Below are 114881 nucleotides of genomic sequence, written 5' to 3'. Positions count from 1 at the left end.
CCTCGGTCAGCTTCGCCGCCCGGTCGGACAGCTCGTTCATCTGCTTCTGGAGGAAGCGGAGCTCCTTGCGCTCCTGGTCGGAGTTGAGCGCTTCGGCGCGCTCGAAACCGGCGGTGGCGAGGATCTCGCCGTCCTCGGAGACGACCGCCATGCTGCGGAACGGGCCGAGGTGGACGGCGGGCGCGGACAGCCCGCTGGACGCGATCAGCAGCTGCTGGGGACGGTCCTTCCAGTCCAGGACCGCCATGGTCATCAGCCGGACGTCACCGGTCTCCAGCCGCACCATGCGGGGGGTCAGGGCCCGCTCCCCGGTGAGGACGTCCTTGTCCAGCCAGCCGAGGGGGACGTGCTCCCCGCGCGCGGCGAGGACGTCGCCGCTCTCCAGGTCGACCAGGGTGGTCCCGGTCCACTTCTGGTAGGCCCGCCCCAGGTCCGCCAGGACCCGCTCGGGCTTCTCCGGGGCGCCGGCGCTCAGCGCCCTGGCGGTGCGGTCGAGGTCCGTGACGCGCTCGTCGATCGCGGCGCGCAGGGCGATGGCGCTGTCCTCGGTGAAGTGCTGCTGCGAGGTCAGCACCGCCTTGGGGGCGACCGCCCCCTCGCCGGGGGTGAGCACCTTGGCCGTCAGCGCGGCCAGGGCGAGGATCAGCGCGCACAGCACCGCGATCGGCGGGCGGATGCCGCCGAGGAGGGGCATGTCCGCGCGTCTTCGGCTCCGTCGTCGCCAACCGCCGGCGGAGCGCGTGGCATGGTTCGGTGTCACTGGTGGTTCTTTCCTGGGTTCCTACGCCCCGTGCGGGCAGGAGGGGGCCGCGCCGTCGCGACCCCCGGGTGCACGGGGAAAGAGCTGGTGGGACCGGAGGAGGACCGTCGGGGGCGGGGTTCCCGGGGCCACGGCGCCACGGTGCGCCGGGCCGGTCTCCGGAGGTCGGGGGCCGGAGCTAGTCCTTCAAGGACAGTTCGGCCAGTCCGTCGGCGCCCGGAGCGCCCCGGTTGTAGAGGTAGCCGTGGGTCCGGTCCAGGGCGAGGCGGTAGCGGGCGAGCCGTTCCTCGGAGAGCCCGCCCGGGTCGTCGAGCACCTGGCGGACGTCGACCAGCCGGTGGTCCCGGACGGCCCCTTCCGGAGCCTTCTCGCCCTCCTCGACCTCGGGCGGGATGTCGACCAGCGTGGTGCGGTGCCGGGCGGAGACGTCCCAGCCGGAGTCCGTCTCACGGAACTCGAACCAGCCGATCACCCCCTCCTCGGTGAGTCCGGTGGGCGAGGAGTGCCGGGCGACCTGGTTGCCGAGGCTGTACGCGACCCAGGTGCCGTTCACCTTCTCGATCGGCTGCACCACGTGCGCGTGGTGGCCGATGATCAGGTTGATCCCGGTCTCCGTGGTGATCCGTTCGGCGAGCTTGAGCTGGGGGACGCTGGGCTCGTTGTAGTGCTCCAGGCCCCAGTGGACCGAGAGGATCACCACTTCGGCGCCCTGCTGCCGGGCCCGGGCCTCCGCCTTCTTGATCTTCTCGGTGCTGATCCGGTTGAACGCCCAGCGTTCCTTCCCCGGCGTCGGGTTGAGGAAGGACTCCCACGAGTACGAGAGGTGGGCGACCTTCACGCCCTTGACCGTGCGGATGTTGACGTCGTCCGCCTCCGCCCGGGTGCGGGCCGAGCCGGTGTAGCCGAGGCCGACCCGGTCCATGGTGTCCAGGGTGTGGCGGATGGCCTTGAGGCCGTGGTCGAAGGTGTGGTTCGAGGCGGTCGAGCAGGTGTCGTAGCCCACGCCCTTCAGGGATGTCAGGATCTGGGGCGGAACCAAGAATTCCGGATACCCCTCGAAGGGGCCCTCCGGCTTCCCGACGGGAGTCTCCATGTGGCAGATGGCCAGGTCGGCCTTGCTGACGACCGGCTTCACCCCGGCGAGCAGCGGGTCGAAGTCCAGTCCGGCGACCCCTTTGCCGGACTTCTCGGCGTCCTCGGCCGCCTGCTCGGTCAGCTCGGGGTGGACCAGTACGTCGCCCGCGGCGGCGACGGTGAAGGAGCGTCCGCCCGGCTCACTCCGCGACTCCGAAGAGGTCGACGCGCAGCCGGTGGCGAGTACGGCGAAGGCCGCCGTCGCTGTCAGTGCGCGACTCGGAAGGGAATAATCACGGAATGTCACTGAAAGATTCTCGCATGACCCAAAAGGTCCATTTTTCATCTGATGTAACAAGGGCATCACTTTTGGTGAAAACTCTTGCCGTTTTCGCCCTGATGGCGACACTGGTCGGCTGCGCGCGGACTTCGGGCGAGGGCGGAGAACAAGATCGTCCGCAGCTCAGGGAGCTGGTGGACGTCGAAGATCGAATCACTCGGTACGCGGAAGAAGCCAAAGCTCAGAAGCCGTATCGAGCTCCCGGCGAAGCTCAGCGCGAACACCTCGCCCGTGGCGTCGGACACCTCCTGGACGGTGACTTCGCGGCAGCCGAACAGGCCCTCGGCGAGGTCGACTTCATTGTGACCAGACTCACGGACACCGCCACCGGCGAGCGCTACGACGAAGTCGCGTCCCGTGGACCCGGCCGGGGCGCCCGCTGGGGGCGGCTCTACCTCGACGCCGACGCCGGGGTCCGGTGGAGCGTCCAGGTGCCGCACCCGGTGGCCGACCGTGACACCGAGTCCCTCGGGGCGGAACTCCTGACCGGCACCCCCGGTGGCGCGTTGGTCGTCGCCGGAGCCCATCGCGACGCGGGCCGCGGCGACTCGGCGGACGTGGCGCACCGTACGGACAGCGCCTTCCACGCGATCGTCTCCGTGCTGCAGGAACGCGGTATCCCGGGCGCGCAGCTGCACGGCTTCGCGAAGGGCCCGCGCCGCCCCTACGACGCCGTGCTCTCCACCGGCGCCGCGCGCACCGCGCCCACGGAGGCGACGGCGCTGGCCGACCGCATGGCGGACGGCGGGCTCCGCGTCTGCCGGGGGTGGGCCGACCGGTGCCCCCTGGAGGGGATCACCAACGTCCAGGGGGAGTCGGCGCGACGGCACCAGGTGGCCTTCCTCCACGTCGAACTCGCCCCCGGGGCCCGGCGGGAGGGCACGGAGGCCGCGGCGGTGGCCCGCTCGGCCCTGTCCCGGCTCCTCGAAACCTGGGAGGGGACGGGGCGGCGGTAGGCCGTGGGGTCCGTCGCCCGCCCGTCCCCCTTCCCTTCCTGTCCTCCCGTCCGTCCGCCTCCCGTCGCGTCCACCCGCCTCCGTCCACTCGCCTCCACTCCGCACCCGCCTCGTCCGCGCCCGGCGTCCTTCCGCCCCGCCTCCGTCCGCCCGGCGCCCCTCCGCTCCCCGTCCGTCCGTTCGGGCGGTGCGGTGCGGTCACTCGCGGTCCCGCAGGAAGGCGGATATCCCCTCTCGGGTCGGATGGTTCGGCAGGGGCGCGGGCTCGTCCCGGAGGAACGCGGTGATGACGTCGGCGGCCCGGTCGTCGTTGTCGTCCAGTCCGTTCCACATGCGGTGTCCGACGCCCGGCAGGTACTGGACGCGCCGGACGGCGGGGGCGGCGGTGAGGACGGCGGTCGCCCACTGGCGGACCTGGGAGGAGCACTCGGCGATCATCAGCATCGCGGGGGTCCGGGACCGCCCCAGCGACGGGGCGATGGAGGGCGATTCCCTGACCGTCCGCTGGACGCGGAGGCTGGCGGCGGCGCTGAACGAGAAGTTCCGTGCGGTGTCCTCGACCGGGACGCGGTGCGCGTCGCGCGCGCAGTAGGCGGAGGCGGTGTCGTCGCCGAGGTCGGCGGCGGTGAGGGCGTTGACGCCTTCGGCCTGCCCGATCAGTCCGGTTTCTGGGGTGAGGAGGCCGAGCCGCATGAGGCCGAACGCCACGGCGTACCGGGGGACGCGGGTCGATTTCGGTCCGGTCGGGGCCGGGGCCAGACCTCGCGCGGTGGCCCGGCCCCGGTGCCCGCCGGCGCGTGCGGTGGGGCCGTCCATGGGGCCGGGCTCCGCGATGACCGCCCGGCGCAGACGCGGAGCCGTGCGGGGGTCGGCCAGGGCCCGGGTGAGCGTGACGCCGCCCGCGGAGAACCCCAGGACGTCCGCCTTCCCCCGGTCCAGACGGTCGAGGAAGGCGACGAGGTCACGGACCGACCTAGTGACCGTGTACTGGTCCATGGGGAGCAGCTCGCTGCGTCCTCCACCGGCCTGTTCGTAGGCGTAGACGTCGTGCCCCCGGCGCGCCAGCTGCCGCAGGAACCGGTGGTCGATCTCCGAGATGCCGCGCACCGGCCCGCCGTTGAGGTACACCAGCGGGGCGGGGTGCCTGGTGGGGGAGTCCGCGGCCGGATAGTGGTACACGGCGACCCGGCTGCCCGTCGACAGGGTCCAGTGCCGCGTCGCCACGAACGCCGGGTCGGGCGGGTACTGACGGTCCGTCGGAACGGTCGGGACGCAGACCGACCCGGTGAGCAGTGCCGCCAGGGTCACCGGGAGGAACGGCGCGAGCCGTCCGCGGCGGCCCCGGCTCCGGCCCCGCCACGCGGCGAAGGCGGCTCCGGCGCCCAAGGCCGCCGACCACGCGACGAGCCCCGAACCCGCTCCGTCCGTCAGGACGATCAGCGCGAGGAAGACGGCGACGAGCGCCGTGGTGGCGGCCAGGACCAGCGATAAGCGTCCGAGGGTGCGGACGGAACGTCGGGCGGGGGTGGGCATGGCGGACTCCCGTTCTCATGCGGAACCATTGCGGAACGTCGTTTCGGAACGTCGTTCTGAAACGACGTTACCAAAGGGGATAGGCTGCTGGGCATGGGAAGGCCGAGAACCAATGACGAGGCCGTCGGAGAACGGCTCGTGGCGTGCGCGACCGAGATGCTCGCGACCCGTCCCCGGGAGTCGGTCACGGTCCGCTCCGTGGCCGTCGCCGCCGAGGCGTCCACGACGGCGGTGTACTCGCTGTTCGGAGGCAAGGACGGACTGATCGACGCGGTCCGCGACCGTGCCGTCGCCGGACTGTTCCGGGACCTGTCGGAGGTGCCGGCCTCCGGTGCCCCCCTCGACGACCTCTACGCGCTGGCCGCCGCCTACCGCCGTTGGGGGCGCGGCCACCGGCACCTGTACACGGTGCTGTTCGGCGGGGTGCGCTCCTTCGACCCCTCGGGAACGGTCGGTGCCGGTGACCCGATCCGTCCGCTCCTCGCCGCGATCGACCGCGCCTCGGCCGCCTCCGTCCTCGCGGGGGAGACGACGCCGATCGCCCTGTCGCTCTGGGCGACCCTGCACGGGCTCGTGACCCTCGAACTGGCCGGGGCCCTCGACGACGCCACGGCCGAGGCCGCGTTCGGTCCGGCGGTGCGTGCCGCGGTGCGCGGTTGGGCGACCCCCGAGGTGTTCCAGGACCTCCGCCGGGCCGGAACCGCTCCCTGACGGGGCCGGAACGCTCCCCGCCGGGGTCGGGCCCGCTCCCCGCCGGGGCCGAACCGCTCCTCGCCGGGGTCGGGCCCGCTCCTCGCCGGGCCGGAACCGGGCCCCGGCCCGCGAGCCGGCCCCCTTCTCCCCGTGAAGGCGTCCCCCCGGAGAAGAGGGGGGCTGGACCCCGTGCGCCGCCGGGGGACCACGGGTGAGGATCGCTCCGTGCTTCCAGGGTTCCGGGCTCCCGGGTTCCCGGAGCGGACCGAAGGAGTTCACCCGTATGACCAGCCACCACCCCCGGCGCGTCGGCCGCAGGACCCTGTTCGCCACGGCGGCCGCCGTGGCGGGAACGGCCCTGACCCCCCAGGTGGCGAGGGCCGCCCCGGGCGCGCGGCGGGACCCCGCCCCGGCCGGGCCGTCGCCCGCCGCCGTCCGCTCCCAGGACCCCGTCGTCCGGGGACTGGACCGGATCGCCCGTCCGCTGCGCTCCACCCGCCCCGGCGGCGGGAACGCCGATCTGCGGGCCCTCGGCGCGATGATCGGCGCCGCCCGGGTCGTCGGCCTGGGCGAGGCCACCCACGGCTCCCACGAGTTCTTCACCATGAAGGAACGTCTCTTCCGCTACCTCGTCGAGGAGAAGGGGTTCCGCGCCTTCTCCCTGGAACTCAGCTGGGGCGCCGGACTGCGCGTCGACGACCACCTCCGGACCGGCGAGGGCGACGCCCGGCTGATCGCCGGGGAGACCCTCGCGGGCACCCCCTGGGACCGCGAGGAGTTCGTGCACCTCATCGAATGGATGCGTGAGCACAACCGCCGCAACCCCACCCGCACCGTCCACTTCGTCGGCAACGACCTGGCCGCCCCCTCGATCACCGAGGACTTCTTCGCCCGGATCACCGGCCACGTCCACCGCCACCACCCCGCCCTGGCGCCCCGGATCGACGAGCTCTACACCGGGCTGCGTCCCGTCGACGACGTCTTCGTCTACTGGCGCAAGCCGTCCGCCGAGCGACGGCGCTTCGCCGACCGGGCCCGACTGGCCTTCGACCTGATCCGCGCGGCCGACGGCCCGGACCGGGAGGCCCACGCCTGGGCCGTCCAGAACGCCCGCTTCCTCGCCGACAGCGTCGAGTTCCTGGCCGCCGACCCGGACGACTCCGCCGCCCACCCCGCGCTCATGCGCTTCCGTGACCGGGCCATGGCCCGCAACGTCCTCTGGTGGCACGAGCGCACCGGACACAAGACGCTGGTCTCCGCGCACAACGACCACCTCGGGCTCGTCGCCGCCCACGACGCCCTGTACACCGAGACCCAGGGCTCCTTCCTCCGCGCGGCCCTGGGCCGCAAGTACCTCCCCGTCGGCATGAGCTTCGACCGGGGCTCGTTCCTCTCCAAGGACACCGCCGTCGGCGGTGACTGGAAGCCGTTCGCCGTCGGCGCCGCCGCTCCCGGCACCAACGAGCACGTCCTCGACCAGGTCCGGCACCGTGACTTCTACGCCGATCTACGTACCGCCACGCCCCCCGTCCGGGCCTGGTTGGACACCGCCCGCCCCACCCGTTCCATCGGCACCCAGTTCAGCGACGACTACCCCCTCTACGACCATGCCCTCGGCCGCGCCTACGACGTCCTGGTTCACCTCCACGAGGTGCGGGCGGCCGAACCCCGCCGACCGCACCGTTCCTGACGGTGCCCCCGACGACCGGGTGGCGCCGCCGCGACGGTCCGGGCGCGGGCCCGTGCCGTCGCGACGGCGGTGACGGGCACCGGCGGCGGATGTCAGTGCGAGGTGATTGCATGCCGCCATGTCAGAACAGATGAACGGTGTCGGTGGTGGGGTCGGTTCCGGGACGGAACCGGAGCGCCCCGGTGCGGTACCCGCGACGGCGGAGTACATCGAGGGGTGGCGGCTCTTCTCCGGCGCCCCCGAGCGGCCCGTCTGGGGCGCAGGGGAGCGGAACGGCACCGCGCTGACCGGCCGGTGGCGGGTGTGGCGCCCCGACGGAACCCTCTTGGAGGAGGGCGACTGGCGCGACGGCGAGCGCCACGGGACGCTGCTGCGCTACCACGGGGACGGCACCCTGGCGGTCCGCGCCGAACACCGCGACGGCACTCCGGTCACCGTCACGGGCCACCGCTGCGACAACCCGAGCGACGACCCGTTCTCGTTCGACGGCTGGGCACCCGTCATCCGCACCATCGTCCACGACTTCGACGAGCGGGGCACCAAGGTCCGCTGGGCCTCCTACACCGCCGACGGCACCGAGGCGACCTTCGAGGGAGTGCCCTCCCCCGAACGCCCGCCCGGCGTCCCGGAGATCGCCACCTTCTGGCCCGACGGCCGCTGGTCGGCGCCCCGTTGGCGCGACGACCAGCTCAACGGCGTCACCCGGCACTGGACCACGGACGGCGTGCTGGAGCGGATCGTCCACAACCGCGCGGGCAAGGAGGTCGCCAGCTTCCCCAGTGGTTCGGCCGGGGCCGGTCCGCTGATCGAGGCCGCCCTCGACGGGGACACCGCCTCGGTCGAGCTGTGCCTGGCGGCCGGACTCGGGGCCTCGCCGGGCGCGGCCCGGCACGCCGCCCACGCCGGACTGCCGGAACTGGCGCTGCGACTGCTGCGCTCCGCCCCGCCCGCCACCGTGGCCCCGCCCGAGGTGCGCCTGCCGCCCGAGGTGCCCTCCACCGGGGTCCCCGAGGACGCGGTGTGGGTGGCGGGCCTGCTCGCGTTCGTCGTCGGCGACCTCGACACGGCGACCGGGGCGGCGCTCGGGACCTGGCGGCTGTGGAAGCAGTCCTGGCACAGCACCTCCCCCACCGAGGGACCGAGCTACCACGCCCCCGACAGCTACTACCACGGCTACGAGGAGACCGACTTCGCCGAGGGCAAGCCGGTGGAGAACCGGACGTACCTTAGTGGCCGTCAGCCCTACCGGGTGAAGCGGTACCGGCCGGACGGCGGGCTGTCGCTGGAGCGCGCGTACGAGTACGGGGCGCCCGCGTGGGAGCGCGAGTGGCCCGTCGACGGCACCACGGTCCACCGGCGGTTCCACGGCGACGGCGCGCTCCGCGTCGAACGCGTCGAGCGGAACGGCACCCTGGAGACCGAGCACTGGTACGCCACCGACGGCACCCGCACCGCCGACGTCACCGCCGTGGACGGGACGGCCGGAGACGGCACGGCCGAACGCTGGCGCGCCCTGGACCCCGACGGCGCGGTCATCGCCGAGGGCCACGTCGGGCCCGGCGTCAGAGGCGGACCGGTGGGGGAGTGGCGGCTGTTCGACGCCGACGGCGGGGACCGGGGCACGGTGTCCTTCGAGGGCCTCGACCTCGCCCGCCACCAGGACCTCGGCCGCTCCGCGCACGCCGTGCGGACCTGGCGGGACGCGCCCGTGTCCCCCCTGCTCGCCGGGGTGGCGGAGGTGGCCTGGGACGGGCTCAGCACCTTCTACCGGTCCGCCGACGAGGTGCCGTTCCTGCTCAAAGGCCTGGCCGTCGGCGACCCGGAGGCGTTCTGCCTGGCCCTGAGCGACCTCGCGGTCCTGCTGCACCACCAGCACACCATCACGGCGGCCACCGGCCCGGCGTTCCGGTTCATGACCGCGCTGGCCGGTCCCGACGGCGTCCGGGACGAGGACGAGCTGACGGAGCTGCTGCGGTTCCTGGCCGCCGTCGCGACCCGGGACGGCGACCTCGCCTCCGTCCACCACCTCCACGAGGTCCACGCCGCCCTCCCCGCCGACGGCACCGCACCGGCCGAGCACTACGCCGACCACGGCGTCGAACCCGCCTACCACGAGGTCCACACCGCCCTCACCGGTGCCGTGCCGACCTGGACGGCCCTGGCGGCCCACCCCAACGCCGCGATCCGGCACCGGGCCGTCGTCCTGCTCGCCGCCGCGCCCGGGGAGGCGGCCGCCCGGACCCTGCGCGAGCGCCTCACCGCCGAACCCGAACACGGGATCCGCGCGGAGGTCCTGCTCGGCCTGTCCCCGCACCCGGCCGACGACGACACCCGTCGCGCGGTGGAACGCCACCTCGCCGACGACGATCCGCTGATCCGTTTCTGCGCCGCCCTGACCTGGGTGCGCCAGGGCTGGTCCCCCGCGGGCCCGGGCGTCAGGACCCTCCTCGAAGCGCTCCGGGGCGATCTCGACACCGAGGGGTTCCACGTCCCGTACCTCGCCGAGGACGCCCCCACCGACGCCACCACCACCCTGGCGCTCCTCCCGCCCGAGGAGGCCGGACCCCTGCTGCCGGAGCTGTGCGCCACCCTCGACCGGGTCGACTCGGTCGACGCCGTGGCCGTGGCGAACGCCCTGCTCGACATCGTCTTCCCGACCGAGGCGTACCAGGAGGGCGCGCCGCTCACCGACGCCCAGCGCACCGTGGTCCGCGCGATCGCCGACTCCCCCGGCAGCTGGGAGTTCAGCGTCAACCTGAACGAGGTGCTGCGCCGCAACGGACTGCCCTGCGACCCGGAGGAGATACGGACCCTCGCCCGGACCGCGCCCGCCGCCTGACCGGCCGGGAGCGGTAGCGGAGACCGACCGCGCACCGGCCGGTGCGGCTCCCGTCCCGGCCGGTACGGCGGCGCCCCGGTCCGCGTGGCCGGGGTGGGGCGCCCCACCCCGGCGGGGTCGGCGTTGGCCCCGTCTCCGCCGGGACCGGGACCGTCCCGCCCCGATCTCCCCGCACCCGTTCCCGACCGGTGGGGCCTTCCACGGGTGGGCTCCGACCGGCCGCGTGTGCCACCACCCTGGACGGGGGAGCACACCGTGGGATCACCGGTCCCGGTTCCGTGGCGAACGGGTTCCCGGCGGGACGCTCCACCGCGAGCGCTCCCGTGACCGTCTCCGCGCGCCGGACGCGTGACCCGTGTGGACCGTCCCCCTGACCGACGCCGACGACCGGCTGCGCACGGGCGACCTCGCCACCCCGTGACGAGCACGGCTGCGTACGGATCCTCGACCGGGGCGACGACCTGATCCACACGGCGGGTACCTGGTGCGTCCTCCCGTCGGGGGCGGTCCGCTGCCCGTGACGGGACCGAACCGTCCGTGTGCCGTGTGCCGTGTGTCAGCCGAAGGTGAGGGCGTAGGCGCGGAGCCCTTCCCCGAGCCGGAGTTCGAGACGGGCGGTACGTGCCTCCGCGTCGTCGACCAGCCGGTGGAGGGCGGGGGGTCCGGAGACGCTGAGGGTACGGAGCGGTTTCCCGTTCACGACCACGGTCACCTCACCGGTCCCGGCGAGGACGAGGTTGACGTTCCTGGCGCGGTAGGTGAGGGCCAGCCGGGCGCGGGGCCCTGCGGTGAAGTGTTCGTACCCGGCGGTCCAGGTGCCGTCGAGGGAGAGGCGGTTCAGGGGCAGCGGCCGGTCGGGGAACCGGTACCCGACGGGCCGGTCCGCCACGAGGGGGGTGCCGGTGTAGCCACGGACGCGCTGGGTGCTCAGATAGGTCTCCGGAGTGCGGTCCCCGGTGAGGTCCTCGGCGGTCCGGCCGGTGGGGTCGGGGAGGACGACGGTGGGGTCGGCCTGCTGGAGCAGCTCCCGGATCAGCCGTTCCGTCCGCTCGTACCCTCCTTCGCCGAACGCGAAGTGGCGGACGGTGCCGTCCGCGTCGACGAGGTACTTGGCGGGCCAGAAGCGGTTGCGGTAGTTGTCCCAGGTGGTGAGGTCGTTGTCGAGGGCCACGGGCCAGGTGACGCCGAGCTTCCGGGCCCCCGCGACGACGTTGTCGCGTTCCTTCTCGAAGGCGAACTCGGGGGAGTGCACGCCGATGACGCGCAGGCCCGCGTCCCGGTAGGCGCGGTCCCAGTCCCGCAGGTGCGGTGCGGCGCGCTGGCAGTTGACGCAGGAGTAGGTCCAGAAGTCGATCAGGACGACCTTTCCGCGCAGTTCCTTCAGGCCGAGGGGGCGGTCGCCGGGGGTGTTGAGCCAGGAGTCGATGCCTTCGAGGGGCGGCGCCTGCCCGCACGAGAGCAACTCGTCGGCGCCGTCCTCGCAGCGGGAGAGTTCCTTGTTGGAGTCGTCGTAGAGACCGGACAGCTTCCGCCGCGCGGTGTCGTTGTCCTCGGCCTTCCGCTGGGCGGCGGCGGTGTAGTCGGGCAGCGCCCGTTGGAGCGCGGTGGTGAGGTCGAAGGCGAGCGCGAAGGCCAGCGCGGTCATCAGCACTCCGGCGGCGATCCGCAGCCCCCGGGCGCGGGTGCGGAAGGCGGCGACGCGTTCGGCCACCCGGCGTCCCGCGAGGGCGAACGCGAGCAGGGGGATCGCGGTGCCCGTGGCGAAGGAGAGCGTGAGGACGACGATGTCGGCGTCGATCTCGCCACGGGCTCCGGCGACGGTGATCGCCGCGAGGACCGGTCCGGCGCAGGGCACGTAGAGCAGCCCGAGGCCCAGACCGAGGACGAGCGCGCTGCCGTCCTTGTTCACCCGGCGCCGCGGAATCCGCGCGAACGGCCTCTCCAACAGCCTTTCGACGGGCGGGAAGACGAGACCGAGGCCGATCAGGACCAGCAGCACCAGACCGGTGTGGCGCAGCACGTCCGGGGGCAGTCCCAGTGCCGAGACGATGGTGACCCCGAGCAGGGTGAAGAAGCCGAAGCTCAGGACCAGCCCGGCGACCACCGCGTAGGGGCGGCGGTTCCTCGGCGGACGTGGTGGTTCCTCCGACGGGCCTCCGGAGCCGCCCCCGACGTCGGAGCCGCTGCCGGTGTCCGGCCGCCCGGCGGGGGCCGGTACCGGCTCGCCGCCGGTGCCGCTGGCGAGGAACACCACCGGCAGCACGGGGAGGATGCACGGCGAGACCGCGGTGATGAGACCGCCGAGCAGGCCGATCAGGACGAGGGTGGACATGGGTGGGGCCGCCTCTGCCGTTGGAACGCCGTACGCGTTCCCTCGACGGATGATTCGGACTCCTCACCCGACTGGATGGCGTGCGGGCCGTTCCGCCGCGCGATCCCCGCTGCTCCGCCGTCCCGGCCCGCCCCGGCGCCCCCGTCCCGCCTCGTCCCGTACCGCCTCACCCTGACCCGTCCCGTCTAGGACCTGTTCCGCCGCTGGCAGCGGGACGGGACGCGGCACCAGATCCTCACCGGCCTCAAGGCACCGCGCCGTGGCCGCGAGGTACGACGAGCTCGGGGTCCGCTACGAGGTGACCGTCCTCGTCGCGGCCATCGACGAATGGCTCTGACCGGAGCCGTCGAGAGTGATCCAGTAACGGCGTTTGACCCCGGCCTCGGTGCTGCGCACGTCTTCGAGGACGCCGCCGTTGCTTTCGATGGTGCGCGTCGAGCCGACGTTGCCGTCGTCGCAGGTGAGGAGGACCCGGTCCAGGCCGAGCGCCGGCGCCTTGAGCAGAACCGCTCCCAGCGCCCACGAGGCCAGCCCACGTCTCCTGGCGGAAGGCCGAACGCTGTAGCCGATGTGTCCGCCGCCTTCCCACAGCACGGCGTTCAGGTAGTGCCGAAGGTCGATGGCCCCGAGGTACGTCTCACCGTCCGCGATCCACCAGTGGGTGGCGTGGACGCGCCCTTCCCCGACGGGTAGCGACCGGTCCGATTGCCGCCGCAGTCGCTCAACCCATGAGGCGAACCCTTCCGGGCGGTCGAGGTCGTCGTCACCAGCCAGACGCAGACCAGTTCCGTCCTGGTGAGCACCAGGCTGCCACTCGTCACGCGCCGCGAGCCACGAGGAGTGCAACTCCCTTGTGGGAGCGATCAGTTCAGGCATGCGAGGGACGATAACACCCGCATCTCCCACGTGATCAGGCACTTCGCTTCAGATCGAGAGCGTGGTCCGCCGGATGGGGTGCTGCAGGTAGCCGGATCGAGGCGCGATCGCCTCATTCCGCCGCGATCGCTCAACCACTGCCTCGATCCGCTTCCAGTCGGTTCGTCACCGGAGCGTCGTCGGTAGGGCGAGGCGGGCTGCCGCCTGGTGTCGTCGCCGCCGGTCGAACCAGCGCAGAGCGGCTTGGCCGCTGACATGGTCGGTGGGTTCGCCAGCGGTGCGGCTGCGTCGGATCAGCAGGTGGCGGTGGCTGCTGTTGCCGATGCGAACCCATGCCCAGTCGTAGGAGCGCGGGCCTTTCGCACCAGCTCCGGCTCTGCGCCGTTGCCGGGCGGTGGCCGCGCGTGACTGGCCTGTCCGGCCAACTGCCAGTAGTTCTTCCGCCGCTCAACGCGGGACAGCGGCCCGAGCAGATGGGAGCGGGTTCGCTCGCCCTCGGCTCAACTCGGTCGAACCGGACCGTGATCCGGGCCTGGTGTGGCCGGACATCACCTGTCAGTGGACGGGGTCTGCGCCATGGCCCGTGGCCACCGCACGATCTTCGTTTGTCCACACACCAACCGATGATCACGCGGTGGCCGCACCCGTTCCCGGCCGGGTCCTGGGCAGTGCCGAACTCCTTGCATCGGTCCGACGGCCTCGGACCGTCAGAATGCGCATATGGACAGCGAACCTCTGCGGATCCCGCTTGATCAGCTCCGGCACGCCTTCGAGCTGGCACTGAAACACATCGAGGCGTCAGTCGGCAGCGGGGTAGCGCTCGAACACGATTACTTCTGGTCTGTTCCAGGTGACGAACTCTACGACGTCCTCAATGAACCGAGAACGATCACAGTCGGGCAGCTTTCCGAGTCGTGGCAGCATCTTGAGGGCCTCCTCGCCGAGCCGGAGCAGGCCGTGGGCCACCACTTGGTCTGGCTCGCTGATGTCCTCCGCGCGATCGGGCAGAACACCACCGGGTAGCCACTGCATGCTCGATGTGACGTGGAACTACGAAGTCGCACTGGAGTGCTGACAGGTCGTTTCAGAATGAGTTGAGTCGCGCGTCTTGTGCTCGACGATCGATGATCGCTCGACGCGGTGTCGCCCACGGTTCCGGACTCGGCAAGGTGCGCTGGGCCGTCGGGCGCACCTTCGCCTGACTTCACCACTTGAAGCGTCTGTGAATCCGCTACGAGCGCCGGGCTGACATTCATCTCGGCCTGCTCCAACTCGCGTGCGGCATCATCTGCCCGCGTCGGCTCCGCACCTCATGATGAAGAAGGAGCCAGGACGACAGGGTTCGATGGCCAGGTGAGAACGGTCAGCTCAGGCCACTGCTTTTGCCAGCGGGCTGCCTTGGCCTCATACACCTCGCGCGGGGCAAGCACCGGATTGGGACGTACGACGAGGTTGAACACGTCGGAGAGCCCGTGCGGAGCGTAGACGCGCCACCGACCGCCCGGCTCCAGGCGCACGCCCAAGCAACAGGTGGTCGCAGCGAAGCTGTCGATGGCCGCCTCAGTGGAAGCATGAGGAGCGCACGCGACGCCGAACTTCTGCTCGTACCAGAGGTGGACACGAGCCTCGTTGCGGACCTCGACCTCCGCCGGAAGCCCTGCGAACGCTTCCCCGGCGGTCTTGATCACCGTGTCCTCCGCCTCCCATGACAAGTCACGGTCGTCGAAGTAGGAAACGTCGTAGTCCTTGATCCCGCTGGTGGGATGCCTGTCCGTGACCACGTTCCAGACAGTCTGGAACAGGCAGCCCGCCGTCACATACCAGTTGGACAACCCCAACCCTGCCGTGCGGTTCAGCACCTCCACCAGCACCTCATTGCGGGCCAGCGCAGACTTCAGGGCGGAAAGCTGTTCGTCGAGCGAGAGGTGACCAATCATTGCCCATGCCTACCACGCGATGGGCCTGCAGCCCCCGTAGCCCCTACTGCGAAGCCCTCACGGAGAATCTGATTCTGAAAGGAGAGTAAGCGCTGTCCCGTAAAAGACCTCCGGAGCTCTGTGTGGGCTACCCCATCGCTGCGCGGGCCGTGTCGAGAAACGCCGACCGGTTGCCCTCCAGGTAGTCCCGTACGCTCTCGCCGTCGGGCAAGCCTTCCCACACGGCTCGGTTGAGGTCGAGGAAGTGCGCGTGCGCGGCGTCGTACACGGGTGGGGGGAACTGGACGCGGATGAGCCGGTCCGCGACCCAGAAGCGGTACATCACGTCGCGGGCCGTGAGGTACCAGGCGTCGGTGTCCTCCCACTCGGAAGGCCGGCTGTACGCGGCGCGTTCCGCTTCCGCCGACACCTCGATGAACCGCTCCAGCAGCGCCAGCCGTTCCGCGCGCCGGGCCTCCGACAGGGCGCTCTGCTGCCGTTGCTGTTCAGTGCGCTCCGCGGAGAGTTGAGTCCTGTGCTGGACGAGGTAGGACAGCACGCCGCCGAGGACAACGCCGCCCAACGATATGAGTGACACCCAGACTTGACCCGACATGGTGGTCATCGTGCCATGCCGTCGATCTTCGAGAACGACCTGTTCTGCGGCTGCTGTGATCATGGCGTAGGAGCCGCCCCTGGACAGCTCGTCGGAGCCGCCCTGGACAGCACCCGTTCACCGGGCTGAACCCGAGGTCGTCATCCCGCATGTCCCGCCAGGCCGTCCCGGTGTGGAACTACGCGCGATCCGTTGAAGGCGCCGCCCGGGGCGGAACGCCGCGCCGGACGCGGCGGACGGCCGGTGGTCCGGGTCCCTTCGCCAGGGGAGGGGACCCGGACCAGCGGCCGTCGTGGGCGTGCACCGCTGTGGCGGACCGCTATCCGGGCATCAGCACGGTGTCGACGATGTACACGGTGGCGTTGGAGGTGCCGATGTTGCCGCAGACCACCTCCGCGCTGTCGTTGACCCGGTAGGAACCGTCCGAGCCGCTGGTGGTGAGCTTCCCCTTCTGGAGGGTCGCGAAGGAGCCGCCCTCCAACTGGCGGGGCGTCAGGTTCCGGCCGACCACGTGGTAGGTCAGGATGTCGGTCAGCCGCTTCTGGTCCGCGAGGACCTCGTCGAGGTCGGCCTTCGGGATCTTCGCGAAGGCGTCGTTCGTCGGGGCGAACACGGTGATGCCCTCGGCCTTGTTGAGGGTGTCCACCAGCCCCGCCCGCTTGACGGCGGCGACCAGCGTGGACAGGGCCGGGTTGTTGGAGGCGGCGGTGGCGACCGGGTCCTTGGCCATGCCGTCGAAGGAACCCGCGCCCTCCTCGGGCACACCGGCGCAGGCGGGGCCGAAGGGCCGGTCGGAGGCCATTGAACCGTCGGCCTTCGCGGCGTCCGTCTTCGCCGCGTCATCGGCCGCCGCTGTGGCGGTGGCCTTGGTGTCCCCGCCGGATTCGGAGCAGGCGACCAGCGCGAAGGGCAGCAGGACGGCCGCGGCCACGGCGGTCGCGGTACGACGGGCAGGCGTGCGGTTCATATCGGTTCTCCTGTTGACGGGGTGGTGGGGACGGGAGCGACGGGACGCCGCCCCGGCGGAGTCGGGCAAGAGGGACGGGGACACGGAACGTCCAGCCCAGGGACGGGTACGGCACGCGGTGGACCCCGGAGGGCCGCGCGGGGCGGCGCCTATGGGTCCGGTACCGCCGACCCGCCCCGGGACGCTCGGGTCCGGACGCGGGGCCGGACGTGGACGCCGCCGCAGGCGACCCCGCCCCCGACCCCGACGGCGGCCGGGAGCGCGGACCGACGGCACGGATGCCGGCGGGGTCCGGGACGGCGGGCGTGCGGTGTTCGGGCTGTGTCACACGGCGTATTCGCGGACGCGCGGCCGTCGGATGGGTAGGTCACCCCTTCCGGTGAATCCCCGCGTCGCCTTCACCGGTCCGGTCCGGTCCGATCCCTGCCCTGCCCTGCCCTGCCCGGCCCAGGCCCGGGACCGGAGTGGCTCGGCCCGGGACCGGAGCAGGCCGACGGCCGGAGCGCCCAACGACCCGAACGGAGCCGGGAGTGGCCCTGCCCTGCCCGGACCGGCCGGAGGGACCGCTGCCCACCTGGACCAGGAGCAGGCCGGAACCGTCCCGTCCATGGGGGGCGGAACCGCCCCCGCCTCATGGACGGCCGGGTGCGCGAGAGCGCGGAGCCGACGTTCCGCAGAGCGGCCGACTCCGCTCGGGCGGGCGGAACCGACGGGTGCGGGTGACGACGACGGACCCGCCCATCCATGGTCGCGTCCGCTACGAAGACCGGTCAGGAGACCACCGCGCCGGACCGTCGGTGGCCCTCCGCCAGGACGGAGCCCGTCGGCCCGTCCCGCCCAGCGAAGGAAACCCATGCGAGCCATCTCGACCCGAGGGACACCACCACGGCCCGGGGCCGCCGACGACGACGGCGCTCGCCCCGCGCGGCCGCCACGACCGGAGCCGACCCGGTGAACCGACCGCTCCCCACCCGTGTCACCGACCGCGCCGACCGCACCGACCTCGCGGCGGTCATGCGCGAGGTCGCCCGAGGCGACAAGGAGGCGTTCGCCACCCTCTACGACGCACTGACCCCGATGGTCTTCGGCATCGTGCTCAAGGTCGTGCGCGACCGGGCGCAATCCGAGGAGGTCGCCCAGGAAGTGATGATCGACCTCTGGCGGCGGGCCGCCCACTACCAGCCCGCCTCGGGTGCCGTCACCACCTGGGCGGCGACCATCGCCCACCGCCGCGCCGTCGACCGGGTCCGTTCCGCCCAGGCGACCGCCGACCGGGAGCGGGCCCAGGCCGCCCGTGCGCACCGGACCGCGTTCGACGAGGTCGCCGAGCAGGTCGAGACCCGACTGGAGCGGGAACAGGTGCGCCGCTGTCTGCGCCGTCTCACCGAGCTCCAGTCCCAGGCGCTGACCCTGGCCTACTACCAGGGGCTGACCTACCGGGAAGTCGCCGAAACGCTCCGCACACCGCTTCCCACCGTCAAGACACGCATGCGGGACGGCCTCATCCGGCTCCGCGACTGCATGGGGGTGACCACATGAGACGATCCGCGTCCGACATCCACACACTCGCCGCCGCGTACGCCCTCGACGCGCTGGACGGCGACGACCGCGAGGCGTTCGCACACCATCTGCGCCGGTGCGAGGCGTGCCATCAGGACGTCACGGAGTTCGGGGCCACCGCCGCGCGGCTCGCCGCCGCCGTCTCCCAGTCGCCGCCCCCGGAGCTGAGGCGGCGCACCCTGACGGCCATCGCCGAGGTGCGGCAGCAACCCCCGCGCGTGGCCGTGCCGAAGAGGGGCTCCGGCTCCTGGCGGCACGCCCTCACGCCCCTGGCGCTGGCGGCCAGCCTCGTCGCGGCGGCCTCGTTCGCCGGGCTCGCCGCCTGGCAGTACCGGACGGGCGAGGAGCACCAACGGCGGATCAGCCAGAGCCAGCAGCGGCTCGACGACATCAGCGCCGTCCTGGCGGCGCCCGACGCCCGGACCGTCCGTGGGGAGGCCGACAACGGGGCCCGCACCGCGCTCGTGGTCTCCCGACGGGCGGAAAGGGCCGTCTTCACCGCCGTCGACCTGCCCGCCCCCGCCTCCGGCACCACCTACCAACTGTGGCTCGACCACCGGGGCACCATGCATCCCGCCGGATTCATCCGCCGGGACGGCACCGTCCTCGTCGAGGGCGACCCCTCCGGCGCCACCGCCGTCGGGCTCACCCTCGAACCCGTCGGCGGCTCGTCCTCACCCACCACGCCGCCCCTGCTCCTGATGCCCTTGACCGCCTGACCGCCTGACCGCCTGACCGCGCCCGCCTCCGGAGGACGGGTCCGGCGACGATCGCCTACCCCGGCGGACCGCGCGCCGCGCGTCACGTCGAGGACGGTGTCCACCGCCTTCCTCGACGTGTTCGCGGCGCGTCCGGTGGGACATCACCCACAGCCGCAGGACCCGGGCGCTGGACAGCCGGTCCGCCCCCGCCCGTTGATCCGGCGGAGCGCCTCCAGGCGCCCGGCGTCGTCCAGCCCGCGCAGCCGGAAGGCGACCGTCGGCAACTCCCGTGGGAACACCTCTCCGACCAGCCGGTCCGCGCACAGCCGGGAGTCCGCGTCCCCGGGCGAGCCGTACCGCCCCTGCCCGCCCCGTCCCTGTCTGTCGTCGTCCTGACCCGGGTGCGCGTCACGGGCCCGAGCCTCGACGCCCCGAGCCGCGCGGTGAGCGGATGACCGTCACCGCCCCCCACCGGCGGCGCGCCCGGCCGTCCATGACCACCGTCCGCACGCGGCCGGGCACCCACCGGCGCCCCACCAGGGTGTGCGGGACGGAACCGCGCCGCCCTGCGCCGACCCGGGCCGGGTCACATAATGGGTGTCAGGACCGGCTCCGGCCCCTGCCCGGCACCCATCGGCCCCGAGCGGCCGAGCGGCCCGAGGAGCCCGAGAGCCGGAGGAGTCCGAGAAGCCCGAGGAGCCCGTATGGGAGACAGGAGCGGCTGGGCGGCGGAGCTCGATCCGGTGGACCTCGGGGCGGTCGACGAGGCGCTCGACTTCGTCCGGCGGACCGCTCCCCCCGACGCCCTCCGCGCGCTCCTGGGCTCCCTGGGTGCCCTCGACCCCCTCGACGGCGCGCGCCTGGCCGCCGTGGCGGCCCACTGCGTCCCCGCCCACGTCGCCGAACTGGTCTTCCCGCGTTCGCTCGACCGGTTCGTCGCGGCGCTGCGCGCCTCGGGGCTGCGGGTCACCGACCCGGTGCCCAGCGTGGTGGTGAGGGACCGGCTGGCCCACCGCCACCGGGTCCCGGCCGGACGGCTGGACGTGTCCATCGTGCACCTCGCCCTCCCCGGAGACGTCCCCGGCCGCATGGGCGTCGAACTCTTCGTCCTGCCGGTGCCCCCCGGCTCGCCCCTGACCCCGATCGCCGCCCGGGAACGCGCCGAACCCGCCGAACGCCACGCGGCGCTCGGGGTCCTCGGCCGGGACGAGGTCGTCCTGGCCGGGCTGCGCGCCCTCCTCACCGACCGGACCGGCCTGCTCCCCGACGGCGGCGGCTACAACCCCGGCGAGGACTGCACCGTCCTCTACTACCGCCGCAGCGGCGGCCCCCGCTCCGGTCCGCCGGCACACGACCGGCTGGAACTCAGGGCGCCCGGCGCCCGTCCGGCGGCGCTCGCCGTGCACCTTGCGGACGGTCCCGACGACGAATACACCCACGAACGGGCGCTGCTGACCCTGCTGACGGGTGCCTGGACCACCCGGGCCCTCGCGGTCGCCGCCGAACTGGGCATCCCCGACCGGCTGCCCGCCACCGCCGCCGAACTCGCCGACCGGCTCGCCGCCGACCCCGACGCGGTCGCCAGGCTGCTGCGCTACCTGGAATCCGTCGGCGTGGTCGCCCGACACGGCGACCGGTACGCGCTGACCCCCCTCGGCGGACCCCTGCGGCGCACGGCGGAACACTCGCTGCGCCCCGTCGCCCTGCTGTACGGCGGACTGTTCTACCGGTCCTACGGCGCCCTGGCCCACGCCGTGCGCACCGGGGAGGACGGCTTCACCGCCTGGTACGGCCGGGGCCTCTTCGACCACCTCGCCGAACACCCCGACCAGGCCGCGCTGTTCGACGCCGCGATGGCCGCCAACGCCCCGATGTTCCTGCCCGTGCCCGACCTGGTCGACCTGAGCGACGTCCAGGTGGTGGTCGACGTCGCCGGGGGCGAGGGGGAACTCCTCGGACGGTTCCTGCGCCACGCCCCCCAGCTGACCGGAGTCCTGCTGGAGCAGGCACCTGTCCTCGACCGGGCCCGCGCCCGTCTCGCCGCCTCGGGCCACGCGGACCGCTGCGCCTTCGTCGCGGGCGACTTCACCCGGGACGTGCCGACCGGGGGCGACCTCTACGTGCTCTCCCGGATCCTGCACGACTGGGACGACGAACGCTGCCTGGCCATCCTGCGCCACTGCGCGGACCGCATGGCACCCGGCCGCGCCCTCCTGCTGATCGAGCGGCTGCTGCCCACCGACGGCCGCCCGTCCCTGGCGGTCCCCTGGGACCTCCACATGCTGTGCAACACGGGCGGCCGGGAACGCACCGGGGACCACTACGCGCGACTGCTGGACACGGCCGGGTTCGACCTCGTCTCCGTGGACCGCCTCCCTCTGGACGGCGGCCTCCTGAGGGCCGTGCGGCGACCGGACCGGACCCCCACCGGGTCCCGGACCACCACGGGCGGCTGACCGCCCCGCCTTCCACTTGGGAGACCGTCATGTCCACCACCGCCGCGCGGCCCGGGGAACCGTTCCCCGACCCGCCCGAAACCACCCTGGACGGTCTGCTGCTGCGTCCCGGGCCGGAGACCGGGCGCCGCACCGCCCTGATCGACGCGGCCACCGGGGAGCGCTGGACCCACCGGGAACTGTCGGACCGGGCCCTGACCGCCGCCTCCGCCTTCCGCCGCGCCGGGATCGTCCCCGGCGAGCGGGTGGTGCTCTGTCTGCCGAACGGGATCGACTACGTCACCGGTCTGTTCGGGCTGCTCGCGGCGGGCACCGTGGTCAGCCCGGTCCTCCACGACGCCCCCGCCGCCGAACTGGCCGCCCGGGACGCGTCCGTCGGCGCGTCCGCCCCGGACGGCGGGGCCGGGGAGCGGACGGGGGAACTGCTGCTGTACGGGCCCCAGGTGGCCGGGGGCCACCTCGCCGTGGACGGCGGCCTGGACCCGGTCACGGACGACGAGGGGTGGCCACCGGCGACCTGGTCCGGATCGACGGCGACGGCCGCCTCCGGGTCGTCGACCGCCTCAAGGACATGGTCAAGTACCGGGGCCACCAGATCTCCCCCAGCGAGGTCGAGGGGGTCCTGCGCGCCCATCCCGTGGTCCGCGACGCCCTCCCCGTCGCCGAACCGCACCCCCGGGACGGCGAAGTCCCGCTGGCCCGGGTGGTGTTGAGGCCGGGACACCGGCTCACCCCCCGACTGGAGTCCGAACTCCGGGAGTTCGTCGGGCAGCGGCTGGCGCCCCACAACCGGCCCCACCGGATCACCGCCGTCCCCGCCATCGGACGCACCCCCTCAGGCAAACCCCCGCGCCGCCGTCGAGCCTCCGCCCCGCCCCCGAGTGAACCCGTCCCGCCCCCGAGCGCCGCCCCCTCGCCCCCGGTCGTCTCCATGGCGCCCGCCCCGCCTCCCGTGGCTTCCACCACGCCCGCTCCGGCCCCTGCCCCGCCTTCCGCCCCGTCTCCGCCCCGGTCCCCGTTCCGTCCCCCGTCCCGCCCCGGCCCGACCTCACGGGCCGCACCGTGCTCGTCACCGGTGGATCGCGCGGGCTGGGACGGGCCCTCGCCGCCGCCTTCCTCCGGCACGGCGCCCAGGTCGTGATCACCGGCCGGGACCCCGCCGCCCTGGCCGGAGCCCGTACTGCCCTCGCCCCGCTGGGTCCGCCGCGCACCGCCGCCGTGGACAGCACCGACCTCCCGGGGCTGCGCGCGCTGGCGGAGGAACTGGCCGCCGAAGGCACCGGGGTGGACGTCCTCGTCTGCAACTCCGGGGTCCCCGGTCCCTCCGGCCCCGCCTGGGAGAACGACCCCGACGAGTGGTGGGCCGTCCAGGAGGCGAACCTCCTCGGCACCTTCCTGCCCTGCCACGCCTTCCTGCCCTCGGTGATCGAGCGCCACGGCCGGATCATCACCGTGGCCAGCCACGCGGGGCACCACCGATGGCCGCACATGTCGGCCTACTCGGTCTCCAAGGCGGCCGTCATCAAGTTCGCGGAGAACCTCGGTGCCGAACTCCGCCGCCACGGCGTGGCCGTCTTCGCCTACCACCCCGGGCTGCTCACCATCGGCATGCCCGCCCGCCTGCTGGACGGCCGCCCCGCCCCGGACAGCTGGGACGCCCGCATCAGGGACTGGTACCTCAACGAGCGCGCCGAGGGCCGGACCGTCCCCACCGAGCGGAGCGTCCGGGGCGTACTGCTCCTGGCGGCGGGCGCCGCCGACCACCTCTCCGGCCACTATCTGACCCCCGACCACCCGGCCCTGACGGACCGTCCCGGGCCCGGGGAACAGGGGCCCGGGGGAACAGCCCGGTGAATACGGCGACCCGCCCGCCCTCCGGGACTGACCCCCAAGGGCCGGGGCCGTCCGCCGCCGGTCCGCGCTCAGCGGACGAGGAGGCCAGGAGACGGGGGCACGCGCCGCCGCACCGCTGACGGCTCCGGAGGCGCGTCCGGCCGACGGGCACCGCTCGGGACGGGCGGCCGGAGGACGGGGGACCCGTCCGGCACCGGGTCACCGGCGGACGGGATGCGGGAAGAGCCGCGAGCGCAGAGCGACGCGTTGATAGCGTTGCGTGGTGGAGTTGCGCACCCTTGAGTACTTCGTCGCCGTCGCGGAAGAGGGCTCCTTCACCAAGGCCGCCGCGCGCTGCCATGTGGTCCAGCCCGCCGTCAGCCAGCAGATCCAGTCACTGGAGCGGGAGTTGGGCGAGCCGCTGTTCGAGCGGCTGCACCGGAGGGTCGTCCTCACCAGCGGCGGCCTCGAACTGCTGCCGTACGCGCGGACCTGTCTGGCGGCGGCCGAGGCGGCGGCCGTACGGTTCTCCAGCCGTGCCGGTCTGCTCTCCGGCTCCCTCCGCCTGGGGACCGTCGGAGGACTCGGCGGCACCCGCGTCCCGGGGCTGCTCGGCGAGTACCACCGCCGCCACCCCGGGGTGACGGTGGACCTCGTCGGGGCGTCGAGCCCGTCGCTGTCGGCGATGCTGCGGGACGGGGCCCTCGACGCGGCGGTCATGGCGGCGCCGAGGGGCGGTCCGTCCGACCTCCTCGGGACCCGGGTCTTGCTGCGCGACCGGATCGTCGCGGCGCTGCCCGCCGGGTCCAGGGCCCCGGACGAGGCACTGGACCTCAAGGAGGCGGCCGGGGCGCGCATCATCACCTACGGTCCCGACAGCGGGGTGCACGGATTCATCAGCGACGCCTTCGCCGCGCGTGGACTGCGGCTGGAGGTCGCCTACGCGACGAACGACGTGGCCCTCCAACTCGCCCTGGTCGTCCAGGGCATCGGCATCGCGCTGGCCCCCCGCTCCAGCCCCGCGCTCGGGGCGGACCGGCGGGTCGTCCTGGTGCCGCTGGCCCCCGCCATCACGTTCGACAAGGTGCTCGCCTGGCGCTCGGACCGGCAGCCGAGCGCCCCGCTGGGCGCCTTCCTCGACCTGTGGTCCGTCCTTCCCGGAGGCGCCTGTGAGGCGGACGCCTCCGGCACGGACGCCGTGCAAGCGGACGGGACCGCGGACGCGGGCACGGGAGCCGACGAGGGCGTGGGCGCGGGCTGACCGACGGAGTGCCGACGAGCACGGTTCACGGTGTGCGCCGCGGGGCCCAGCGCCGTCGGATGAGGGGCTTGTCCGGCTTGCCCACGACGGTGCGCGGCACCGATTCCACCTCCCGGACCACGCCGTCGACCCCCAGTGGCCGCAGCACCTCCCGGATCTGCGCGGCCGCCGCGCCCGCGAGGACGCCCTCCACGGGCCGCACCACGACCAGTACCTCCGGCGCGTAGACCTCCGGCTCGGGGGGCACGCTGACGGACTCGGCGACCGCCGGGCAGTGATCGGCGATGAGTCCGTCGAGGACCGGTGAGGGGAGCGGACCGTTCACCGTCCGGACGGCGTCCGTCGTCCGGCCCAGCACGCGGTACGAGCCGTCGGCGACGTGCTGGGCGATGTCCCCGGTCCAGAACTCCCCGTCGCGGAAGGTGACCGCGTTGGCCTCGTCGTCGTGGAGATACCCCTCGCTGGTGCAGTCCGAGGACAGCACCAGCACGCCCAGACCGGACCCGGGGTCGTCGTCCAGCGGGGCGAGACGGGCCGTCACCCCGCCGACGGGCACCATCCCCGCCGCGCTCTGGACCACGTCGTCCATGTTGCCCAGTCCGAGCCCGAACTCGGTCGAACCGTAGACCTGCCGGAGGTGGACGCCCAGGGTCCGCGCGCAGGACTCCATCAACGCGGGGCTGACGTACGCCCCGCCGCACAGCGGCCGCCGCAGCGCGGGCAGTGCGGTGGGCGACGTCCTCGCCGCCGCCACGAGGTCCTCGTAGTGCCGGGGGAGCGCGCTCATCATGGTGACGCGGTGCCGGGCGAGCTGGCGCAGCAGCACGGCGGGCGGGGTACGGGGATCGGTCAGCAGCAGCCGGGCACCGGCCAGCAGCGCGGCGAAGACGTGCAGGTCCGTGGCGTGCGCCACGTCCAGGGTGTGACGGCACAGGACGGTGTCGGACTCCCCGACGCCGATGTCGGCCACCCAGCGCAGTCGTTCGCGGACGAACGGCCCCTGTTTCCAGGACACCAGTTTGGGCGACTTGGTGGAGCCGGAGGTCCACAGCCGCCGGAAGACCCGGTCCGCGTGCCCGGTCGCCAGCGGCCCGGCGCCCGCGCGGGGTCCGGTTCCGGCGTCCGCACCGGTTCCGGAACCGGTGAGCGGCAGGGCGGCGAGGTCGACCCGGGGAACGGCCCCCTCGGCGTCGCGGTGCGGGGAGCCCACCCAGAGCACCGGGCGGGCGAGGGCGAGCGCCCGGTCGACGGCCGCGCCGTCGAAATCCGCCAGGACGGGTACGTAGCAGGCGCGCAGCGCGGCCACGGCGAGGACGAACGCCACGTAGTCGGGGGTGTTGGGCAGCCCGTGGCAGACCACCGTGTCGCCCGGCCCGACGCCCCGGGCGCTCAGTCCCGCCGCCAGCGACTCGGCCCGTGCGACCAGCCGCGCGTAGGTACAGCTCTCCCCGTCGACGGTTTCCACCGCCGTGGCCTCGGGGCGTCCGGCGGCGATGCCCCGGATGGTTTCGAACAGCATGACGCGTTCCGTCTCCTCGGTGGTGGGTCCGGTGTCCGGACGCGGGACCTTCGGGACGCGGGGACCACGGGCGTTCCCGGTGCCCGTCCGGGCGTCGCCGGGACGGTGGAAGCCGCCGGGCGGTGGGAACGCCTCGTGGTCCGTCCGCCCCGGGGTCAGGGCGCGGCGACCCAGCCCGCGTAGGTCGCGAAGCGCCAGTCCTTGGCGAGACAGTCCACTTGGTCGAACCCGGCGGCCCGCAGCCACTCCAACTGGGTGTCGAGGTCGACGGGGATGTCGAACCTCATGCGCTCCCGGCCCGCAGCCCACTCCTCCTCGGGCGTACCGGAACGGACCACATGCGCCTCGTGCATCCGGTCGTACATCCCCTCCAGCCACGGTCGCGCTCCGAGCAACTGCTCCACGTGCACGAAGACACCGCCCGGGCCGAGGCTCCGCCGGATGCGCGTGAACAGCCGTCGCTTCTCCTCGTGGGGCAGATGGTGGATCGCGAGTCCCGAGACGACCGCGTCGAAACGGCCGGGTGGCAGGGGGTCCACCAGGTCCGCCACCAGCACCCGGACCCGTTGATCCGCCGCGAACCTGCCGCGCGCCTGGGAGAGCATCGCCTCGGACCGGTCCATCAGCGTCACATCGGCGCCGGGGAGCCGCTCCAGCAGCCGGGCGCTGAGCAGCCCGGTCCCCGCGCCCAGGTCGAGGACGCGCGGCCGTTCCCCGCCGACCGTCATGGCCACCGTCTGCACCGCGCTGTCGTACAACAGGTCGAAGGAGGGGATCAGCTGACGGCGCAGCGAGTCGAAGGTGGTCGGGTCCCAGAGGTCGTTGCCCTGGATGGTGAAGTTCTGCGACACGGTGTCTTCCTTCCGGCGGGGCGGGGCGGGGTCGCGCGTCGGCGTGGGGGAACGGGACGCGGGCGTGGCGGCGCACAGGACACCCCGGCCGGTCGGCCGGGGCCCTGGCGGGGCCCGCTCAGATTCTTCCGGCGCCGGAACGGCCGGACCAATACTTTGCGGTGCTCACAGGGCTCACGGAGACTGATGCGTGAGGACGCGCCCGCTCGTGACCTCGCCCTCGCCGGGTGCCGGGGAACGGGCCACCGCCGACGACCCCCGCCGGTCCGCGCACCGCACGGCCACGGGCGGTCGATCTGAACCGCTGGTGAGGAGGACGTCCGGTCGGGGTGGCAGCCCGGCGGGGGAGGGCGATGGCCGTCAGATCCGGGGGACGCACCTCGTGGCGGACGGTGGCGTCGGTCAGCCGTCCGGACTCGAACACGGCGACCGCCGAACGGAGTTCCCGGGACGGCGCGTCCAGGAACCCTTCCAGCGGTTCCGCCTCCGCTCCGGTCCGGGCTTCGGGCAACGGCTCACCGGTCGGGACCGGAGGGTGGGCCGCCGCCCACGCCCGGCGCGGGGTCGAGGAGCGACCCCGCGCTCGCGGACGGGCCGCCACCGCGCCGCCCGACGGCGGCCGGTGACGGCCCGTGGAATCCGCTGGCGTCCGGTCAGGCCGCTCTCGGGAGGGGGAAGGCGCGTCGCATGATCGCGTCGAACGCCGCGTCCGGCAGCAGCCGTTTGGCGAGCATGGTGGCACGGGCCGTGGTGCCGATGGCGTAGCGGGCGCGGGGCCGGGCGACGGTCGCGGCGCGCACCACCACCCGGGTGGCGGTCTCCGCCGAGGCGGCGCCCCCGCGCCGGGTGAAGGTGCGCTCGGCGTACATCGCGGCCAGTTCACGGCGGAAGTCCGCGTACGGGTCACCCGCCGCCCCGGGCGCCGGGTCGTGGCGCATGGTGCCCACCGCTGTCGATCCGAACTCGGTCATGGTCGGCCCGGGCTGGACCACCACCACCTGGACGCCGAGCCCGGACACCTCGAGCCGCAGGGAGTCGCTGATGGCCTCCACCGCGTGCTTGCTGGCGTGGTAGAAGGCCCCTCCGGGCGGGGAGAACCGGCCGCCCATGGAGGAGATGTTGACGATCCTGCCGCGTCCGGCGCGCCGCATCCCGGGCAGGACCAGTTGCGCCATCCGCACCAGCCCGAAGACGTTGGTGTCGAACTGGGCGCGGACCTCCTCCGGGGACGCCGTCTCGACGGGCGAGTGCAGTCCGTAGGCGGCGTTGTTGATCAGGACGTCGATCCCGCCGCGTCCGGCCTCGACCGCGGCCACCGCGGCGGTCATGCCCGCCTCGTCCGTGACGTCCAGCGGGTGGGTGGCGATGCCCAGGGCCGCCAGGTCGGCGAGGGAGCCGGGGCGCCGGGCCGTGGCGTGGACGTGGTGGCCGAGGCGGTGGAGGGCGAGTGCGGCCTCCCGTCCCATCCCCGAGGAACAGCCGGTGATCAGTACGGTCAGTGGCGCGGTGGTCATGACCCGTCCTTTCGGTGCAGGAGGTCCCAGACGGCGGCTTCCGCCCGGTCGAGGTCGTCGGGGTCGAGGGCTTCCAGTCCGCCGGGCCGCTGGAGCCGGACCAGACCCGCGAACGCGCCCAGGGCCAGCGCCACCAGGTGGCCCGCGTCGCCCTCGCGGATCTCACCGGCCCGCTGTCCACGGGCGATGAAGTCGGCGGCGACGCGGTCGATCTCCAGGGCGAGCCCGACGCTCTCGGGGTTGAGGTACGTGTCGTGCTGCTGGTGCTCCAGGAAGACGAAGGCGTCCGGCCGGTCCGTCGCGAACCGGGCGAAGCCCCGCCAGAAGCGGCCGAACTCCACCCGGATCGAGGAGGTGGGTCCGCCTTCGGCGACCGCGTCGGCCAGCCGCTCCAGCAGATCGCGCTTGGCGTGCTGGAACGCGGCGTTCCCGAGCGCCTCCTTGCTCGGGAAGTAGCGGTAGATGCTCCCCACCCCGACCCCCGCGCGCTGGGCCACGGCGGGCATCTGGGTGCCCTCGTAGGTCCGCTCGGCGAACAGGGCGATGGCGGCGTCGATGAGGGACCGGGCGAGATCCGGTTTCCTTGGGTTCACGGAATGAATGTTCATTCCGGTGGGGGTGAAGTGTCAAGTCCCGTTGTCGTGAGGCTGATCGGGGGCGGCAGGGCGGCGCTGTCACGGCGACGGGACGACGGTGACCACGGCGGGGCGGCGCGACGGAAGCCGCCGGTGCCCACCGGGCGGCGGGCACCCGAGAACCATCCGCCCCCGGCAGACGTCCGACCAGGTTATGACGCGACGACGAATGTTCCCGACGGAACGGCTCCGGCGGCTCGTGCCGTCCGGCACCGCCCTCCGCCTCCGCCTCCGGCTGCGCGCGCTGCCGAGGCCGGGGCTGCCGAGGTCCCGCCGGGCGCAACGGCGGCTGGTGCAGACGGCCATGGTCGCGTCGGTCCTCGCCCTCGCGCCGACCACCTGGATGCACCTGGTCGCGGACGACAGGATCACCACGGTCGCCGAGGTGCCGAAGCAGGACGTGGCGGTGGTCTTCGGCGCCGGGCTGCGGGACGGCGAGCCGACGAGGTACCTGGCGCACCGGCTGGACGCGGCGGTGGACCTGTACCGCGCGGGCAAGGTCAAGGTGGTTCTGGTGACCGGGGACAACAGCCGGGTGGAGTACGACGAGCCCGACGCCATGCGGACGTACCTCACCGCGCGCGGGGTGCCCGACGGACACGTCGTCAGCGACTACGCGGGCTTCGACACCTGGGACTCCTGCGTCAGGGCCAAGAAGGTCTTCGGTGTCGACCGGGCCGTGCTGGTGACGCAGGACTTCCACATCCGCCGCGCGGTGACGCTCTGCCGTTCGGCGGGGGTCGAGTCCTACGGCATCGGGGTCACCGAGCGGCTCGACTCCAGCTGGTACCACGGCAAGGCCCGGGAGGTCTTCGCGGCGGGCAAGGGAGCGCTGGACGTCCTGCTCGAACCGGACCCGCGTTTCCTGGGCGCCAAGGAGAAGGGCGTCCAGGAGGCGCTCGTCGCGAACGGCGGATGACCCCGCCGCCCGGGGCCGGAACTACGGCTCCCACCACCAGCTTTCCAGGTCGTGGTGGGCGGCGAACTCCAGGGGAACCGCGTACGGCGACCGTCGCGCGAGTGGTAGGGCGTCGGTGCGCAGGACCACCGCGCGCAGTTCCCGCACGGCGGGCGTCCCGGCCAGCTCGGCCACGTCGAAGGGGCAGCCCGCAGGGCCGCCGAGGAGGGTCTCGCAGCCGAACGCGTACCAGTCGGCGACGAGTTCGCGGTCCCCTTCCCGCTCGGCGGCGAGGGCGACCTCGCTGACCGCCTCGATCAGCGGGGTGCGGCGGAGCGGGACGGCGTCGGGGCCGTGGAGTTCCCCGGCGGCGACCATCCGGCGCCACAGCACGGTCCCCGCGTCGCAGTACAGGAACGGCGGATCGGCGTAGCCGTCCTCCAGCCAGGACCCGTAGCCGTCGAAGCCGGGGGAGTCCTCGTCGAACGCGCGCAGCGCGGTGAACCCGGTCAGCGCCTCGAAGAGTCCGGGCCGCTCGGCGTGGTCGGGGTGCCGGTCGAGCGGGAAGCGGTACGCGTACCGGCGGCGCAACAGGGCGTCCATCACCCGGAAGTGCGTGAACGAGCAGTCGTATCCGTCCTGGAAGCCGTACAGCGCCGCGAACCAGTCCCGGACGCGCGGATCCTCCGGCTCGGCGCGGGCGTCCAGGACACGGACCGAGTCCGAGACCAGGTCCTCGATCTCGTGCGTCGACATCGGGTTCCCCCTCTTGTGCCGTCCGGTCGCCGGTCGCCGGTCGTCCGCTCCTACGCCTGTCGGCCTGTCCGGGCGCTGTGCTGTCCGGTCGTTCACGGCCGCATCGCTTGAGGGCGCGCGGCCCGTTCCGCCACCGTCCGCTCCGCATCCTCGCAGCCCCACTGACATCCCCCGTTCGTCCGGTCACCGGTTCCGTGCAACCAAGATCCCGTTCCGGGAGTCGTGTGGGTGTCGGCCCTTCGCGCCGACCGACGAGACACCCCTCCAGAGGGCCGAATGAACCCAGCCAGAAGCACGACGGCCGTCACCGCCACCGCCGTCGTCCTCGCCACCGCCGGAACACTGCTCATCGCCGTCGCCCCGGCCGCCGCCGCTCCCGCGAGGTGCGCGTCGCCCGTGTTCACCCGGGAGTTCTTCGCGAACACCACCTTCTCCGGCGCGCCCCGCAAGACCGACTGCGACAGCGCGGTCGACGAGGACTGGAGGGCGGGAGCCCCCGCGTCCGGCCTGCCGAAGGACAAGTTCGGGGTCCGCTGGTCGGTCACCCGGGACTTCGGCTCCGGCGGCCCCTTCACCTTCCGGGTCGGGGCCCGGGACGGCGTCCGCGTCCACCTCGACGGCGTCCGGAAGGTCGACCTCTGGAGCGACGTCTCCGGTACGCGGAAGAAGACGGTGAACGTCACGGTGCCGCGCGGGAAGCACACCCTGCGGGTCGACTTCGTCAACTGGACCGGGAACGCGGACGTCGACTTCACGTACGCGCCCCGCACCTCCGCCACCGTCGACCGGGTCAAGCCGCTCGTCCCCGGGGGCCTTTCGGCGGCCTACGACCGGGCCACCGGCCGGACCAAGCTGACCTGGGCGAAGAACAGGGAAATGGACCTCGCCGGATACCGGGTGTACCGCCGGGTGACGGGAGCCTCCCCGAGCACCCGGCCGCTGGCGACGACCACCTCGACCTCGTTCACCGACACCGCCGTGCCCCCCACCGGTGACACCTACCTGTACGAGGTCCGTGCCCACGACAAGGCCGGGAACCGGTCCGCGCGCTCCGCCCCGGTCAAGGTCAGGACGGAGGACCGCACCGCGCCTTCGGCGGTCACCGGGCTGAAGGTCAGGCCGACCGGGTACGGCTTCGCCCTGAAGTGGGACCGGAGCGGGGCCTCCGACGCCAAGACCTACGTGGTCCACTGGGGGGAGCCCCTGGGAGACGGTGAGGAGCGGGTCTGTTACGGCGACGCGGTCGAGTACCTCGGCGTCGGCACCACCTCCCACGACTACCTCACCCTCCCCGACGGGGACGAGACGTGCTTCTTCGTGGACGTGCTGGACGCGGCCGGGAACTCGTCCCTGCGCCAGACCGGGAGCGCCCACGTCGTGACCGCGACGGAGCACGACACCACCCCGGGCGTCCCCACCCCGGAGGGCTCGCCGCTGACGGTCACCGCGCGGGGCGCGGAAGGGGCCGAGGGCAACTCGGTGCGGTGGACCGGGCTCGGCCCGTCCGCCCCGCAGGCGGCGCGCGGCTACCGCGTCCACCGCTGGAACCCCGCGACGGCCGCCTACGAGAAGATCGCCGACGTCGGAAGAGGCGGTTCCTCCTACGTCGACACCGGGGCCGGGCGGGGCACCACCTCGTACTACTGGGTGACGGCCGTCGCGGCGGACGGCACCGAGTCCGTCCCGGCGGGCGACTGGGCGGTCTCCGCACCGGCCGCCCGCTGAGCGGCCGTCCCGCGGTCCGGTCCGTCAGCCGCCTCCGCCCGCCCGCCGGTCGTCCGTCGGGTTGACCGGAGGGCGTGGCGCTGCCGGGGTGGTCGTCGGGGGCCGGCCGGGTTGCGCTGGGCTGGTCCGAGCCGGGGCTTGGGGCCGGGGTCCGCCGGTTGGCGACTCCCCGCTCCCGCTCCCGGTTCCTGCTCGCCCGCCTGCCCACCCGTCCGCCCGGTCCCGTTCCGATTCCGGGCGGACGGGAACAGGGAGCTACCCCGCCGTTCCCGTCCCACGGGCCCTGTCCACCACTCCGGCCGCCAGCTCCACGATGACGTCACGCACGGCCTGGTCCCGGTCGCCCTCCTCCGGGTGGGGGCCGAGGACCAGCCGGGTGAGCTGCGGCACCGCGTGCGGCCAGGCGGCGAGGCCGATGAGGGAGAGCAGCGCGACGGCCGCCCGGGAACCGGGCTCCACGCCCAGCCGGTCCGCCAGGGCGTCCACCTTCAGGGCGTAGCCCCCGGCCCGCCGCTCTCCGCCCGGGAGCCCGGCGCCCTCGTCGGCCAGGGCCTCCCAGAGCAACAGCCGCAGCAGCTCGGGCCGTTCCCGGTGGAAGTCGTACACCGAGCCCACCCAGGCGGGGACGTCGTCGCCCGGTCTGCCGACTTCCTCGGCGAGTTCGTCCATCGCGGCGCCCAGCGTCGCCGCGAACAACCCCTCCTTGCTGCCGAAGTGGCCGTACACCCGTTCCTTGTTGACCCCGGCCAGTTCCGCGATGCGGTCGACCCGGGCGCCCGCCACCCCCCGGGCGGCGAACTCCCGCCGCGCCGCCGTCAGAAGCTTGTGCCGCGTCACGGCCGTGTCCCTCGCCATGCGCCCACCTTACCCAACCGGACAGTTGGCTCACCGTTGACAACCAACTAGTTGGTTGGTGTCATGGGCGGCATGACGACAACGGACTCGAACGTCACGGCACGGGGGTCGGCTCCCCGGACCGCCGCGCCGACCGCAGCGCCGCCTTCCCTCGCTCCCGTACCGGCTTTCGCCACCCCTGTACCGGCTTCCTCCTCCGGCCGGTTACCGACCGGGACGGGACCCGGGGTCGAGGCCGGTGGCGGTGGCGGCGGGGACGGCACTGGGACGGGGGTCGTGGACGGACCCGGGAGCCGGGCCGTCGCGCCGGGGGCCGTGGGCGGACGCGGGAGCCGCGCCGTCGCGCAGGGGGCGGCCGTCGTCCCCGTCCTGTGCGCGGTGGGCGTGCTCGTCGTCGGGCAGCTCTACACCGTCCTCCCGGTCCTGCCCGACCTCGCCCACTCCTGGTCCACGACCACCGCGGCGGCGGGCTGGGCCACCACCTCCTTCGGCCTGGGGTACGCCGCCGGATTCCTGCTCTCCGGCCCCCTCTCCGACCGCTTCGGCCGCCGCCGCGTCATCGTCGCCGGACTGCTGCTCACCGCACTCGCCACGGCCGCCGTCGCGCTGGCGCCCGGCCTCGTGACGGGCTGCGCCGCGCGTACCGCGCAGGGCCTGGCGGCGGCGGCCTTCGCGCCCGCCGCCTTCGCCTACCTCGCCGAACGGGTCGAACCGTCCTGGCAGGCGGTCGCCGTGACCTGGTTGACCAGCTCGTTCCTGGCGGCCGGGGTCCTCGGCCAGGTCTTCTCGCAGTCCGTGGCCGGGGCGTGGGGCTGGCGGGCCGTCTTCCTGGTCTGCGCCGTGGCCATGGTGGGCGCGGCGGCGCTGACGCGTGCCGTGCTCCTGCCCGACCGGAGCCCCGCCGCCGTCTCGGCCCCCGACGCCTACCGGGCCATGGGGCGACTGCTCACCCGCCGCTCCACGGCGCTGCTCCTGCTGGCCGCGCTCACCCCGCTGGGCGGTTTCGTCGCCGTCTACACCGCGCTCCAGACCACCGGCCCCGCCGCGCTGGCCGACCGGCCCGACGCGATGCTGCTCCTGCGGGCCGGCGCGCTGCCCGCGATGCTGCTGGTGCCGTTGGTCACGCCCCTGCTCGCCCGGCTGCCCGCCGAACGCCGGGTGGTCGGGGCGCTGTCGCTGGCGGGCGCGGTGAGCGGAGTGACCGCGCTGCTCGCGTCGGAGGGTGACGGTCCGGACCCGCTGGTCCTCGGACTCCTGCTGGCCGTCTTCGTCTTCGCGGTCGCGGTCACCGCGCCCGCCCTCGTGGAGGCCGTCGGCTCCCGGGCGGGACCGGCCCGTGGCGCGGCGGTCGCGCTCTACACCTTCGCCCTCTTCACCGGGGCGAGCCTCGGCCCGCCGCTGGCGACCGCCGTCGCCGACGACTTCGCGACCGCCGCCGTGGTGGTCGCGGGAGTCCTGTGCGCCGGGGCGGCCACGGCCGCGCTGGCGGTGTCGCGACGGTACGCGGACCGCTGAGCCCCCGGAAACCCGTCGCCTCGACGGCGTACCGGGACGTCCGCCCCGGCGGACGTCCGTCCCGCGAGGCGTCGTCCGTCCCGAGAAAGGAACGATCACTCCCATGCGATCCCGCACCCTCCTCCCTGCGCTCGCCCTCGGCGGTGTCTGCGCGCTGGGCGCGACGCTGCTGCTCACCGCCGCCGACGGCGACGCGTCCCCCGGCCGTGCCGGGCCGGTCGCACCGGTCACCGGCCCGCCGGGCGGCGCCCCGGAGGAACCCCGCCGTGAATCCCCGAAGGAACCCCAGGAGGACGACGTGACACCCGTACCCCAGGACAGCGGATCCCCGGCCCGGGGCGGCGACGAGGAGCGTTCCGCCGTCCACCGGTCGGGGAAGGCCCTGGCCGACGCGGGACTCCCGGCCGTCCCGGACGGCTGGCGGGCGGTGCGGGTCCGCCGGGAGGCCCACGAGGACCGCCCGGTGACGGTCGTCCGCTACGAACGGGGCACCCGGCGCGTCCTCGGCGGCGAGCACGTCACCACCGTCGTGGACCGCGAGGGCACCCTGCTCGGCTACACCCGGATGACCCCGGACCCGGAGTCCCCGTCCGTCCCCTCCGACGAGGCGGCGGAGGGGACGGCCTTCGCCTGGCTGGAACGCTTCGCGCCGGACCACGCGGAAGGGCTCTCCACCCAGTGGGTGGACCGGCACGACGAGGAGGTCCGCGACCGCGCGGGGACCGTGCGCGCCGTCTCCGGCGCCAAGGTCAAGACCCGGCACGAGAGCGGCCTGTACACCTGGGTGATCGTGGGCGGCGATGGTGAGGTCGTCACCTACGAACGGGACGTCCGCTGGGACTCCTCCCGGGGACGGCGCGCCACCGCCATGTGGCTGCACGACAAGTGGATCGCGGCCCGCGAGGGCACCGGCCCCCGGCCCGGCGCGCCGTACGCCCCGGTGGAGGACACCTCCTGAGGCCGGGTCGGGGACCAGGGCCTGTCCCATGACCGATGGGGCGTGCGCGAGCTGACGGACGGGCCGGGGCGGGACCGGACGGCACCTTTGCCGCCGGGTGTGAACGGGCGTGGTCGGCGATGGCGCGATCTTCCGGGACGAATCCGCGCGATCGTGATTCAGGTCGGATAGATGCGCAGGAAGTCGCCCTGAGAGGGGACGAGTCCGTCCGCGTCCTGTCTGCACGCGAACAGCAGGTAGTAGCCCGGGACGGCGACGACCCGGTCCGGGATCGTCGCCCGGTACCAGCCGGGGCCCCCGGGTTCGGCCTTCAGGCCGATGTACCGCTGGTCCGAGTCGAAGCCGTGGGTCGTGCTGCCACAGCGCACCAGGGCGAGTTGAGTGATCGGGCCGGGCCCCCGGACGTCCACCCGGAGGTTGCCCCCGGGGCCGATGGACTTGGGGGCGTTGAGGATCCGGGGGCGCGGGCGGCACACGTACCACGGCTCGTAGATCTCCAGTTCGAGGCGTCGGTGTTCCTCTCCGCCGGGTTCCGAATCGATGTTGCCGCCGCCCGTGAACACCCGGCCGTCCGGCATCAGCAGCGCGGTCGAGTGGTAATTGCGGGCGAACCTGGCCTCGCGGAACGGGCTCGGATCCCACTTCCAGCCATCGGGGGTGCGGATGAGGAGCTCAGGAGCCTTCACCGCGCTGCCGTCGTCCTCGACGTCCGTGACTCCGCCGCACAGGAACACGTCACCGCTGGGCAGCAGCACCAGGTTGCTGTTGAAACGCGCGCGTCCGTCGGCCTGGGCGCTCCGGTCGCCGAGGCGCTGCCAGGTCGGAGCGCTCACGGGATCCGACGGGGTGCCGAGGTCGATCACCCAACCGGAGTCGGTGCCGATGTCTCCCGCCCGCAACACCTGGAACCGGAAACCGTCCTCCTCCATGAGCGGGAGCAGCGTGGCGGGTGTGTAGAAGTCGTCGTAGGCACCCCAGCCACCGCCACCCGGTGGTGGCGAACCGTTCCGTTTCCAGTCCGTCCCGGTTCCGGACCAGCTCGCGCTTCTTCGCGGTACGTGCGGAGGAACACCGCTCTCGGCGGCCATGGGGGTGGCGCTGAACACCTCACCCCGTGGACCGCTGAACAGACGCGGATAGAGATAGGACGCTGCCTCGAACGAGGTGTCGATGGCGGCCGTCTCGCCGTGGTCTTCCCAGTTCCCGCCACGCCACGACTCCATGGTGTTGTTGTGGTGCCGTACGAGGTCCGCTTCTTCGGGATGGCCGGACAGGGCGAGAACGGCGCCGTTCGGACGGGTGAGCAGCGTGGGGTACCACCGGCCGCCGCCCCGCATGTCCTCCGCGCCCCGCCAGTACCGGCCGTCCTCCGGCAGGGGGTCGAAGGTCCAGGCACGGGACAGTCCCGAGAAGTGCGCCCCGTGGGGAGCCGCCGCGTCCTCCCGCCACTTCTCGGTGCCACCGGCCACCAGCAACCGTCCGTCAGGCGCGAACGCGTGCCCTGAGCAGAACACGTCGCTGCTGGGGGCGTCGATCTTCCGCAAGGTCAATGTGTCGCAGTCGAAGAGTTCACAGTGGTTGATGTCCTGCGGGTTCGCCACGAGTTGCGCCCGGTTGTGCTGGTCCCCGCTGAAGATCACGATCTTGCCCGTGTGAACCAGGGCGGTGTGAATGGCGAAGGACCGGGCGGGGAGATCGCCGCCGTTCTCGTCCTCCACCCGGAACCACCGCCCGCGGCGGACCGAGGTCGCGCGGTAGCCCCTCGACGTCGGGCTGATCACGCCGCAGAGTTCCTGGCGCGCGTTCAACGTCGCGCCCACGGGGATTCCGACGTCCACCGGCATGCTCGGTGCCCCGGCCTCCCAGCGGCCGATCTCGGTACCGTCGGCCAGGAGGATCACCGTCGCGCCCGGCGTGAGACGACCGAGGAGCACTTTGTGCGGGGTGGCGCACAGCGGCCCGTCGATGCGCGGGGGTGCCAGGGAATCGAGCTTCTCCACCGTGGCCCTACCGGGGTTTCCGCTCCGTAGAACGCACAGGGGGAGTTCTTGCAGGGCTTCGTACTTCTGACCGAGTTTGAGTCTCGGCAGCCTCACCCGGACCGTCTCGTGCGCGATGGGCGCGTTGAATACGGGGGCGCCGTCGCGGAACAGTCGCAGAGTCGCCCCGGGAACGAGTCCGGCCACTTCGACCAGCGTGGTGCACTCCAGCAGGGGTTTGACGATGACCGGCGGGTACAGGCCCTCGTTCTGCTGGGGCGGGTCGACCGGCGGACCGCTCATCGTCGGGTACTGGAAGGAATTCGAGCAGACGCGCTGGGTCACTTCCACACCGGGCCCGGATTTCACCCTCTTGAGAGCAAGGAACGTGATCGTGGCCTCGTCGCCCACCGCCGTCCCACCGCCCAGCAGAACGCCGCCCTGCGAAACCCGCAGATCGGCGCCGGGAGAGCAGCCGGTGAGGTGAACAGCCTGCGCGCACGCGTAGATGGGGTCGGGGATGCGCACATTGCCGTTGATGGATTCCTCGACCACTTCCCCGGCCGGGGAACGTGGACTTTCCTGACCGCCGATCTCCTGTGTGGCCCGTATCGTGCTGCCGGGGACCAGCCGGGACGGATGGATGGCGATAAAGGTGTCGGCCCAATCGACCGGCGCGTCGCCGATCGGCACCGGCTCGTCATCGAGGTAGATCCTCACCCGGGCGCTCGGAGTCTGGCCCATGATCCGCACCACTCGACTGCAATTCGAGACCGGGCCGATGATGGCAGGCGGTGAAGGGGACATGGCGTCCTCCAACGATTCATTTGCCGCGTCGGAGAGGAGACGGGCACTGAACCACGCCGAAACACCCGCAGGCCGCGACTGTCCATGAGGCGGAGGCGTGTGCATTCACCACGATAGATCGCGGCCTCTCCCCGCGCTATTCCGGGGACCACGGAGCCGTGGAAGGGCGACACCGGTCACGGACGTGCTCGCTTCCGGGACCGGACCGTTCTCGCGGGGCCGACTGGCACAATCGACCGGTGAGCGGAACGTCGGTGGTCCTGCGTGAACTCGTCCTCGACGACCGGCACGCCGTGCACGCCTTCGCCAGCCTGCCGGAGGCGTGCCGCTTCCAGGCGTGGGGGCCGAACACCGAGGAACAGACAAGGGAGTTCGTGCGCGGCGCGGTGGACGCCCGGTCGCGGTCCCCACGGACGAGATTCGTGTACGCGGCCTGCCTCGACGGGGAACTCGTGGGCATCGGTGAGCTGAAGGTCCGCAGCCTGACGCACCGGCAGGGCGAGATCTCCTATCTCGTGCATCCCCGGGTGTGGGGCCGGGGCGTGGGCACGGCCATCGGTGCGGGGCTGCTGGACCAGGGGTTCGGTCCGGTCGGGCTGCACCGGATCCACGCGACCTGCGATCCCCGCAACATCGCCTCGGCCCGGGTGCTGGCCAAGCTCGGCATGGTCCGCGAGGGCCTGCACCGGCACACCGCGCTGATCCGGGACGGCTGGCGCGACTCCGAGGTCTTCGGCGTCCTGGACCGGGAATGGGCACGCCGGTCCGGGCCCGGATGACCGGTTTCCGTTCCCCGCCCGGGCGAGGAGTGCGGCCCCCGACCACCGGTCGGGGGCCGCACTCCGATGCTGTCGGCGGCGGCTACAGGGCCACGACGAACGTGGACCAGGCGGCGCCGGACACGGTCAGCACGGGGCCGTCGGTGCTCTTGGAGTCACGGACGGGGACGACCCCGGTCACGGACGCGTACGAGGGTGCCCACTCGACGCAGTAGCCACCGTTGTCGCTGTAGGAGGCTTTGACCCAGTGGTAGCTGGGGGGTTCGGTGGTCACGGAACGCCCTTTCTGAGCCGCTCGATCATGTCGATGGACTCCGCCTGGGAGGCCGACTCGGTCTGAAGCACATGGTAGTTCCTCACCAAGGGGAGTGCGGAGGTGAGTTCCCGCTCCAGATGCCCCTGGGTCTGCGACTCGACGTAGGCGACCATGGAACGGTCGGGCAGCGTCAACAGGCTGACCAGACGGTTGAACGGCCGTCGCGCCCCCATGGAGAAGGGAGCGATCTGCAGCGAGGTGTGCGGCAACCTGGCGAAGCTGATCAGATGGGTCAACTGGTCCCGCATGACCCCCGGATCGCCGATGGGGCGTCGGACGCAGCTCTCGTCCAGGACCGCGCAGATCAGTGGCGGCGGCGTCCGTTCCAGTGCCTTCTGACGCCTTAGCAAGTGTTCGATTCTTTCGGCGGCCTTCTCGGGTGTGCTCTCCCCCCGCTCCACAGCGGCATCGGCCAGGGCTTGCGCGTACTCCCGGGTCTGGAGCTGTCCGGGAATCACACCCACCTCGAACAGCCGGATCTCCGCCGCTTGTTCCTCCAGACCCAGGTACTCCGGGAAACCCTCCAGGAGCACCCCCCGCTGCATCTCGCGCCACGCCCGCTCGAACGTGACGTCCCGGCCCGTCAGCCCGAAGGCCTGGTCGACGGCCTTCGCGAAGGGCAAGGTCGCCGCCTTGCGCGTGGTTTCCACGCCCGAGATGTGGCCACCGCTGGTCCCCATCCGCTCGCCCAGTTCCTCCTGCGTCCAACCGCGTGCCTCGCGTGAGCTGCGGACCCGGGCGCCGAACGCCGCCTCCAGCGACGCGTCCGGGTCCAGCTCCCGGCGATTCACCATCTGTGACCCCCAAATGATCTGTCGCTTCCGCCAGGTTGAGTGTGGGAGTCCTGTGGTCCACCCTCAGAGCCTCAACGTCGAAGACGGTGACGGAAGCGCTACGGAGAGCAGTGATGATGACGGCTGGGGCGACGCCGCGCAAGCGCCCCCGACTCCTCGGGGAGTGCGGCTCGCAGGCCCTTGACCGGGTGGCGGCCAGGGCTCTGATCAGGGCTGGTCCGGGCGTCCCCAGTCCAGCCGGTCGGCGAGGCCCGCCGCCGCGAAGGCGTCGGCCAGGGCGTCGTGCCCCTCGGTGAAGTGCGCCCAGGCGTCGTAGTGGAGCGGGACGACCCGGCGGGCGTCGAGTATCCGCGCGGCCTCGGCCGCCTGCGCGCTGTCGAGGACGATCTGACGGTTGTCGAAGAGGACGGGGAACCGGGGGGCGCCCGCGAAGAGCAGCGCGGTGTCGACCGGACCGTACCGTCCGGCGATGTCGCGGACCGCGTCGAGGGAGGCGTTGTCGCCGCTCACGTACACGGTGGGCAGCCCCTCGCCGGCCAGGACGAAGCCCACGACCTGGCCGAGGAGCGGTTCGACCGCCTCACGGGCGCCCGGGCCGTGGACGGCGGGGACCCCGGTCACGGTGACGGTGCCCCCGTCGGGACGCGGCAGTTCCGTCGACTCCCAGTCCGCCAGGCCCCTGACCCGTCCGGCCAGGGCGGCGCCCAGGCGCCGGGCGCCGCCGGGCGTGGTCAGGGTCAGGCCCGCGTCCGCGAGCAGGGCGCGGCCCGAGGTGTCGAGGTTGTCCTCGTGTTCGTCGTGGGAGAGGAGGACGACGTCGACCGTGCCCAGCTCCGCCACGGTGGCTCCGGCGGATGCCGTCTTGGTCAGGACGGGGCGGCCGGGGTGGCCGTGGCCGTAGTCGCCGGGGCCGTCGAAGGTCGGGTCGGTCAGGAACCTCAGCCCGCCGTAGGTGAAGGAGGCGGTCGGGCCGCCGAGGGAGCGCACGGGGAAGGAGCGCGGGGGCAGGCGGTGCGCGGAAGGGGACACGGAACCGGACGCGGAACGGGACACGGAAACCTCACGGATGTGTAGGGGTTCAAGCGTGAGGCGATCCTAGATGTGTCTCACGGATAAAGGCAATGTCTAACGTGAGAACGAGCCGTCTACCATGAGACGCATGCCAGAGTCCGCGACCGACAAGCCCGTACCGCCGCCCGCGCACGGCGAGGAGGAGCACCCCTCCCTCGCCCTCGCCAACAGCGCCGTCGTCCTGCCCGGCGGACTGACCGTCGATCTGCTCGGCGACCCGGCCGGGGCGAACCGGTGGCTCACGGAACGCGGCCTCGCCCCCGTCGACGCCGGTATGCAGGAGATGTGCGCGGGGCTGCTGCGCACCCTGAGGGAGCAGATCAGGTCCCTGTTCTCGGCCCACTGCGCGGGACGTCCCGCCCACCCCGCGGCGCTCGCCGCCGTCAACGACGCCATGACCCGCGTCCCCACCGTCCCGCTGCTGCGCTGGGACGAGGAGCGGGGCCCGTACCGGACCGCTCCCCACCCCACCACGGCCATCGTCGAACACGCCCTGGCCGTCCTCGCCGGGGACGCCGCCGATCTGCTGACCTCCCCCGGGGCCGACCGGCTGACGGCCTGCGGATCGCCCCCCTGCAACCGCTTCCTGCTCCGGCACGGGCGGCGCCACTGGTGCTCCACCCGCTGCGGCGACCGCGTCCGCGCGGCCCGTGCCTACACCCGCCGCACCGCGCCCCACGACGATCCGGCGGTGTGAGTACGGCAGCCGCCATCAGTCACCGTCACCGCGGGCGCCACCGATCACCGCCGTGGCGGCCGCAGCCCGGGGGTGGGGCCGGAGTTGGGGGTGGCGGCCGGGGCCGGAGCCGGGCGGCCGATCCGGTCAACTTTCATCTTCCGTGAGTCATTCTTTGCCGCTTCATTGCCCTGTGGGCCGGGCCTCCCGACGCTGTGCGGAAAACGGACCGTTCATTCCGTGAACGCCCTTCAGCGGGCGCGTCACGGTCCGTGCGACCGGTCCGCAACGCCATGACAGAAGGGATCCCGACATGATCCGCCTGTTCAGGACGACCCCCGCACGATGGTGCGCGGCGGTGGGGACCACCGCCCTCGCCGGTGTGCTGCTGAGCGCGCCGACCGCCCACGCCGCACCCCCCTCCTGCGGCCAGACCGTCACCACGAACGTCGTCCTCGGCGCCGATCTGCTCAACTGCCCGGGCGACGGACTGGTCGTCGGCGCCCCGGGCATCACCATCGACCTCAACGGACGCACCATCGACGGCGTCGGCCTCGGGGTCGGTGTCCGCAACAACGGCTTCGCCAACGTCACCGTCACCAACGGCGCCGCGACCCCCGGTCAGGTGCGGGAGTTCGACTACGGGGTACGGCTCGCCCCCGGCACCACCGGCAACCTCGTCGAACGGCTCGCCGTCCGCAACAACGAGTTCTCCGGCGTCGAACTCGACAACGCCGACAACGGCAACCGGGTGCGCGGCAACCTCATCGAGAACCAGTCGCGCAAGGGCGTCACCGTCGTCAACGGTTCCACCGGCAACGTGATCGACGACAACACCGTCACCACCAACCAGGGCGGCGGCGTCCTCGTCCAGAACTCCGGCACCAACCGCGTCGAGGGCAACCGGATCACCGGCAGCGGGGACGCCGGGCTGCTCCTGGAGGGCGCCACCGCCAACACCCTGCTGGGCAACACCGTCAGCGGGAGCAGCGACGCCTCGATCGCCCTGCGGACCGGCTCCCACGACAACCTCGTCCAGTCCAACACCACCGGGCAGAGCGGCGACGCCGGAGTGTCCGTCACCGCCTCCCACGGCAACCGGATCCTGTCCAACACCTTCCGGGGCGGCGGCGACAGCGGGATCGTCCTCCAGTCGTCCCACCGCTCCACGATCACCGGCAACGACGTCAGCCGCAATCCCGGCGGCATCGAGCTGAGGTTCTCCGACGACAACCTGATCCGCTCCAACACCGCCAACGAGACGACCAGCGACGGGATCACCCTGGAGGGCTCGTTCCGCAACGCGCTGGAGCTGAACGAGGCCAGTCGCAACAACGCCCGGGGCGTCTACGTGACGGGCACCGCGACCGCCGCCAACGGCAACCGGATCGTCGGCAACACCACCCTCGCCAACAAGAGCCACGGCATCCACGTCTCGAAGTCCGCGCACACCGTCCAGGGGAACACCGCGCGGAACAACCTGAGTTGGGGCGTCTACGCCGAGCCGGGCAACATCGACGGCGGAGGGAACCTCGCCAGCGGAAACGCCCAGTCCGCCCAGTGCCAGGGCGTCGTCTGCGCTCCTTGAGCCCCCTGAGCCCCCTGAGCCCCTGAGTCCTTGAGTTCCTGAGCTCTCAACCCCGTGGGTCCGGACCGGGTCCTCTCCAGGGGCGCGCCCCGGCGTGGCCCGTCCGGTCCCGGACCGACGTCGATCCGGTGGGTTTCCGGCCAACTCCCTTTCGGTTATCAACCGTTATGGAGAGGTTCGCGGTCTTCGTCCCTGACAGTGACCCCGGCGCCACCGACCCGGTCCCAGGACCGGACGACGGTGACCGGCCGGGGTCCCGCCCAGAGTGAGGAGCACCCGTGAGGGCACGAACAGCGACACGCGGACGGACCACCGGTACCCGGGCGCGGACCCGTACGGCGGTGGGGGGAGCGCTCGCGGCGGCCGTCGCCGCGACTCTCATGTCCACCCCGGCGCAGGCGGCGCCCGGAGCCCCGTCCGGCCCGGCCGCGCGGTACGACGCCACCCAGCGCGCGCTGGACGAACTGGTCCGGCAGGGCACCCCCGGGGTCATCGCCCAGATCAGTTCCGGCCACCGGGTGTGGAACGGCGTGGCGGGCGTGGCCGACCGCGCCACCGGACAGCCCCGCACCGCGAACGAACGCTTCCGCGCGGCCAGCATCACCAAGACGTTCGTGGCGGCGGTCCTGCTCGACCAGGAGGCCGACGGGCTGCTCAGCCTGGACGACACGGTGGAGAAGTGGCTGCCGGGCGTGGTCCGGGGCAACGGCAACGACGGCCGGAACATCACCGTGCGGCAGCTGCTGAACCACAGCAGCGGGCTCCGCGAGTACATGAGCGACCCGGAGTACCAGCGGAAGTTCTTCACCAAGGAGTTCCTGAAGAGCCGCTACGAGACCTGGCCCCCGCTGAAAACGGTCGGGGTGGGGCTGTCCCACCGGCCCGACTTCGCCCCGGGCGAGCGCCACTCCTACTCCAACACGGGGTACGTGCTCGCCGCCATGATCATCGAGAAGGTCAGCGGGAACTCCTACGCGGGCGAGGTCCGCAAGCGGGTGCTGAAGCCCCTGGGACTGCGCCACACCACGCAGCCGGGCAACCGGGTGACCATCCCGGGTCCGCACGCCCGGATGTACTCCGCTCTCGGCGGTGACCCCCGCACGGACGAGGTGTACGACGTCACCGAGCAGAACGGCTCCCAGGCGTTCGGCGACGGGGACGTCATCTCCACGACCGGTGACCTCAACCGGTTCCTGCGGGGGCTGCTCGGTGGTGAACTGCTGCCGCCGCGCCAGCTCGCCGAGATGAAGCGGATGCTGCCCAACGCCGGTGCCGTGGAGTCGTACGACTCCTACGGCCTCGGTCTGTACAGCTACCGCACCGCCTGCGGCACCAAGGTCTACGGCCACAGCGGCGGGGCGGCGGGCGGCGGCAGCGAGGTCGTCGCCACGGAGGACGGCCGCCGCTCCGTCGCGCTCAACGTCAACTCGGACTGGGTCCTGCCCCGGAGCGTCGTCGACGCGGCGTTCTGCGGCGGCGGTCGCGGCGGCACGTCGTCGGACGGGAAGTCGCTGGACCGGAAGTCGGCCGCCGGTGCGGCGGGGTCCGGTGAACGGGCCGCCCTGGGCCGCGCGCGGGCGGAACGGTCGTCGACCGGCTGACGGAGCGGGCTCCCGCGCCGGGCCGTCCGGGCCCGGCCAGGGACGCTGCCCGGGGCGGCGGCCCTGACCGGCGTCCGGGAGGGCCCGGCGCGCGACCCGGCGGTCCTTCGGAGCGGTGGCGGGTGTTCCCGTCACCGCTCCGAACCGGCCGGGGCACCCGCCCCGTCGGCGTAGACGCTCGCCGCCGAGGCCGCGACGCGCACCAGTTCGTCGCGCACCGACGGCGGGGAGAGGACCTCCACCTCGCCGCCGAGCGTGAGGAGCCCCCTGGTCTCCAGCAGGCCGTCGAACATCAGCGTGACCCTCAGCCAGCCCGCCCCGTCCGCGACCAGGTCCCCGGTGATCCGCCCCCGGACCAGGCACCGCAGGAGCATCAGGGCGCTCTCGCGCAGCCGCACCTCCACCCGTACCGGCAGACGGCGCCGCTCGGCTTCGCGGAGCATCGCCCGCCACACGTCCGCCAGCTCCAGACCGGGCCGTCTGCGCACCGGTTCGTCGAGGACGGACGCCTCGACCACCCGGTCCGCGCGGAACAGCCGGGGGGAGCCCGACTTGTCGGCCACCAGGTACCAGACGCCCGCCTTCACCACGAGCCCGTAGGGGTCGAGGACGTAGTCCCCGGGCTCGACGGCACCACCACGGCGGTAGCGCAGGGCGAGCCGACGGTCGCCGAAGACGGCGGAGTTGAGCACGTCGAGGTCGACCGCGGGCTCACGTCCGGTCTCCCAGCGCTCCGGTTCGACGATGACCCGACGGCTCGTCAGCTCCGCCGCCGGGCGGTGCGGGGCGGGGATCGCCGCCATCACCTTGCGGAGCGCGGACCCCAGCGCCGCGTCGAGCCCGAGCGCCGCGTGGGCGCCCCGGGCGGTCAGGACGAACAGGGCGCGCGACTCGTCCTCGGTGAGACCGGTGACATCGGTCCGGAACCCCGGCAGCAGCGCGATGCCCCCGTGACGTCCCCGCTCGGTGTAGAGGGGGACGCCGGAGGCGGACAACGCCTCGACGTCGCGGTAGATGGTGCGGACCGAGACTTCGAGACGCTCGGCCAACTCGGCCGCCCGGACCAGCCCGCGCGTCTGGAGCAGCAGGATGATCGAGAGGAGGCGGTCGGACTTCACGGGGCGGGCGGACCCTCCGGAAAACATGACGGGGGTTGTCAGGTTACCCGTCGAAGGTACGGGTGTCCGGAGCAACCGGCTTCATCCATGGGAGAACGATCAGATGAACGACCCCCGCCCCTTGTACGACCGCGCGGCAGCCCAGTTCGCCGCGCTGCTGGAGACCGTGACGCCCTCCGACCTCGACGGCGGGACACCGTGTACGGAGTTCGACGTCCGGGCGCTGATCGCGCACTGCGTGAACGGACTGGGCCTGATGACGCGCATCGGCGAGGGCGGCGACTGGAAGACGGCGCCCCCGGAGGCGTCCTTCGCCGACGACGACCTGCGCCGGTCGTACGAGGAGGCGCACCGGCGCTTCCGGGCGACCTGGGCGGACGACGCCAGGCTGGGGGAGGTCTTCTCCTCGCCCTGGGGCGAGGAGACGCCGGGTGCCGCCGTGGTCGGCTTCGTCGCCCTGGAGGCCGTGACGCACGGCTGGGACCTGTCCGAGGCCCTGGGACGGCCGGTGCCCCTGGACCCGGAGCTGACCGAAGCGGTGCTCCCCCTGGCGCGGCGGGCGCTTCCGGCCGACGGCCGGGGCGGGCCGGTTCCCTTCGGGGCCGTCCGGGAGGCACCGGAGGGCGCCGACGTCCATGACCGGCTGGCCGCCTGGCTCGGCCGGGAGGTGCCGGAGCGCACCCGGGTCTGAGCCCGGCGGCTCCCACCCGGCGGACCGCTCACGCCCCGGGCCCGGGGCGTGAGCGCGAGTGGCGGGAAACGGTCCGCGGACACCCCGCCGTCACCGCCGCCCCGGTCGAACCGGTGTCCCCGCTCCGGTCCCCGCTGGTACGGTGCGGCTGCTCACGAGCAGCACTCCGAACCGTGACGTGGTCAACGGAAGGGATCGACGCGCCATGAGCACACGTTCCTCTTCGCCGTCGGATTCGTCGTCGGACGGCACCGCACCCGGCGACACCGCACCGGACGACACCGCCGCCCCGGGGCGGCGCGGCCTCCTGAGGGCGGGCACGGGGGCCGCCCTGGGCGCCGCCGTCCTCCTCGCCGGAGGCTGGGCGGCGACCCCGAGCAGCGCCCGCCCGAACGGCGCCACCGGTGGCTACCAGCACGACTGGGCCTGGTGCGTCTCCTGTCAGAGCCTCTGGTACCGGGGCAGCGGGGTGCGCGGGCGGTGCCCCGGGGACCCCGGCGGGCACACCCTCAACGCCTCGTACGCCTACTACCTCTCCTTCGGGGTCCCGGCCCATGCCAACCGGCAGACCAACTGGCTCCGGTGCACCAGATGTCAGGTCCTGGCATACGGGGGGTTCTCGGCGTCGGGGACCTGCACCGGCGGGATACGCCACAGCCACCACTACAGCTACGACTACGCCCTCCACCACAACCTCCCCGAGCCCGGTCCCGAGTTCCAGGGCGGCTGGCGCTGGTGCGTCAAGTGTCTGGCGCTCTTCTACGCCGGGCACGCCAGCTTCGGGAGCTGCCCGGTGTACGGACAGCACGTGATCGGGCCCGAGAGCATGGACTACCAGATCAGATCGATAGTTTGACGCTTCATCAGCAAACGGGGGGGCGGTGGCCGTACGCGGTCACCGCCCCCGTCCCGTCTGGCCAGACGATCGGACCGGCGCCTAGACTTCCGGACTCCCGGCCGGACGGGCGGGGGAGGACGCCGGGAAGACCGTAAGGCCAGGGGGACGCGCGGACATGGACGACGACCGACAGCCCACACGCGCGTACCGGCTCAAGGCGTGGCGTCTCGCCCTGCTGATGGCGGTGGCGGGCGGGTTCGCCTTCGCCCTGCTCGGGCCGTTCATCAACGACGGGGAGCGGCCGACCGGGGTGCGGCTGGGGCTGTCGGCCCTCTACCTGGCGATCCTCGCCGTCTGGTTCTTCCTGTTGCGGCGCTCGGGCACCTTCGTCGGACCCTCCGGCATCGTGGTGCGCACCATGTTCCGCGGCGTCAGCGTCGACTGGGCCGACGTCCAGGGCTTCCACGCGCAGCGCAACCCCTCCGCGAAGAAGGACAACTACGCGCCCAAGACCATCGTCTACGTCCGCCGCCCGGAGGGGAAGCGCAAGCAGCTGATGTACCTCGACAGCAACCACGTCGACGTCGAGGCGGAGGTCACCGCGCTGAACGCGGACTGGGAACGGCACCGCCCGGCGGACTGAACCCGCCGGACCGGAGGACGGCATCCGCCTCCCCTTCCCCTTCCGCCCCGCTCCTCACTCCCGCGCTCTCAGCCGCCGCAGCGTGTAGCCCTCACCCGCCGGGTCCAGTTCCTTGGTCGCCTGTTTGAAGAGGTACTCGGCCCGCTCGTAGGAGAGCCGGGCCCGGCCCGTCTCCCGGTCCAGGTCGGCGGCGGCCGGGGCGCGCCCGGGGCCCGGCCGCCGGTCGGTGAGGAAGAGCGGGCCCCGGACGCGGCCCGCCAGCAGCTCCGGCAGCAGTCCGGCCGTACCCGAACGCCACGTCACCCAGCCGCCCTTGCCCCGGGCGCGACGGTCCGCCAGGTCCAGGTCCTCCACGTTCAGCGCGAGGACGGACGTCACCGTCGCCCCCGACTCGTGGAGGAGCCGCCACAGGGTCCGCTCGCGTACCGACGGACCCGTGAGGCCCCAGAGCGCGTCGAGCGCCGCGACCGGTGCCACCCGGGTGCCGCCCCCCGCCCGGCGCGGGACGCCCGAGGTGAGGTCGCGCTCCGGGGAGGCGGGGGGACCGTGCTCCGAGGAGAGCCAGTGGGCGAAGGCGCGGACCGCCGAACGGTGGCGGTTCCAGGTCGCGGCGGCGGCCCCGTCCCAGGCCGTGGCGAAGACCCGGGCGACCCCGTCCGGGGTCAGCGCGGCGAGCGGCAGTCCGTCACCGAGGGCGCGGCGCAGTCGTCGCAGGGTCTGCCCGTACGAGCGCAGGGTGGCGGGGTCCAGGTCCGCCCGGGTGAGGAACGCCTCGGCGGTCTCGCCGAGGAACGGGCCCGGGGGCGCTACGCCCGCGAGACCGGCGGCGCGCCGCAGCAGGAAGGCGCGTTCGGCGGCGTTGCGGGTGAGGGCGGCCGCGCGGTCGAACTCCCGGTGCGCCTCGGTCGTCCGGCCCAGCCGGGCCAGCAGATCGCCCCGGGCGGCGGGCAGCAGATGGTAGTCCTGGAGCGCGGGGTCGGAGGTGAGCGCGTCGAGCAGGGCCAGGCCCGGGCCGGGGCCGTGCGCCATGCCGACGGCGACGGCCCGGTTGAGCCGGACGACCGGGGTGGGCAGCACCCGCTCCAACGCCTCGTAGAGGGCGGCGATCCCCGGCCAGTCGGTGGCTTCGGCGGTGGGGGCCCGGGCGTGCGTGACGGCGATCGCGGCCTGGAGGACGTACGGCCCGGGCGGCGCGCCCCGCCCCGCGTCACGGGCGCGGAGCATCGCGGCGAAGCCCCGGCGGATCAGGAGCGGGTCCCAGCGGCCCCGGTTCTGCTCGTGGAGCCGGACCGGCTCCCCGTCGGGGCCGGTGCGGGCGGCGGAGCGGGACTCCTGGATCTCCATCAGGGCGACCAGCCCGTGGACCTCGGGCTCGCGCGGGGCGAGTTCGGCGAGCAACCGGCCCAGACGCAGGGCCTCCAGGGTGAGACCGGGGCGCAGCAGATCGTCGCCGGAGGTGGCGGAGTACCCCTCGTTGAAGACGAGGTAGATGACGTCGAGCACCGAGGCGAGCCGCCCGGCCAACTCCTCGCCGCCGGGGAGTTCGAAGGCGGCCCGCTCGGTGGCGAGCCGCCGTTTGGCGTCGGCGACCCGACGGGCGATCACCGCCTCGGGGACCAGGAAGGCGCGGGCGGTCTCCCCGGCGGTCAGCCCGCCCAGCAGCCGGAGGGTGAGGGCCACCCGGGCGTCGGTGGACAGCACGGGGTGACAGGTCAGGAGCATCAGCCGTAGGACGTCGTCCCGCGCGGACGGGGGTTCCCCCGGACCTCCGGCCCCGGACGTCCCGCGCCCCGCCCCGTGCCCTCCGCCCCGCCCGTCCCGCCCGTCCCCCTCAGGTGTCCCGTGTTCCCCGCGGGCCCCGGACCCCCCGGGCTCCCAGGACTCCTCCGACCCCTCGAACTCCGCGGCGGGGTCCCCGTGGTGGTCCTGCCACTCCCGCTGTTCGTCGGCGAGCAGGTGCCGTCGGTCCGCCAGCCGCTGGTCGCGGCGGACACGGTCCACCGCGCGGCGCTTGGCGACGGCCATCAGCCAGGCGCCCGGGTTGTCCGGGACGCCTGACTCCGGCCACTGTTCGAGCGCGGCCACGAGCGCGTCCTGCGCCATCTCCTCGGCGAGGCCGACATCGTGGACCATCCGGACGAGTCCGGCGACGATCTTCGCGGACTCCAGCTTCCAGACCGCGTCGACGGCCCGGTGGACGGCCGTCACCGGTCCGTTACCGCGTCCGCCGCCGCGCTCGTGGACCTCACGTCAGCCGCCGAAGACCGGGCGGAGCAGGCTCTCGCCGTCCCCGGCGATCCGGCGGAAGCGCCGGGCCAGCTCGATGGCCTCCTCCTCCGAACGGACCTCGACCAGCGCGAAGCCCGCGATCGCCTCCTTGGCCTCGGTGAACGGGCCGTCGGTGACGGTGAACTCGTCACCCTCGCTGACCAGCCGGATGGCGCTCGGGGCGAGACCCCCGGTGGCGAGGAGCACACCGGAAGCGGTCAGCTCCTCGATGAACGAGCCCATCTCGGCGAAGAGCTTCTCGTCCGGGACGACGTCGTTGGGCTTGGTCGTCATCAGGTAACGCATGGTGGGTTCTCCCCTTGCCGTTCGGTGGGCTTTCGCTGTTCTGCCCCCACGTCGAACAGCCTATGTGACGGGGAACAGCCACGTTCCCTGTCACATCGAACGTTCGACGTGGAGGTGAGCAAGCGAAGAGGGCGGCGGAGCACCGCGCCGCCGCACCGGGAGAGGACACCGACATGACCGCCGCACAGACCCCCACCCCCGCGATCCCCGTTCGTGCCCTGCTGGGCCCGGGCGTCCTCGCGGCTCCGCTGTGGGCGACGGTCTCCCTCGGCCAGGCCGTCACCCGCGACGGGTTCGACATCACCCGGCACCCGCTGAGCGCGCTGGGCAACGGGGACCTGGGGTGGCTCCAGATCGTGAACTTCGTGGTCGCCGGAACGCTGCTGGCCCTCGGGGCGGTGGGACTGCGGGGGGCGCTGCGGGGAACGCCCGGCGGGGTGTGGGCGCCCCGGCTGGTGCTGGCGGCCGGGGTGGGAATGGTGGCCGCCGGGGTGTTCGTGATGGACCCGCTGGACGGATTCCCGCACGGCACCCCCGAGGGCGCACCGACGGAGATGAGCTGGCAGAACTATGCGCACATGGCCGCGGGATCGCTGACCTTCACCTCCCTGATCGCCGCCTGCTACGTGCTGGGACGGCACTTCTCGCGGGGCGGGTGGCGATGGCGCGCGATGGCGTCCCGGTGCGCGGGCACGGCGCTGCTCCTCGGCAATGGCTGGGCGATGGGCCAGGGGGCGTGGGGGACGCTGACGCTGGCGGTCGGGGCGGTCACCGCGCTGCTGTGGGTCTCGACGGTCTGCGCGCTGTTCGGCGGTCTGACCGGGACCGCGCGCCGCTGAGCCGCCGTAGCGCGCGGCGGCCAGGACGGTCCCGGTACGGAGTGGTCTCCGTACCGGGACCGGGGTGTGGGCGGGCGGCGCCGTGGAGCGCCGCCCGCCGACGGTCACTTGTTGAGGAAACCGTCCCTCAGCCGCAGTTCGTTGGACTTCTTGGGGTCGGTGGGGCTGTTGTAGTCGTCGGAGTACGTCAGTGCCAGCCGCCCGTTCGGTGCCAGGGAGACCGCGGGGTCCGTCTGTTCGTTGCCGGTGACGACGTTCATCCGGGTGGCGGGCAGCCGCCCGGCGGTGGTGCCGTCCGCGTTGAAGCCACGGGCCCACACGTCCGGCTTGCCGTCGTACACGAACGCCTCCTGCCAGGCGACGACGAAGTCGCCACTGTCGGAGACGGCCACATCGGGGTCGGTCTGGTCACCGATACCACGCTTGGAATCGGGGTCCTTGGTGACGGTCACCTCCACGGCGACCGGCGTGCCGGTCGCGGAGAACGTCCGGTACCGGACCCTCGGCTCACGGGTGCCGATGCCGTTGGCGGGCAGGTAGGAGTCGGCCCAGGTGGCGACGGTGTGGCCGTCGGCGGTCTGGGCCACGGCGGGCGCGGTCTGCTGGCCGTCGGTCTCGGCGTTCGCGAGCTTGCGCGGCACGGCGAAGCCGCCCGCGCTGTCGAGCTTGGCGAGCCCGATGTTGAGGCCGCCGTTGCCGTCGGCGTCCTCCTCCCACACGATCGCGGTGTTGCCCGCGCCGTCGGTCGCCGCGTCGGGGCGGCGGTTGGAACCCGCGGTGGCCCCGGCGTTGATGGTGCTCACCTGGACGTCGGGGTGGCGCCGCGTTCCGGCGGCGGTCCAGCCGCTCGCCTTCACCTGGTTCAGGGTGGTGCGGTCGGCCGTGTCCTCCCATGCCACGGTGTAGGACCCGTCGTCGGCGACGGCCACCGTGGGCCGCAGCTGATGACCGTCACCGGAGGCGTGCGGACGGGGCAGCACCGTCACGTTGCCCGCCTGGTCGATCTTGCGGACCTCGATGTTCGCGTACTTGTTGCCGTCGTCGTCTCCGGCCCACACGACGATCGCGTTGCCGTTCTGGTCCACGCCGACATCGGGCTTCTGGTGCGACCAGGTGGTCCCCGTGACGCCGGGGACGCTCAGCCGCTTCTCGTTCCCGTTGGGGGCACCGTTCTCGTACGTCCGGATGTACACATTGGTGCCCAGCTGCCTGTCGGCGGGGTCGTGGTTGTCGCCGTCCTCGTACACGACCGCGTGGTACGTGGAGGTCCCGGAGCCGTTCGAGGCCGTAGCGCTGTCGTGCTGGTCGCCCGCCGAGGCGGCGTTGACCCGGGAGTAGTGCTGGGGGATGCTGCCGTACTTCGCCGCGTCGATGTCGATGGCGGCGGTCCGCAGCCTGTTGAAGCTGGCGACGAACTCGTCGTAGACGGCCGGATCGCTGATGCGCAACAGGGTCTCGTCGTTGCGTACCAGGGCGCCCTTGGTGAAGTTGTGGGAGCCGGTGTACGTGTTCTGGACGCGCTTTCCGTCGGCGTTCTTCCACTCGGTGAGCAGGTACTTCGAGTGCGTGGTGCCGTGGTGGCACGACCTTGCCGAGTAGCGGCACCCGCCGGGGCGCATACCGTAGGCGTTGACGTTGATCCCGGTCATGTCGTTGACACCGGCGTTCTGGTCGAGGCCGTCCTGATCCCGGACCAGGGCGTCGACCGCGCAGCCCGCCGCGCGCTTGTTCTTCAGCGCGGTGTAGATCGCGGGTCGCAGCGACTGCCCGTTCAGCGACGAGGTCGACAGCCTGATGCTGCCACTGATGGTGCAGTCCACCTTCTCGATCTGGTGGGCGACGATGTCCGGGTTGCCGTACACCTGGTAGTCCGAACCGGTGTCGGTCGGGCTCGTTCCGGTGTCCCGGGGGAAGAAGATGGGTTCCACCGGGGCGTTCGGGGCGTCGTAGGTGCTGTTGTAGGTGAGCGTGCCCTTGACGTCCTTGTGGTCCACCTGCCGGTTGAAGGCCGCCCGGTACTTGACCGCGAGGGATGCGTCGCCCGAGATCACGACGGCGTTGTTCAGCTCGCCGTTCTGACCCGGGTTCATGTTCTGCGAGGACTGCCAGACCACGTTGGTGGGGGCGTCACCACCGGGGGTGGCGGGGTTCAGCGCGTCGAAGACGACGAACTTGTTGTGGTTGATGGCCTTGGGTTCGCCGGAGGGGTTGTCGAGGCAGCCCCGGACGCACTCGGTCAGTTTGCTCGCGCCGGTCAGACCGCCTCTCAGCGCGTCGCCCGGCCCGTGCAGGTCGGCTGTGGGCTTCTCGATGACGACCTTCACGGTGACGTTCCGGGCGTGCGCCGCGAGCAGCTTCGCCTCGATCCCGTTCGGGTCGTTGAGCCAGTACATGCTCATGTACAGGGTGCTGCCCGGCTTGGCGCGGTCGATCAGGGCGCCGAGGTTCGTACTGATCGCGGTGTCACTGGGGCCGGTCGGCTTGGTGTAGTTGAAGACGGTGGTGTAGTTCCCCAGGACGGTCTCCTCGGCCTGGGCGGCCGTCGGCGTCAACAGGGTGAACCCCAACGCGGCGGTGGTGAGGGCCACCAGAGCGCGGGTGGTACGTCTGCGCAAGTTCCTGTCCGATCCGTTTGACGTGCGAGAACAGCGGAACTTTAAACGTACTTTACGATCATGGACGCCGAGGTTGGGGGGCGACGAGGAGCCGGCGAGGCCCCCGTCGCCCGTCTGCCCGCCTACGCTCCCTCCGTCCCGGAGTCGTGGGACGAGCCCTCGTAGGGGTCGTCGTACCCGTGGTCGTGGTGACCCCGGTGGCCGTGATGGTGACCGTGGTGGTGCCCGCCGGTGGGTGTCGGTTCGTGCCCGGGCCCGGCGGAGTCGTGCGCGTCCTGGTGGCCGTGGCGGGCGACGGCGGCGGCCGTGGCCGCCGCCGTGAGCGCTCCGGTCGTCGCCACGGGCAGCCACAGTCCGGCGGCGGACGGATTCCCCTCGGCGGGTGCCCCGGACGCCCGCTCCGCCGCGCCCCGGGAGGCCCGGCCGCCGCGCCGGGCTGACGCGTTGGGCGCGGCGCGCCAGGGGAAGCCCGGCCCGGCGAGCAGCGTCGCCAGCAGCGCGGTCGCGTTCTCGACCGCGTAGCGCCGCCAGGCGTTGGGTTCGCCGTCGACGTCGAGGGTCCGGTCGGTCGCGGTCTTGTTCCCCTCGGCGTAGTCGGAGACGCCCCGGATCACCATCAGGTCCGCGTCGTCGTTCTGGTAGGCGGACAGCGCGGCGCCCCCCGCCTCCATCTCCACGGCGAGGCACTTGCGGTCGTGGTTCTTGATCAGGGCCTTGAACGCGTCGGACGCCACCACGACGTCACCGCTGGCGATGTGTCCCACGTGGTAGGCCGGGGCTTTGGCGGGCCGGGACCCGGGGACGATCCGGCACCGCTCGTGGGCGTCGGCCGACCACCGCTTGGCCAGGGGGCCGCTGGCCTTCCTGATCGGGAAGTTCCGCACGTACCGCAACAGTGGCGCGGAGGGCTTCCAGTGGGTGCCCCCGACGGCGATCCGGACCCGGGTCGGATCGTCCGGGTCCTCCGTCACCTTGCCCGCGTTGAGGTAGTCGATCAGCTCGGACCCGATGACGACGTCACCGAGCGCGACGTCCTCGTCCAGGGCGGCGGCGGTGCCGAGGACGGTGATCAGCGGCACCGGGAAGGTGGCGGCCAGGTCGTGCGCGGCGAGCGCCGCGCTCGCCTGCCCCATGTCGTGGACGACGGTCAGCACCCCCGTGACGCCGTCGGAGTCCGGCACCACGAACCGGTGGTACACCCGGTCGTCCACCTCCATGTCCCCGAGGACGTCCAGCACGGAGGAGACGTACGCGAACTCCTCGGCCAGCGGGACGATGACCCCGACGCGCGGCTCGGTCACTGGACTGTTCCTTCCGATGCGAGGTTTCCCCTGAGGTCCGCCGACACGACGACGCGGGTGGCGAGGACCGCGACGGCGGCGAGTTCGGCGGCGGAGACGGCGAGGAGGACGGGGTCGCCGGGGCCGGTGGCCCAGAAGACGGCCAGGGCGGTGAGCGCCGGGGCGACGAACATCACCAGGTCGACGGCGAGTTGGAGGTACTTCCCGGTGGTCCGGCGCGGTTGGGCGCGGTGGGCGGTCTCCCACCCCAGGACGTCGCCCGGGTCCGCGCCCGACGCGACGGCGAGCCTCGGGGTCAGCTCGGCGCGCAGATAGCCCCCGATGGCGGAGACCTTCTCGTCGTTGACCAGGTACGTCCAGCCCAGGACCAGGCACACCGGCGGCAACAGCAGGACCAGTTCCCGGTGCCCGGCCGTGCCGGCCACGGCCGTCGCGGTCAGGACCAGGGCGGCGAGGGTGGCGTACATCAGGTTGTCCCGCGCGGCGATCCGGGCGCTCTGTTCGGCCTTGAGCGCCGTGTACTCGCCGAGCAGCACCTGGGAGTACGCCGTCGGGTCCCGGCGGCGGGACGGCTGCCGCTCCGGCTCCTGTCGCCCGGGTCGCTGACCCCCGGACTCCCGCCGGGCGGTGGACGGCGGGCTCACAGTCCCCACTCCGCCCTGACCTCGGTGAGTCCGGCGATCAGCTCGTCGAGCTTCCGCACCGAGAGGTCGATCCCGTTGAGCAGCGCGGCCCGCTCCGCCGGGGTGAGCCCGGTGGAATCGGCGAGGTCCTGGCGGTCGCGGTCGATGCTCTCCTGGTCCTCCCGCAGCCGGGCCTCGATGACCTCGACGATGGCGTCCCGCTCCCGTCCGGCCAGCTCGACGGCGTGCTCGGCGGCCTCGCCGGTGATGGCCTTCGTCACCTGGTCGTACACCTCCCGGGCGGCCTTGAGGGTACGGGCCTTGAGCTTGCGCAGGGCGGCGACACCGGCGAAGAGGACCGCGGCCGCCATCACGGACACCACGACGGGGTTGGTGGTGGCGGCGACGGCGGCGGCCTTCGCCAGGTGGGCCAGGACGCTCGGCTGGTACGGCCCGGGCCCGTCCTTCCGCTGGTGCTTGTCGCGGGCCTCGGCGAGCTGCCGGGCGAGGGCGGGGATGCCCGTCATGGCGACGCTGGTCAGATAGGTCTCGTCGAGGTTGAGGAGCGACTTGCCGAAACCGGTGGGCAGATGGGTGGAGAGTCCCTCGGTGAGGGTGAGCCGCTGGAGGTGGGCCGACACCTCGTCCTCGGGGTTGCGGGCGACGATCCGGGCCACGGTGTCGTTGAGCCGTCGGCCGACCAGCTCCCGCATCTCCGCCACGGCGGTGTCGGCCTCGGTGGCCAGTTCCTTGACGGCCTCCTCCATCCGCTGGGGCCGCATGGTGGTGAACGCGTCCAGATAGGTGCTCTCCAGCAGTTCCACCCGCTCCCCGGCCAGCGTGCGGACCTCCTCCTGGACGTAGCCGGTGGCGGCGTCCAGGTCGGTGCGCCAGGTGTCGCCGCCCATGCGTATCCAGCGCTGGACGTTCTCCTCCCTCGCGCGGATGGCCTGTTCGGCCGCCTCGCCCTTGCCGAGCAGCGCCCGGCGCTCCACCAACCGGGCGCGGACGGCCGTCGCGGTGGACCCGGTCAGCCGGAGCAGGTCCTGCCGGTGGAGTTCGCCCGCCCGGTCGACGACCTCTTTCCGCAGCCGTTCGGTGAGTTCGGGCACCCCGCTGAAGGTCAGGTTCCGGTCCCGGGCCGGTCCGGGGGCCGCCGTCAGCGCGTCCAGCGCCAGCTTGGCCGAGACGCACACGCCCGGGACGTCCGCGAACCGCCGGGCGACGGCCTCGGCGTCGGTGCCCTCCCCGAGCAGCTTCCGCCAGGTCTCCGGGTCCCGGAGGACGGCGAGGTTCTTGTCCAGCCGGTTCTGGGCGTCGCTGGTCTGGTCGCGGTGCGTCTGCACGATGACGTAGGAGCTGACCCGGTGCACCGACTCGGCGAGGAAACGCAGTTCGGAGGCGCTGATCGGCTTTCCGGGGCGGATCACGAAGAGCACCGCGTCGGTGTTGCTGAGCGCGGTCAGGGTCTGCCTGCGGTGGGCGGGGTTGAGGCCGCCCACCCCGGGCGTGTCCGTCAACCGCAGTCCGGCGGCGAGGAGTTCGGACGGCAGGGCGACCCCCGCCCACAGCACCCGGGCCTCCCGCCCGTGCCGTAGCGCGACGGTTTCCTCGCCCCGGGTGGTCAGATAGGTGAGGATCTCCTCCCGGTCCGCCAGGTCGCGGGTGACGACCTCTCTGCCGTCGTGGACGCCCACGAGGGCCTGGGTGTCCTTGCCGTAGCGCAGTTCCACCGTCACGGAGGACAGCGCCTCGGTCGCTGCGGGCAGGAGATCCTGTCCGACGAGGGCGTTGACCAGGGTGGACTTGCCCACCGAGACCTCCCCGACCACGGCGGCCCGGGCGAACGGCTCCCGCCAGCGGCCGGAGAGCGCCTCCAGCGGACTCCACACGCTCTCCCCGACGCGTTGGTCCCGCGCCATGGTCAGGACCGCTTCGACGATGTCGTCGATCCGGTCGTCGGACGCGGATGAGCCGGACGATGACCGCATGTCAGTCTCCTTCGATGTCGTACACCACGACCCGGGCGGGCCTGAGGACCGTCCCGTCGGGGCCGGTGAAGCCGGGGACGAGCACCTCCGCGACGCGTTCCCGGTCCTGTGGACGGGGTGCTTCGCGGGTCTCGCTCCAGCGGTGGGCCAGCGGGTCGAAGGCATCGCCCGGCGCGGGCCGGACGGCGTCGATCCCGTCGAGTCCGCCGACCGCTTCGTACAGTCGGCGGACGAGTTCGCGGTTGGTGAGCCGGTCCGCCACGGCGAGGACGGCCCGGGCGACTCCCGTGTTGTCCGCCGCCCGGTCCGGACTCCGGCGGTCCCCGGCCCCGCCCCCGTCTCCGTCGCCCTCTCCGGCTTCGGTGACGTGCCTGGCACGGTCCCTGCCGTCGTTCCTGTCGCTGTCGCTGTCGCTGTCGCTGTCGCCGTCGGAACGATCGGAGTGTGTGGTGGGGTTGGCGGGACTCGTGGGGCTGCCGGGGGTGTCGGAGTCGCCAGGGACGTCGGGCTCGGTGGTTGACGGAGGCGCCTGCGGTGACGGCAGTGGCCCCGACGGCCCCGACGACGCCGACGGCTCCGGTGGCTCTGATGGTTCGGGCGGCCCGGACGGGGCTGGCGGTGCCGGGTCCAGCCGGTCGGCGAGCCGGTCCTGGGTCCGGGCGGACCGGCGCAGCAGTCGCGCGAGCCCGCGCCCCGCCCTCACGCCTCCCCCCGGTGGACGGTTCCCAGGCGCTGCCGCGCCGTGTCGGCGACCAGTGCCGCGACCCGCCGGAACCGGGAGTCCCGGAAGGGGTCGGCGGAGTGTTCCGTCCAGCGTGCGAGGACCTCCCGGACATCCGTGTCCGGACGGTCGCCGGGGTCCGGGCCGCTGCCGTCCGGCCGTCGCAGCAGGGCCACCGCCGTGTCCCGTTCCGTGTCGGGGAGCCCCGCGCCGACATCGGTGTGGAGCAGCAGCCGCGCGGCGGCCCGCCGGTGCAGCACGGCGGTGTGCGCGGGGGTGAGGAGCAGCGGGAGCCGGGCGCGGAGCGGGGCGGCCGGTCCGGAGGGCAGCCGCGCGGCGAGCCGTCGCAGCCGCTGCAGCACGGCGATCGAGGTGAACAGGTCGTGGTCGTCGGAGAGGTCGGACAGCACCGCCTCCAGGAAGTGGATCCGGGACACCCGGGTGAACTCCTCCGCGACGCCCGTGAGATCGGTCATGCCCGCCGTGGCGGCGACCAGTTCCGGTAACCAGACCGGGCTGCCGACGGCTTCTTCGAGGGCGGTGAGGTGGCCGGGCGGCAGTGCCCCGTCCGTCTCCTCGGAGAGCCGCCCCCAGGCGGGCGTGGACGATTCCAGGAGATCGGGGCGGGACCGCAGCCAGTCGAGGGCGGCGACGATCCGGTCGTCGACGGCTCCGGTCCGGGCGGCCGCCGCCATCAGCTGGTTCACCGCGACGACCCGGACGGTGAGCGTCGTTTCGTCGCTGACCCGCCGTTCGACGCTGTCGGGCGCCTCGTTGACCTCGTCCAGCTTGGCCATCGCCGCCACCACGTTGCCGACCAGGTCGAACGGTCCGGTGGAGAAGGCGGCCAGGTCCTCCAGACGTTCCTTCCAGTCCTCGTCGACGAGTCCGTGCGCCAGGACGCAGACGAACGCCGCTGCCGCCCCGGTGAGGTCGCCGGTGAGCAGCGGCAGCGTCTCCAGGGGATTGTCCGAGAGCGTGTCGAGGCCGGGGGTGTCCCCGAGCATGATCCGTCCGGCGAGCGGGAAGCCCACGGCGACCGCGCGATGGGTCGGATCGGGCAGGGCGGGGTCGGTCAGTTCCGGTCCGTGGTACCAGGTGACGGAGGAGGTGGTCTCGTCGAAGGCGGTGGCGGCCAGGTCCCGGGCGACCAGGGCGTTCAGCAGGGTCGACTTGCCGGTGGAGACGTCCCCGGCGAGGAGCACCCGCAGCGGCTGTCCGCACTGGGCGACGACGTCGCGCAGGGTCGGCTCGTCGTGCAGAAGGGGGTGGGTGAGGAGTTCCCGGCAGTGGCGGGCGATGGCGGCGCGGACGGTGGGCGGGGCGCTCACGAGGTCACCGCGCCCAGGTGGAGACGGTCCAGTCCGGCCCTGGTGCGGGCGTAGACCACCCCCGGGTCGGGGCTCGGGAGGAGGGCGGTCGGCCGCTGGAAGCCGAGGGCGTCCCGCAGGGCGAACTGCTCCCCGTTCCCGGCGCGCAGCGCCCGGTAGACGGAGCTCTCCGCGTCGAAGGCGACGACGGCGGCCTCGGCCCCGGTGTGGGTGAAGGCGAGGGTCCCCGGGGAACGCAGCGGGCGCCGCCACCGGAGGGCGAAGCGGCCCGGCCGGGTGTCATGGGCGGTCACCGCTTCCCCGTCCGCCACGCAGACGGTCCCCGCGCGGGGTTCCACGGCCAGGGTGACGTCGTCCGGCAGTTCCAGTTCCGCGCTCTGACGGCCGGTTAGCACGTCGATCAGGAGGAGCCGTCCGGGGACGCGGGCGAGCAGCCAGGGCGCGTCGGTGAACATCAGCTCGCTCACCGGCCCTTCGAGGGGGAGGGGGTGCCACTCCCAGGAGCGGGTGTCGACACAGGCCCCCCTGCCGTCCGGTTCGGTCCAGGCGACCAGCGGCCCCCGGCAGGCGAGCGCCGAGACCGGTCCGTCCGGTCCGCCCCGGGACGCGGCGAACCTGCCGAAGACCACGCCCCCGTCCAGCCGGTCCGCCGCCGGGTCGACCGTGGTGACCAGGAAGGCGGGGGAGGGGCTGGCGAGCAGCAGCCGGGGGGCGACGGGATCGGCGGCGATCCTGGCGACGGGCATCCGGGACGCCTCCGGCGCCGGGGCGGCCGCGTCGGACTCCGGGGCGGTCCCGTCCGTTCCGCGCCGGAGCCGGAGGGGGCCGCCGGGCGGCAGTTCGGCCACTCCGCCGGGGACCCCGGCGACGGTCGCCCCGGTGTCCCCGAGCCGGATGGCGGCCCGGTCGAGGGTGAAGGTCCGGGCCGGGCGCGGTAACCGGCCTTGGCGGGAGGGAACGGCGAACCGGGTGGCGCCCAGGGCGACCGGGCTGCCGTCGACCCCCTCGACCAGGTCGACCAGTTCCGCGCCGCAGCTGTCGGCCAGGCCCTCGACCTGCTCGCGGACCTTGGGGACGCGGGCCGCGCCGCCGCTGAGGACCAGGGTCCGGGGGCGGACGGTGCCCTCCAGTGCGGTCAGGGCCTCGCGGGCCGCCGTGAGGCATCTCGCGACCAGCGGTTCGACGGCGTCGGTGAAGTCGTCCCGGTGGACCGGGAGATCGAGGTCGCCGAGCGCGAACCGGGCCTCTTTCCGCGTGGTCAGGGCGCGTTTGACCAGTTCGGCCTCCTCGCGGAGCACCTCGGGGCGGGCGCGGCCGAGTTCCCGTAACGCGCGTCGTCCCTCCTCGGGGAGGGCGTTCCGCACCAGGGTGAGGACGGCGGTGTCGAAGTCGTCCCCGCCGATGAGCCTGCCGGTCTGGTAGACGACCTCGGGCAGCCCGTCCTCCCGGGGGTCGAGCAGGGCGAAGTCGAAGGTCGAGGCCCCGAAGTCGAGGACGGCGAAGGGGCCTTCGAGACCATGGCGGAGGGCGGCGTGCGCGCCCACCGCCTCGGCCTCGCTGACCAGCGTGGCGGAGGGCCACCGCGCGGCGGTCGCGGCCTCCGCGAGTACGGCCTTCTCGGCGTCGCTCCAGATCACCGGATGGGTGAGGACGAGGCGGAGCGGGGCGCCGTGGCGTTCGGCCACCGCGCGCAGCGTATGGGTGATGACCGCGCGGACGCCGCGCACCAGCGGCCGGGTGGGGCCCGCGGGGAAGTGGAGTTCCCGGTGGGCGGGTTCGATGTCGGACGGGAGGTTGATCCGCTGTTTCAGGCCCGCCAGATAGCGGCCCCGGAAGGGGGCCGCCTCCCGCCGGTTGACCGCTCCGACGCCGGTGATCAGGGCGCCCTTCCGGTCGAGCAGCAAGGCGGTCGGCCACTCGGGCACCCCCTCCACCCGGACGGTCGTCAGCTCGGGCGGATCCGTGCCGAGCACGGCCGCTTTGGTGGTGGACGCGCCGATATCGACGGAGACGATCATCGAACTCCGGCCCCCCGGGGTGTTCGTGTCGAACGGGTACGAACCCTCTTCTTGTCCCATTGACCATAAGGAGATCCCCTGATTATTGTCAAGAGAACAATTAGTTAGGATCCGTGCTGTGACCTCGACCCCACGCGATCGTCTGCTCGTCCATCTGACCGCCGATCTGGTGATCCTCACCATCCGGAACGGCGCGCTCCATGTCTTGCTGGTGGAGCGCGGGACGGAGCCCTTCCGGGGCAGTCCGGCGCTCCCGGGGGGATTCCTGCGCGGCGCGGAGACCCTCGACGGCACCGCGGTCCGTGAACTGCGCGAGGAGACCGGCCTCGACGCCGGGCGCTTCCATCTGGAGCAGGTGGGCGTCTACTCCGCGCCCGACCGTGACCCCCGGGACCAGCGGATCGTCACCTGTTCCTACCTCGCCATCGCGCCGGACCTGCCGGTGCCCACCGCGGGGTCGGACGCCCGGGCCGCCGTCTGGGCTCCGGTGGCCGAACTGCTCGACGGCCCCTGCGAACTGGCCTTCGACCACTGCCGCATCCTGCGGGACGCGGTCGAACGGGCCCGGACCCGGCTCCAGTTCACCGCCATCGCGACCAGCTTCTGTCCGGACGAGTTCACCGTCAGCGAGCTGCGCGAGGTGTTCGAGGCGGTGTGGGGGGTGACCCTGGACCGCCCCAACTTCCACCGCAAGGTGACCGACGCCGACGGCTTCTTGGTCCCGACCGGGCGCCGCCGGGCCTCGGGCGGCGGTCGCCCCGCCGCCCTGTACCGGGCGGGCCCCGCCACCGCCCTCACCCCGCCGATGCTCCGCCCGGCCGCCCCGGCCGCCCCGGTCGGCCGCTGAGTCCGTTCCGGGTGCCGCCCGATGCGGTCACGGGAAGAATGGTGACGCGCCCGACGTTGTGGTTGAACGGTAAAACTTCCTGGGTGTGTGGAGGCGCGCGATGACCGACTACGGACACGACCTGGTCTTCGGATCGTTCCTCACCCCGGACAGCAGGGACCCCGCGGCCGTCGTCGGGCGGGCCCTCCACTCGGAGCGCGCCGGACTCGACCTGGTCACCTTCCAGGACCACCCCTACCAGCCCGCGCACCTGGACGCCTGGACCCTGATGAGCTGGGTGGCCGCCCGCACCGAACGGGTGCGGGTCGCTGCCAACGTCACCAACCTCCCGCTGCGCAACCCCGCCGTCCTGGCCCGCTCGGTGGCCGGGCTCGACCTGCTCTCCGGCGGACGCGTCGACCTGGGGCTGGGGGCGGGCGCGTTCTGGCAGGCCATCGGTGCCATGGGCGGCCGGGTCCTCACCCCCGGCGAGAGCGTCACCGCGCTCGGCGAGGCGATCGAGATCATCCGGGGCGTCTGGGCCGCCGAGGACCGCACGCCCCTGCGCGTCCATGGCGCCTTCCACGCCGTCGACGGCGCCAAGCGCGGCCCCGCCCCGGCCCATGACGTCCCCATCTGGCTCGGCGCCTACAAGCCCCGCATGCTGCGACTGGTCGGCGCCCGCGCGGACGGCTGGCTGCCGAGCTGGGCCATGCTGAGGTCGCCGGGCCTCTCCGAGGGCAACGCGATCATCGACGAGGAGGCCGTCGCGCGGGGCCGCGACCCCCGGGAGATCACCCGGCTGCTCAATGTCTCCGGCACCTTCGGCACCGGTACCGAACCGCTCCAGGGGCCGCCCGCCCAATGGGTCGACACCCTGCTGGAGCTGGCCCTGGAGGACGGGATCAGCACCTTCGTGCTCGGCTCCGACGACCTCCGGACCCTCTCCGTCTTCGGTGAGGAGGTCGCCCCCGCGCTCCGGGAGGCCGTCGCCGCCGAACGCGCCGCCCGCGCCGCCGGGTCCTGAACGGGGTGCCGGGTCCTGAACGGGCGCCGACGAGGTTGATCGGCGGCGGGGTGCCGTCGGGCGGGACGGGAACGCCTCCGCGCGGGTCGTCCTCCTCGCCCCGGCCCACCGGGAGCTCCACCGTCTGCGTGCCGTGGGCGGCTTCGACTCCCCTCGGGCGCGGTGGCGGTGTCAACGCGCGCTGCCGTGGTCACCCCCGCCAGAGACCGGCGACCGAAGGGGCCAGCGCGCTGGCCTGGGCGTGGCCCGCGCGGGCGGCGGCCGACCGACGGGTGTCGTCCGTCATGTCGCGGCCCATCACACGGCGCGCGGCGCGGTCCGGGGACAGCAGGACGACGCGCGTTCCGTCGTCGGAGAGTTCCGCGGCCTGCCGCGAGGCGCTTGGATGCGGCCCGACCGCCCGGGGAACCGGCGCCAGTGCCAGCACCCTGCGGAACCCGCGCGCGAGCTGGAGGTTGGCGGTCGAACGGCTGCCGCCGTCCATCCAGCGCCGGCCCTCCACGGTGACCGGCGGCCAGACGACGGGTACGGCGCAGCTCGCGGCGACCGCTTCGAGGAGCGTGGCGCGAGAGCGCGAGTCGAACACCCGGGTCCGTCCGCTCCGCGCGTCGACCGCGGCGATGCGCAACTCCCGCTCGGGCCAGTCGCGTACCCCGCCCAGGAGCGCGCCGACCGTGTCGAAGACCTCCGCCTCCGGGCCGGTCCGGGCGCGGAGCGCTGCCCGGGCGAGGCGTTCGACGGACCGCTGGGGGTCGCGGGAGCCGAGCGCCGCCCAGAGGAAGCGCGCCGTCTGACGCACCGTCACCGGCAGACGGACCGCGTCCGCTCCGGAGAGCTGGCGCTCGTAGAGTTCGGCGGCCGGGACGCCGGACCGGAGCCGGGATCCGAAGACGGCACCGGCGGAGGTGCCGATCACGACGTCGGCGCCGCCGAGGTCGATCCCGGCCCCGGCGAGCCCGGCGAGTGCCCCGGCCAACCAGGCTCCGCCCACCGGTCCGCCGCCGCCGAGCACGAGTGCGGTGTCGGGCACGCTTCCCCCTTCCCCTGGACGGCCGTGGACGGCACGCCTTCGGCAAGTGAAACGGGGAGTGCTCCCCGTTTATGGGGCCGACGATAGCATCCGTACCGGGGAGCGCTCCCCGGTACGGGGGTGGGATGCGGTGGTCGGCGAACGGGCGCGAACCGCCCGTGACGCGTGAGCGCGGTGGGGTCAGCCCCGTGGCCCCGGCCCGACCTCCCGGACCACGGTGTAGGTGGGCGCCCCGGTCATCCGGGGCTCGGCCGTGCCCGAGAGGCCCGCCAGGGCCTCGGCGATGGCCGCCATCCGGCCCTCCGTGTCGGAGGTCTCCACGAAGTGGCGGTAGTCCGCCTCACTGGCCCAGTGCACGATGTTGTAGACGCGGGTGCCGTCCGTGCTCGCGTGGAACCGGGCGGAGAGGTAGCCCGGGTAGAAGCGCACCCACCGCTCCTGCACCGAGGCGAAGGCGGCGACGAGTTCGGCCTGGGTGGCGGGCCCGTCCGTGGTGTAGTCGATGATCGAGAGGAAACCGGGGTCGGCGGCCGTGGACGACATGCTCGCTCCGAGGGTGAGGGGGAGACGGGCCGTTCCCGTCCTCCGCTGCCCCGAGCCTGCTGCCTCGATCTAGGTTGAGGTCAAGTCCCGCCCGCACGCGCGTCCTTGAGCGGCCGTCGGCGGAAAACGTCCGGGCTCCCTCCAGGACCCTGGGTTAGGGTGGGGGCAAGCCGTGACTGGCGCTGGGGTGGGTTACCACCGGGGAGCGGCCCGACATCGTGTCGACGCCGTGCGCCTGGGCACCCCGCGCAGCGCTCAGGAGCCCATGATGACGGACTTCCCCACGGCACGGCTGATGGACGGCACCGCCCCCGCCCGGCGGCTCGTCGAGGAGACCGCCGAGAACGCCGCCGAACTCCTCCGGCGCACCGCGACCGCCCCCTGCCTCGCCACGGTCCTGGTCGGCGAGGACCCCGCCTCGGTCACCTACGTCCGGATGAAGCGCGCCCGCTGCGCCAAGGCGGGCATCGTGTCGCGGCACGTCGCCCTGCCCGCCGCCGTCTCCACCGCCCGGCTGGTGGACACCGTCGGCGCGCTCTCCGCGGACCCCGCCGTGCACGGCATCCTCCTCCAGCATCCCGTGGGCGAGCACATCGACGAGCGGGCCGCGTTCGAGGCCATCGCCCCGGAGAAGGACGTCGACGGGGTCACCACCCACTCCTTCGCGGCGATGGGGTTCGGTCTGCCCGGCTTCGCCTCCTGCACCCCCGCCGGAATCCTGCGGCTGCTGGACGAGTACGAGGTCGACCTCGCGGGCAGGCACGCCGTCGTGGTGGGCCGCAGCGCCATCCTGGGCAAGCCGGTCGGCATGCTGCTGCTCGGCCGGGACGCCACCGTCACCTACTGCCACTCCCGCACCCGGGACCTGGCGTCGTACACCCGCGAGGCCGACGTCCTCGTCGCCGCGGTCGGCCGTCCGCGTCTGATCGCCGGAGCCGACCTCAAGCCCGGCGCGGTGGTCGTCGACGCGGGCTACAACCCCGGCAACGTGGGGGACGTCGACTTCGAGACCGCCCGGCACCGCGCGGGCCTCATCACCCCCGTCCCCGGCGGGGTGGGCCCCATGACCATCGCGGTCCTCCTCGCCCAGACGGTCCGGGCCGCCGCCCGGCAACTGGGCGTCGACCTGGCAGGGGCACGTCACGCAGGGTGATCCACCGCACAAGGGCACAAGAGTTCGGTCCCCGCACACTAGGGTGCCTCCGTGCATGCATTGCGGGTACTGCTGGTGGAAGACGACGAGCCCGTCGCGGAGTCGCTGCGGCGCGGGCTGCTGCGCTACGGCTTCACCGTGGAATGGGCCACCACGGGCACGGCCGCGCTCGCCGTCGCCGAACCCTACGACCTGGTCCTGCTCGACCTCGGGCTGCCGGACACCGACGGACTGGACGTCTGCCGGGAACTGCGCCGCCGGGGCGACGTCCCGATCATCGTGATCAGCGCCCGCAGCGACGAGACCGACCGGGTGGTGGGGCTGGAGATCGGCGCGGACGACTACGTCTCCAAGCCCTTCGGCGTCCGTGAGGTCATCGCCCGCATCCGCGCGGTGATGCGCCGGGTCCAGCCCGACCGGAAGAGCGCGGCCGCCGGTCCCGACCGTTACGGGGACCGGCTGGTCGTGGACCGCAAGGCCGCCCGGGTCCGGCTGGACGGCGCGGACGTGCCCCTCACCCCCAAGGAGTACGACCTGCTCGCCTTCCTCACCGAGGAGCCCGGCGCCCTGATGTCCCGCGAGCAGATCATGGAGGCGGTCTGGGACGAGAACTGGTTCGGCCCGACCAAGACCCTGGACGTCCACGTGGCCGCGCTGCGGCGCAAGCTCGCCGGGGCCGTGGTGATCGAGACGGTGCGCGGCGTCGGGTTCCGGCTCGTCCTGACCGAGAGGACCGGCACCGGATGAGCACCGCCCCCGGGCCGACCGCTTCCGAGCGGGCCACCGCTGACCGGGCCACCGTTGTCCGGGCCATCGTTGTCCGGGCCGCCTCCGGCCGGGCTTCCTCCGGCCGGGGCGCCTCCGGCCTGGTCACCGCTGACCGGACGGCCTCCGGCCGGGCCGTCGTCCGCGTGCGTCCGGCGGACGGGAACGTCCGGTGATCCGCCGTCTGATCGTCAGCTACGTCCTGCTGGTGGGCGTGGCGCTGACCGCGTTCACCGTGCCGGTCGCCTACACCCTCACCACCCAGCTCCGCAGCGAGACCGAGGAGTCGGTGCGCCGGGAGGCCACCACCATGGCCCTGCTGTTCGGCGGCGGGGACGCCGCCGCCCGCCAGGCGCTGGCCCGGGTCGCCACCGCCTACGCCGACGAGACCCCCGGCACGGTCGAAGTGGTCTCCGCCGACGGGGCCGCCGTCCCCCCGCTGCGGATGCCCGACCGCCCCGGTGACGCCGCCTTCACCTCGGCGCTGGACCACGGCCGCACCACCGTGGACTGGGGCGACCGGCCGGTGTGGGGACCGGAACTGGTGATCACCGTCCCCGCGCTCGCCCAGGACGACGAGCGCGACATCGTCGGCGCCGTCCGCATCCGCTACGCCACCGAGGACCTCAGCGACCGGCTCTGGACGATCTGGGGCTTCCGGGCCATCCTCGCCGTCGGCGTCCTCGCGATCGCGGCGGTGCTCGGCGCGGTGGTCGCCCGGCTGCTGACCAAACCGCTGCGCCAGCTCAACGAGATGGCCAGCCGCTTCAGCGACGGCGATCTGACCGCGCGGTCACCGATCACCGGACCGCAGGAGACCCGGACCCTGGCCCGCACCCTCAACCAGGGCGCGGAACGCCTCGACACCCTGGTCGCCGCCCAGCGGATCTTCGTCGCCGACGCCTCGCACCAACTGCGCACCCCGCTCACCGCGTTGCGCCTCTCCCTGGACAACATCGCCGACGGCGTCGACGACGAGTTCGTCCGGGAGGACGTCGAACAGGCCACCGCCGAGGTGGTCCGGATGAGCCGACTGGTCAGCGGACTGCTGGTGCTGGCCCGGGCGGAGGCCAAGGTGTCCGCCCCGGAACCGGTGCCGCTGCGGGAACTGGTCGCGGACCGGCTGAGCGTGTGGCGCCCGGCCGCCGACGAACGCCGGGTGCGGATCGTGCTGGTGGGGAACGCGGCCACCACCGACGACCGGCTCCACGTCCTGGCCGGACCCGGCAACCTGGACCAGGTCCTCGACAACGTGCTCTCCAACGCGCTGGAGGTCTCCCCGGACGGCGGCACCATCACCGTCCGGCTGGCGACGGCGGACGGCGACGGGGCCCTGATCGAGGTGCTCGACCAGGGCCCCGGGATGTCAGCCGCCGAACAGTCCCGCGCGTTCGACCGGTTCTGGCGCGGCCAGGGACTGACCGGACGGTCGGGAACGGGCCTCGGGCTCGCCGTCGTCAAACAGCTGGTGACCGACGACGGCGGGACGGTGACCCTGCGGGACGCGCCCCACGGCGGGCTGTGCGTGGGGATCGGGCTACGGCTCAGCCCGCGGCCGGGAGCACCGAGGAGTGGTGGTTGACGATCAGCCACTTCCCGCCGCGCTTCTCGTACTGGTACGTGTAACGGGCGACGACCGGCGTGGTCTTGCCCGTCGCGGCGTCGGTGAGGTGGAAGCGGTAGAGGCCCGCGTCGATCGCGGAGTCCTCGTCCAGGACGTGGATCACCGAGCGGACCTTCTCGCCCTTCGGCTTCTTCTGGAGGAAGTGCTCGAAGTAGTCGACGATCTGGGTACGGGTGGTGCGGATGTCGGGGGAGACCGTCGGCAGCAGCACGGCGTCGGGGGCGTAGCGGTCGGCGACCGTCCCCGCGTCACCGGTCTGGAGCGCCGCGTTCCACTGGCTGAACAGCGCCCCGATCTCCTCCTTGGTGGCGGCCGCGGGAGCGTCCTCCTCGTTTCCGGCCTGGGCCACGCCCACCGCCGCGATGACGGCGACCGTCGCGGTGGCCGTGGCGATCAGGGCGCGGTTACGCATGGTCCGCTTCATCAGAACTCCTGCTCAGGGGGGTTGGTGAGGGGGGATGCCCCACCTTCCCGACCGGCGCGTTAGCGCCCGGACAGCGGACGGGAAGCCCCCGGACAAGGCTTGGCCAGAATCAGCCCGTCACCCCACGGCGGCGTCCGGTGGCCACCCCGGGTCCACGGCGTCCGGCGCCGGTCCCACGCCCGTGCGGCCCGCAGCCGTGCGGCTCCGTGCCCGCGCACCCGCGCTGTGCTTGTGTGCCGGCCCGTTCCCGCACCGCGCGCTCCGGTGTCCACGCGTTCCGTGGACCCGCGTGGCTCAGCCGGACCCGCCGGGCACGGCGGATCCCGTGGGCGCGTCCGTCCCCGTGGGCGACGGGGCGCCCACGGGCGGGTCGGCCGCCGTTCCGGGGCCGTCCGCGTACCCCCGGGCGAACGCCGTGGCGAAGCCGTCCGCCCCCAACACGTCCGTCACCCGCGCCCGGACGCGGTCCACGTCCCCGCGCTCGCCCTCGGGCAGCGGCACCCCCACCGCCTCCCGGGCGGCCGTGGCCGCGCCCAGCAGCCGCGCGGCCCCGGCGGCCTCCCCGGCGTCCCCCGCCGACAGGGCGTCCGCCAGTCCCTCCCACGCCAGCGCCACCGCCCGGGGATCGCCCACCGCCCGCGCCGTCGCGAGCCCCTCCCGCTGGAGCCGCAGCGCCGTCGCCCGGTCGCCCCGCTCCCGCGCCACGAACCCCAGCTCCGCCAGGATCAGCGGCGGCCTGGCCGGTTCGTAGCCGAGCCGCCGGTGCAGTGCCAGGACCCGTTCGCAGCCGTCCCGGGCCCCGTCGAGGTCGCCCGCCCGGCGCGCGCCCAGGGCCAGTCCCGTCAGCGCGTACTGCTCCCCGAAGCCGTCCGACTGCTCCACGGCCAGCCGTCGCGCCCGCTCGTGGTGTTCGGCCGCCCGCGCCGGATCGCCGGTGAGCAGGGCGATCCTGCCGAGCCCGGAGAACTGGAAGGACACCTCCCGCCACAGTCCCAGCTCCCGTGCCAGCCGCAGCGCGTCCCGGTGCAGCGACTCCGCCCGTGGGTAGTCGCCGGTCACCTCCGCCAGGCTCTGCAACGGGACCGACGCCTGGATCCGGCCCCAGTCGTCGCCCAGCTCCGTGAACAGCCCGAGGCTCCGCTCGCCCAGCTCCCGCAACTCTCCGAAGCGGCCCCGCAGTTTGGCGTGGAACGCCAGACCGGCCAGCGCCGCCGCGACGCCCCACCGGTCGCCCAGCCGCTCGAAGCCGGCCAGTGCCAGGGTCATCAGCTCCTCGGCGGGAGCCGCGTCCCCCACCCCGTACAGGTGCAGACCGAGGAACCAGCGCGCCCGGGCCAGTCCGGCCGGGTCGTCGACCGTCTCGAAGCCGCGCAGGGCCGCCCGGTACTCCGCGAGCGGATCGACGTGCCCGCCCAGCGCCAGCCGCACCCCGCCGAGCAGTGCTCCGGCCCGCGCCACCAGCCGGGCGCGCGCCTCCGGGCCCCTCGCCGTCCCCGGCCCGCCGTCCGTCCCGGAGCCCCCGTCCTCCCCGGGCTCCCGGTCCCGGCCCGTCCCGGAACTGCCCTCCCCGGGCTCCCGGTCCCGGTTCCGGTCCGTACCGGATTCCCCCTCCGCCCCGGTGGGTTCCTCTTCCGTCCCCGGTGCCCCTCCCGCCGCCGGGCTCGGGCTCCCGCCCCCTCCCGGGCCTCCGGGTACGACCGGACCGGACGTGACCAGACGCGGGGACGCGCCCGGCACCGGGGACGCGCCCGGACCCCGGGACGCGTCCGGACCTCCGGACCCGGTGGCGAGCGCCCGGGAGAGTTCCCGTTCCGCCTCCCGGTGGCGCCCCCGCAGGAACCAGTACCAGCCGAGCGCGACGGCCAGCCGCAGCGCCCGTTCCCCGTCGCCGTCCCGTACCGCCCCGTCGAGCGCAGCGCGCAGGTTCGCGTTCTCGGTGTCCAGCCGTCGCAGCCAGTCCCGCTGGCCGGGGCCGTGCAACAGGGGAGCGGCGCGCTCCGCGAGCCGGGTGTAGTGCTCCCGGTGGCGTCGGCGCGGTCCGGCCGGACCGCCGCGCTCGGCCAGCCGCTCGGCGCAGTACGCCGCCACCGACTCCAGCAGCCGGTAGCGCGGCCCGTCCCCGTCCTCGTGGACCCTCACCAGCGAGCCGTCCACCAGCCGGGACAGCAGGTCGAGAACCTCCGCGCGGTCCACGTCACCGCTGGAGCAGACCGCCTCGGCGGCGGCCAGGTCACAGCCGTCGGCGTGCACCGAGAGCCGGGCGAGGACGGTCCGTTCGCGCTCCCCGAGCAGCTCCCAGCTCCAGTCGAGGACCGCGCGCAGGGTCCGCTGCCGGGGCGGCGCGCCCCGCACCCCGGAGGACAGCACCCGGAAGCGGTCGTCCAGCCGGGCGGTCAGCTCCCGCAGCCCGAGGACCCGCACCCGGGTGGCGGCCATCTCGATGGCCAGCGGGATCCCGTCGAGCCGTCGGCAGACGGCGGCGACCCGTTCCCGGGCGGACGCGTCGAGGACGAACGGCGCCACGGCCGCCGCCCGGGCCGCGAACAGGGCGACCGCGTCCGCCTCGGCCAGCGGCGCCACCTCCCGGAGCCGCTCCCCGTGGACGCCCAACGGGAGTTGACTGGTCGTCAGGACGCGGAGTCCGGGCACCGCCCGCAGCAGTCGTCCGACCAGGTCCGCGACGGGTTCGACCACGTGCTCGCAGTTGTCGAGGAGCAGCAGCGAGGGCCGGTCGCCGAGCGCGTGGGCCACCCGGTCGGCGAGGTCGGGCGGTCGGCCGCCCGGCGGGGACGGCAGCGGCCCGGTGTCGTCGCGCACCCCCGCCACGTCCGCCACCAGCTCCAGCGCCCGTGGGTCGTCCGCTCCGCGCGCGGGCGGCAGGGCGGAGAGGTCGACGAACCGGACCCCGCCCGGGTGTGCCGCCCCGGTCCGCTCGGCCGCCGCCAGCGCCAGCCGGGTCTTGCCGACCCCGCCCGGACCGGTCAGGGTGACCAGCCGATGGGCGTCGAGCGCGGCCGTCAGCTCTCCGACCGCCGTCTCCCGGCCGATCAACTCGGTGAGCCCGCCCGCCGGGTGGGCGCGGAGGAGGGGCCGGACGGGAACGGGCGGGACGACGGTCCGCGCGAGGGCGGCTGCCGGTGCCGGGTCCCGGGGCGCGGTCAGAGCCGGGTCCTGGGACAGGATCGCGCGGTGCAGCGCGGCCAGCGGGGGACTGGGGTCCACCCCCAGCTCATCGGCGAGCCGCCGCCGCAGCTCGGTGTAACCGGCGAGCGCCTCGCTCTGACGGCCCGTCAGATACAGTGCCCGCAGCTGGGCGGCGCGCAGCCGTTCCCGCAGCGGGTGCCGGGTCACCAGATCGCCCAACCCCTCCGCCACCAGAGCGTGTTCACCGAGTGCGAGACGGGCCTCGGCCTGCTCCTCCACCGCCGTCAGCCGTCGCTCGGTGAGCCGTGCGACGGCGTCCCGGACGAACGCCTCGTCAGCGAAGTCGCCGTAGGCGGGCCCCCGCCAGAGGGCCAGGGCCTCGGTGAGCAGCGCCACCCGCGCGGCCGGGTCCCCGGTGGCGCGGGCCCGGTCCACCAGCGCCTCGAACACGTCCGCGTCCAGCCCGGCCACCGGGGTGCCGTCCGGCTCGGCCATCCCGACGGGGCCGGGGGCGGAGAGGTCCAGCCGGTATCCCGCCGGGGCGGACACCAGCAGGGCCCGTCCACCCGGTTCGGCCTCATCCAGGGCGCCGCGCAACCGCCAGACCTTGTGCTGGAGGGCCGCGGCGGGTCGGCGCGGCGGCCGGGGGCCCCACAGGTCCTCCACCAGCCGGTCGGCGGAGACCGGTCCGTCCCGCTGGACCAACAGCCGGACGAGCAGGGCGCGGACCCTGAGTTCGGGAACCCGGACCTCCCGGCCGTCCGACGTCCACACGGCCAGTGGACCGAGCACCCCGAAACGCATTCCGCCACGCTAACCCATGTGCGTCACCCGTCCCGTGGGCCCGGCTCCCGGACCGGTGACGCCGGTCGGGCCGGGAGCGGGCCGGGAGCGACCGAGAGGGGGCGAGAGAGCGGCCGAGAGCGGCGAGAGAGCGGCCGAGAGAGGAGCGAGAGGGCGACCGGGCACGGTCGGGGGGAACCGGAGCGCCGGACGGACGAACGGTCCGGCCGACTCCGTCCGCCGGGATCCGGCCGCCTCCGCCCGTCGTGGTTCCGCCGCCGGAGCCCCGGTGCCGCTCACCCCTCGCGTCCCGCCGTTCCCCGGACGGGCCGCGCCCGAAAGGAAGACCGTGTCAACGACCCCCACCCGGGAGATCCCTTCCCAGGCCGGTCCCCGGCAGTGGGCCGGGCTCGCCGTCCTGGCCCTGCCCACCCTGCTCATCGCCATCGACCAGAGCGTGCTGTTCCTGGCGCTGCCGCACCTCGCGCGGTCACTGGACCCGAGCCCCACCCAGACCCTGTGGATCATGGACGTCTACGGGTTCATGATCGCCGGGTTCCTGGTCACCATGGGCACCCTCGGCGACCGGATCGGCCGCCGCCGACTGCTGATGGCCGGTGCCCTCGGGGTCGGGGCGACCTCCTCGCTGGCCGCCTTCTCCACCAGCGCGGAGACGCTGATCGTCAGCCGTGCGCTGCTGGGGGTCGCCGCGGCCACCCTGATGCCGTCCACCCTGGCCCTGATCGGCACCATGTTCCGGGACCCGCGCCAGCGGGGCCGGGCGATCGCCGTGTGGGCCAGCTGCTTCATGGGCGGCACCGCGCTCGGTCCGGTGGTCGGCGGGGTCATGCTGGAGTACTTCTGGTGGGGTTCCGTCTTCGCGCTCGGCGTGCCGGTCATGGCGCTGCTGCTGGTGACGGCCCCGATCGTGCTGCCCGAGTACCGCGCCCCCGGGGCGGGACGGATCGACCCGCCGAGCGTGCTGCTCTCGCTGGGCGCGATCCTGCCCGTCGTCTACGGTCTCAAGGAACTCGCCCGGGGCGGCTGGTCGACGACGCCCCCGCTGGCGATCGCCGCCGGTGCCGTGCTCGGCGCGGTGTTCACGGCCAGGCAGCGGCGGCTGGCCGATCCGCTGCTGGACCTGGGACTGTTCCGGCGGGGCGCGTTCACCGCCGCGCTGCTCATCCTGATGCTGACGATGACCACCATGGGCGGCAGCTACCTGTTCGTCACCGGCTACCTCCAGATGGTCGAGGGGCTCTCCCCGTTCGACGCCGGACTGTGGATGGTGCCCTCCGCGCTGGCGTCCGTCGCGGTGGCGACCCTCGCACCGGGACTGGCCCGGCGGCTGTCGACCGGCGTGGTCATCGGCTGCGGCCTCGGCGTCACCGCCGTGGGGTACGCCCTCCTGGTGTTCGTCGCCCCGGAGGCCGGACTGCCGCTGCTCATCGCCGGATTCGTGACCGCCTTCCTCGGGAGCGGGCCCATCGGGGCCCTGGGCACCGACCTGGTGGTCGGCTCGGCGCCCCCGGAGAAGGGGGGCTCCGCCGTGTCGATGTCGCAGACCAGCGGCGAGTTCGGGGTGTCCTTCGGGCTCGCCGTGTTCGGCAGCCTCGGCGGCGCGGTCTACCGGGACGGCGTCTCGGTGCCGGACGGGGTTCCGGCGGACGCCGCCGGGGCGGTGCGCGGCAGCGTGGAGGGCGCCCTGACCGTGGCGCGTTCGCTCCCCCCGGAGCTGGGCGAGCGGGTGGTGACCGCCGCCCGGGAGGCGTACACGAACGGGCTCCACACCGTCGCCGCCGTCTGCGCGGTGATCGCCGCCCTCACCGCGGTGATCGCCCTGACCACCCTGCGCCGGGTGGGCACCGGTGCTCCGGCGCCCGCTGACCGGATGCCCGGACGCCGCACGCCGGACGACCGGACGCCCGCTGACCGGACAGCCTGACGCCGGACAACCGGACGTCGGACGGCCGGACGTCCCCCCGGCTCCGGTCCCCGCTGAGCGACCCCGGCCCCCGCCCCGGTCCCGCCCCCGCTGAGCGGCCGCAGGTGACGGCGGCGGGCCCGTCCCATGCCACGAGCATGTGAAATCCGCGCCGTCGCGTTCCGGCCGGGCGGGACCCCGTGCGGGGGCCCGCCCGGGCCGTCCGCCCGGCGAATCCGCTCCTCGGCGGTCCGCGCCCCGCTCCCGGACGTCGTTTCTCCGCCAGTGGGGCGCCCCGCCCGACCCGGTCGGTGCCGGAGCGCCGGAGCGTGGAGTGCCGAGGAACCCTGGCCGGTGAATCCGAACCCGTGCTATGAAAGGTCGATCACGCTCGTGAACGCTTCTCCCGGCTGACCGCGGGCCGCCTCCGCCGCCCGCTGCCACCCGGACACGAACCCCTCGTGCGATCGGGGCACCCGGTCGGGTGCCTCGCCTTCCGCTATTCCAGGGCGCATCGGACAGGAAAGAAGTGGCGATGAGCATCGGATTCGGCGTGAGCCGGAAAGACCCCCCGACGGACACCGAGGACCTCAGGCGCGTCGACGCCGAGGACCTGTCGTGGGGCGACACCGTGCACTACGTGCGGGACCCGGTCATGGTGACCGGCTGCCAGGACGGCACCGTCCACGACGACGGCGGCAACCGTTACGTCGACACCGGGATGTGGCACTCCAGCTGCAACTTCGGGTACCGCAACCAGGTCATCGAACGGGCCGTGGCACGACAGCTCGGCACCCTCCCCCAGGTCAGCGGGGACCATCTGCACCGGGAGAAACTGCTCCTCGCCCGGGAGGTGGTGCGGGCCGTCGAGGAACGCACCGGGGTGAAGGGCCGGGTCTCCTTCAGCGTCGGCGGATCGCTCGCGGTCGAGGACGCGTTGAAGATCGTCCGCAAGCACACCGGGAAGAACCGGGTCGGCGTCTTCACCGGCAGCTACCACGGGCGCTCCCTGGGCACCCTGAGCCTGTCGAGCAGTCACCGCTACCGCCGCTACTTCAACGAGTTCCCGGACCGCGCGGTCATGTTCCCGTTCGCGAACTGTTCGCACTGCTTCTACGAGAAGCGCCCCGAGGACTGCGCGCTCTACTGCGGGCGGATGGTCCGCAAGTCGTTCAGCAACGAGCACTTCGGGCTCGCCACGGCCGACAGCTCCGAACTCGGCGCGCTGTTCGTCGAACCGTGCCAGGGACGCGGCTACAGCATCCCCCCGCGCGGCTTCTACCGGGAGTTCGTCGAGGAGGCCCGGGACCGGGGCATGCTGATCGTCGCCGACGAGATCCAGGTCGGGATGTACCGCACGGGAAAGCTGTTCGCCTTCGAGCACTTCGGGTTCGTCCCCGACGTCATCACCCTCGGCAAGTCCCTCACCAACGGGTTGAGCCCGCTCAGCCTGACCTGGGCGCGCGCCGACCTCCTCGACCCCCGGGTGGTCACCCCCGGTCACACCCACAGCAACTTCGCCAACCATCCGCTCGGCACCGCCGCCGGATACGCCACCTGGCGCTACATGCTCTCCCAGGACTACGAGCGGACCGTCCCCGAGCGGGGCGCGCGGTACCTGGCGGGGCTGCGCGCCCTAGTCGAACGGCACCCGTTCGTCCGGCAGACGGACGGCCTGGGGCTGCTGCTGAACCTCGTCCTCGCCGACGAGCGGGGCCGCCCGTACCGGGGGGCGGCCTCCCGGGCCGTGGAGATCGGCCAGCGGGAGGACCTGAGCTGGCACGGCGAACCGTGGCGGATCATGCTCTCCGCGGGCGGCTACGACCAGAACGTCCTCAAGTTCGCGCCCTACCTCGACATCCCCGCCGAGGAGATCGACCGCTCCCTCGGCCTCCTCGACCAGGTCCTCACCCGACTGGGACCGGAGCTGACCCGATGACCGCCGCCGTCGCCGCCCCGGCGACCATGCGGGCCGCCGTCCTCCTCGCCCCCGGCGAACTCGCCGTCCGCCGGGTGCCGCGCCCCACCGCCCCCGCCCCGCACGAGGTGGTCGCGGAGGTCCACTACACCGGGATCTGCCGCACCGACCTCCACCTCTCCGCACGGGCCGCGCACGCCCCGGTCGTCCTCGGCCACGAGGTGGTCTGCCGGATCCCCGGCGAGGACGGCTACCACGCCCTCAACAACGAGCTGTCCTGCGGCGGTTGCGACCCCTGCCGGGACGGCGAGACCAGCCACTGCGTCCACCTCGTGGAACTCGGCGTCCACCGGGACGGCGGCTTCGCCCAGTGGATCAGGGCCCCGCGCGCCCAACTCCAGCCCCTGGCGCTGCGGAACCCGGTCCTCGGCGTGTTCACCGAACCGCTGAGCTGCGCCCTGCGCGCCGAACGGCGGCTGCGCCGGCTGCGCCCCCGTGCCCCGTCCCGCCCCTGGTCCGCGCTGGTCATCGGCGGGGGAGTCTCCGGCGCGCTCGTCGCCCGGCTGCTCTCCCGGTGGCCCGACCGCCCCCGGATCCGGCTGCTGGACCCCGTCCCCGCCGAGCTGCCCTGGCTCGACGGAACCGATGGAACCGACGGACTCGGCGCGCTCGGTCCACCCGACGGACCCGGCGGGCCGGGCGTCCGCCGGGTCGCCGCCCCGGAAGGGCCGAGCCAGCTGGTCGTCGAGTGCACCGGGACCCCCGAGGGCACCGCGACCGCCTTCGACGCGGTCGCGCCCACCGGCACCGTCTGCCTCTACGGAGTCCCGGAGCCGGACGTCCCCCTGCCCCGCACCCCCGACGAACTCTTCCGCGCGGAGGTCACCGTGCTGCCCTCGGTGGCCGGGGCGACCCCCGCCACCATGCGGGCCGCCGCCGACCTCATCCGCCGGGACGAGGCGTTCTTCACCCGGCTGCTCGGCCGCCGCGTCCCGCTGGAACGGCTGCCCGCCGAACTCGCCGACTGGAGACCCCGGCCGGGCACCCGCACTGTCGTCGAACCGGGGCGGTGAGGATGCCGGGACCCCCCTCCACCATGCGGGCCGCCGTGTGGCACGGGCCGGGCGCGGAGAACTTCCGCCCCGAGCGGTGGCCGCGCCCGTCCTGCGGCCCCGACGACGTGCTCCTCCGGGTGCGCTGCTGCTTCTTCAGCGCCATGTACGCGCGCGCCGTCCTCGTCGGCCACCCCCGGCTGACCGCCCCGGTGGTCCTCGGCCGGATGCTCGCGGGCGACGTGGTGGCCGTCGGCGCCCGGGTCGTGGACGGCCCCCGCCCGGGCCAGCGGGTGACTGTCAACCCGGAACGCCCCTGCGAGGCGTGCTTCCCCTGTCTGCGGGGCGTGAGCGGACACTGTCTGGCCCCGACCGGCCTCGACCCGGGCGGCTTCGCCGAGTTCGTCCGGGTGCCCGCCCCGCTGCTGCCCGGGATCTTCCCGCTGCCGGACTGGCTGCCGTACCACCACGCGGCGTTCGCGGAGACCCTCGCCTGCGTCCTCCAGGGCCTCGACCACGCGGCGGTCCGCCGGGGCGACACCGTCGTCGTCCTCGGCAGCGGGGGAGTGGGGCTGAGCTTCCTCCAACTCGCCCGCCGCCAGGGCGCCGCGCGGATCGTCGCCGGGGTGCGCACCGCCCGCGACCCCGTCCCGCTGCACCGGCTCGGCGCCCACCGGGTCGCCGTCCAGGGCCCGGAACTGGCGGCGGCGGTCGCGAGCGAGACCGAGGGCCACGGGGCGGACGTCGTCATCGAGGCCAGCGGCTCCCCCGACGCCTACCGACAGCTGCCGGAACTGCTGCGCCCCGGCGGAACGGGGGTCGCCTTCGGCGGGATGCCCCCCGGCACCCGGGTGACCACCGACCCCAACGCGCTCCACTACCGGTCGCTGCGGCTCGTCGGCAGCTACCGCTACCGGCCGGAGCACTTCCGGCGGGCCGTGGAGCTGATCGCCGCCGGACGGCTGGACCTGACCCCCGTGGTCACCCACCGGCTGGACTGGGACCGGCTCACCACCGACGCGGTGGCGCTCCAGCGCGACCCCGACTGCCGGGCGCTCGTGGTGGAGCTGCCCTGACCCCCGGTCCGCGCCGGGCCCGCGCCACGACGCGCCCGGCCCGGCGCGCACCGGTCCGTCCGACCACCCCTCTCGCACCAGGGAGCGACGCATGATCCTCGCCGGGGACATCGGTGGCACCAGCAGCCGGCTGGCCGTGTGCCACGAGGACGGGACCGTGGTGGAGAGCGCGGTCCTGCCCAGCACCTCCTATCCCGGACTGGCCGCGCTGGTCCGCGCGTTCACCACCGGGACCGGACACCGCCTCACCGCCGCCTGCTTCGGGCTGCCGGGGCCCGTCATCGACCAGCGCTGCCGCTTCGTCACCCTCGACTGGGGGGAGCTGACCGCGCGGGAGGTCGCGGAGGCGACGGGCGTCGAACGGGTGTTGCTGCTCAACGACGTCGAGGCCGCCGCCCACGGCATCCCCTCGCTGCCGCCCGGACGGACCGTGACCCTCAACCCGGGGCGCCCCCGGCCCGGCGGCACCGTCGTCCTGGTGTCCCCGGGCACCGGACTCGGCCAGGCCGCGCTGCTCACCGTCGGCGGCGAACGGGTGGTCATCGCCTCGGAGGGCGGCCACACCGACTTCGCCCCCACCGACGACGCCGAACTGGACCTGCTCGCCCGCGTCCGCGCCGAGCACCCCGCCGCCACCTACGAACGGGTGCTGTCCGGGGCGGGGCTGGCCGTCATGTACCAGGTCCAGCGCGCCCGCTCCGGAATCCCCGAACCGGCCTGGCTGACCGACCGGTTCACCACCGACGACCCCGCGCGGGTGGTCGGGGAGAGCGCGGTCGAGGGGACCGACGAGGTGTGCGTGCGGGCCCTCGGGATGTACACCGGCGTCCTGGCCGCCCAGGCCGCCAACACCGCGCTCGCCTTCCTCGCGCTGGGCGGGGTGTACCTCGGCGGCGGGGTCGTCCCCAAGATCCGCACCGGACTGCTGGACCCCCTGTTCATGCGGCGCTTCACCGGCAAGGACAAGATGGCCGCCCTGCTCGGCGACATCCCCGTCCACCTCGTCCTGGACGAGCTGACCGGGCTGCGCGGCGCCATCGACCAGGCCGTGAGGATGGTGACCCGATGAGCACACCGAGGACCCGGAGCACGACGGGCAGGACGGACGCGACGGGCAGGACGGACGCGACGGGCGGCGCGTCCTCGGAAGTCCCGCGCGCGGTACGGGAGTTCCGTGACCGGCTGGCCGCCGACGGCTACCGCGAGGACGCCCCGGCCCGGGGGTCCGCCCCGCGCGGCGCCCTCTTCGTCTCCCCCGGGGAACGGCGCGACGACCTGGTCGAGGACCTCGCCCGCACCCTCACCCAGACACCGCCCTGGATCGCCGGACGCCACTGCTACCGGCGCGGCGGATCGGCGTCCTTCGAGCGGACCAACCGGAGCCCGGTCTACTACACCTTCGCCAAGGAGGCCGCACTCCTCGCCGAGCACGGTCCCCGGATCGCCGACCGGATGCTCGCCGCGGAGGGTCCCCCGACCCTGCTGGAACTCGGGATCGGCTTCGGTACCAAGACCAAGCCCTTCCTGCGGCTGCTCGCCGAACGGGCCGCCCGCCCCGGCCGCGCCCCCGGCCTCCACTTCGTGCCGACCGACATCGACCCCGATCCGCTGCGCCGGATCCTGCCGGAGCTGACGGCGAGCGGCCCCGGCGTCCAGGTGACCGCCGTGCAGGAGCGGTACACCCGCACCCTCGACCGGCTGGGCCGCCCGGCCGCCGCCCCGTCCCCCTGCCATCTGATGTTCCTGGGCGGTTCGATCGCCGGGTTCCTCCCCTCCGCCCGGCGCGGTTTCCTCGCCCGGATCGGCCGGCTCCTCGGCCCGGGCGGCGTGTTCGCCTTCGGCACCGATCTGCGTCCGCACGCCACCAAGAGCGTCGAGGCGATCGAGGAGGCGTACAACGACGGCCCCGGCCGGGACTCCCACTGGCGGACGAAGACCACCCCCATCGCCCGGCTGCGCGACGAGTGGGGCGTGGCGGTCAGCCCGCTCGACTTCGCCTACCGGGCCGAGTACGACGCCGTCACCCACGAGATCGAGTCGCTGCTGATCGCCCGGCGGGACCTCGACCTCACCCTCGCCGGGCGCCGGGTCCGGCTGCCGCGCGGCACCCGGATCAAGACCGGCCGCAACTACCGTTTCGACCTCGACCTCTTCGCCCGTGAACTCGACGACAGCGGCCTCCGGGTGACCGACCGGTTCCTGGACGCCGACCGCTACTACGCCTTCTGGCTGGTGACACCGCAGCGATGACGACTCCCCCCACCTCGGCCGACTCCCCCGTTTCCGCCCACCCCCGCACCTCCGTCCCGCCGCACGCCGCCTCCGTCCCGCCGGACGGCGCTCCGTCCGTCCCGGGGGGCCCGGCCGCCGTCCCGCCGGACGCCCCGGCCGGACCGGGCTGGGTGGACGCCCGTCGTCCCGCCCTCCCCTCCGGGGAACCGGCGCCCCCGCCGGAACTCGTCATCTTCGACTGCGACGGCGTCCTCGTGGACAGCGAACCCATCGCGCTGGAGAACGACGCCGCCGCCCTCGCCGCCCTCGGCTGGCGGCTGTCCCGCGCCGAGATCATCGAACGGTTCCTCGGCCGCCCCGACTCCTACCTGGCCGAACAGGTGGAAGCCCACCTCGGTCACCCGCTGCCCCCCGACTGGCTGGCGGAGCACCAACGGCGTTTCCAGACCGCGGTGGACGACCTGCTGCGTCCCGTCGCGGGGATCACCGAGGCCCTCGACGCGCTCACCGTCCCCAGCTGCGTCGCGTCCAGCAGCAGCCACCCCCGGCTGCGCCGCACCCTGCGGCTGACGGGGCTGCACGGACGGTTCCGGGGCCGGGTCTTCAGCGGTGACGACGTCGAGCGGCCCAAGCCCGCCCCCGATCTGTTCCGGCACGCGGCGGCGGTGCTCGGGGTGGAGCCCCGCCGCTGCGTGGTGGTCGAGGACAGCCAGTACGGGGTGGCCGCCGCCCGGGCGGCGGGCATGCGGGTCCTGGGCTACAGCGGGGGGCTCACCCCCGCCGCCTGGCTGCGGGGCCCCGGCACCGTCGTCTTCGACGACATGCGCGAGCTGCCGGGGCTCATCGGCCCCGGCACCTACGGCGGCGGGTCGTGAACGGGCCGGCGGGACCGCGTCAGCGGCCCCGCCCGCCGCCCGCCGCCGAGGGCGCGGGATCCCGCACCAGCGCGATGAGGTTCGGTGACGGCTCCACCCCCAGTTCCCGGCGCAGCCGACGGGTGAACTCCCGCAGATGGCGCTCGGCGTGCCCCGGAGCGCCCATGCTCAGATAGGAGCGGAGCAGGAGTTCGTGCGACGGCTCGTCCAGCGGTTGCCACCGGGTGAGGGAGGAGGCGATCTGCGCCGCCTCCTCGGGTCTGCCGAACGACAGGAAGGCGGCCCCCGCCCGGCGCAGACCACGGACCCGGCGTTGGTCCCACTGATGCCGGTGGTCCTCGATCCACTCCGCCTGGATCGTCGATCCCAGGGGCTTGGACAGCAACTCCACCTCGTGGGCGTGGGGGAGGGCACCGTCCTTGAGCACCCGGTCCGTCACCAGGTTGGCCCGCCCCCAGTCCGTGGTGACGCGACTGCCGAGGGCGATGCTCTCGCCCGTCGAACGCAGTGTGTCCGGCGGCAGGCAACGGGTGCTGCGCCAGAGGAGTTTGCTGAGCCGACGGCGTCCGGTGTGTTCCGCCGCGTTCGGCCACAGGGCCGCGGTCACGGCGGGCCGACGGGCCTGCTGGCCGCTCCGCAGCGCCAGATAGGTGAGGAGCTCGGAGGTCTGGGGCGGCAGGCGTTCGGCTTCGCGTTCGGACAGATGGACACCGTCGGCGCCCAGGATGTTGAGCCTGGGCGCGTCGTCCGTGGACGGCGCTGGGCCGGGCACGTGGTTAGGCGACATGACTTCCCCCGAAGTAATGGGTAGCTAACCCTCGATGGGCAACAGTCGCACACGGGTTGGCGGCTGGCCAGTCGTTACACCTTGGAATGGCATGATGATTCTGGTGTTCTGCCCCTCCTTGACGGGGATTTCGTTCTTGTCTCCGAAGGGGTTTTCCGTCGTGGCCGGACCGGAGTTCCACCTTCCCCGGACCACCCCGTTTCTTCCGCTTGAGACGGTCTGAACCGCGTGCGACGGCCTGAACTGTTCGACGGAAAGTCACCCGGTTCTCTCCCCAGCCGGGAACAGCCGGGGAGACAGGGCGGAGACACCCCGGAACTAGGCTGGGCAGAGTCGCGGTGCGGAAGGCGGGAATCATGGGAGACGTGACCGGGCGCTTACGGGGACCGGGTTCCTCCACGGTGTGCGTGCCGTCGGCCGATCGGTCACGACGGCACGTCGCATCCTCAGGAGGGCTTTGCCGTGAAGAGGAATCGAGTCATCGTGAGCGCGCTGCTGGTGAGCGCGCTCCTCGGGGCCGGTGCCCCCGTGGCCACCGCCGACACCCCCGGCCAGTCCCGGCAGGCGGTCTCGTCGGTCCACCGTGTGGCGCTGACCACGTCGCCCGTTCCCCCGTCCAGTACGTCCGCCGTCTCCCCGGCCGCGATCCCCTCGGCGGTGTCCACGACCACCTCGGGGGGCGCGGCGTCCGGTGCCTCCGCCTACGGGCCGTCGAGCCGGATCGTCTGGCTCATCAACAAGCTGAAGGGGCTGGGCGGCACCGCGTGGAACAAGCTGAAGAGCGCCGCGCGCCAGGGGTACGCCAAGTTCAAGGAGGTGTACGAGCGGGTCGTTCCCTGGCTCGTCCGCAAGACCATCGAGATCGGCTTCACCATCTACGAGGTCTACAGCGCGGTCCGTGAATTCATCGGACTGTGATTCCCGGGGTGGCTGAGTGATGTGCGGCCGGCGGAAGAAGGCGATCCGCCGGCCGCACTCCATGACCTCGGTGTTCCTCGCCCCGCTGTGGCCGTCCCTTTCGACGTACTTCCGAACCGAGTTAAGGAACCATGAGCGAGAAAAGTCCTGAGACCGGCTCCGGCCGGTCGGAGAGTTCCCTTTCCGGCCATTCCTGGCCGGTCGTTCCCCTGGCCGTCGCGTTGCTGCTGCTCCGGAGCGCGGGGGAGCGGGGCTGGGCGTTCTGGACGGCGGCCGCGCTCGGGACGTTCGGACTGGTGATGGCCGTCATCGGGGTGGCGGAGTGCGTGAAGGCCGTCAGACGGGGCGTCCCTCCCGCCCGGGCGGTCGGAGTGGTCGTCGCCCTCGTGGTGGTCGGCGCGTCCTTCGTCTGGACCCTGGTGGCCTGAGATGACGGAACCGGTCCTGGAGGCGGAGAACCTCGTCAAGGCGTACGGCGGCCGAAGGGTCGTCGACTCCCTGTCCTTCACCGTGCGGTCGGGCGCCGTCACCGGATTCCTCGGCCCCAACGGCGCCGGGAAGACCACGACCCTGCGCATGCTGCTCGGTCTGGTGCGCCCCGACGCCGGTCGGGCCCGGGTCGAGGGCCGCGCCTACCGCGAACACGCCGATCCGCTCCGGGTGGTGGGGGCACTGCTCGACGCGCGCTGGGCGCACCCCAAGCGGACCGCGCGGGGGCATCTGGAGGTCCTCGCGCGGGCCAACGGGATCCCGGTGGGGAGAGCCGGGGAGGTCCTCGCCCGGGTCGGCGTCGACGCCGTGGCGGACGAACGGGTCGGGGGCTTCTCCCTCGGGATGTACCAGCGGCTGGGGATCGCGACGGCACTGCTCGGCGATCCCCGTGTCCTGGTCCTGGACGAGCCCGCCAACGGGCTGGACCCCGAGGGCATCGCGTGGCTGCGGGATCTGCTGCGCTGCCTCGCGGGGGAGGGCCGGACGGTCCTGGTGTCCAGCCATCTGCTCGCGGAGATGGAACAGATGGTGGACGAGGTGATCGTGATCGGTCAGGGGCGGCTGTTGCGGCAGTGCCCCGTCGTCGAACTCACCCGGGACGTGGACGGCCCACGGGTCTGGGTGCGCACCCCCGACCCGGAACGGCTCGCCCTCCTGGTGCGGCGGCTCGGCGGGGAGCTGACCGGCCCACCGGAAGCGACCGGCCCACCGGAAGCGACCGGCCCGGCGGCGGACGGCGGCGTGCCGTCGGCGGACGGCGTGCTGGTGTCCGGGGTCTCCGCGGAACGCATCGGTCTGGCGGCGGCCGAGGCCGGGCTGCCCCTCTTCGAGCTGACGCCCCGGCGGGCCACGGTCGAGGACGCCTATCTGCGGCTGACCGCCTCGTCGGTCGACTTCAAGGCGACGACGGGACGGCGGGGTGAGGGGGCATGAAGGCGGTACTGGCTTCCGAGATCGCCAAGTTGCGCACCCTCAGGTCGACTTGGTTCCTCCTCGCCGTGACGGTGGCGCTCTCCCTGGTGGTCACCGCGCTGGTCGTCCGTTCCCCGGGGCACGACCGGCTTCCCGGGGTCACCGATGTGATGACGGGTCCCACGGCGGCCCAGGTGCTCGTCACCCTGCTGGGTGCCCGCGCCGTGACGGACGAACTGCGGACGGGCACCATCTGGGCCTCGTACCTCGCGGTTCCGTCGTGGCGCCGGATCCTGGCGGGGAAGGCGGTGGTCGTCGCCGCGCTCGCCCTGGTGACGGGAGCGGTGCTGGTGGCGGCCGGGATGCTGGTCGGCTTCGCGATGGAGGGCCCGGACGGGATCGCCACCGTCACCGCCCACGACTGGCGGCAACTCCTCGCCATGCCCGTGGGGTTCTCCCTGGGCGCGCTGGCCGGGATGGCCGTGGGTCTCGTCCTGAAGAGCGGCGGGAAGACCATCGCGGTCCTGCTGGTGTGGATGTTCGTCGCCGAGCCCTCGCTGGGGGCGACCGGGGAACTGCTGCTCGGGCTGAACGTCATGGGCTGGCTCCCGTTCATGGCGCTGGCGGACTTCCTCGGACAGCCGGGGGGAGCCGGGTTCGTGGGCGGACCCTACGCGGCGGGGGTGTACGTGGCCGCCGTGATCGCGGCCGTGTCCGCGCTGGGGCTGAGGTTGCAGCGGCGCAGGGAACCGTGAGCCGACCGCGCGTCCCGTCCGCCGCCGGGCGTGGTTCCGGTGGGGGCGCGGAACGGACCCGGGCGGGTGCCTTGAGAGCCGAGGCGCCCGCCCGGACTCACCCGTGTCACCGTGACGGATGCTCAAGTCATGCCAATCGGGGTCCCTTTGGAGGAAACGGTCATGATCGTTTGGTTGCCGCCAGGGCCTTTACTTCCCCTTGACCCGCTGGCAAGCTGTGCCTCACCTCAGCCCCCCACAGGTGAAACCTTCTCGACTCCTCTTGTTCAAAGAGGGTCGATCACTGGGCTGAACTCCCTTGAATCAAGATCCTTGGATCGGAGTACCCCCATGAACCGTCGTGTCCGTTGTGCGGCTTTCGTTGCGACCGTGGCGGCCGGTGCCGCCCTCGTCCTGTCGAGCGGGACCGCCCACGCCCAGGGCGAGCAGCCCGCCCCCCTCTCGGGCGGTCTGATCAACATCAACGCCCCGCTGATCAACAACACCGGCGACATCGACCTGGTGGAAGACGTCTTCGAGCACATCAGCATCCCGATCCTCGGCCAGGCCGTGCACCAGATGTACGACTGGGCCAAGTTCGAGGGCGGCCTGTTCGGCAAGAAGAAGTGACCCGGCGCCCGTAGGGCGACTGACCGGTGAACCACCCGCCATCCGGACACGGCCCTCAGCCGCACGTCCGGTGGCGGGTGAGCCCCGGAAGGTACTGCCGCCACTCGGCCTCGGTGAGGTCACGGCCGAGCGAGCGGCACAGCCGTCGCCGGGTGCGGTCGGGATCGGTGTCCCACAGCCGGACCGTCTGGTCGTCCCCGGCGGACGCCAGGGTCCGGCCGTCCGGGCTGAAGGCCAGGGTGCGCACCTGCCGGGTGTGCCCGGTGAGCGTGGCCCGGCGCGTCCGGTCGGCCAGGTCCCAGAGGACGACCTCGGAATCGGTGGTCGCCACGGCCAGCGTCCGGCCGTCCGGGCCGAACGCGACCGCGTTGGCCGGAGCGCTGGCGAGCGTGCCGTCCCCGGCCCGCCGCCGGACGTCCCACAGCCGGATCGTCTGGTCGAGTCCGGCACTGGCCAGCGTGGTCCCGTCCGGGGCGAACGCCACCGAGGTGACGGGCGCCGTGTGACCGCCGAACGTCGCGATCCGCACCCGCAGCCGGGGGTCCCACAACGCCACCCGCCCGTCCGCCCCCGCGGTGGCGAGCAGCCTGCCGTCCGGACTGAACGCGAGCGCGTTGACCGCCGTGCCCGCCGTGCCGGTGTCCACCGCGAACCACCCCAGCCGGGTCCGCCGCACCGGATCCCACAGCACCACCCGCCCGTCCGCCCCGCTGGTCGCGAGCGTCCGCCCGTCCGGGCTGAAGACGACGTCGGTCAGATGACGCCAGTGCCCGAAGAGCCGTACCGGGGACCCCGACCGCCCGGCGGGCCACACCAGCAGGGGATGGTCGGTGCGCCGGGCCGGACGCCCGCTGGCCACCGGAGCGTCCCGCGACGCCCCGGTCGCCGCCGCCACGGTCCGGCCGTCCGGACTGACGGCCACCGAACGGAACGCCCCCGTGCCGCCCGCCAGCACCGCGCGGCGACGGCCCGTCCCCGGGTCCCACACCCCGCCGGTCCGGTCCCGGCTGGCGGTGACCAGGCTCCGCCCGTCCGGCCCGTAGACCACCTTGTTCACCCGGCTGGTGTGCCCCGTCAGCGGAGCCCGGCCCACGTCCCAGAGGCTGATCCGGCCGCTCTCCCCGCCGAGCGCGAGCAGGGTGCCGCTGCGCCGGAAGGAAACGCTGTACACGCTCGCGTCGTGCCCGGTGAACGTGGCGAGCCGGGAGCGGTGCGCCGGGTCCCACACCACCAGCGTCTGGTCGTGACCGCTGGAGACCAGGGTCCGTCCGTCCGGGGCGAACGCCACCGCGCGCACCTCATCGCCGTGGCCGTGCAGGGTGACGATCGGAGTCCGCCGCCGGAGGTCCCACAGCCGGACGGTCCGGTCCTGGCCGCCGCTGGCCAGGGTGCGCCCGTCGGGGCTGAAGTCGACCGCGTCCACCGAGCGGGAGTGCCCCCGCAGCACGGCGAGCGGACGCCCGGACGCGGCGTGCCACAGCCGGACCGTCCGGTCCGCCCCCGAGGTCGCCAGGGTCCGTCCGTCCGGGGCGAACACCGCCGCCCACACCGGCCCGGAGTGCCCGGTGAGGATCCGCCGGGGCGTCTGCCGCGCGGTGACGCCCCGGTCGTCGCGGCGGACGTCCCACAGCACCACCCGGCGGCCCGTCCCGGCCGCCGCCAGGGTGCGCCCGTCGGGGCTGAACGCGACCGTGCGGAACTGCTCCCGGCGCACCGCGAGGGTCAGTGCCGGAGCGCGGGCGGCGGTGTCCCACAGGACCACCTTCCCGTCGTCGCCCGCGGTCGCCACGGTGCGTCCGTCGGGGGCGAAGTCGACCGCCCGCAGCCAGGTGGCGTGGTTGGCCAGCCGGGCGCGCGGAGTGCGGTCCCGGGGCCCCCACAGGGCCAGCGTGCCGTCCCGGCTGACGCTCGCCATCCTTCCCCCCGGCCCGAAGTCCACCTCCGACACCGCGTCCTCGTGGCCCGTCAGCTCGGCCTGGTAGACCCGGCGGGTGGACATGCTCAGCAGGGTGCCGCGCGCCTCCGGGGTCCGTGCCGCGCGGTACGCCTCCAGGCTCAGCAGCATGGCCGTGCCCGGCCGCACCCCGGCCAGCCGCAGCGCCTGGGACGCCAACTGCCGGGAGAGGGCGGTCCACTGCGCCTCGACCGCCCGCTGCCGCTGACGCAGGGCGACCACGCTCACCCCGGTCAGCACCACCAGCAGCAGCGCCAGCCCCGCCGACAGCCACCGCAGCTGACGGTTGCGCCGCAGCACCCGGGCCCGTTCGGAGTCCTCGGTCGCCGCGCTGGTCTCCAGGAACTCCCGCTCCAGCGGGGTCAGCGTGGCGGCGCGGTCGTCCCGGCCCAGCCACTCCCGGGCCACCGCCAGCCGGACCCCCCGGTACAGCGCCCCCTGGTCACGGGCGAGTCCGTGCCAGGCCGCGGCGGCCTCGGTCAGTTCGCGGTGGACGGCCAGCCCCTCGCGGTCCTCGGCGATCCAGTTCCGCAGCCGGGGCCAGGCCGTGATGAGCGCCTCGTGCGCCAGGTCGGCGACCCCGCCGTCCAGGGTGATCAGCCGGGCGCGGGCGAGGTGCTCCAGGACGACCGCGGCCTCCCGGGGGTGCCCGGCCTCCAACTCCGCCCGGGGCGCGGGGCGACGGGTGTCCTGGGCGCCCTGACCGGGGGTGATCAGCCGCAGCAGGATCCGGCGGGCGTGCGCGGCCTGCGGGGGAGTGAGCCGTACGTAGGTCTCCTCGGCGGTGTCCGCCACCGCGCCGTGCACCCCGCCGATCGCCTCGTAGGCGGCCAGGGTGAGGGTCCGGCCCTGGCGGCGGCGCCAGGTCTCCAGCAGCGCGTGCGACATCAGCGGCAGCGAGCCGGGCTGGCCCGCGCCGTCCTCCACGATCCGGGCGGTCAGCTCCCGCTCGACCACCAGCCGCGCCGTCCGGGCGGGCCCCACGACGGTCTGCCGCAGCTCGGCGGGGGTCATCGGCCCGATCGGCAGATGCGCCTCGCGCAACACGTCCACCAGCGCCGGGTGCTCGCTGACGTGCCCGTAGAAGTCGGCGCGCACGGCGACGACGATCCGCAGCCCGCCGTCCGGGTCCCGGGCGGCCAGCAGCAGCTCCAGGAACCGGGCCCGCTCCTCCGGGTCCCGGCAGAGGGTGAACACCTCCTCGAACTGGTCGACGATCACGACGGTGTCCCCCGGTCGCCGGGGATCGCCGTCCGGGTCCGCCGTGCCGTCCGTGCCCGTCGCCGGGGTGAGGGCTCCGGCGTGGGTGCTCGCCGGACGGGGGCCCGGGGTCAGCACCCGCACGGCGGCGCACGGCCGCCCGCTGCCGTCACCGTCGGGCCCCGGCCCGGTGCCGTCGCCCGGGTGCTGGAGACGGGGGATCAGCCCGGCCCGCAGCAGGGACGACTTGCCGCTGCCGGAGGCGCCCGTGACCATCACGAACCGGTGCGCGGCCAGGGTCGCGGCCAGCCGGTCCACCAAGTGGTCCCGGCCGAAGAACAGCGCCCGGTCCCCGGTCTCGTAACGGGCCAGCCCCCGGTACGGCGGATCGGAACCGTCCTCCTCCGCGAGGGCCCGGGCGGTCCGTCGGGCGAGTTCGTCCGCCGCCCGGCGCCAGCGGGCCTCCCACTCCTCCCGGTCGCCCCCGCACGCCGCCGCGTAGGCCAGCGCCACGGGGAGGGAGGGGAGCTGCTGTCCGGCGGCGGCCTGGGAGAGGGTGCTCACCGAGTAGTGGGCCCGGCGCGCCATCTCCCGGTAGGTGACCCCTCCCGTGGCCGACCGCAGCGCGCGCAGTTCCCGCGCGAACGCGTGGACGGGTTCCGTGCCCGGTTCCAACGGCCGTTCCCGACGCCCTGCCATCGACCACCTCATCGCGTCCCGTCCCCGGCCGATCATTCGGCAGCGGGTCCGGTCGTGCCAAGGCATTGTTCGGACAGCGCGGAACGGGATTTCCGAACATCGCCGGATCCGTTGGAATCGGTTCCACACCCCGATGGCCAGGGGGAACACCAAGGCCACCGGAGTGCGCGATCACCTATGACATCAGACCGTGACCGAACCCAGTTGAGGAGCGAACACAGATGCTCGTCAGTCGATCGAAAGTGTCCGAGGAGGCCGTCTCCGCGCTCCGGAACGGCGCCCCCGGCGACCGGGGGCGATCCGGCCGGCCGGCGACCGTCCGGGTGACGGCTGACCCGGCCGCGACGGCGGACACCCAGGGGAAGGCCCCGTGGCGGCGGACGGGCGGGGGCGGCCCCTGCGCTCCACCGCGCCCCCGCGCCCGGGGGCGACGACTCACCGCCCCACGGCCCTGCGCTCCAGATAGATCCCGGTGAACACGGCGACCTTGGCCCGCAGCGCCCACGGGTCGAACGGTTTGCCGAGGTAGTCGACGGCACCGGCGGCGTACCCACGGGCGGAGTGCTCCGGGTCCACCCCCATCGCCGTGAGGAAGATGATCGGAACGTCCCGGGTGCGGGGCCGCCGCTTGATGTGCGCGGCGGTCTCGTACCCGTCCATGCCGGGCATCTGCACGTCCATGATGATGACGGCGAAGTCGTCGTCGTCCAGCAGCGCCTTCAACGCCTCCCGCCCGGAGGACACCGCCACCAGCTCCTGGTCCAGGGTGGCCAGGACCGCCGTCATGGCCAGCAGGTTGTCCGCCTGGTCGTCCACCACGAGCACCTTGGGCAGCCGTCGGCCCCCCGGCGCCGCGGTGACGGGCAGCGCCGCGCCCCGCCGCACCCGCTCCACGGCCTCCAACTGGCGTTCCAGCAGGACGCACCGCTCCTCGGCCTCCTCGTGCCGCTCACGGGCCTCCCGCAGCTCGGTCGCGAGCCGCGCCACCTCCTCCTGCAGCAGATCGCGCTCCCGCAGCAGCTCCGACACATCGGGGCGGGCCGCCGCCAGGGCGTCGGCACGGGCCCGCTCGGCGCTCCACTCGGCCTCCAGCTGGCCGAGCCGCACCTCCAGGTCCGCGATCCGGTGCTTCCGGTCCAGCAGCGCCTCGCCGAGCGCGTCGCCGTGGGCGGTGGACAGCCGGGAGTCCCGGTCGGCGTCCGCCAGTTGACGCTCCAGCACCTCCACCGCGTGCCGGGGCGAGGCCCCGGTGGCGACCGCCGCCCGGTGCAGATCGCGCAGCAGCGCGACGGCCCTCGGGGTGGCGGGCGTGCCCCGGTGCTCGGCGAGGTCGGTGAGCAGGTCCACCACCACCTCCCAGGGCGGCACCCGGGAACCGCTGAGGTAGCGGGAGAAGGTCCCCGGATCCCGGCGGCGGCGCGCCGCGTACCGCCGTACGGACACGTCCAGTCCGTCGAACAGCTCGCGCAACGCCTGGGCCAGCGCCCGTGACTCCCGTGTGAGGTCCGTCGCCAGGGGGCGCAGTCCGCCGGGGCCGCTCCGCCCGGCCGCGCGCTTCCCGGCCGTCTGGACGGCCGTCCCCACCGGGACGCCGCCGGGCGGCGGTCCGGAATCCGTCCCCGCCGGGGGCAGCGACCTGTTCATGCGTTCTCCTCACTCCGCCGTCCCCACCGGGACGGCGGCTGTCCCCGGGCGCGGCCCGGCGCACCCCGGCGTCCTCCGACGGAAGCCGTGGGGGCGAGGCACAGCATGGAGGGCGCGGGGACCGTTGCGCCCGGCAACACCGGGATCGGCAACACTGGACGGGCGGAACCCGCCCGTCGGCGCGGGCCGGTTCCGGCCATCGGCGGACACCGGATCCGGAGGCGGAGGCGTCGTGGGGGCGCCGGGTACGGGGCGGGAGCGGGCGGGGCGGGCCCCTACCCAGGCCCGCCCGACGCGTCCGACCCGCCCGACCCGTCTGGCCTGTCTGGCTCGCGCCGCTCATCCGGCCCGCCCACCCCGTCAGGCCCGTCCAGCCCATCCGGCCTGTCCGGCTTGCCCCGCTCATCCACCCCGCCCGGCCCGTCCGACCCGTCCGGCTCGGTCGGTTCACCTGTTCGACCCGCCCCGTCCCGGCCCCCGTTGTCCTCCGACAGCTCCCGCAGGCGGCGCAGCAGTTCCTCGCGCACCGGGTCCGGTGACAGCACCCGCAGGGGGGTGCCCAGGCCGAGGAGGTACGTGACGAGCTGGTCGACGTCGTTGCCGCCGATCTCGACGACGGTGGCGTGGGGACCGTCCGGGTGGTGGGCGCCGATGGTGGGCGGGACGATCCGCAGCGCCCGGTCGAGGGGGTGCGGCAGCCGGACCGTGACGTAGAGCGGGTACACCACGCCCGCGATGGACCGGGAGACGAGGAGCGCCGGGTCGGGCGGGTCACCGAGTTCGACGGCGGCTCCGGTGGACCGCACCCGCACCACCCGGTCGGCCCGGAACGTCCGCCACTGGTCCTTGGCCACGTCCCGGGCGACGAAGTACCAGCGGCGGCCGGTGTGCACCAGACGGTAGGGATCGACGTCCCGGACCGTCTCGTTCCCGGCGTGGTCGCGGTACGCCAGCCGGGCGCGCTCGCCCCGGCGGCAGGCGGCGGCCAGCTCCCGCAGCACACCGGGCGGGAGCTGGGGTCCCCCGGACCGGGGGGTGTGGACGAAGGTCGCGTCCATCTCGCCCAGCCGGTCCGCGATCCGGGGCGGAAGGACCCTCCGCAGTTTGCCCAGTGCCGACAGCGCGCTCCGGTCGTCGCCCAGGACGCCGCTGAGCGCGGCCTCCCGCAGGGCGACGGCGACGGCGAGCGCCTCCTCGTCGTCGAGGACCAGCGGTGGCACCCGGGTGCCACCGCCGAGGCGGTAGCCGCCCCAGGGGCCGGGGTCGGATTCGACGCCGTAGCCGAGGTCCCGCAGCCGGGCGATGTCCCGCCGGACCGTGCGGTCGGTGACCGCCATCCGTTCGGCGAGTTCGCGGCAGGTCCACGTCGGCCGGGTGGACAGCAGGGCGACCAGGCGCAGCAGTCGGGCGGAGGAGCTGATCACATCCGGAAGTGTCCCCGATGACCAGGACCGTGGCGGTCCTGGTCATGTCACCGGCGCACCGCCGTACGGAGCCGGTCCGTAAGGGACGGCCGGTCCGTAGGGGACGGTCTAGGTACCCGTCACGGCTCGTTCGAGCAGGCTCCGGAGGACGCGCTGCTGTTCGGAGTCGAGACCGGCCAGCGGCGAGTCCTGGACGAGGAGTCCGAGGAGCCGCTCGCGGGAGGCGCTGCCCGCCGTGGTGAGGACGAGGTGCTTGGCGCGGCGGTCGGTGGGGTGGGCGCGGCGTTCGACCAGGCCCTGGTTCTCCAGCTTGTCGATGACGAACGTGGCGTTGGAGGGCTCGCAGCCCATGCGCGAGGCGAGCTCCCGCATGGTCATCGGCCCGGTCATCTCCCGCAGCGCGGTCGCCTGGGCCGTGGTGAGCCCCAGGGTGACGGCGTGTTCGCGTACGTGGTCGGAGATCCGCTGGGCCAGCCGGTTCACCAGGCAGCACAGCTCCCGCTCGGCGATGACGTGCGGCTCCGAGGGCGTCGTCATGCACTCACCCTAACAAGCCCATCAAGCAAGGACATTTCCAGCTCATATATTTCTAGCTTGCAAGATTCTAGCTTGCATGGTTCTAACTTGATGCTTATGGTCTTCACCGTTGCCCCGGGGAGCGCTCCAGAGGCGTTCCGGGGGGCCGCTCGGGCTCCGGGGCGGGCGACGACCCGATGGCGCACGACCGAACACCACGGAACACAGGGGAGAGGGACATGACGCACTCCACGACCGACCGGGACGAACGGCCCCCCGGGCCGACCGGCGTCCGTTCGCTGCGGCTGGGCGACACGACGGTGTCCTACGTGCCGGACGGATCGGTGCGGCTGAGACCGCGCGATCTGATCCCCGACGCGACCGACGAGGCGTGGGCCGCCCACCCCGGGTCGCTGGACCCGTCCGGCGACCTGGTGGCGAGCCTCGGCGGCCTGCTGGTGGAGAACGGCGACCGCGCGCTGCTGATCGACGCGGGGTTCGGGCCCCGGTCCTGGCCGCCTGCCCCGGACGGCCCGCGCGGCGCGATCCACGGGGGCGCGCTGCTGGACGGTCTGGCCCGGCTCGGCCGGGGGCCGGAGCGGATCGAGGCGGTGGCCTTCACCCATCTGCACCCCGACCACACCGGCTGGGCCTGGCACCCCGCCCCCGGCGGCGACCGGCCCGCGTTCGCCCACGCCGACTACCTGGCGTCGGAACCGGAATGGGCCCGGCGCGACCTCCTGGAGGCGGCGGAGGTCGAGGGTCTGACCCCACGGATCCGTACCCTTACCGACGGACAGGAGGTCTTCCCGGGCGTACGGGCGCGGATCACCACCGGGCACTCGCCCGGACACACCGAGTACGTCATCACCTCCGGCGGGCGTCGGCTGATCGCCTTCGGCGACTCCCTGCACTCCCCGGTCCAGGTCGCCCACCCCGAGTGGTCCAGCGCCTTCGACCACGACCCCGCGCGCGCCGCCGACCACCGTCGCGCGCTCGTCGGGGAACTGGCGGAACCCGACACCATCGGCTTCGGCGTCCACTTCGCCGGCCTGGCGTTCGGCCGGGTCCGGCGCGACGGCGACGGATTCGTCTGGCGCCCCCTGGACGTCTGATCGCGGACGCCGGACGCCGGACGTCAGACGTCAGACGGGTGAGGCGCGAGAGGTGCGAGAGGTGCGAGGCGTCGAGGAGACGGGTGGGGGTGACTCCGTCGCCGTGCCCGAGGGAACGGCTCGGGCCGCCCCCCGGGGATTCCCCGGCGCGCGGCCCGGCCCCGTCCCCCCGGCGGTGCCGGGCCGGGGGCTCAACCGGGGGCGGTCCGGGTACCAGCCGGTCCGGGTCCGGGCGGCGGGTGCGGTCCGTCCCCGCCGCCCGGACCCCCGCGCCCCCGCAGCGAACGCAGCAGTTCCCCCGTTCCGAAGGCGACCACCGAACAGACCAGGACGACCGCCATCTGCTCCCCGGCGTCCGGCCCCAGCAACAGGGCGGCCAGCACCGCCGCGGTCACCGGCAGCCGGGTCACCGCCGCCGCGGCCGAGACCATCCCCACGGCCAGGGCGGTCGTCACCCCGAAGCCGGGCAGCCCCGCGAAGACCAGGGCGAGCGCCGGACCGAGCAGCACCGCCGGGAAGATCGGGCCGCCGCGCAGCACCCCGAGGGAGACGGCCCAGGCGAACCCCTTGAAGAGCAGCAGCCACAGCAGGGCACCGACCGACCAGGCCGTGGGGTCGGCGGCCAGCCGGGCCAGCATCTCCTGCCCGGACAGCGCGGCCTCTTCGGGCGAACGGCCGCTGCACAGCCCGTACCCGGCGAGCAGCGCCCCGACCACCAGCGCCCCGACCACCAGCGCCCCGAGCACGGTGCGCGGTCCGGGACGGCGCGCCGTCCAGTCGGCGGCCCGGACGCCCAAGGCCACCGCGGCGGTCACCACCACCGCGATCACCGCCGCCAGCGGCACCCCCCACAGGAAGTCCCCGGCCTCCAGCGCGTCGTCGGGCGGTACCGAGGGCAGCGTCAGACCGCCCGTGTCGAGCCCCGTCCAGCGGCCGAAACCGGTGAAGACCAGGGCGCCCACCCCGCTGGCGAGCAGACTGGGCAGGACCAGTGCCAGCAGCCCCGGTCCGCCGAGCCCGGCGGCCTCGATGATCAGTACGGCGGCCACCAGCGGACTGCCGAACACGGTGGAGATCGCGGTGGCCGAGCCCGCCGCCCCCAGCACCGCCACCAGCCGGGGCGCGCGCTCCCGGCGCGCGGAGCGGACCGCGAGCAGCGCGAGGCCGCTGCCGATCGCCATCAGCGGGGCCTCGGGCCCCAGTACCGCCCCGAAGGCCAGCGAGGCGACACCGGCGAGCACCACCCCGGGCAGCGCGGACGGCGCGGTCGCCTTTCCGCTCAGCCCCCGGGCCGGAACGTGTCCGCCGCCCCCGGGCAGCCGGGTGACGACGAACGCGGTGACCGTCCCGCCGACGGCCAGCAGCGGCAGCGGCCACCACCAGGGGGCGGTCCCGTACCCCAGCCGGTGCGGCAGACGCTCCCAGAGCCCGTTCTGGACGGCGTGCTCCAGGGTGACGAAGCCGAAGGCGGCGAACGACAGCGGCACCCCGAGCAGCGCCGACAACAGCAGCAGCCGCAGATAGCCGGGGTCCCGGAGCACCTCGCCGACCGGACGCGCCCCGTCGGGCTCCGCCGTCTGCGTCATCCGGGACCCCGCCTCCTGCGCGCACCGGACACGCGGTGCCGCGTGTCCGGTCCAGACTCCGCCAGGACCGGCTCCCCGGCACCTCCGGGGGGCCGTACGGAGGCGCCCCGGTGCCGTCCGGAGCGCCTCCGTCCCGCCGGGGCGGAAGGTCAGCCCGCCGTCACGTTGTCCGTGAACGTGGTGCCCGCCGCGCGGTAGGCGCCGACCCGGGCGGCCACCTGGGCCGGGGTCAGGACCTCGTCCTTGACGTGCAGCACGTAGTCGACCTGCTGCTCGTAGGAGCGGGGCGCGGTGCCGGTCGCCGTCAGCCCGGTGAACCACTGGTTGAAGCTGAGGAGCATGGCCCGCTCGGGCAGGTACGCCGAGCCGTGCGTGCCGAACAGCTGGCCGTCCACGTAGTACCGGATGTCATTGCCGTCGATGGTGAAGACCAGGTCGTGCCAGCCCGCGTGGCTGCTGCGGGCGACCGTGTGGGTGTTGACGAGCTGACCGGTGGTCGGGTGGTAGGTCTCCCAGGAGGTGCCGTAGAACGCGTTCGAGGTCTCTCCCCAGCCGCCGTTGGGCAGGTACTCGAAGTCGTACTCGGCGTAGTCGTCGGCGAGTGGGGCCTTGAGGTCGTTGATCGAGAAGAAGGTCTGGACGACGTGGTCGCCGTCCGGGCCCTGGACCGGCGCGTCGCTGAACTTCACCCGCGCCGCGTAGGTGCCGTTCTTGAACTTCATCGAGGTCGTGGAGATCTCGGCCTGCTCGGTGTTGGCCGCCGCGCCCGAGGTGGACGCCTTCAGCGTCATCAGGGAGGAGCCGCCCTCCTGGGAGAACGCGATGTTCTTCGGCGACCAGGTCGCGCCCGCCACCCCGGGTCCGCCGCCCCAGGACCGCAGCTGCCAGCCGTTCGCGCCGAGCTTGGGGTCGGTGTGGGAGGAGTAGGCGAAGTCGTCGAACAGTGCCTGGGAGGGCGGTGGTTCGGTCGATCCACCGGGCTCGGTGCCCCATACGGTGGTGCCCGCGACCCGCGCGGTGACCTTCGTCCAGTCGCCGTAGGAGCTCTGGGACGCGCCGAAGGAGTGGTCGTCGCTCTGGACGAGCTGCTGCCAGTCCGTCCGGTGGAACCGCACCTGGAGGTCGCCCGTGTCGGCGCCCGGGGCCAGCGATCCGGCCCCCGCCGTGAAGCCGATCTCCAGATAGCGGTCGGCGGTGGCCGTGGGCCGGGCGAGGGTGCCGAAGGTGCCGGTGACGTTGGCGCAGCCCTTGACCGCCCAGTCGCAGGCGAACCGGTAGGAGGTCTGCGCCGAGTCGGCCTTGAAGTAGTACCGGAGCTTGACGTCACCGAGCGCGACGGCGGTGGTGCCCGTGTTGCGGACCTTCAGCCAGGGCGCGGCCTGCGAGGCGCTGGCCCCGGAGGAACTGGTGCGGTACTGCACGGTGAGCCCGCCCCCGGCCGCCTGCGCGGCGGTGGGGAGCGCCGCGAGGCCGAAGGTGGCGAGGGTCGTCGCGAGCGCCCCGGCCGCGAGCGCGCGCAGCCGGGTGTGTGGGGGTCTTCTCATGGTGGCGCTGCCTCTCCTGAACGTTGAGACGGACGGGCCGCCCCCCGTGGGCGGACGGCACCCGCGTGATCGTACGGAACATTGACGCGTTTCAACTCCCCTGTACGAAAGGCGAGATGGAGAGGCCGATGGATCACGGTTCGTCCCCCGCCGACTGGGGTCCCGCTCGCCGGGAGCCACCGGGGACGCACCGGGAAACCACCGGAACCACCGGGGACGCACCGCGAACGCGCCGGGAACCACCGGTACCCCTCGGGGGACCCCCTTAGGGATCCGAACCGCCCTTATCAATCCACGGGTTGATCCGGCCGACGGGTCCGACGCGCCACGATGACGGCTGTTCGGCAAGACGGAGGAGACAGCACACCGTGCACACACCGAAGACGGGCGCGACCGTCACGACGAAGGCGCCGACGGCGGCGGCGACGGCACCGGGGAGACCGGCGGGACCGGCGGCACCGGAAACGGCCGGGGGAGACGACCGCTCCCCGGCCCGGTGCGGGAAGGGGACGGCCCGGCGGTCCGGGTGGGTGGCGATGGGCGTCGCGCTCGCCCTGTCCGGCTCCCTCGGCACGGCCGTCGCCGTGCCGGGCCACCAGGCCGGAGCCCCCCGCACGGTCGAGGGGACCTGGCGGATGGACGGCTACGGCATGGTCGTCGGCGTCCGCGACGGGGTGCTGCGCACCTGGGACACCACGGCGATCAGCTGCGCCCCCGCGCTGACCATGCCGCGCGAGGGGAGGACGGGGACCGACGGCGCGGCCCGGTTCTCGGCGGACGGTCTCACCCTGACCGTGCGTCCCCGGTCCGGCACCCGGGCCACCCTGCGGATCCACGGCACCGTGGGCGCCCGGGGCCTCGAACGGATCGCCGCCCTGCCGAAGCGCTGCGAGCGGCCCCAACCCACCGGCCCCCGCGCCGCGTTCGACGTGTTCTGGCGGACGTTCCAGGAGAACTACGCGTTCTTCCGGACCCGGGGCGTCGACTGGCGCGAGGTCCGCGACACCTACCGGCCGCGCGTCCACGCGGGGACCACCCCCGACGAACTCTTCGACGTGCTCGCCGAGATGACCGAGCCGCTGCGGGACGGCCACGTCTCCCTGGAGGCCCCGGAGCTGAACCGTTCCGCCCAGGTGGGCCGCCCGGGAACCAGGGAACCGGACGAGGCACTGGAGAAGCGCACCCGGCGGTTCATCGAGCGCCGGGACCTCGGCGGGACACGGCTGAAGTCGTACGCGCAGGGTGCGATCGGCTACGCGGACCTGCCCGGCGGCCTCGGCTATCTGCGGATCAACCGCTTCGTGGGCTACGCCCCGGGCGACGGCGGCTACACGGCCGACGCCGCCGCGCTGGAACGGGCCCTCGACCGGATCGTCACCCGGGCCCGGACCAGCGGCCCGAACCGCTGGCGCGGACTGATCGTGGACGTCCGGGTCAACGCCGGAGGGTACGACGGCCTCGGCCTCGCGGTGGCCTCCCGGCTCACCGACCGCTCCTACCCCGCGTTCGCCAAGCAGGCCCGCAACGACCCCCGGGACGCGACCCGCTTCACCCGGCCGCAGACCGTCAAGGTGAAGCCCGCGCCGGGCGCGCCCCGCTACGACGGGCCGGTCGCGGTCCTCATCGGCGGCTCGACGGTCAGCGCGGGGGAGACGTTCACCCACGCCCTGGACGAACGCCCCGCCCCCACCACCCTGATCGGGGAGAACACCCAGGGGATCTTCTCCGACATTCTCCCCCGCACCCTGTCGAACGGGTGGTCCTTCGGCCTCTCCAACGAGCGGTACACCGATCCCCGGGGCCGCTCCTTCGAGGGGCCGGGCATCCCCCCTGGCATCGCCGTGCCGGTCTTCACCGAGGAGGAGTTCGCGGCGAACCGCGACTCGGCCTTCGACCGCGCCACCGCGCTGCTCACCCGCCGCCGCTGATCCCCTCCGGGTCCGGAGCGGGCGTCGGCCCGTCGGTCGGTCGGGCCGACGTTCCGGCTCAGGCGGCCCGGCCGGTGACCTCGTACCCGGCCTCGTCCACGGCCCGGGCGATCAGCGCGTCGTCCGGCTCGCCGCCCGTCGTCACGGTGACCCGCCCGGTCGCGACGTCGACGTCCACGGACCGGACGCCGTCGAGGTCGCCGACCGCCTTGGACACCGAGGACTTGCAGTGGCCGCACGTCATGCCGGACACCTGGTAGACGGTGGTGCGGCCGTCCGTGGCGGACTCGGTGGCCGCGCTGGTGGAGCAGTTGCCGTCGGTGGAGCAGCAGGACGACATGGTGGTTTCCTCCTGGGAGTCGTGTGCGGGCGGCGAACGCGGGGGATCCCGCCGGAGACCGGAGACCGGAGGTCAGGGGGCCCGGGGGGCCCGGGGGGCTCAGAGAGACCCCCGGGGGGTATCCCCGCGTCCTCCGTATTTATACCCCCACCCGGTATCTGAGGCAAGGTGGTCGCCCGGGGAGGTGGCCGCCCGCCCGCCCCGCCGTGCCACTCGCCCGGCCCCGTCGCGGGACGCTCCCGGCGGCGCTCTCGGCGGGAGGGCCGCACTCTCCGCCGAGGCCCGCCGCCGCACGGGAGCGGACGTCTTCCGCCGGGCGGGCGCGCCGCACTATAGTCCCGAAACTAGCAGCGCTCATCACGCTCGCCCCGACGTCCCGCCCACCCGGCGGACGCGCCCACGGACCCGGCCCGACCGGTCGGCCACCCGGTGGGGGAGGGGCGCGTCCCGGCCCGCGCAGGAGGAACCCGTACCGTGCGTCCCGTCCACTTCGCCGCAGCCCGCCGCACCCCCATCGGCCGCCTCCGCGGCGCCCTGTCCACCGTCCGGCCCGACGACCTCGCGGCCACCGTGATCAGCGGCCTCCTCGCCGACGTGCCCGCCCTCGACCCGGCCCGCATCGACGACGTCCACTGGGGCGCCGCCAACCAGGCGGGCGAGGACAACCGCAACGTCGCCCGGATGGCCGCCCTCCTCGCCGGGATCCCCGACACCGTTCCCGGCGTCACCGTCAACCGGCTGTGCGCCTCCGGACTGGAAGCCGTCACCACCGCCGCCCGGGCCATCGCCTCCGGCGAGGCGGACATCGTCCTCGCGGGCGGCTCCGAGTCGATGAGCCGCGCCCCGTTCGTCCTCGCCCGCCCCGACGAGGCGCTGCCGCACCGCGTCGAGACCGCCGACACCCGGCTCGGCTGGCGCCTGGTCAACCCGGCGATGCGCGAACGCCACGGAGTGCTGTCGATGGGCGAGACCGCCGAGGAGGTCGCCGCCCGTCACGCCATCGGCCGCGAACGGCAGGACGCCTTCGCCCTGCGCAGCCACCGACGGGCCGCCCACGCCCGCGCGCACGGCCACTTCGACGCCGAACTCCTCCCCGTCACCCGCCCCGACGGGACCGTGGTCACCGCCGACGAGTCCATCCGGGAGGACACCTCGCCGGAGCGCCTCGCCGCGCTCGCCCCCGTCTTCCGGAGGGACGGCACCGTCACCGCGGGCAACGCCTCCCCCATGAACGACGGCGCCGCCGCGCTGCTCCTGGTCAGCGAGCGGGCGCTCGACGGACTCGGCCTCGAATCCCTCGGCCGGTACGCGGCCGGAGCCTCGGCGGGCGTCCACCCCGACGTCATGGGCCTCGGCCCGGTCCCCGCCACCCGCAAGGCCCTGGACCGGGTGGGCTGGCGGACCGCCGACCTCGACGAGATCGAGTGCAACGAGGCGTTCGCCGCCCAGGCACTCGCCTGTCTGGAACTCCTCGGCATCGACGCCGAACGGGCCAACCCCAGCGGCGGCGCCATCGCCCTCGGTCACCCCCTCGGCTGCTCGGGCGCCCGCATCCTGACCACCCTCCTGCACCGGATGCGCCGCACCGGGGCCACCCGTGGCCTCGCCACCCTCTGCGTCGGCGTGGGACAGGGCACCGCGGTCCTGGTCTCCCGGGACGGCTGACCGCCGCCGAGGGGAGGCATCCGCCGGTCAACCCGAGGCGACCCGCGCCGACGACGGAACCCAGGACATGTCCTCCGTCAACAGCCGCTTGGCGATGCTGTCCACCGCGGCCCGCAGCGCGGCGTCCGGCGGCCGGTCGCCGTCCCGCTCCAGCCGCTCGTCCAGCCACTCGGCCCACGCCCGGGTGATCGCCGCCGCCTCCCGCCGCCCCGCCGCCGTGTGCGAGAACAGCGAACCGTCCCGGGTGAGGTACCCCTCCTCCACCATCCGTTCGAACACCGGCACCAGCACCTCCGGCGGCATGTGCCGCCGGGCGGCGATCAGCCCCAGACCGGCGTGCCCGACCAGCCGGTGCAGCATCTCCACCTCCATCACGGCCCACGCGCCCGCCGGATCGAGCCGGGTGTCCGACCCGGCGACGATCCGCCGCGCGGTGTGGGGCCCCGCCGTCCGCAACACCTGGGCCACCGCCGTCTCCAGCAGCCGCTGCGAGTCCCCGGAGGAGGGCCGGGCGAAACCCTCGCCCATGTCCGTCGACCCCATCCGGGCGCTGTCCCGCAACGGCACCTCCCGCAGCAGCAGCGCCACCAGGAACCCCAGCAGCGCCACCGGGACCGTCCACAGGAACACCGTCTGCAACGCGTCCTGATACGCCTGGACGATCGGCGCCGCCGCCTCCGACGGCAGGTCGTGCAGCTCCCGGGGATTGGTCGCCGCCCCCTGGACCGCCGCCGGGTCCACGCTCCCCGTGGCGGCGGCCCGCGCCGTCCCGTCCGCCAGCTCCGGCCGCAGCGCGTTGACGTAGATCGTGCCGAACACCGCCGTGCCGAACGAACTGCCCAACGTCCGGAAGAACGTCACCCCGGACGTCGCCGTCCCGAGGTCGGCGTAGTCCACCGTGTTCTGCACCGCGATCGTCAACACCTGCATCGCCAGACCGATCCCGGTCCCCAGGACGAACATGTACACCGACGACAGCCAGGTACTGGTCCCGCTCCCCATCAGTGACAGCAGGAACAACCCCACCGCCATCACCAGCGTCCCCACGATCGGGAACACCCGGTAACGCCCCGTCCTGCTCACCACGGCACCGCTGAACACCGACGCGATCAGCAGCCCCACGACCATCGGCAGCGTCCGCACCCCCGACACCGTCGCCGAGTCCCCATCCACGTACTGGAGGAACGTCGGCAGGAACGTCATCGCCCCCAGCATCGCGAACCCGACGATGAAACTGAGCACCGAGCACACCGTGAACACCGGATCGCGGAACAGCCGCATCGGCAGCATCGGCTCGGCCGCCCGCGTCTCCACCCAGCAGAACAGCCCCAGCGCCACCACCCCGCCCGCGAACAGCCCGACGATCACCCCCGAGCCCCACGCGTACTCGTTGCCGCCCCAGCTCGTCGCCAGGATCAGCGCACTCGCCCCCACCGCCACCAGGGCGATCCCCAGGTAGTCGATGACCGGTTTCGCCGCCGACCGCACCACGGGGATGGTCCGGGCCGCCGCGATCACCACCACGATCGCGATGGGCACGTTCACGTAGAACGCCCACCGCCACGTCAGATGGTCGGTGAACAGCCCGCCCAGCAACGGCCCGATGACCGTCGCCACCCCGAACACGCCCCCGATCGCGCCCTGGTACTTCCCCCGCTCCCGCAACGGGATGACATCCGCGATCAGCGCCATCGACGTGACCATCAGCCCGCCCGCGCCGACCCCCTGCAACCCCCGCCACAGGATCAGCAGCGTCATGTTCGTCGCCAGCCCGCACAGGAACGAACCGGCGATGAAGACGACCGTCGACACCTGGAAGACGACCTTCCGGCCGAACAGGTCGCCGAACTTGCCCACCAGCACCGTGGCGACGGTCTCCGCCAGCAGGTACGCGGTCACCACCCACGACATGTGCTCGCCGCCGCCCAGCTCCGACACGATCGTCGGGAGCGCCGTCCCCACGATCGTCTGGTCCAGCGCGGCGAGCAGCATCCCCAGCGCGATCGTCCCGAAGACGACGTTCCGGCCGCGCCGGTCGAGGACCGGCGCGGCCGGGGCCGCGCCCTGCCCGGCCGTGGCGGGCCGGTCGTCGGTGGAGGTCACGCTCGCAGCGTCACACCCCCGACCCCCCACCGCACCCGGGGCCAGCCGTCCCGGTGACGCACCCCCACCTCCGCCCCGGCCACCCTGGCCGCCCCGACCCACCCGGACCCCCCACCCGGACCCCCCGCCCGGCCCGCCCGTCCCCCCGATCTACCCGCCCCACTCGTTCCGTGCCGCCCCGGACGGACGGCCCACCCCACCCACCCGGAGCCCCCGCCCGGGCCGGTGGACGTGGCCCGGCGCGCCTACCCTCCACCCCACCTACCCTCCACCCCACCTGGCCTGCCCGGCCTGCCCGGCCCACTCGTTCCGAGGCGCCCCGGTGGACGGCCCACCCGGACCGCCCCTTCGGCTGCCACCGTGAGCCGGGGCTCATGACCTGGACCGGAGAGCGTGAGATCAGTGGACCTTTGAGCCCGAGGCGGCACCGTCCCCGATCCGCCCGTCCCCAGTCATCCCCGCCCCGGTCATCCCGTCTCCGGTCGGTCCGTCCCGGTCAGCCGGGGAGCGTGCGCGGCGGCGTCCACCGGCGCCGGGTCGGCGTCCAGGGCGTCCGCGAGCAGCTCCGCCCAGCGGACCAGCCCGGCCAGATCCAGCCCGTACGGTTTTGGGGAACCCGCCGGGTCGGCGGCCCACCGGGCGATCCCGGCGGCCCCCCGCCGCAGCAGCCGGGCCCCGCCCCGCGCGTTCCCCCGGGCCCCGTGGGTGAGCCCCACGGCCAGTTGGGCGAGCCCGCGCCACAGCGCCCGCTCGGTCGCGGGTCCGCTCTTCCAGGCGTCCTCGAACACCTCGTGCGCGTGGAAGGGCATCCCCGCGTCGAGCAGCCGCCGCGCCTCGGCCACGGTCTCCCCGGGCGCCCGCACGACCCCTTCCGGCTGCCGCGCCACCCCGGCCGCCCCGTACGGCAGGGGCCGCCCCAGCCCGTCGCGGGGACGCCCGCTCCGGGCCCGCCCGCCCTCGTCCCGGTCCCGCCCCTCGCTCCGTCGCCGTCCCGCGTCCTCACTCATCCGCCGATTGTCCCCCGCGCGCCCCGCCTGCCCGCCGCACCGGACCCTCCCCGCCCTCCGCCCTGGCACCGGGCACCCGCTCACGTGGGGTAAAGTTCTTTCTGCGTGATCACGCGGGGCACCGCGGAGAACACCACGGGACGTGGCGCAGCTTGGTAGCGCACTTGACTGGGGGTCAAGGGGTCGCAGGTTCAAATCCTGTCGTCCCGACCAGCGTTTTCGCAGGTCGCAGGCGGTATCGGAGAAATCCGGTACCGCCTTTTCGGCATTCTTGGGGACCGGTGGGGGAGCGCGGGGTCCAGCGGCTCCGTCCGAGGGGCGGCGTGAACGGCGAGGCTGAGGGGACAGTGGCGGAGATCCGTCCGGCGCACGGGCCGGTGGAGGGCCCTGCGCCGGGATCAGGGCCGGGTGGCGGGCACGCGCTCGGCGACGAGGGGCGTCACGGCACGACGAGTCCGCCCCGGTACGCGGCGATCACCAGCTGGGCCCGGTCGCGTGCCCGCAGCTTGGCCAGCAGATTGCCGATGTGGGTCTTCACGGTCTTCACGGACAGCACGAGGTCCTGGGCGATCTCGTCGTTGGAGCGCCCCCGGGCGACGAGCAACAGGACGTCGGTCTCGCGCGGCGTCAGATGCCCGAGCCCGACGGTGCGCGCGGGTCCCGGCGTGGGCCGATCGAGATAGTGCTCGACCAAGCGGGTCAGGATGCTCGGCGCGAACAGCGAGTCGCCGGCGTGCGTGCGGCGCACCGCGTCCAGGAGTTCGGCGGGCCGCGCGTCCTTGAGGAGGAAGCCGCTGGCTCCCGCCCGCAGCGCCGAGTACACGTACTCGTCCAGCTCGAACATGGACAGGACGAGCACCCGCGTGCCCGCCAGCCCCGGCTCGGCGGAGATGCGCCGGGTCGCCTCGATGCCGTCGCCGCCGGGCATCCGGATGTCCATCAGGACCACATCGGGCCGGTGGGCCAACGCGCGCGCGAAGGCGTCCTCGCCGGTGGTCGCCTCGGCCACGACCGTCAGGTCCTCGCCGGAGTCGATCAGCAGCGCCAGGCTCTCCCGGAACAGGTTCTGGTCGTCGGCGACGAGTACGCGCACGGCACCGCTCATCGGGCCATCTCCCGCCGGAAGCGGGCCTCCACACAGAAACCGGTGCCGTGGGGCGCGGCGGTCAGGGCGCCGCCGACGGCCCGCACCCGCTCGCGCAACACGCTCAGTCCGTGCCCCGCGCCGGGGCCCGCCCGCCACCCCGGCACCGGCCCTTCGTCCTCGACCCTGACCAGGAGGTCGTCACCGTCGGCGCGGACCGTGAGCGTCGTGCTGGTGGGACCGGCGTGCCGCAGCGTGTTGTTCAGTGCCTCACGGGCCACCGAGCAGGTGACCAGTTGCACCCCGGTGGAGACGCGGGCGGGCTCGACGCGGTCGAGACGCACGGTCAGACCGGCGCGTTCGGCCGCCGCCACGATGCCGGGCAGATCGGCGAAACTCTCCACGGGCCGCAGCGGAGCGGCATCGCCGGTGGCGGCGGGTTCGCGGAGCACGGTGAGCATCCGGCGCAGCTCGGTGGTGGTCTGCCGGCTGACGTCCTCGATGTCGCTGAGCGCGGTGGCCAGTCCCTCCCGCCCCTGACCGGTCGCCTGGGCGGTGGCGGCCCGTACGGTGATCAGCCCGATTCCGTGCGAGACCAGATCGTGCAGGTCACGGGCGATGCGCAGACGTTCGGCCTGGGTGGCCCGCTCGGCCGCCCAGGTGGTCAGGCGCCGCTCGTACTCCGTGCGCTGGGTCCGGGTGCGGGCCATCGCCCAGACCGCGACGGCGACCGCGACGCCGGGCACCGCGACCAGCATGATCCGCTCCCCACGGGCCGACGAGCCGACGGCGACCAGGCTCAGTAGCAGGACGGCCACCACCGCCGTGGCGATGGCGCCCGTGCGGGACGTCCACCGCGGGCGCTCATGGGATGTCCCGGGTCGTTCACGAGTCATAGACGCTCGATCCTAAGCGGTCGCCTACGAACAGTCCTCGGACCCAGGTCCGAAAGACCTGGGTCGCGGTCGCGGCCACGGATCTCGGTTCCGGGCCCGATCCTCCGTGCCTCCACCGCGTGATGACGTACGACCGTGATTGTTTTCGACTCGGTGGTCAAACGTCGCGGGGAACGCCACGTCCTGACCGACATCAGCTGTGCGGCCCGCCCCGGCCGCGTCACCGGATTCCTCGGAGCGAACGGCGCCGGAAAGTCCTCCGCCCTGCGCGTCCTGCTCGGCCTGGACCGCGCCACCTCGGGCAGGGCCCTGATCGACGGCGCCCCCTACGCCCGGCTGCGCGACCCGATGCGCACGGTCGGCGCCGTCCTCGACGGGTCGGGCGCCCACCGCTCCCGCACCGGCCGCGCCCATCTGCGCTGGCTGGCGCACGCGGCGGGGGTTCCCGTCGCCCGCGTCGCGGAGGTGCTGGCGGACGTCGGACTCGCGGAAGCCGCCGGGCGGCGCGTCGGCTCGTACTCCCTGGGCATGGGCCGTCGGCTCGGCGTGGCCGCGGCGCTCCTCGGCGACCCGCCGGTCCTGGTCCTGGACGAACCGGTCAACGGCCTGGACCCGCAGGGCATCCGCTGGATGCGCGACCTGGTCCGGTCCCGGGCCGCCCGGGGCCACACGGTGCTCCTCTCCAGCCATCTCATGGCCGAACTGGAGGAGACCGCCGACGACATCGTCATCCTCGACCGCGGCCGCGTCGTCGCCCAGGGCACGCTCGCGGAGGTCACCGGCGCCCACCGCACCCTGGAGTCCGCCTTCTTCCACCTCACCCGGACGGAGAGCGGACGGTGACCATCATGCTCAGGGCCCTGCGCGCGGAGGGGCACAAGCTGCTCACGCTGCCGTCGGCGTGGCTCGCCGTCGCGCTCGGCGTCCTGCTTCCGGCCGGGATCGCCGCGCTCAACGCCCGCTCGTCCCACGGGCCGGGCGGGGTGGACGCCGGATTCACCGAGCTCGGCATGGGCGGCGCGATCGGCGCCATCGTGCTCGGCGTCGTCGCCGTCAGCAGCGAATACACCTCCGAAGACGAGGAATCCGCGGCGACACGGCAGATCGCCGCCACCCTGACCGCCGCCCCGGCACGGCTCGTGAACCTGGCCGCGAAGCTGACCGCCGTCGGTCTGCTCGTCCTCGCGGTCGCGACGGCGGCCGCCGTCGCGACCTTCACCGCCGTACGACTCGCACGGGGCGAGCCGGTCGCGGACATCACGGTGGGACGGGTTCTCGGGGCGCAGGTCTACCTGTTGTGCACGGCCTGGCTGGCCCTGGCCGTCACCGTCCTGACGCGCAACGGCGTCGTGCCCATGGCCGTGATGATCGCCAACGTGTCGGTGGTGTCGGTGACGTACGTACTGTCCAAGCTCACGGACGCCGCACACTACTTCCCCGATGTGGCAGGCCCCCACATGTTCCTGCGCGACACGGCCACGGAAGCGCACTTCGCGCCGGTCACGGCGGGACTCGTCACGGTGGCCTGGGTGACGGCGGTCCTTCTCCCGGCGGCCGTGGTGTTCTGCCGGAGGGACGCGTGAGGCCATACTCGGAGGGGCGCGTGAGGCTGTACCCGGCGTACCGCGCCGAATTGTCCAAGCTCCTGAGCCTGCCCGCCGTGCGGATCACCCTGGCAGCACTCCTCATCCTCTCGGCCGCACTCGGCGCGGTCACCGGACTGCGATCCGCCCCGTACACCGGCGTCGGCTTCCTGGTGCTCGGCGTCATCGCGGTGACCTCGGAACACGACGGAGGACAGGGCCGGACCACCGCGACGGCGATGCCCCGACGCCTGCCGCACCGCATCGCGTCAACGGCCGCCCTGCTCACCCTGGCGCTCCCGGCCGCGGCCGGTTGTGCCTCCGCCACACACCTGGCATCCGGACGCCCGACCGCCACGACCACGCTCCCCGCCCTGACCGGGGGACTCACCCTGGCCGCCCTCCTGGCCTCGGCCGTCGGCCTCCTGCTGCGCCACGCACACGGCACGGTCGCCCTGCTCGTCGGGTACTTCACACTCGTCGGGCCCGTGCTGGGCGCGCGGTTCCCCGGCGCGGCGGACGCGTTGCCCGAACTCGCCCCGGTGTCGGCACGGCCCTTGCCGGTCACACTGGCGTGGACGCTGGCCGCCTTGACCGCCGCGTTCGTGACGTACCGGCACCGGGACGTTTGACGGTTCCCCTGCTCGCGCGGGAAGCACCACGCCGTCCATGGTGTCGTTCAGCATGGACGCGGTCCACCCCCGCTCGCGCGGGAAGCACGGGGTCGGTGGCCGGGGTGTTCATGCTGGCTCGGGTCCACCCCCGCTCGCGCAGGAAGCACTGCCGGATCACGGCGGGAACGGCGGCCGACGCCGGTCCACCCCCGCTCGCGCGGGAAGCACCCACGCGCCACCACCGAGAGGATCACCATGAGCGGTCCACCCCCGCTCGCGCGGGAAGCACCCGCGCCGATACCGCCAGCGGTGCTCCAGGAACGGTCCACCCCCGCTCGCGCGGGAAGCACCCGGTGGTGGCGTTGCGGGCGCTGGCCGTGGACGGTCCACCCCCGCTCGCGCGGGAAGCACGCAGCCATCGGGGCAGGGCTCGGGGAGGCGGGCGGTCCACCCCCGCTCGCGCGGGAAGCACACCTCGATCACCTGGACCAGGTGGAACGACGGCGGTCCACCCCCGCTCGCGCGGGAAGCACCGGTCGGCCTCGGCCGCGATGTCCTTGTGGTGCGGTCCACCCCCGCTCGCGCGGGAAGCACGTCATGTAGCCGAGACGGCTCTCCGCGCCGGGCGGTCCACCCCCGCTCGCGCGGGAAGCACGAGGGGTGGGGCCGCCTCGCGGACGACGTCGACGGTCCACCCCCGCTCGCGCGGGAAGCACGCGGACGGCGTCAGCGATGGCGGCGGGCCGCGCGGTCCACCCCCGCTCGCGCGGGAAGCACGAGAACACCGTGATCGTCAGCCGCCCCTCGCGCGGGAAGCACGATGGTGGCGTTCATCGCGGAGGTGTTCGAGTCGGTCCACCCCCGCTCGCGCGGGAAGCACCCCTTCCCGGGCCCGGTCCGCGAGCCACTCTGCGGTCCACCCCCGCTCGCGCGGGAAGCACTACGGATCCCTGCGGACCTCGCCGACGAGATCCGGTCCACCCCCGCTCGCGCGGGAAGCACGTGCCCGTGCTCGGCGTGGTGGGCGCGGGCTGCGGTCCACCCCCGCTCGCGCGGGAAGCACGTCGTCGGCAACGTCAAGGATCGCGCGCAGAGCGGTCCACCCCCGCTCGCGCGGGAAGCACCCCACCCTGGACCCCGACACCGGCGAGTACGACGGTCCACCCCCGCTCGCGCGGGAAGCACAGAACCGCCGCAGGTTCCGCCGGCCGGGGAAATGGTCCACCCCCGCTCGCGCGGGAAGCACCCTTTCTGACCTGTGTGTTCAGAGGGGCTTTGCCGTTTCTTGAACCGTCGTCCGTGCCATCGTTCCCATCATGCCAGCCCCGCTCAGTGGCCGAACGCGTGGAGAGCCAGGTCCGGTCCGACTGCGATGTGGCACTGGCCTGGTGCGGATGCGGCTAGGCCGAGGTCCTGCGCGGGCTCCGTGGGAGTCGCCTGGGACCGGTCGGGGGCCATAGGACGGGATGTTGTCCTGGGGAAGGGTGGACGGATGGAGGGAGCGCAAGGAAGGGTGATGGGTCCGGAAGTGCGGGCGATGAGGACGGCTGTCTGCGCTGGGGACGGTGACGGGCACATCTGCGTCGCGGAACGTTCACGTTCGAACGGCCCGGTTGAGTGGATCTGTGAGGACCGGTTTTATGACATCCGACGCGGAGCGTGTACGAGACCTTCTCGTTCCCCATTTGATGGGGAGGCTCGACGATCCGTCGGTCACCCTTGAGGTGACGCGGCTGGAGATCGTGGAGCGGGGAAGGGCGTTCGACGTCGTGGTCGAGTTGCTGGCTGGCGGAGAACGATGGCGGGTCCGACTGCCGAGGGACAGCGCGGACCGGGCGCTCTTCAACGGAACCCCTCCCCACCATCTGGTGCGTGGCGTCGCTGGCATGATCCGTGTTCAGCTCTTCGAGTGGTGGTACACCAAAGGCCGTGAACGACGGTCCGCCAAGCTCGGAGAACGTCTCGGTTCGGCTGACTGATCGGTCGGCGCGAGGGCCGGGCAGTGCCGCGACAGTGGGCGCTCCGGGCGTTCGGTGTACTCCGTCAGCCTGGTACGGGCACGGCGGTGACCGGTCCCGAGAACCTCAGGGTGCGGCGACGACGCCGTGTGCTGGAGACTTCGTGTTGGGTCGCCCGGGCTGTGGGTCATCCGTGTCTTCAGGCGCCCGGCGGCGGTGGACGAAGGTGGGGCGTGCCCGGCGACCTGAGGTTCGGTCCGGCAGGTTGACGGCGGGGGAGGGGGCGCGGCTCGCGTTGCCTCCCCCGCCGTGCGGACCGGGCCGGGCCGGTGCGGCTCCGGGTGGGGTGGGCTAACGGAGGATGAGGTCTTCGGCGGTGTGCCGCCAGCCGTCGCGGCGGTACTCGCTCGGCGACATCCCGTGGGCGCGGGTGAAGACCCGGGTCAGGGCGGAGGCGTCCGCGTAGCCGAGCGTCCGTGCGGTCCGGCCGACCGTCATGCCCTCTTCGAGGTACTGGCGGGCCAGGGTCATCCGGAGCTGGGCCCGCCACTGGGCGTAGGTCTGGCCGGTCGCGTCGGTGAAGTCGCGGCCGAGGCTCCTGGCGTCCACCCCGAGTTCCGCGCCCCACTGGGCGAGCGTGCGTCGGCTCGCGGGTGACCGGCGGACCTCCTCGGCGATCTGGTGGACGGCGGAGGCGGCCGGTCCCCGCGCGGTCGCGGGCGGGCGCGGTGCCGAGAGGAGTTCGAGGAAGCGCCGGGTGATGCCCTGGGGGTCGTGTCCCTCGGGGCGGATGAAGCTGTAGTTGGCGATGACCGTGTGCAGGAGGAAGCCCTCCGCCTCCGGCGGGAAGCGCTGGACGAGGACGGCGTCCGGCGGGGTGGCCGAAGGGCCCGGACGGGAGCCGAGCGGGAGCAGGAGCGCGCCGCCCGGCAGCGTGACGTTGTTGCGCACCCCCGCCGGGAGCCAGGCGACGTCGCCCCGTCGCAACCGGTGCTCCCGGTCCCCGACGACGAGCCGCGCGGTCCCCCGGTAGACCCAGACGAGCACATGGAAGTCGTTGATCCGGTTCCAGGTCCGCGCCGCCGGGATCGGTGGCGGCTCCCCGAGCGCCTCTTTCCCTTCGGGCGTTCGTTCGCCTGTCGGGTCCTTTGCACGGTCGTCCGTCCGGTCGTGTGTCTGGGGGTGTGTCCGGCGGCCATGCGCGGGGGAGAGCGCGTGGACGTCGAGCCGGACGTTCGCAGGGCCCGGCGACGGTCGGGCTCCGGCCGTCGCCGGGCCCTGGCGGCGCTGTTCCCGGTACGCGCTGGGCGTGGTCCCGGTGTGCGCGCGGAACGCCTTCGTGAACCCCGCTGCGGTCGCGAACCCCACCCGTCCGCCGGTCCAGCCGATGTCGTGGCCGAGGTCGAGGTAGCTCGTCGCGGCGGCGATCCGCGCGGCGGTGCGCCACCGGGCGAAGGGCATCCCCGTCTCCTTGAGGAACCGTTGCTGGAGCGTGCGGACGCCGATGCCGACCGAGCGCGCCAGCTCGTCGATCCCCGCTCCGTGGCTCGGGTTCTGGAGCAGTGTCCGCCCGATGGTGAGGGCTTCGGGTGACATCGGCAGGGGCGGGGCGGGCCAGGGGCCCCGGTGGTCGTGGGCCGGGTCCGCCGGGCGCGCGTTGGCGACGAGGTCGAGCGGCCCGCCGTCGTCCGCGGCGCCACGGAGGTAGCCGAGGCCACGGGCGAACTGATAGGTGAGCCAGTCCGACCAGTCGTCCGGGAAGTCGACGCGGAGGGGGCGGTCGACCCCGTTCGGCTGGGAGCGCGCGGTGGGGAAGACCGGAATCGCGAGGGAACCCGCCTCGACGTCGACCTCGTAGGGGAGGCCGGCGGGCACCCAGAGGCCCTGGCCTTCGGTGAGACGGTGCCGTTCCGTCGCCGTCCGGACGCGGACGGTGCCCGTGTGCGTCCAGAGCAGGACCGATTCGCGCGCGTTCCCGGAGGAGACCGCCCGGGCGGCCGGGATCTCCGGGGGTGGTGCGACCGGGAGCCGTTGGTGCGTGGCCATCTCAGCCGCGTTCCGTCAGTCCATGAACCATGCGCTTCAGGATAACCGCTGGCTGAAAAGCAAGGTTAGCCTCACTTAAGTGGTCGGCCGGTCAGCCGGTCAGCCGGTCAGCCGGTCGGTCGGGTGCGTGGGTGGTGGTTCGACGCTCCGCTCCGCAGGTCCGTCCCCCTACCGTTCCCCGTCCTTCCGGGTGCCCCGTCCCCTTGTCCTTTCCGAGGAGTCCTTCCGTGTCCGTCCCCGCGCGTCCGTCGACCACGCTCCCCGTGACCCTGCGGGAACTGGTCGTGGTCAGGGTCGTCGACATCACGGCGGGAATGCGGCGGGTGACCCTGGGGGGTGACCAGCTGGCCGCGTTCACCTCCGTGGACGGGACGCGGTGGCCCGCGTTCAGCTCCCCGGGTTTCGACGACGACATCCGGTTGCTGTTCCCGTACCCGGGCGAGAGCGAGCCCGTCCTGCCCGTCATCGAGGACGGCCGGGTGACGTTCGCGGAAGGGCGCCGACCGATCGCCCGGGCTTACACGGTGCGCCGCCATGACCCGCGCGCTCGTGAACTGGACGTC

General features: G+C 73.7%; 94 protein-coding genes, 1 tRNA gene, 1 pseudogene, 2 CRISPR repeat arrays and 1 riboswitch (2 of these 99 running past the window's edge). Of the genes and pseudogenes, 51 read left to right on the top strand and 45 right to left on the bottom strand.

What is annotated here, in order from left to right; genetic code table 11:
• Both ACVWNX_RS03755 and ACVWNX_RS03750 read right to left on the bottom strand, forming a co-directional pair.
• Positions 1-694: the beginning of a HAMP domain-containing protein gene (locus ACVWNX_RS03755; RefSeq protein ID WP_454412423.1), read on the bottom strand. Its footprint begins 1607 nt before the window's first position; only the first 694 of its 2301 coding nucleotides appear in the window; its start codon is at positions 692-694; its stop codon lies beyond the left edge, outside the window.
• Positions 695-938: 244 nt separating this feature from the next.
• Positions 939-2141 carry a CapA family protein gene (locus ACVWNX_RS03750; protein WP_454412422.1) on the bottom strand — a complete coding sequence of 401 codons (1203 nt, stop codon included), beginning with the start codon at positions 2139-2141 and terminating at the stop codon, positions 939-941.
• Between the two features lie 65 nt (positions 2142-2206).
• Between ACVWNX_RS03750 and ACVWNX_RS03745 the strand changes: the two genes are divergently transcribed.
• Positions 2207-3130 (top strand): hypothetical protein, encoded by a 924-nt coding sequence (locus ACVWNX_RS03745; RefSeq protein WP_454412421.1) that lies wholly within the window; start codon positions 2207-2209, stop codon positions 3128-3130.
• A gap of 198 nt (positions 3131-3328) precedes the next feature.
• Here ACVWNX_RS03745 and ACVWNX_RS03740 read toward each other — a convergent pair whose 3' ends face one another.
• The gene (locus ACVWNX_RS03740) at positions 3329-4663 is read right to left on the bottom strand and encodes an alpha/beta fold hydrolase (RefSeq protein WP_454412420.1); all 1335 of its coding nucleotides are present in this window, start codon (positions 4661-4663) and stop codon (positions 3329-3331) included.
• Between the two features lie 93 nt (positions 4664-4756).
• Here ACVWNX_RS03740 and ACVWNX_RS03735 point away from each other — a divergent pair, with 93 nt between their 5' ends.
• From ACVWNX_RS03735 to ACVWNX_RS03725, 3 genes are all read left to right on the top strand, one after another.
• Entirely contained in the window at positions 4757-5374 is a 618-nt protein-coding gene (locus tag ACVWNX_RS03735) for a TetR/AcrR family transcriptional regulator (protein WP_454412419.1), read from the top strand.
• 265 nt (positions 5375-5639) lie between these two features.
• The gene (locus tag ACVWNX_RS03730) at positions 5640-7046 is read left to right on the top strand and encodes an erythromycin esterase family protein (RefSeq protein WP_454412418.1); all 1407 of its coding nucleotides are present in this window, start codon (positions 5640-5642) and stop codon (positions 7044-7046) included.
• A gap of 118 nt (positions 7047-7164) precedes the next feature.
• On the top strand, positions 7165-9885 hold the full coding sequence (locus ACVWNX_RS03725; protein WP_454412417.1) for a toxin-antitoxin system YwqK family antitoxin: 2721 nt from the start codon (positions 7165-7167) through the stop codon (positions 9883-9885).
• Between the two features lie 556 nt (positions 9886-10441).
• Here the strand turns inward: ACVWNX_RS03725 and ACVWNX_RS03720 are convergent.
• Positions 10442-12217 (bottom strand): cytochrome c biogenesis protein DipZ, encoded by a 1776-nt coding sequence (locus tag ACVWNX_RS03720; RefSeq protein WP_454412416.1) that lies wholly within the window; start codon positions 12215-12217, stop codon positions 10442-10444.
• A gap of 291 nt (positions 12218-12508) precedes the next feature.
• A complete protein-coding gene (locus ACVWNX_RS03715; protein WP_454412415.1) occupies positions 12509-13093 on the bottom strand; it encodes a GNAT family N-acetyltransferase in 585 nt (194 codons plus the stop codon).
• Positions 13094-13813: 720 nt separating this feature from the next.
• Here ACVWNX_RS03715 and ACVWNX_RS03710 point away from each other — a divergent pair.
• Both ACVWNX_RS03710 and ACVWNX_RS03705 read left to right on the top strand, forming a co-directional pair.
• Positions 13814-14116 carry a hypothetical protein gene (locus ACVWNX_RS03710; protein WP_454412414.1) on the top strand — a complete coding sequence of 101 codons (303 nt, stop codon included), beginning with the start codon at positions 13814-13816 and terminating at the stop codon, positions 14114-14116.
• Between the two features lie 104 nt (positions 14117-14220).
• Positions 14221-14409: pseudogene (locus ACVWNX_RS03705) on the top strand (IS5/IS1182 family transposase); the annotation flags it as partial.
• Here ACVWNX_RS03705 and ACVWNX_RS03700 read toward each other — a convergent pair.
• From ACVWNX_RS03700 to ACVWNX_RS03690, 3 genes are all read right to left on the bottom strand, one after another.
• Entirely contained in the window at positions 14404-15030 is a 627-nt protein-coding gene (locus ACVWNX_RS03700; RefSeq protein ID WP_454412413.1) for a nucleotidyltransferase family protein, read from the bottom strand. The pseudogene ACVWNX_RS03705 and the gene ACVWNX_RS03700 sit on opposite strands and share 6 nt — an antisense overlap.
• Positions 15031-15157: 127 nt before the next feature.
• Positions 15158-15634: a hypothetical protein gene (locus ACVWNX_RS03695; RefSeq protein WP_454412412.1), complete on the bottom strand. Its 477-nt coding sequence runs from the start codon at positions 15632-15634 to the stop codon at positions 15158-15160.
• A 310-nt stretch (positions 15635-15944) separates the two neighbouring features.
• Positions 15945-16592 (bottom strand): fasciclin domain-containing protein, encoded by a 648-nt coding sequence (locus ACVWNX_RS03690; RefSeq protein ID WP_454412411.1) that lies wholly within the window; start codon positions 16590-16592, stop codon positions 15945-15947.
• Positions 16593-17543: 951 nt separating this feature from the next.
• Between ACVWNX_RS03690 and sigK the strand changes: the two genes are divergently transcribed.
• From sigK to ACVWNX_RS03655, 7 genes are all read left to right on the top strand, one after another.
• Complete coding sequence (sigK, locus tag ACVWNX_RS03685; RefSeq protein WP_454412410.1) at positions 17544-18131, top strand: ECF RNA polymerase sigma factor SigK; 588 nt, start codon at positions 17544-17546, stop codon at positions 18129-18131.
• The gene (locus ACVWNX_RS03680) at positions 18128-18871 is read left to right on the top strand and encodes an anti-sigma factor (RefSeq protein ID WP_454412409.1); all 744 of its coding nucleotides are present in this window, start codon (positions 18128-18130) and stop codon (positions 18869-18871) included. Before sigK ends, ACVWNX_RS03680 begins: the two co-directional genes overlap by 4 nt.
• 686 nt (positions 18872-19557) lie before the next feature.
• Entirely contained in the window at positions 19558-21309 is a 1752-nt protein-coding gene (locus ACVWNX_RS03675) for a methyltransferase (RefSeq protein ID WP_454412408.1), read from the top strand.
• 29 nt (positions 21310-21338) lie between these two features.
• A complete protein-coding gene (locus ACVWNX_RS03670; protein WP_454412407.1) occupies positions 21339-22022 on the top strand; it encodes an AMP-binding protein in 684 nt (227 codons plus the stop codon).
• Positions 21947-22450 carry an AMP-binding enzyme gene (locus ACVWNX_RS03665; RefSeq protein ID WP_454412406.1) on the top strand — a complete coding sequence of 168 codons (504 nt, stop codon included), beginning with the start codon at positions 21947-21949 and terminating at the stop codon, positions 22448-22450. Before ACVWNX_RS03670 ends, ACVWNX_RS03665 begins: the two co-directional genes overlap by 76 nt.
• On the top strand, positions 22372-23163 hold the full coding sequence (locus tag ACVWNX_RS03660; protein ID WP_454412405.1) for an SDR family NAD(P)-dependent oxidoreductase: 792 nt from the start codon (positions 22372-22374) through the stop codon (positions 23161-23163). Before ACVWNX_RS03665 ends, ACVWNX_RS03660 begins: the two co-directional genes overlap by 79 nt.
• A 262-nt stretch (positions 23164-23425) precedes the next feature.
• A complete protein-coding gene (locus tag ACVWNX_RS03655) occupies positions 23426-24403 on the top strand; it encodes a LysR family transcriptional regulator (RefSeq protein ID WP_454412404.1) in 978 nt (325 codons plus the stop codon).
• A gap of 25 nt (positions 24404-24428) precedes the next feature.
• Here the strand turns inward: ACVWNX_RS03655 and ACVWNX_RS03650 are convergent, their stop codons facing one another.
• The 4 genes from ACVWNX_RS03650 to ACVWNX_RS03635 all read right to left on the bottom strand — a co-directional run bounded on the left by ACVWNX_RS03650 (position 24429) and on the right by ACVWNX_RS03635 (position 28880).
• Entirely contained in the window at positions 24429-25922 is a 1494-nt protein-coding gene (locus ACVWNX_RS03650; RefSeq protein ID WP_454412403.1) for a class I adenylate-forming enzyme family protein, read from the bottom strand.
• A 155-nt stretch (positions 25923-26077) separates the two neighbouring features.
• Positions 26078-26773, bottom strand: a complete 696-nt coding sequence (locus ACVWNX_RS03645) for a class I SAM-dependent methyltransferase (protein WP_454412402.1) — start codon at positions 26771-26773, stop codon at positions 26078-26080.
• Between the two features lie 653 nt (positions 26774-27426).
• The gene (locus ACVWNX_RS03640) at positions 27427-28287 is read right to left on the bottom strand and encodes an SDR family NAD(P)-dependent oxidoreductase (protein WP_454412401.1); all 861 of its coding nucleotides are present in this window, start codon (positions 28285-28287) and stop codon (positions 27427-27429) included.
• The gene (locus tag ACVWNX_RS03635) at positions 28284-28880 is read right to left on the bottom strand and encodes a TetR/AcrR family transcriptional regulator (RefSeq protein ID WP_454412400.1); all 597 of its coding nucleotides are present in this window, start codon (positions 28878-28880) and stop codon (positions 28284-28286) included. Before ACVWNX_RS03635 ends, ACVWNX_RS03640 begins: the two co-directional genes overlap by 4 nt.
• Before the next feature lie 196 nt (positions 28881-29076).
• Here ACVWNX_RS03635 and ACVWNX_RS03630 point away from each other — a divergent pair, with 196 nt between their 5' ends.
• Positions 29077-29841, top strand: coding sequence for a SanA/YdcF family protein (locus tag ACVWNX_RS03630; RefSeq protein WP_454412399.1), 765 nt, complete (start codon positions 29077-29079; stop codon positions 29839-29841).
• A 21-nt stretch (positions 29842-29862) separates the two neighbouring features.
• Here ACVWNX_RS03630 and ACVWNX_RS03625 read toward each other — a convergent pair whose 3' ends face one another.
• Positions 29863-30576 carry a hypothetical protein gene (locus ACVWNX_RS03625; RefSeq protein ID WP_454412398.1) on the bottom strand — a complete coding sequence of 238 codons (714 nt, stop codon included), beginning with the start codon at positions 30574-30576 and terminating at the stop codon, positions 29863-29865.
• A 276-nt stretch (positions 30577-30852) separates the two neighbouring features.
• Here ACVWNX_RS03625 and ACVWNX_RS03620 point away from each other — a divergent pair, with 276 nt between their 5' ends.
• The gene (locus ACVWNX_RS03620) at positions 30853-32301 is read left to right on the top strand and encodes a fibronectin type III domain-containing protein (RefSeq protein ID WP_454412397.1); all 1449 of its coding nucleotides are present in this window, start codon (positions 30853-30855) and stop codon (positions 32299-32301) included.
• 255 nt (positions 32302-32556) lie between these two features.
• Here ACVWNX_RS03620 and ACVWNX_RS03615 read toward each other — a convergent pair whose 3' ends face one another.
• Positions 32557-33156: a TetR/AcrR family transcriptional regulator gene (locus tag ACVWNX_RS03615; RefSeq protein ID WP_454412396.1), complete on the bottom strand. Its 600-nt coding sequence runs from the start codon at positions 33154-33156 to the stop codon at positions 32557-32559.
• Between the two features lie 276 nt (positions 33157-33432).
• Here ACVWNX_RS03615 and ACVWNX_RS03610 point away from each other — a divergent pair, with 276 nt between their 5' ends.
• Together ACVWNX_RS03610 and ACVWNX_RS03605 are read left to right on the top strand one after the other, a co-directional pair.
• Positions 33433-34671, top strand: a complete 1239-nt coding sequence (locus tag ACVWNX_RS03610) for an MFS transporter (RefSeq protein ID WP_454412395.1) — start codon at positions 33433-33435, stop codon at positions 34669-34671.
• Positions 34672-34774: 103 nt separating this feature from the next.
• Positions 34775-35629 (top strand): hypothetical protein, encoded by an 855-nt coding sequence (locus ACVWNX_RS03605; RefSeq protein WP_454412394.1) that lies wholly within the window; start codon positions 34775-34777, stop codon positions 35627-35629.
• A gap of 158 nt (positions 35630-35787) precedes the next feature.
• Here ACVWNX_RS03605 and ACVWNX_RS03600 read toward each other — a convergent pair whose 3' ends face one another.
• Positions 35788-38352 carry a glyoxal oxidase gene (locus ACVWNX_RS03600; RefSeq protein ID WP_454412393.1) on the bottom strand — a complete coding sequence of 855 codons (2565 nt, stop codon included), beginning with the start codon at positions 38350-38352 and terminating at the stop codon, positions 35788-35790.
• A gap of 302 nt (positions 38353-38654) precedes the next feature.
• On the opposite strand from ACVWNX_RS03600, the gene ACVWNX_RS03595 reads away from it, so the two are divergent.
• Complete coding sequence (locus tag ACVWNX_RS03595) at positions 38655-39194, top strand: GNAT family N-acetyltransferase (protein ID WP_454412392.1); 540 nt, start codon at positions 38655-38657, stop codon at positions 39192-39194.
• Between the two features lie 82 nt (positions 39195-39276).
• Here ACVWNX_RS03595 and ACVWNX_RS03590 read toward each other — a convergent pair whose 3' ends face one another.
• From ACVWNX_RS03590 to ACVWNX_RS03580, 3 genes are all read right to left on the bottom strand, one after another.
• Positions 39277-39468 carry a DUF397 domain-containing protein gene (locus ACVWNX_RS03590; protein WP_454412391.1) on the bottom strand — a complete coding sequence of 64 codons (192 nt, stop codon included), beginning with the start codon at positions 39466-39468 and terminating at the stop codon, positions 39277-39279.
• Positions 39465-40304, bottom strand: a complete 840-nt coding sequence (locus tag ACVWNX_RS03585; RefSeq protein WP_454412390.1) for a helix-turn-helix domain-containing protein — start codon at positions 40302-40304, stop codon at positions 39465-39467. Before ACVWNX_RS03585 ends, ACVWNX_RS03590 begins: the two co-directional genes overlap by 4 nt.
• 207 nt (positions 40305-40511) lie before the next feature.
• Positions 40512-41333 (bottom strand): MBL fold metallo-hydrolase, encoded by an 822-nt coding sequence (locus tag ACVWNX_RS03580; RefSeq protein ID WP_454414617.1) that lies wholly within the window; start codon positions 41331-41333, stop codon positions 40512-40514.
• 130 nt (positions 41334-41463) lie between these two features.
• Between ACVWNX_RS03580 and ACVWNX_RS03575 the strand changes: the two genes are divergently transcribed.
• From ACVWNX_RS03575 to ACVWNX_RS03565, 3 genes are all read left to right on the top strand, one after another.
• Positions 41464-42072, top strand: coding sequence for a CGNR zinc finger domain-containing protein (locus ACVWNX_RS03575; protein WP_454412389.1), 609 nt, complete (start codon positions 41464-41466; stop codon positions 42070-42072).
• A gap of 292 nt (positions 42073-42364) precedes the next feature.
• Complete coding sequence (locus ACVWNX_RS03570) at positions 42365-43639, top strand: right-handed parallel beta-helix repeat-containing protein (protein WP_454412388.1); 1275 nt, start codon at positions 42365-42367, stop codon at positions 43637-43639.
• A 278-nt stretch (positions 43640-43917) separates the two neighbouring features.
• Positions 43918-45240, top strand: coding sequence for a serine hydrolase domain-containing protein (locus ACVWNX_RS03565; RefSeq protein WP_454412387.1), 1323 nt, complete (start codon positions 43918-43920; stop codon positions 45238-45240).
• 131 nt (positions 45241-45371) lie between these two features.
• Here the strand turns inward: ACVWNX_RS03565 and ACVWNX_RS03560 are convergent, their stop codons facing one another.
• On the bottom strand, positions 45372-46358 hold the full coding sequence (locus ACVWNX_RS03560; protein ID WP_454412386.1) for a helix-turn-helix transcriptional regulator: 987 nt from the start codon (positions 46356-46358) through the stop codon (positions 45372-45374).
• 103 nt (positions 46359-46461) lie between these two features.
• Here ACVWNX_RS03560 and ACVWNX_RS03555 point away from each other — a divergent pair, with 103 nt between their 5' ends.
• From ACVWNX_RS03555 to ACVWNX_RS03545, 3 genes are all read left to right on the top strand, one after another.
• Complete coding sequence (locus ACVWNX_RS03555; RefSeq protein ID WP_454412385.1) at positions 46462-47049, top strand: TIGR03086 family metal-binding protein; 588 nt, start codon at positions 46462-46464, stop codon at positions 47047-47049.
• A 205-nt stretch (positions 47050-47254) separates the two neighbouring features.
• Positions 47255-47905: a hypothetical protein gene (locus ACVWNX_RS03550; RefSeq protein WP_454412384.1), complete on the top strand. Its 651-nt coding sequence runs from the start codon at positions 47255-47257 to the stop codon at positions 47903-47905.
• Positions 47906-48062: 157 nt separating this feature from the next.
• Positions 48063-48530: a hypothetical protein gene (locus tag ACVWNX_RS03545; RefSeq protein ID WP_454412383.1), complete on the top strand. Its 468-nt coding sequence runs from the start codon at positions 48063-48065 to the stop codon at positions 48528-48530.
• Positions 48531-48584: 54 nt separating this feature from the next.
• Here ACVWNX_RS03545 and ACVWNX_RS03540 read toward each other — a convergent pair whose 3' ends face one another.
• Both ACVWNX_RS03540 and ACVWNX_RS03535 read right to left on the bottom strand, forming a co-directional pair.
• A complete protein-coding gene (locus ACVWNX_RS03540) occupies positions 48585-50738 on the bottom strand; it encodes a DUF6596 domain-containing protein (protein WP_454412382.1) in 2154 nt (717 codons plus the stop codon).
• A 42-nt stretch (positions 50739-50780) separates the two neighbouring features.
• Complete coding sequence (locus tag ACVWNX_RS03535) at positions 50781-51104, bottom strand: YciI family protein (protein WP_454412381.1); 324 nt, start codon at positions 51102-51104, stop codon at positions 50781-50783.
• 173 nt (positions 51105-51277) lie between these two features.
• Here ACVWNX_RS03535 and ACVWNX_RS03530 point away from each other — a divergent pair, with 173 nt between their 5' ends.
• Positions 51278-51943, top strand: a complete 666-nt coding sequence (locus tag ACVWNX_RS03530; RefSeq protein ID WP_454412380.1) for a DUF998 domain-containing protein — start codon at positions 51278-51280, stop codon at positions 51941-51943.
• A gap of 104 nt (positions 51944-52047) precedes the next feature.
• Here the strand turns inward: ACVWNX_RS03530 and ACVWNX_RS03525 are convergent, their stop codons facing one another.
• The 7 genes from ACVWNX_RS03525 to ACVWNX_RS03495 form a co-directional block, all read right to left on the bottom strand.
• Positions 52048-54558, bottom strand: coding sequence for a phospholipase D-like domain-containing protein (locus tag ACVWNX_RS03525; RefSeq protein WP_454412379.1), 2511 nt, complete (start codon positions 54556-54558; stop codon positions 52048-52050).
• A 122-nt stretch (positions 54559-54680) separates the two neighbouring features.
• The gene (locus ACVWNX_RS03520; RefSeq protein WP_454412378.1) at positions 54681-55859 is read right to left on the bottom strand and encodes a 5'-methylthioadenosine/S-adenosylhomocysteine nucleosidase family protein; all 1179 of its coding nucleotides are present in this window, start codon (positions 55857-55859) and stop codon (positions 54681-54683) included.
• Positions 55856-56503 (bottom strand): hypothetical protein, encoded by a 648-nt coding sequence (locus tag ACVWNX_RS03515; protein ID WP_454412377.1) that lies wholly within the window; start codon positions 56501-56503, stop codon positions 55856-55858. Before ACVWNX_RS03515 ends, ACVWNX_RS03520 begins: the two co-directional genes overlap by 4 nt.
• Complete coding sequence (locus ACVWNX_RS03510; protein ID WP_454412376.1) at positions 56500-58473, bottom strand: dynamin family protein; 1974 nt, start codon at positions 58471-58473, stop codon at positions 56500-56502. The genes ACVWNX_RS03515 and ACVWNX_RS03510 overlap by 4 nt, the downstream gene beginning before the upstream one ends.
• 1 nt (position 58474) lies before the next feature.
• Positions 58475-59176 (bottom strand): hypothetical protein, encoded by a 702-nt coding sequence (locus tag ACVWNX_RS03505; RefSeq protein ID WP_454412375.1) that lies wholly within the window; start codon positions 59174-59176, stop codon positions 58475-58477.
• On the bottom strand, positions 59173-60525 hold the full coding sequence (locus ACVWNX_RS03500; RefSeq protein ID WP_454412374.1) for a GTPase: 1353 nt from the start codon (positions 60523-60525) through the stop codon (positions 59173-59175). The genes ACVWNX_RS03505 and ACVWNX_RS03500 overlap by 4 nt, the downstream gene beginning before the upstream one ends.
• Positions 60522-62603: an Hsp70 family protein gene (locus ACVWNX_RS03495; protein ID WP_454412373.1), complete on the bottom strand. Its 2082-nt coding sequence runs from the start codon at positions 62601-62603 to the stop codon at positions 60522-60524. The genes ACVWNX_RS03500 and ACVWNX_RS03495 overlap by 4 nt, the downstream gene beginning before the upstream one ends.
• Before the next feature lie 58 nt (positions 62604-62661).
• Here ACVWNX_RS03495 and ACVWNX_RS03490 point away from each other — a divergent pair, with 58 nt between their 5' ends.
• Positions 62662-63390, top strand: coding sequence for an NUDIX hydrolase (locus ACVWNX_RS03490; protein WP_454412372.1), 729 nt, complete (start codon positions 62662-62664; stop codon positions 63388-63390).
• Between the two features lie 100 nt (positions 63391-63490).
• The gene (locus tag ACVWNX_RS03485; protein WP_454412371.1) at positions 63491-64396 is read left to right on the top strand and encodes an LLM class flavin-dependent oxidoreductase; all 906 of its coding nucleotides are present in this window, start codon (positions 63491-63493) and stop codon (positions 64394-64396) included.
• 190 nt (positions 64397-64586) lie between these two features.
• Here ACVWNX_RS03485 and ACVWNX_RS03480 read toward each other — a convergent pair whose 3' ends face one another.
• Together ACVWNX_RS03480 and ACVWNX_RS03475 are read right to left on the bottom strand one after the other, a co-directional pair.
• A complete protein-coding gene (locus ACVWNX_RS03480) occupies positions 64587-65426 on the bottom strand; it encodes a patatin-like phospholipase family protein (RefSeq protein WP_454412370.1) in 840 nt (279 codons plus the stop codon).
• Positions 65427-65606: 180 nt separating this feature from the next.
• Positions 65607-65969 carry an antibiotic biosynthesis monooxygenase family protein gene (locus ACVWNX_RS03475; protein WP_454412369.1) on the bottom strand — a complete coding sequence of 121 codons (363 nt, stop codon included), beginning with the start codon at positions 65967-65969 and terminating at the stop codon, positions 65607-65609.
• A 162-nt stretch (positions 65970-66131) separates the two neighbouring features.
• A riboswitch (ZMP/ZTP riboswitch) is annotated at positions 66132-66217 on the top strand.
• A 20-nt stretch (positions 66218-66237) separates the two neighbouring features.
• Between ACVWNX_RS03475 and ACVWNX_RS03470 the strand changes: the two genes are divergently transcribed.
• The 3 genes from ACVWNX_RS03470 to ACVWNX_RS03460 all read left to right on the top strand — a co-directional run bounded on the left by ACVWNX_RS03470 (position 66238) and on the right by ACVWNX_RS03460 (position 69469).
• Positions 66238-67122: a bifunctional 5,10-methylenetetrahydrofolate dehydrogenase/5,10-methenyltetrahydrofolate cyclohydrolase gene (locus ACVWNX_RS03470; RefSeq protein ID WP_454412368.1), complete on the top strand. Its 885-nt coding sequence runs from the start codon at positions 66238-66240 to the stop codon at positions 67120-67122.
• Positions 67123-67182: 60 nt separating this feature from the next.
• Positions 67183-67869 carry a response regulator transcription factor gene (locus ACVWNX_RS03465; RefSeq protein ID WP_454414616.1) on the top strand — a complete coding sequence of 229 codons (687 nt, stop codon included), beginning with the start codon at positions 67183-67185 and terminating at the stop codon, positions 67867-67869.
• A gap of 190 nt (positions 67870-68059) precedes the next feature.
• Complete coding sequence (locus tag ACVWNX_RS03460) at positions 68060-69469, top strand: HAMP domain-containing sensor histidine kinase (protein WP_454412367.1); 1410 nt, start codon at positions 68060-68062, stop codon at positions 69467-69469.
• On the opposite strand, the gene ACVWNX_RS03455 is transcribed toward ACVWNX_RS03460, so the two are convergent.
• Positions 69432-69935 carry an SgcJ/EcaC family oxidoreductase gene (locus ACVWNX_RS03455; protein ID WP_454412366.1) on the bottom strand — a complete coding sequence of 168 codons (504 nt, stop codon included), beginning with the start codon at positions 69933-69935 and terminating at the stop codon, positions 69432-69434. The two genes, ACVWNX_RS03460 and ACVWNX_RS03455, sit on opposite strands and share 38 nt — an antisense overlap.
• Positions 69936-70229: 294 nt before the next feature.
• Complete coding sequence (locus tag ACVWNX_RS03450; RefSeq protein WP_454412365.1) at positions 70230-73883, bottom strand: ATP-binding protein; 3654 nt, start codon at positions 73881-73883, stop codon at positions 70230-70232.
• 328 nt (positions 73884-74211) lie between these two features.
• Here ACVWNX_RS03450 and ACVWNX_RS03445 point away from each other — a divergent pair, with 328 nt between their 5' ends.
• From ACVWNX_RS03445 to ACVWNX_RS03415, 7 genes are all read left to right on the top strand, one after another.
• On the top strand, positions 74212-75807 hold the full coding sequence (locus ACVWNX_RS03445) for an MFS transporter (RefSeq protein ID WP_454412364.1): 1596 nt from the start codon (positions 74212-74214) through the stop codon (positions 75805-75807).
• A 514-nt stretch (positions 75808-76321) separates the two neighbouring features.
• Complete coding sequence (locus ACVWNX_RS03440; RefSeq protein WP_454412363.1) at positions 76322-77725, top strand: aspartate aminotransferase family protein; 1404 nt, start codon at positions 76322-76324, stop codon at positions 77723-77725.
• The gene (locus tag ACVWNX_RS03435; RefSeq protein ID WP_454412362.1) at positions 77722-78777 is read left to right on the top strand and encodes an alcohol dehydrogenase catalytic domain-containing protein; all 1056 of its coding nucleotides are present in this window, start codon (positions 77722-77724) and stop codon (positions 78775-78777) included. Before ACVWNX_RS03440 ends, ACVWNX_RS03435 begins: the two co-directional genes overlap by 4 nt.
• 2 nt (positions 78778-78779) lie before the next feature.
• Entirely contained in the window at positions 78780-79832 is a 1053-nt protein-coding gene (locus tag ACVWNX_RS03430) for a zinc-dependent alcohol dehydrogenase (protein ID WP_454412361.1), read from the top strand.
• A gap of 91 nt (positions 79833-79923) precedes the next feature.
• Positions 79924-80901: a glucokinase gene (locus tag ACVWNX_RS03425; protein ID WP_454412360.1), complete on the top strand. Its 978-nt coding sequence runs from the start codon at positions 79924-79926 to the stop codon at positions 80899-80901.
• Positions 80898-82082, top strand: a complete 1185-nt coding sequence (locus ACVWNX_RS03420) for an L-histidine N(alpha)-methyltransferase (RefSeq protein ID WP_454412359.1) — start codon at positions 80898-80900, stop codon at positions 82080-82082. The genes ACVWNX_RS03425 and ACVWNX_RS03420 overlap by 4 nt, the downstream gene beginning before the upstream one ends.
• 152 nt (positions 82083-82234) lie before the next feature.
• Positions 82235-82939, top strand: a complete 705-nt coding sequence (locus tag ACVWNX_RS03415; protein WP_454414615.1) for an HAD family hydrolase — start codon at positions 82235-82237, stop codon at positions 82937-82939.
• A gap of 19 nt (positions 82940-82958) precedes the next feature.
• Here the strand turns inward: ACVWNX_RS03415 and ACVWNX_RS03410 are convergent, their stop codons facing one another.
• Positions 82959-83726 carry an AfsR/SARP family transcriptional regulator gene (locus ACVWNX_RS03410; RefSeq protein ID WP_454412358.1) on the bottom strand — a complete coding sequence of 256 codons (768 nt, stop codon included), beginning with the start codon at positions 83724-83726 and terminating at the stop codon, positions 82959-82961.
• Between the two features lie 462 nt (positions 83727-84188).
• Between ACVWNX_RS03410 and ACVWNX_RS03405 the strand changes: the two genes are divergently transcribed.
• From ACVWNX_RS03405 to ACVWNX_RS03385, 5 genes are all read left to right on the top strand, one after another.
• Positions 84189-84644, top strand: coding sequence for a hypothetical protein (locus tag ACVWNX_RS03405; protein ID WP_454412357.1), 456 nt, complete (start codon positions 84189-84191; stop codon positions 84642-84644).
• Between the two features lie 131 nt (positions 84645-84775).
• Complete coding sequence (locus ACVWNX_RS03400; RefSeq protein ID WP_454412356.1) at positions 84776-85072, top strand: hypothetical protein; 297 nt, start codon at positions 84776-84778, stop codon at positions 85070-85072.
• A gap of 1 nt (position 85073) precedes the next feature.
• Complete coding sequence (locus ACVWNX_RS03395) at positions 85074-86069, top strand: ATP-binding cassette domain-containing protein (protein ID WP_454412355.1); 996 nt, start codon at positions 85074-85076, stop codon at positions 86067-86069.
• Positions 86066-86803, top strand: coding sequence for a hypothetical protein (locus ACVWNX_RS03390; protein ID WP_454412354.1), 738 nt, complete (start codon positions 86066-86068; stop codon positions 86801-86803). The genes ACVWNX_RS03395 and ACVWNX_RS03390 overlap by 4 nt, the downstream gene beginning before the upstream one ends.
• A 369-nt stretch (positions 86804-87172) precedes the next feature.
• Positions 87173-87412, top strand: coding sequence for a hypothetical protein (locus tag ACVWNX_RS03385; protein WP_454412353.1), 240 nt, complete (start codon positions 87173-87175; stop codon positions 87410-87412).
• Between the two features lie 55 nt (positions 87413-87467).
• Here the strand turns inward: ACVWNX_RS03385 and ACVWNX_RS03380 are convergent, their stop codons facing one another.
• The 4 genes from ACVWNX_RS03380 to ACVWNX_RS03365 form a co-directional block, all read right to left on the bottom strand.
• Positions 87468-91265, bottom strand: a complete 3798-nt coding sequence (locus tag ACVWNX_RS03380) for an nSTAND1 domain-containing NTPase (protein ID WP_454412352.1) — start codon at positions 91263-91265, stop codon at positions 87468-87470.
• A 435-nt stretch (positions 91266-91700) separates the two neighbouring features.
• Positions 91701-92780: a response regulator gene (locus ACVWNX_RS03375; protein WP_454414614.1), complete on the bottom strand. Its 1080-nt coding sequence runs from the start codon at positions 92778-92780 to the stop codon at positions 91701-91703.
• 404 nt (positions 92781-93184) lie between these two features.
• On the bottom strand, positions 93185-94333 hold the full coding sequence (locus ACVWNX_RS03370; protein ID WP_459016894.1) for a helix-turn-helix transcriptional regulator: 1149 nt from the start codon (positions 94331-94333) through the stop codon (positions 93185-93187).
• A gap of 108 nt (positions 94334-94441) precedes the next feature.
• On the bottom strand, positions 94442-94870 hold the full coding sequence (locus tag ACVWNX_RS03365; protein WP_454412351.1) for a MarR family winged helix-turn-helix transcriptional regulator: 429 nt from the start codon (positions 94868-94870) through the stop codon (positions 94442-94444).
• 218 nt (positions 94871-95088) lie between these two features.
• Here ACVWNX_RS03365 and ACVWNX_RS03360 point away from each other — a divergent pair, with 218 nt between their 5' ends.
• Positions 95089-95964 (top strand): MBL fold metallo-hydrolase, encoded by an 876-nt coding sequence (locus ACVWNX_RS03360; RefSeq protein WP_454412350.1) that lies wholly within the window; start codon positions 95089-95091, stop codon positions 95962-95964.
• Between the two features lie 191 nt (positions 95965-96155).
• On the opposite strand, the gene ACVWNX_RS03355 is transcribed toward ACVWNX_RS03360, so the two are convergent.
• Positions 96156-97550 carry a chloride channel protein gene (locus ACVWNX_RS03355; protein ID WP_454412349.1) on the bottom strand — a complete coding sequence of 465 codons (1395 nt, stop codon included), beginning with the start codon at positions 97548-97550 and terminating at the stop codon, positions 96156-96158.
• Positions 97551-97699: 149 nt separating this feature from the next.
• On the bottom strand, positions 97700-99094 hold the full coding sequence (locus ACVWNX_RS03350) for a cellulose binding domain-containing protein (protein ID WP_454412348.1): 1395 nt from the start codon (positions 99092-99094) through the stop codon (positions 97700-97702).
• A gap of 536 nt (positions 99095-99630) precedes the next feature.
• On the opposite strand from ACVWNX_RS03350, the gene ACVWNX_RS03345 reads away from it, so the two are divergent.
• Positions 99631-101022 carry a S41 family peptidase gene (locus ACVWNX_RS03345; RefSeq protein WP_454412347.1) on the top strand — a complete coding sequence of 464 codons (1392 nt, stop codon included), beginning with the start codon at positions 99631-99633 and terminating at the stop codon, positions 101020-101022.
• Positions 101023-101080: 58 nt separating this feature from the next.
• Here the strand turns inward: ACVWNX_RS03345 and ACVWNX_RS03340 are convergent, their stop codons facing one another.
• A complete protein-coding gene (locus ACVWNX_RS03340; protein WP_454412346.1) occupies positions 101081-101362 on the bottom strand; it encodes a heavy-metal-associated domain-containing protein in 282 nt (93 codons plus the stop codon).
• Between the two features lie 474 nt (positions 101363-101836).
• Between ACVWNX_RS03340 and ACVWNX_RS03335 the strand changes: the two genes are divergently transcribed.
• Complete coding sequence (locus tag ACVWNX_RS03335; RefSeq protein WP_454412345.1) at positions 101837-103027, top strand: thiolase family protein; 1191 nt, start codon at positions 101837-101839, stop codon at positions 103025-103027.
• A gap of 27 nt (positions 103028-103054) precedes the next feature.
• Here ACVWNX_RS03335 and ACVWNX_RS03330 read toward each other — a convergent pair whose 3' ends face one another.
• Positions 103055-105130, bottom strand: a complete 2076-nt coding sequence (locus ACVWNX_RS03330) for an MDR family MFS transporter (protein ID WP_454412344.1) — start codon at positions 105128-105130, stop codon at positions 103055-103057.
• Between the two features lie 467 nt (positions 105131-105597).
• Entirely contained in the window at positions 105598-106137 is a 540-nt protein-coding gene (locus ACVWNX_RS03325) for a DUF309 domain-containing protein (protein WP_454412343.1), read from the bottom strand.
• 136 nt (positions 106138-106273) lie between these two features.
• On the opposite strand from ACVWNX_RS03325, the gene ACVWNX_RS03320 reads away from it, so the two are divergent.
• Positions 106274-106350: transfer RNA gene (locus tag ACVWNX_RS03320), tRNA-Pro, on the top strand.
• Positions 106351-106576: 226 nt separating this feature from the next.
• Here the strand turns inward: ACVWNX_RS03320 and ACVWNX_RS03315 are convergent.
• Complete coding sequence (locus tag ACVWNX_RS03315) at positions 106577-107242, bottom strand: response regulator transcription factor (protein ID WP_454412342.1); 666 nt, start codon at positions 107240-107242, stop codon at positions 106577-106579.
• On the bottom strand, positions 107239-108117 hold the full coding sequence (locus ACVWNX_RS03310) for a sensor histidine kinase (RefSeq protein WP_454412341.1): 879 nt from the start codon (positions 108115-108117) through the stop codon (positions 107239-107241). Before ACVWNX_RS03310 ends, ACVWNX_RS03315 begins: the two co-directional genes overlap by 4 nt.
• 135 nt (positions 108118-108252) lie before the next feature.
• Between ACVWNX_RS03310 and ACVWNX_RS03305 the strand changes: the two genes are divergently transcribed.
• The 4 genes from ACVWNX_RS03305 (at position 108253) to ACVWNX_RS03290 (ending at position 112293) form a co-directional block, all read left to right on the top strand.
• Positions 108253-108960 carry an ABC transporter ATP-binding protein gene (locus ACVWNX_RS03305; protein ID WP_454412340.1) on the top strand — a complete coding sequence of 236 codons (708 nt, stop codon included), beginning with the start codon at positions 108253-108255 and terminating at the stop codon, positions 108958-108960.
• On the top strand, positions 108957-109700 hold the full coding sequence (locus ACVWNX_RS03300) for a hypothetical protein (RefSeq protein WP_454412339.1): 744 nt from the start codon (positions 108957-108959) through the stop codon (positions 109698-109700). The genes ACVWNX_RS03305 and ACVWNX_RS03300 overlap by 4 nt, the downstream gene beginning before the upstream one ends.
• A 20-nt stretch (positions 109701-109720) precedes the next feature.
• Positions 109721-110332, top strand: a complete 612-nt coding sequence (locus ACVWNX_RS03295; protein ID WP_454412338.1) for a hypothetical protein — start codon at positions 109721-109723, stop codon at positions 110330-110332.
• A 59-nt stretch (positions 110333-110391) separates the two neighbouring features.
• A CRISPR array of direct repeats spans positions 110392-111091; the repeat unit is 29 nt; unit sequence CGGTCCACCCCCGCTCGCGCGGGAAGCAC.
• A 73-nt stretch (positions 111092-111164) separates the two neighbouring features.
• A CRISPR array of direct repeats spans positions 111165-111560; the repeat unit is 29 nt; unit sequence CGGTCCACCCCCGCTCGCGCGGGAAGCAC.
• 394 nt (positions 111561-111954) lie between these two features.
• A complete protein-coding gene (locus ACVWNX_RS03290; protein ID WP_454412337.1) occupies positions 111955-112293 on the top strand; it encodes a hypothetical protein in 339 nt (112 codons plus the stop codon).
• A 330-nt stretch (positions 112294-112623) separates the two neighbouring features.
• Here ACVWNX_RS03290 and ACVWNX_RS03285 read toward each other — a convergent pair whose 3' ends face one another.
• On the bottom strand, positions 112624-114318 hold the full coding sequence (locus ACVWNX_RS03285) for a helix-turn-helix domain-containing protein (protein WP_454412336.1): 1695 nt from the start codon (positions 114316-114318) through the stop codon (positions 112624-112626).
• A 227-nt stretch (positions 114319-114545) separates the two neighbouring features.
• Between ACVWNX_RS03285 and ACVWNX_RS03280 the strand changes: the two genes are divergently transcribed.
• Positions 114546-114881, top strand: partial view of a siderophore-interacting protein gene (locus tag ACVWNX_RS03280; RefSeq protein ID WP_454412335.1) — the 5' end (the start) only. The gene runs 504 nt beyond the window's last position; 336 of the gene's 840 nt are visible here — the first part of the coding sequence; the start codon lies at positions 114546-114548; the stop codon falls past the right edge of the window.

It is taken from the genome of Streptomyces sp. JNUCC 64 (assembly GCF_054484115.1).
This window is presented reverse-complemented; position numbering and strand designations above follow the sequence as displayed.

Excerpts from the sequence above, each read along its gene's own strand:
- ACVWNX_RS03740 (WP_454412420.1), bottom strand. The coding sequence starts at position 4,663 with ATGCCCACCCCCGCCCGACGTTCCGTCCGCACCCTCGGACGCTTATCG.
- ACVWNX_RS03735 (WP_454412419.1), top strand. The coding sequence starts at position 4,757 with ATGGGAAGGCCGAGAACCAATGACGAGGCCGTCGGAGAACGGCTCGTG.
- ACVWNX_RS03730 (WP_454412418.1), top strand. The coding sequence starts at position 5,640 with ATGACCAGCCACCACCCCCGGCGCGTCGGCCGCAGGACCCTGTTCGCC.
- ACVWNX_RS03725 (WP_454412417.1), top strand. The coding sequence starts at position 7,165 with ATGTCAGAACAGATGAACGGTGTCGGTGGTGGGGTCGGTTCCGGGACG.
- ACVWNX_RS03720 (WP_454412416.1), bottom strand. The coding sequence starts at position 12,217 with ATGTCCACCCTCGTCCTGATCGGCCTGCTCGGCGGTCTCATCACCGCG.
- ACVWNX_RS03715 (WP_454412415.1), bottom strand. The coding sequence starts at position 13,093 with ATGCCTGAACTGATCGCTCCCACAAGGGAGTTGCACTCCTCGTGGCTC.
- ACVWNX_RS03710 (WP_454412414.1), top strand. The coding sequence starts at position 13,814 with ATGGACAGCGAACCTCTGCGGATCCCGCTTGATCAGCTCCGGCACGCC.
- ACVWNX_RS03700 (WP_454412413.1), bottom strand. The coding sequence starts at position 15,030 with ATGATTGGTCACCTCTCGCTCGACGAACAGCTTTCCGCCCTGAAGTCT.
- ACVWNX_RS03695 (WP_454412412.1), bottom strand. The coding sequence starts at position 15,634 with ATGACCACCATGTCGGGTCAAGTCTGGGTGTCACTCATATCGTTGGGC.
- ACVWNX_RS03690 (WP_454412411.1), bottom strand. The coding sequence starts at position 16,592 with ATGAACCGCACGCCTGCCCGTCGTACCGCGACCGCCGTGGCCGCGGCC.
- ACVWNX_RS03680 (WP_454412409.1), top strand. The coding sequence starts at position 18,128 with ATGAGACGATCCGCGTCCGACATCCACACACTCGCCGCCGCGTACGCC.
- ACVWNX_RS03675 (WP_454412408.1), top strand. The coding sequence starts at position 19,558 with ATGGGAGACAGGAGCGGCTGGGCGGCGGAGCTCGATCCGGTGGACCTC.
- ACVWNX_RS03670 (WP_454412407.1), top strand. The coding sequence starts at position 21,339 with ATGTCCACCACCGCCGCGCGGCCCGGGGAACCGTTCCCCGACCCGCCC.
- ACVWNX_RS03650 (WP_454412403.1), bottom strand. The coding sequence starts at position 25,922 with ATGCTGTTCGAAACCATCCGGGGCATCGCCGCCGGACGCCCCGAGGCC.
- ACVWNX_RS03640 (WP_454412401.1), bottom strand. The coding sequence starts at position 28,287 with ATGACCACCGCGCCACTGACCGTACTGATCACCGGCTGTTCCTCGGGG.
- ACVWNX_RS03630 (WP_454412399.1), top strand. The coding sequence starts at position 29,077 with ATGACGCGACGACGAATGTTCCCGACGGAACGGCTCCGGCGGCTCGTG.
- ACVWNX_RS03625 (WP_454412398.1), bottom strand. The coding sequence starts at position 30,576 with ATGTCGACGCACGAGATCGAGGACCTGGTCTCGGACTCGGTCCGTGTC.
- ACVWNX_RS03620 (WP_454412397.1), top strand. The coding sequence starts at position 30,853 with ATGAACCCAGCCAGAAGCACGACGGCCGTCACCGCCACCGCCGTCGTC.
- ACVWNX_RS03615 (WP_454412396.1), bottom strand. The coding sequence starts at position 33,156 with ATGGCGAGGGACACGGCCGTGACGCGGCACAAGCTTCTGACGGCGGCG.
- ACVWNX_RS03605 (WP_454412394.1), top strand. The coding sequence starts at position 34,775 with ATGCGATCCCGCACCCTCCTCCCTGCGCTCGCCCTCGGCGGTGTCTGC.
- ACVWNX_RS03600 (WP_454412393.1), bottom strand. The coding sequence starts at position 38,352 with ATGGGCCAGACTCCGAGCGCCCGGGTGAGGATCTACCTCGATGACGAG.
- ACVWNX_RS03585 (WP_454412390.1), bottom strand. The coding sequence starts at position 40,304 with ATGGTGAATCGCCGGGAGCTGGACCCGGACGCGTCGCTGGAGGCGGCG.
- ACVWNX_RS03575 (WP_454412389.1), top strand. The coding sequence starts at position 41,464 with ATGCCAGAGTCCGCGACCGACAAGCCCGTACCGCCGCCCGCGCACGGC.
- ACVWNX_RS03570 (WP_454412388.1), top strand. The coding sequence starts at position 42,365 with ATGATCCGCCTGTTCAGGACGACCCCCGCACGATGGTGCGCGGCGGTG.
- ACVWNX_RS03555 (WP_454412385.1), top strand. The coding sequence starts at position 46,462 with ATGAACGACCCCCGCCCCTTGTACGACCGCGCGGCAGCCCAGTTCGCC.
- ACVWNX_RS03550 (WP_454412384.1), top strand. The coding sequence starts at position 47,255 with ATGAGCACACGTTCCTCTTCGCCGTCGGATTCGTCGTCGGACGGCACC.
- ACVWNX_RS03545 (WP_454412383.1), top strand. The coding sequence starts at position 48,063 with ATGGACGACGACCGACAGCCCACACGCGCGTACCGGCTCAAGGCGTGG.
- ACVWNX_RS03535 (WP_454412381.1), bottom strand. The coding sequence starts at position 51,104 with ATGCGTTACCTGATGACGACCAAGCCCAACGACGTCGTCCCGGACGAG.
- ACVWNX_RS03530 (WP_454412380.1), top strand. The coding sequence starts at position 51,278 with ATGACCGCCGCACAGACCCCCACCCCCGCGATCCCCGTTCGTGCCCTG.
- ACVWNX_RS03510 (WP_454412376.1), bottom strand. The coding sequence starts at position 58,473 with ATGCGGTCATCGTCCGGCTCATCCGCGTCCGACGACCGGATCGACGAC.
- ACVWNX_RS03495 (WP_454412373.1), bottom strand. The coding sequence starts at position 62,603 with ATGGGACAAGAAGAGGGTTCGTACCCGTTCGACACGAACACCCCGGGG.
- ACVWNX_RS03485 (WP_454412371.1), top strand. The coding sequence starts at position 63,491 with ATGACCGACTACGGACACGACCTGGTCTTCGGATCGTTCCTCACCCCG.
- ACVWNX_RS03475 (WP_454412369.1), bottom strand. The coding sequence starts at position 65,969 with ATGTCGTCCACGGCCGCCGACCCCGGTTTCCTCTCGATCATCGACTAC.
- ACVWNX_RS03470 (WP_454412368.1), top strand. The coding sequence starts at position 66,238 with ATGACGGACTTCCCCACGGCACGGCTGATGGACGGCACCGCCCCCGCC.
- ACVWNX_RS03455 (WP_454412366.1), bottom strand. The coding sequence starts at position 69,935 with ATGAAGCGGACCATGCGTAACCGCGCCCTGATCGCCACGGCCACCGCG.
- ACVWNX_RS03450 (WP_454412365.1), bottom strand. The coding sequence starts at position 73,883 with ATGCGTTTCGGGGTGCTCGGTCCACTGGCCGTGTGGACGTCGGACGGC.
- ACVWNX_RS03440 (WP_454412363.1), top strand. The coding sequence starts at position 76,322 with ATGAGCATCGGATTCGGCGTGAGCCGGAAAGACCCCCCGACGGACACC.
- ACVWNX_RS03435 (WP_454412362.1), top strand. The coding sequence starts at position 77,722 with ATGACCGCCGCCGTCGCCGCCCCGGCGACCATGCGGGCCGCCGTCCTC.
- ACVWNX_RS03430 (WP_454412361.1), top strand. The coding sequence starts at position 78,780 with ATGCCGGGACCCCCCTCCACCATGCGGGCCGCCGTGTGGCACGGGCCG.
- ACVWNX_RS03425 (WP_454412360.1), top strand. The coding sequence starts at position 79,924 with ATGATCCTCGCCGGGGACATCGGTGGCACCAGCAGCCGGCTGGCCGTG.
- ACVWNX_RS03420 (WP_454412359.1), top strand. The coding sequence starts at position 80,898 with ATGAGCACACCGAGGACCCGGAGCACGACGGGCAGGACGGACGCGACG.
- ACVWNX_RS03410 (WP_454412358.1), bottom strand. The coding sequence starts at position 83,726 with ATGTCGCCTAACCACGTGCCCGGCCCAGCGCCGTCCACGGACGACGCG.
- ACVWNX_RS03400 (WP_454412356.1), top strand. The coding sequence starts at position 84,776 with ATGAGCGAGAAAAGTCCTGAGACCGGCTCCGGCCGGTCGGAGAGTTCC.
- ACVWNX_RS03395 (WP_454412355.1), top strand. The coding sequence starts at position 85,074 with ATGACGGAACCGGTCCTGGAGGCGGAGAACCTCGTCAAGGCGTACGGC.
- ACVWNX_RS03390 (WP_454412354.1), top strand. The coding sequence starts at position 86,066 with ATGAAGGCGGTACTGGCTTCCGAGATCGCCAAGTTGCGCACCCTCAGG.
- ACVWNX_RS03380 (WP_454412352.1), bottom strand. The coding sequence starts at position 91,265 with ATGGCAGGGCGTCGGGAACGGCCGTTGGAACCGGGCACGGAACCCGTC.
- ACVWNX_RS03365 (WP_454412351.1), bottom strand. The coding sequence starts at position 94,870 with ATGACGACGCCCTCGGAGCCGCACGTCATCGCCGAGCGGGAGCTGTGC.
- ACVWNX_RS03360 (WP_454412350.1), top strand. The coding sequence starts at position 95,089 with ATGACGCACTCCACGACCGACCGGGACGAACGGCCCCCCGGGCCGACC.
- ACVWNX_RS03355 (WP_454412349.1), bottom strand. The coding sequence starts at position 97,550 with ATGACGCAGACGGCGGAGCCCGACGGGGCGCGTCCGGTCGGCGAGGTG.
- ACVWNX_RS03350 (WP_454412348.1), bottom strand. The coding sequence starts at position 99,094 with ATGAGAAGACCCCCACACACCCGGCTGCGCGCGCTCGCGGCCGGGGCG.
- ACVWNX_RS03345 (WP_454412347.1), top strand. The coding sequence starts at position 99,631 with ATGGGCGTCGCGCTCGCCCTGTCCGGCTCCCTCGGCACGGCCGTCGCC.
- ACVWNX_RS03340 (WP_454412346.1), bottom strand. The coding sequence starts at position 101,362 with ATGTCGTCCTGCTGCTCCACCGACGGCAACTGCTCCACCAGCGCGGCC.
- ACVWNX_RS03325 (WP_454412343.1), bottom strand. The coding sequence starts at position 106,137 with ATGAGTGAGGACGCGGGACGGCGACGGAGCGAGGGGCGGGACCGGGAC.
- ACVWNX_RS03315 (WP_454412342.1), bottom strand. The coding sequence starts at position 107,242 with ATGAGCGGTGCCGTGCGCGTACTCGTCGCCGACGACCAGAACCTGTTC.
- ACVWNX_RS03310 (WP_454412341.1), bottom strand. The coding sequence starts at position 108,117 with ATGACTCGTGAACGACCCGGGACATCCCATGAGCGCCCGCGGTGGACG.
- ACVWNX_RS03290 (WP_454412337.1), top strand. The coding sequence starts at position 111,955 with ATGACATCCGACGCGGAGCGTGTACGAGACCTTCTCGTTCCCCATTTG.
- ACVWNX_RS03285 (WP_454412336.1), bottom strand. The coding sequence starts at position 114,318 with ATGGCCACGCACCAACGGCTCCCGGTCGCACCACCCCCGGAGATCCCG.